The 114,351-nt window shown below is 72.9% G+C and carries 100 protein-coding genes, 1 tRNA gene, 7 pseudogenes and 1 riboswitch (1 of these 109 only partly in view); of the genes and pseudogenes, 61 read left to right on the top strand and 47 right to left on the bottom strand.

All coding sequences use genetic code 11. The features are described from left to right. On the bottom strand, nt 1-454 hold the 5' portion of the coding sequence (locus QMF80_RS13425) for a hypothetical protein (RefSeq protein ID WP_283452833.1). The gene continues 281 nt to the left of window position 1, outside the view; only the first 454 of its 735 coding nucleotides appear in the window; it begins with the start codon at nt 452-454; its stop codon lies beyond the left edge, outside the window. Nucleotides 455-556: 102 nt separating this feature from the next. On the opposite strand from QMF80_RS13425, the gene ggt reads away from it, so the two are divergent. Beyond that, on the top strand, nt 557-2,356 hold the full coding sequence (ggt, locus tag QMF80_RS13420; protein WP_283452830.1) for a gamma-glutamyltransferase: 1,800 nt from the start codon (nt 557-559) through the stop codon (nt 2,354-2,356). A 51-nt stretch (nt 2,357-2,407) separates the two neighbouring features. Here the strand turns inward: ggt and map are convergent, their stop codons facing one another. After that, nucleotides 2,408-3,175 (bottom strand): type I methionyl aminopeptidase, encoded by a 768-nt coding sequence (map, locus tag QMF80_RS13415; RefSeq protein WP_283452828.1) that lies wholly within the window; start codon nt 3,173-3,175, stop codon nt 2,408-2,410. A gap of 78 nt (nt 3,176-3,253) precedes the next feature. Between map and QMF80_RS13410 the strand changes: the two genes are divergently transcribed. The 8 genes and pseudogenes from QMF80_RS13410 to QMF80_RS13375 form a co-directional block, all read left to right on the top strand. Beyond that, entirely contained in the window at nt 3,254-3,505 is a 252-nt protein-coding gene (locus QMF80_RS13410; protein WP_283452826.1) for a helix-turn-helix domain-containing protein, read from the top strand. A 107-nt stretch (nt 3,506-3,612) separates the two neighbouring features. Beyond that, nucleotides 3,613-4,893, top strand: a complete 1,281-nt coding sequence (locus QMF80_RS13405) for an alginate lyase family protein (protein WP_283452823.1) — start codon at nt 3,613-3,615, stop codon at nt 4,891-4,893. A 127-nt stretch (nt 4,894-5,020) separates the two neighbouring features. Continuing rightward, entirely contained in the window at nt 5,021-5,401 is a 381-nt protein-coding gene (locus tag QMF80_RS13400; protein ID WP_283452821.1) for a PPOX class F420-dependent oxidoreductase, read from the top strand. A 45-nt stretch (nt 5,402-5,446) separates the two neighbouring features. After that, a complete protein-coding gene (locus QMF80_RS13395; protein WP_283452819.1) occupies nt 5,447-6,820 on the top strand; it encodes a hypothetical protein in 1,374 nt (457 codons plus the stop codon). A 180-nt stretch (nt 6,821-7,000) separates the two neighbouring features. Next, complete coding sequence (locus QMF80_RS13390) at nt 7,001-7,843, top strand: nitrilase-related carbon-nitrogen hydrolase (protein WP_283452817.1); 843 nt, start codon at nt 7,001-7,003, stop codon at nt 7,841-7,843. A 38-nt stretch (nt 7,844-7,881) separates the two neighbouring features. Then, entirely contained in the window at nt 7,882-9,135 is a 1,254-nt protein-coding gene (locus QMF80_RS13385; RefSeq protein WP_283452911.1) for an aspartate aminotransferase family protein, read from the top strand. 17 nt (nt 9,136-9,152) lie between these two features. Next, nucleotides 9,153-10,553 (top strand): dihydropyrimidinase, encoded by a 1,401-nt coding sequence (hydA, locus tag QMF80_RS13380; RefSeq protein WP_283452816.1) that lies wholly within the window; start codon nt 9,153-9,155, stop codon nt 10,551-10,553. A gap of 35 nt (nt 10,554-10,588) precedes the next feature. Beyond that, a pseudogene (locus QMF80_RS13375) lies at nt 10,589-11,299 on the top strand (TIGR03842 family LLM class F420-dependent oxidoreductase); the annotation flags it as partial. Between the two features lie 102 nt (nt 11,300-11,401). Here QMF80_RS13375 and QMF80_RS13370 read toward each other — a convergent pair. Then, nucleotides 11,402-11,875: an NUDIX domain-containing protein gene (locus QMF80_RS13370; protein ID WP_283452815.1), complete on the bottom strand. Its 474-nt coding sequence runs from the start codon at nt 11,873-11,875 to the stop codon at nt 11,402-11,404. 70 nt (nt 11,876-11,945) lie between these two features. Here QMF80_RS13370 and QMF80_RS13365 point away from each other — a divergent pair, with 70 nt between their 5' ends. After that, nucleotides 11,946-12,422, top strand: a complete 477-nt coding sequence (locus tag QMF80_RS13365) for a hypothetical protein (protein WP_283452814.1) — start codon at nt 11,946-11,948, stop codon at nt 12,420-12,422. A 130-nt stretch (nt 12,423-12,552) separates the two neighbouring features. On the opposite strand, the pseudogene QMF80_RS13360 reads toward QMF80_RS13365, so the two are convergent. Together QMF80_RS13360 and QMF80_RS13355 are read right to left on the bottom strand one after the other, a co-directional pair. Beyond that, a pseudogene (locus QMF80_RS13360) lies at nt 12,553-12,762 on the bottom strand (transposase); the annotation flags it as partial. Between the two features lie 115 nt (nt 12,763-12,877). Further along, on the bottom strand, nt 12,878-13,462 hold the full coding sequence (locus QMF80_RS13355; RefSeq protein WP_283452812.1) for a DinB family protein: 585 nt from the start codon (nt 13,460-13,462) through the stop codon (nt 12,878-12,880). 5 nt (nt 13,463-13,467) lie between these two features. On the opposite strand from QMF80_RS13355, the gene QMF80_RS13350 reads away from it, so the two are divergent. Beyond that, a complete protein-coding gene (locus tag QMF80_RS13350; protein ID WP_283452810.1) occupies nt 13,468-13,611 on the top strand; it encodes a hypothetical protein in 144 nt (47 codons plus the stop codon). Nucleotides 13,612-13,880: 269 nt separating this feature from the next. Here the strand turns inward: QMF80_RS13350 and QMF80_RS13345 are convergent, their stop codons facing one another. Further along, nucleotides 13,881-14,030 (bottom strand): hypothetical protein, encoded by a 150-nt coding sequence (locus QMF80_RS13345; RefSeq protein ID WP_283452808.1) that lies wholly within the window; start codon nt 14,028-14,030, stop codon nt 13,881-13,883. A gap of 161 nt (nt 14,031-14,191) precedes the next feature. On the opposite strand from QMF80_RS13345, the pseudogene QMF80_RS13340 reads away from it, so the two are divergent. Next, a pseudogene (locus QMF80_RS13340) lies at nt 14,192-14,684 on the top strand (TrmO family methyltransferase domain-containing protein). A gap of 530 nt (nt 14,685-15,214) precedes the next feature. Here QMF80_RS13340 and QMF80_RS13335 read toward each other — a convergent pair. Continuing rightward, entirely contained in the window at nt 15,215-15,880 is a 666-nt protein-coding gene (locus tag QMF80_RS13335; RefSeq protein WP_283452805.1) for a guanylate kinase, read from the bottom strand. A gap of 516 nt (nt 15,881-16,396) precedes the next feature. On the opposite strand from QMF80_RS13335, the gene ahcY reads away from it, so the two are divergent. Genes ahcY through QMF80_RS13285 form a run of 10 tightly spaced genes read left to right on the top strand, consistent with a single transcriptional unit; the run spans nt 16,397 to nt 28,098 of the window. Next, complete coding sequence (gene ahcY / locus QMF80_RS13330) at nt 16,397-17,884, top strand: adenosylhomocysteinase (RefSeq protein WP_502962835.1); 1,488 nt, start codon at nt 16,397-16,399, stop codon at nt 17,882-17,884. A 45-nt stretch (nt 17,885-17,929) separates the two neighbouring features. Next, entirely contained in the window at nt 17,930-18,886 is a 957-nt protein-coding gene (locus QMF80_RS13325; RefSeq protein ID WP_283452801.1) for a cupin domain-containing protein, read from the top strand. Between the two features lie 43 nt (nt 18,887-18,929). Continuing rightward, entirely contained in the window at nt 18,930-20,201 is a 1,272-nt protein-coding gene (locus tag QMF80_RS13320) for an aminotransferase class III-fold pyridoxal phosphate-dependent enzyme (RefSeq protein WP_283452799.1), read from the top strand. Next, nucleotides 20,198-22,420, top strand: coding sequence for a hypothetical protein (locus tag QMF80_RS13315; protein ID WP_283452797.1), 2,223 nt, complete (start codon nt 20,198-20,200; stop codon nt 22,418-22,420). The genes QMF80_RS13320 and QMF80_RS13315 overlap by 4 nt, the downstream gene beginning before the upstream one ends. Beyond that, nucleotides 22,420-23,616, top strand: coding sequence for a M16 family metallopeptidase (locus tag QMF80_RS13310; protein WP_283452794.1), 1,197 nt, complete (start codon nt 22,420-22,422; stop codon nt 23,614-23,616). The genes QMF80_RS13315 and QMF80_RS13310 overlap by 1 nt, the downstream gene beginning before the upstream one ends. Continuing rightward, complete coding sequence (locus QMF80_RS13305; RefSeq protein ID WP_283452793.1) at nt 23,613-24,485, top strand: hypothetical protein; 873 nt, start codon at nt 23,613-23,615, stop codon at nt 24,483-24,485. The genes QMF80_RS13310 and QMF80_RS13305 overlap by 4 nt, the downstream gene beginning before the upstream one ends. Nucleotide 24,486: 1 nt before the next feature. Next, complete coding sequence (locus tag QMF80_RS13300) at nt 24,487-25,578, top strand: nucleotidyltransferase family protein (RefSeq protein WP_283452791.1); 1,092 nt, start codon at nt 24,487-24,489, stop codon at nt 25,576-25,578. After that, on the top strand, nt 25,575-26,528 hold the full coding sequence (locus QMF80_RS13295) for an ABC transporter ATP-binding protein (RefSeq protein ID WP_283452789.1): 954 nt from the start codon (nt 25,575-25,577) through the stop codon (nt 26,526-26,528). The genes QMF80_RS13300 and QMF80_RS13295 overlap by 4 nt, the downstream gene beginning before the upstream one ends. Continuing rightward, on the top strand, nt 26,525-27,292 hold the full coding sequence (locus QMF80_RS13290) for an ABC transporter permease (protein WP_283452786.1): 768 nt from the start codon (nt 26,525-26,527) through the stop codon (nt 27,290-27,292). Before QMF80_RS13295 ends, QMF80_RS13290 begins: the two co-directional genes overlap by 4 nt. Before the next feature lie 8 nt (nt 27,293-27,300). Beyond that, nucleotides 27,301-28,098 carry an ABC transporter permease gene (locus tag QMF80_RS13285; RefSeq protein ID WP_283452784.1) on the top strand — a complete coding sequence of 266 codons (798 nt, stop codon included), beginning with the start codon at nt 27,301-27,303 and terminating at the stop codon, nt 28,096-28,098. Here QMF80_RS13285 and QMF80_RS13280 read toward each other — a convergent pair. The 3 genes and pseudogenes from QMF80_RS13280 to QMF80_RS13270 all read right to left on the bottom strand — a co-directional run. Beyond that, complete coding sequence (locus QMF80_RS13280; RefSeq protein WP_283452782.1) at nt 28,079-30,472, bottom strand: tetratricopeptide repeat protein; 2,394 nt, start codon at nt 30,470-30,472, stop codon at nt 28,079-28,081. The genes QMF80_RS13285 and QMF80_RS13280 overlap by 20 nt on opposite strands. A gap of 288 nt (nt 30,473-30,760) precedes the next feature. Beyond that, complete coding sequence (locus QMF80_RS13275) at nt 30,761-31,432, bottom strand: RICIN domain-containing protein (RefSeq protein WP_283452780.1); 672 nt, start codon at nt 31,430-31,432, stop codon at nt 30,761-30,763. Between the two features lie 164 nt (nt 31,433-31,596). Continuing rightward, nucleotides 31,597-31,869, bottom strand: a pseudogene (locus QMF80_RS13270) (hypothetical protein); the annotation flags it as partial. Between the two features lie 774 nt (nt 31,870-32,643). Here QMF80_RS13270 and QMF80_RS13265 point away from each other — a divergent pair. Continuing rightward, nucleotides 32,644-33,622 (top strand): annotated as a pseudogene (locus QMF80_RS13265) (LacI family DNA-binding transcriptional regulator). Between the two features lie 56 nt (nt 33,623-33,678). Here the strand turns inward: QMF80_RS13265 and QMF80_RS13260 are convergent. Further along, nucleotides 33,679-33,930, bottom strand: a complete 252-nt coding sequence (locus tag QMF80_RS13260) for a hypothetical protein (protein WP_283452778.1) — start codon at nt 33,928-33,930, stop codon at nt 33,679-33,681. Nucleotides 33,931-33,943: 13 nt separating this feature from the next. Here QMF80_RS13260 and QMF80_RS13255 point away from each other — a divergent pair, with 13 nt between their 5' ends. From QMF80_RS13255 to QMF80_RS38290, 7 genes and pseudogenes are all read left to right on the top strand, one after another. After that, a complete protein-coding gene (locus QMF80_RS13255) occupies nt 33,944-34,804 on the top strand; it encodes an ABC transporter permease subunit (RefSeq protein ID WP_283452776.1) in 861 nt (286 codons plus the stop codon). A 419-nt stretch (nt 34,805-35,223) separates the two neighbouring features. Then, on the top strand, nt 35,224-36,033 hold the full coding sequence (locus QMF80_RS13250; RefSeq protein WP_283452774.1) for a DeoR/GlpR family DNA-binding transcription regulator: 810 nt from the start codon (nt 35,224-35,226) through the stop codon (nt 36,031-36,033). 172 nt (nt 36,034-36,205) lie between these two features. Further along, complete coding sequence (gene galT / locus QMF80_RS13245; protein ID WP_283452772.1) at nt 36,206-37,255, top strand: galactose-1-phosphate uridylyltransferase; 1,050 nt, start codon at nt 36,206-36,208, stop codon at nt 37,253-37,255. Further along, nucleotides 37,252-38,436, top strand: a complete 1,185-nt coding sequence (galK, locus tag QMF80_RS13240; protein WP_283452770.1) for a galactokinase — start codon at nt 37,252-37,254, stop codon at nt 38,434-38,436. The genes galT and galK overlap by 4 nt, the downstream gene beginning before the upstream one ends. A gap of 105 nt (nt 38,437-38,541) precedes the next feature. Next, the gene (locus tag QMF80_RS13235) at nt 38,542-39,348 is read left to right on the top strand and encodes a DeoR/GlpR family DNA-binding transcription regulator (RefSeq protein WP_283452768.1); all 807 of its coding nucleotides are present in this window, start codon (nt 38,542-38,544) and stop codon (nt 39,346-39,348) included. A 978-nt stretch (nt 39,349-40,326) separates the two neighbouring features. Continuing rightward, nucleotides 40,327-40,473 (top strand): annotated as a pseudogene (locus tag QMF80_RS38295) (hypothetical protein); the annotation flags it as partial. 91 nt (nt 40,474-40,564) lie between these two features. Continuing rightward, nucleotides 40,565-40,723, top strand: coding sequence for a hypothetical protein (locus tag QMF80_RS38290; protein ID WP_502962836.1), 159 nt, complete (start codon nt 40,565-40,567; stop codon nt 40,721-40,723). Nucleotides 40,724-40,822: 99 nt separating this feature from the next. Here QMF80_RS38290 and QMF80_RS13225 read toward each other — a convergent pair whose 3' ends face one another. The 4 genes from QMF80_RS13225 to QMF80_RS13210 all read right to left on the bottom strand — a co-directional run bounded on the left by QMF80_RS13225 (nt 40,823) and on the right by QMF80_RS13210 (nt 45,878). Beyond that, nucleotides 40,823-41,878, bottom strand: a complete 1,056-nt coding sequence (locus QMF80_RS13225; RefSeq protein WP_283452765.1) for a chitinase — start codon at nt 41,876-41,878, stop codon at nt 40,823-40,825. Nucleotides 41,879-42,100: 222 nt separating this feature from the next. Then, on the bottom strand, nt 42,101-43,228 hold the full coding sequence (locus QMF80_RS13220) for a TolB family protein (protein ID WP_283452763.1): 1,128 nt from the start codon (nt 43,226-43,228) through the stop codon (nt 42,101-42,103). After that, a complete protein-coding gene (locus QMF80_RS13215) occupies nt 43,225-44,529 on the bottom strand; it encodes an MFS transporter (protein WP_283452761.1) in 1,305 nt (434 codons plus the stop codon). The genes QMF80_RS13220 and QMF80_RS13215 overlap by 4 nt, the downstream gene beginning before the upstream one ends. Then, the gene (locus tag QMF80_RS13210) at nt 44,529-45,878 is read right to left on the bottom strand and encodes a discoidin domain-containing protein (protein WP_283452759.1); all 1,350 of its coding nucleotides are present in this window, start codon (nt 45,876-45,878) and stop codon (nt 44,529-44,531) included. The genes QMF80_RS13215 and QMF80_RS13210 overlap by 1 nt, the downstream gene beginning before the upstream one ends. Nucleotides 45,879-46,470: 592 nt before the next feature. On the opposite strand from QMF80_RS13210, the gene QMF80_RS13205 reads away from it, so the two are divergent. The 4 genes from QMF80_RS13205 to QMF80_RS13190 all read left to right on the top strand — a co-directional run bounded on the left by QMF80_RS13205 (nt 46,471) and on the right by QMF80_RS13190 (nt 50,509). Then, the gene (locus tag QMF80_RS13205; protein WP_283452757.1) at nt 46,471-47,478 is read left to right on the top strand and encodes a TIGR03842 family LLM class F420-dependent oxidoreductase; all 1,008 of its coding nucleotides are present in this window, start codon (nt 46,471-46,473) and stop codon (nt 47,476-47,478) included. Nucleotides 47,479-47,649: 171 nt separating this feature from the next. Continuing rightward, on the top strand, nt 47,650-48,474 hold the full coding sequence (locus tag QMF80_RS13200; protein WP_283452755.1) for an inositol monophosphatase family protein: 825 nt from the start codon (nt 47,650-47,652) through the stop codon (nt 48,472-48,474). A 95-nt stretch (nt 48,475-48,569) separates the two neighbouring features. Beyond that, on the top strand, nt 48,570-49,991 hold the full coding sequence (locus QMF80_RS13195; protein WP_283452909.1) for a phytoene desaturase family protein: 1,422 nt from the start codon (nt 48,570-48,572) through the stop codon (nt 49,989-49,991). Next, a complete protein-coding gene (locus QMF80_RS13190) occupies nt 49,991-50,509 on the top strand; it encodes an O-acetyl-ADP-ribose deacetylase (RefSeq protein WP_283452753.1) in 519 nt (172 codons plus the stop codon). Before QMF80_RS13195 ends, QMF80_RS13190 begins: the two co-directional genes overlap by 1 nt. A gap of 261 nt (nt 50,510-50,770) precedes the next feature. Here the strand turns inward: QMF80_RS13190 and QMF80_RS13185 are convergent, their stop codons facing one another. Continuing rightward, nucleotides 50,771-51,919 (bottom strand): glycerate kinase, encoded by a 1,149-nt coding sequence (locus QMF80_RS13185; protein WP_283452751.1) that lies wholly within the window; start codon nt 51,917-51,919, stop codon nt 50,771-50,773. 143 nt (nt 51,920-52,062) lie between these two features. Here QMF80_RS13185 and QMF80_RS13180 point away from each other — a divergent pair. The 4 genes and pseudogenes from QMF80_RS13180 to QMF80_RS13165 all read left to right on the top strand — a co-directional run. Further along, nucleotides 52,063-52,472, top strand: a pseudogene (locus QMF80_RS13180) (BCCT family transporter); the annotation flags it as partial. Beyond that, nucleotides 52,446-52,568 carry a hypothetical protein gene (locus QMF80_RS13175; protein ID WP_283452921.1) on the top strand — a complete coding sequence of 41 codons (123 nt, stop codon included), beginning with the start codon at nt 52,446-52,448 and terminating at the stop codon, nt 52,566-52,568. The pseudogene QMF80_RS13180 and the gene QMF80_RS13175, both read left to right, overlap by 27 nt. A 91-nt stretch (nt 52,569-52,659) precedes the next feature. Next, nucleotides 52,660-53,154, top strand: a complete 495-nt coding sequence (locus QMF80_RS13170) for an NUDIX domain-containing protein (protein WP_283452749.1) — start codon at nt 52,660-52,662, stop codon at nt 53,152-53,154. A 71-nt stretch (nt 53,155-53,225) separates the two neighbouring features. After that, nucleotides 53,226-53,654 carry a hypothetical protein gene (locus QMF80_RS13165; protein ID WP_283452747.1) on the top strand — a complete coding sequence of 143 codons (429 nt, stop codon included), beginning with the start codon at nt 53,226-53,228 and terminating at the stop codon, nt 53,652-53,654. A 26-nt stretch (nt 53,655-53,680) separates the two neighbouring features. On the opposite strand, the gene QMF80_RS13160 is transcribed toward QMF80_RS13165, so the two are convergent. From QMF80_RS13160 to QMF80_RS13110, 11 genes are all read right to left on the bottom strand, one after another. Next, complete coding sequence (locus QMF80_RS13160; RefSeq protein WP_283452745.1) at nt 53,681-54,211, bottom strand: methylated-DNA--[protein]-cysteine S-methyltransferase; 531 nt, start codon at nt 54,209-54,211, stop codon at nt 53,681-53,683. A 63-nt stretch (nt 54,212-54,274) separates the two neighbouring features. Next, nucleotides 54,275-55,762 carry a DNA-3-methyladenine glycosylase 2 gene (locus tag QMF80_RS13155; RefSeq protein WP_283452743.1) on the bottom strand — a complete coding sequence of 496 codons (1,488 nt, stop codon included), beginning with the start codon at nt 55,760-55,762 and terminating at the stop codon, nt 54,275-54,277. A 141-nt stretch (nt 55,763-55,903) separates the two neighbouring features. Beyond that, nucleotides 55,904-56,686: a CDP-diacylglycerol--serine O-phosphatidyltransferase gene (gene pssA, locus QMF80_RS13150; protein ID WP_283452907.1), complete on the bottom strand. Its 783-nt coding sequence runs from the start codon at nt 56,684-56,686 to the stop codon at nt 55,904-55,906. A gap of 94 nt (nt 56,687-56,780) precedes the next feature. Further along, nucleotides 56,781-57,437, bottom strand: coding sequence for a phosphatidylserine decarboxylase (locus QMF80_RS13145; protein WP_283452741.1), 657 nt, complete (start codon nt 57,435-57,437; stop codon nt 56,781-56,783). Nucleotides 57,438-57,624: 187 nt separating this feature from the next. Beyond that, nucleotides 57,625-58,830 (bottom strand): acyl-CoA dehydrogenase family protein, encoded by a 1,206-nt coding sequence (locus tag QMF80_RS13140; RefSeq protein ID WP_283452739.1) that lies wholly within the window; start codon nt 58,828-58,830, stop codon nt 57,625-57,627. A gap of 2 nt (nt 58,831-58,832) precedes the next feature. Beyond that, nucleotides 58,833-59,345 (bottom strand): MaoC family dehydratase, encoded by a 513-nt coding sequence (locus QMF80_RS13135; protein ID WP_243341651.1) that lies wholly within the window; start codon nt 59,343-59,345, stop codon nt 58,833-58,835. Nucleotides 59,346-59,350: 5 nt separating this feature from the next. Further along, nucleotides 59,351-60,325, bottom strand: coding sequence for an HpcH/HpaI aldolase/citrate lyase family protein (locus QMF80_RS13130; RefSeq protein ID WP_283452735.1), 975 nt, complete (start codon nt 60,323-60,325; stop codon nt 59,351-59,353). Further along, complete coding sequence (locus QMF80_RS13125; RefSeq protein WP_283452733.1) at nt 60,322-62,373, bottom strand: ethylmalonyl-CoA mutase; 2,052 nt, start codon at nt 62,371-62,373, stop codon at nt 60,322-60,324. Before QMF80_RS13125 ends, QMF80_RS13130 begins: the two co-directional genes overlap by 4 nt. A 29-nt stretch (nt 62,374-62,402) precedes the next feature. Further along, nucleotides 62,403-63,740, bottom strand: a complete 1,338-nt coding sequence (gene ccrA / locus QMF80_RS13120; protein ID WP_283452731.1) for a crotonyl-CoA carboxylase/reductase — start codon at nt 63,738-63,740, stop codon at nt 62,403-62,405. A 396-nt stretch (nt 63,741-64,136) separates the two neighbouring features. Beyond that, the gene (locus tag QMF80_RS13115) at nt 64,137-64,955 is read right to left on the bottom strand and encodes a TetR family transcriptional regulator (protein ID WP_283452730.1); all 819 of its coding nucleotides are present in this window, start codon (nt 64,953-64,955) and stop codon (nt 64,137-64,139) included. Between the two features lie 186 nt (nt 64,956-65,141). Continuing rightward, nucleotides 65,142-66,962: a 3-hydroxyacyl-CoA dehydrogenase family protein gene (locus tag QMF80_RS13110; protein WP_283452728.1), complete on the bottom strand. Its 1,821-nt coding sequence runs from the start codon at nt 66,960-66,962 to the stop codon at nt 65,142-65,144. Between the two features lie 362 nt (nt 66,963-67,324). Between QMF80_RS13110 and QMF80_RS13105 the strand changes: the two genes are divergently transcribed. Continuing rightward, a complete protein-coding gene (locus QMF80_RS13105) occupies nt 67,325-67,882 on the top strand; it encodes a HEAT repeat domain-containing protein (protein ID WP_283452726.1) in 558 nt (185 codons plus the stop codon). 82 nt (nt 67,883-67,964) lie between these two features. Here the strand turns inward: QMF80_RS13105 and QMF80_RS13100 are convergent, their stop codons facing one another. Next, a complete protein-coding gene (locus tag QMF80_RS13100) occupies nt 67,965-69,515 on the bottom strand; it encodes an alpha/beta hydrolase (protein ID WP_283452725.1) in 1,551 nt (516 codons plus the stop codon). Between the two features lie 296 nt (nt 69,516-69,811). On the opposite strand from QMF80_RS13100, the gene QMF80_RS13095 reads away from it, so the two are divergent. The 7 genes from QMF80_RS13095 (at nt 69,812) to QMF80_RS13065 (ending at nt 78,430) form a co-directional block, all read left to right on the top strand. Continuing rightward, entirely contained in the window at nt 69,812-70,255 is a 444-nt protein-coding gene (locus tag QMF80_RS13095) for an SRPBCC family protein (RefSeq protein ID WP_283452724.1), read from the top strand. 229 nt (nt 70,256-70,484) lie between these two features. After that, nucleotides 70,485-71,318 (top strand): M55 family metallopeptidase, encoded by an 834-nt coding sequence (locus tag QMF80_RS13090; RefSeq protein ID WP_283452723.1) that lies wholly within the window; start codon nt 70,485-70,487, stop codon nt 71,316-71,318. Nucleotide 71,319: 1 nt separating this feature from the next. Further along, nucleotides 71,320-72,720 carry a M20/M25/M40 family metallo-hydrolase gene (locus tag QMF80_RS13085; RefSeq protein WP_283452722.1) on the top strand — a complete coding sequence of 467 codons (1,401 nt, stop codon included), beginning with the start codon at nt 71,320-71,322 and terminating at the stop codon, nt 72,718-72,720. Further along, complete coding sequence (locus tag QMF80_RS13080; protein WP_283452720.1) at nt 72,720-74,798, top strand: prolyl oligopeptidase family serine peptidase; 2,079 nt, start codon at nt 72,720-72,722, stop codon at nt 74,796-74,798. Before QMF80_RS13085 ends, QMF80_RS13080 begins: the two co-directional genes overlap by 1 nt. Nucleotides 74,799-74,812: 14 nt before the next feature. Next, nucleotides 74,813-75,490, top strand: a complete 678-nt coding sequence (locus QMF80_RS13075; protein WP_283452716.1) for a GNAT family N-acetyltransferase — start codon at nt 74,813-74,815, stop codon at nt 75,488-75,490. 4 nt (nt 75,491-75,494) lie between these two features. Continuing rightward, entirely contained in the window at nt 75,495-76,394 is a 900-nt protein-coding gene (locus QMF80_RS13070; RefSeq protein ID WP_283452714.1) for an arginase family protein, read from the top strand. 65 nt (nt 76,395-76,459) lie between these two features. Then, nucleotides 76,460-78,430: a DUF5107 domain-containing protein gene (locus QMF80_RS13065; protein ID WP_283452712.1), complete on the top strand. Its 1,971-nt coding sequence runs from the start codon at nt 76,460-76,462 to the stop codon at nt 78,428-78,430. Between the two features lie 54 nt (nt 78,431-78,484). Here the strand turns inward: QMF80_RS13065 and QMF80_RS13060 are convergent, their stop codons facing one another. Then, nucleotides 78,485-79,324, bottom strand: coding sequence for a class I SAM-dependent methyltransferase (locus QMF80_RS13060; protein ID WP_283452710.1), 840 nt, complete (start codon nt 79,322-79,324; stop codon nt 78,485-78,487). Nucleotides 79,325-79,529: 205 nt separating this feature from the next. On the opposite strand from QMF80_RS13060, the gene QMF80_RS13055 reads away from it, so the two are divergent. The 3 genes from QMF80_RS13055 to QMF80_RS13045 all read left to right on the top strand — a co-directional run bounded on the left by QMF80_RS13055 (nt 79,530) and on the right by QMF80_RS13045 (nt 82,620). Further along, a complete protein-coding gene (locus QMF80_RS13055; RefSeq protein ID WP_283452708.1) occupies nt 79,530-80,120 on the top strand; it encodes a TIGR03086 family metal-binding protein in 591 nt (196 codons plus the stop codon). A 164-nt stretch (nt 80,121-80,284) separates the two neighbouring features. Next, nucleotides 80,285-81,508, top strand: a complete 1,224-nt coding sequence (locus QMF80_RS13050) for an aminotransferase class I/II-fold pyridoxal phosphate-dependent enzyme (RefSeq protein WP_283452905.1) — start codon at nt 80,285-80,287, stop codon at nt 81,506-81,508. A 41-nt stretch (nt 81,509-81,549) separates the two neighbouring features. After that, nucleotides 81,550-82,620 (top strand): MBL fold metallo-hydrolase, encoded by a 1,071-nt coding sequence (locus QMF80_RS13045; RefSeq protein WP_283452706.1) that lies wholly within the window; start codon nt 81,550-81,552, stop codon nt 82,618-82,620. Here QMF80_RS13045 and QMF80_RS13040 read toward each other — a convergent pair. Further along, complete coding sequence (locus QMF80_RS13040; protein ID WP_502962831.1) at nt 82,617-83,255, bottom strand: DedA family protein; 639 nt, start codon at nt 83,253-83,255, stop codon at nt 82,617-82,619. The two genes, QMF80_RS13045 and QMF80_RS13040, sit on opposite strands and share 4 nt — an antisense overlap. After that, a complete protein-coding gene (locus QMF80_RS13035) occupies nt 83,252-84,025 on the bottom strand; it encodes an MBL fold metallo-hydrolase (protein WP_283452704.1) in 774 nt (257 codons plus the stop codon). The genes QMF80_RS13040 and QMF80_RS13035 overlap by 4 nt, the downstream gene beginning before the upstream one ends. Before the next feature lie 132 nt (nt 84,026-84,157). On the opposite strand from QMF80_RS13035, the gene QMF80_RS13030 reads away from it, so the two are divergent. Continuing rightward, complete coding sequence (locus QMF80_RS13030) at nt 84,158-84,562, top strand: hypothetical protein (RefSeq protein WP_283452702.1); 405 nt, start codon at nt 84,158-84,160, stop codon at nt 84,560-84,562. Between the two features lie 271 nt (nt 84,563-84,833). Further along, nucleotides 84,834-86,630, top strand: coding sequence for an alkaline phosphatase family protein (locus tag QMF80_RS13025; protein ID WP_349372204.1), 1,797 nt, complete (start codon nt 84,834-84,836; stop codon nt 86,628-86,630). Between the two features lie 240 nt (nt 86,631-86,870). On the opposite strand, the gene QMF80_RS13020 is transcribed toward QMF80_RS13025, so the two are convergent. Together QMF80_RS13020 and QMF80_RS13015 are read right to left on the bottom strand one after the other, a co-directional pair. Then, nucleotides 86,871-88,442, bottom strand: a complete 1,572-nt coding sequence (locus QMF80_RS13020) for an RNA polymerase sigma factor (protein ID WP_283452698.1) — start codon at nt 88,440-88,442, stop codon at nt 86,871-86,873. A gap of 213 nt (nt 88,443-88,655) precedes the next feature. Beyond that, nucleotides 88,656-89,420 carry a class I SAM-dependent methyltransferase gene (locus QMF80_RS13015; RefSeq protein ID WP_283452697.1) on the bottom strand — a complete coding sequence of 255 codons (765 nt, stop codon included), beginning with the start codon at nt 89,418-89,420 and terminating at the stop codon, nt 88,656-88,658. A 138-nt stretch (nt 89,421-89,558) separates the two neighbouring features. Further along, nucleotides 89,559-89,668, top strand: a riboswitch (ZMP/ZTP riboswitch). A gap of 79 nt (nt 89,669-89,747) precedes the next feature. On the opposite strand from QMF80_RS13015, the gene QMF80_RS13010 reads away from it, so the two are divergent. Both QMF80_RS13010 and QMF80_RS13005 read left to right on the top strand, forming a co-directional pair. Then, nucleotides 89,748-90,593: a bifunctional 5,10-methylenetetrahydrofolate dehydrogenase/5,10-methenyltetrahydrofolate cyclohydrolase gene (locus QMF80_RS13010; protein WP_283452902.1), complete on the top strand. Its 846-nt coding sequence runs from the start codon at nt 89,748-89,750 to the stop codon at nt 90,591-90,593. A 171-nt stretch (nt 90,594-90,764) separates the two neighbouring features. Continuing rightward, a complete protein-coding gene (locus QMF80_RS13005; protein ID WP_283452695.1) occupies nt 90,765-91,181 on the top strand; it encodes a hypothetical protein in 417 nt (138 codons plus the stop codon). On the opposite strand, the gene QMF80_RS13000 is transcribed toward QMF80_RS13005, so the two are convergent. Further along, nucleotides 91,167-91,979, bottom strand: a complete 813-nt coding sequence (locus QMF80_RS13000; RefSeq protein ID WP_283452694.1) for a helix-turn-helix domain-containing protein — start codon at nt 91,977-91,979, stop codon at nt 91,167-91,169. The genes QMF80_RS13005 and QMF80_RS13000 overlap by 15 nt on opposite strands. Nucleotides 91,980-92,028: 49 nt before the next feature. Continuing rightward, on the bottom strand, nt 92,029-93,843 hold the full coding sequence (locus tag QMF80_RS12995) for a hydroxysqualene dehydroxylase (protein WP_283452693.1): 1,815 nt from the start codon (nt 93,841-93,843) through the stop codon (nt 92,029-92,031). A 184-nt stretch (nt 93,844-94,027) separates the two neighbouring features. Between QMF80_RS12995 and QMF80_RS12990 the strand changes: the two genes are divergently transcribed. Further along, nucleotides 94,028-94,333: a 4a-hydroxytetrahydrobiopterin dehydratase gene (locus QMF80_RS12990; RefSeq protein ID WP_283452692.1), complete on the top strand. Its 306-nt coding sequence runs from the start codon at nt 94,028-94,030 to the stop codon at nt 94,331-94,333. A 131-nt stretch (nt 94,334-94,464) separates the two neighbouring features. Here the strand turns inward: QMF80_RS12990 and QMF80_RS12985 are convergent, their stop codons facing one another. The 7 genes from QMF80_RS12985 to QMF80_RS12955 form a co-directional block, all read right to left on the bottom strand. Continuing rightward, complete coding sequence (locus QMF80_RS12985) at nt 94,465-94,872, bottom strand: RICIN domain-containing protein (protein ID WP_283452690.1); 408 nt, start codon at nt 94,870-94,872, stop codon at nt 94,465-94,467. A gap of 8 nt (nt 94,873-94,880) precedes the next feature. Beyond that, entirely contained in the window at nt 94,881-95,723 is an 843-nt protein-coding gene (locus QMF80_RS12980) for an aldo/keto reductase (RefSeq protein WP_283452689.1), read from the bottom strand. Between the two features lie 127 nt (nt 95,724-95,850). Further along, nucleotides 95,851-96,699, bottom strand: coding sequence for an ABC transporter ATP-binding protein (locus QMF80_RS12975; RefSeq protein ID WP_283452687.1), 849 nt, complete (start codon nt 96,697-96,699; stop codon nt 95,851-95,853). Then, on the bottom strand, nt 96,696-99,425 hold the full coding sequence (locus tag QMF80_RS12970; RefSeq protein WP_283452686.1) for an ABC transporter permease subunit: 2,730 nt from the start codon (nt 99,423-99,425) through the stop codon (nt 96,696-96,698). Before QMF80_RS12970 ends, QMF80_RS12975 begins: the two co-directional genes overlap by 4 nt. A gap of 10 nt (nt 99,426-99,435) precedes the next feature. Beyond that, complete coding sequence (locus QMF80_RS12965) at nt 99,436-100,704, bottom strand: ABC transporter substrate-binding protein (RefSeq protein ID WP_283452685.1); 1,269 nt, start codon at nt 100,702-100,704, stop codon at nt 99,436-99,438. A 110-nt stretch (nt 100,705-100,814) separates the two neighbouring features. After that, on the bottom strand, nt 100,815-102,638 hold the full coding sequence (locus QMF80_RS12960) for an AMP-dependent synthetase/ligase (RefSeq protein ID WP_283452684.1): 1,824 nt from the start codon (nt 102,636-102,638) through the stop codon (nt 100,815-100,817). A 318-nt stretch (nt 102,639-102,956) separates the two neighbouring features. Continuing rightward, on the bottom strand, nt 102,957-103,817 hold the full coding sequence (locus QMF80_RS12955) for a LysR family transcriptional regulator (protein WP_283452683.1): 861 nt from the start codon (nt 103,815-103,817) through the stop codon (nt 102,957-102,959). Nucleotides 103,818-104,047: 230 nt separating this feature from the next. On the opposite strand from QMF80_RS12955, the gene QMF80_RS12950 reads away from it, so the two are divergent. After that, on the top strand, nt 104,048-105,061 hold the full coding sequence (locus tag QMF80_RS12950) for a bile acid:sodium symporter family protein (protein WP_283452900.1): 1,014 nt from the start codon (nt 104,048-104,050) through the stop codon (nt 105,059-105,061). Between the two features lie 9 nt (nt 105,062-105,070). Further along, complete coding sequence (locus QMF80_RS12945; RefSeq protein WP_283452682.1) at nt 105,071-105,490, top strand: (2Fe-2S) ferredoxin domain-containing protein; 420 nt, start codon at nt 105,071-105,073, stop codon at nt 105,488-105,490. Between the two features lie 94 nt (nt 105,491-105,584). Here the strand turns inward: QMF80_RS12945 and fdhD are convergent, their stop codons facing one another. Continuing rightward, the gene (gene fdhD / locus QMF80_RS12940; RefSeq protein WP_283452681.1) at nt 105,585-106,433 is read right to left on the bottom strand and encodes a formate dehydrogenase accessory sulfurtransferase FdhD; all 849 of its coding nucleotides are present in this window, start codon (nt 106,431-106,433) and stop codon (nt 105,585-105,587) included. Nucleotides 106,434-106,644: 211 nt separating this feature from the next. Between fdhD and QMF80_RS12935 the strand changes: the two genes are divergently transcribed. From QMF80_RS12935 to QMF80_RS12925, 3 genes are all read left to right on the top strand, one after another. Continuing rightward, nucleotides 106,645-107,586, top strand: a complete 942-nt coding sequence (locus QMF80_RS12935; RefSeq protein WP_283452680.1) for a beta-ketoacyl-ACP synthase III — start codon at nt 106,645-106,647, stop codon at nt 107,584-107,586. Between the two features lie 154 nt (nt 107,587-107,740). Next, nucleotides 107,741-107,828: transfer RNA gene (locus tag QMF80_RS12930), tRNA-Leu, on the top strand. Nucleotides 107,829-107,951: 123 nt separating this feature from the next. Next, the gene (locus QMF80_RS12925) at nt 107,952-108,653 is read left to right on the top strand and encodes a recombinase family protein (protein ID WP_283452678.1); all 702 of its coding nucleotides are present in this window, start codon (nt 107,952-107,954) and stop codon (nt 108,651-108,653) included. 68 nt (nt 108,654-108,721) lie between these two features. Here QMF80_RS12925 and QMF80_RS12920 read toward each other — a convergent pair whose 3' ends face one another. Genes QMF80_RS12920 through QMF80_RS12905 form a run of 4 tightly spaced genes read right to left on the bottom strand, consistent with a single transcriptional unit; the run spans nt 108,722 to nt 111,798 of the window. Further along, nucleotides 108,722-109,576, bottom strand: coding sequence for a hypothetical protein (locus QMF80_RS12920; protein WP_283452676.1), 855 nt, complete (start codon nt 109,574-109,576; stop codon nt 108,722-108,724). After that, nucleotides 109,557-110,462, bottom strand: a complete 906-nt coding sequence (locus QMF80_RS12915; RefSeq protein ID WP_283452675.1) for an aldo/keto reductase — start codon at nt 110,460-110,462, stop codon at nt 109,557-109,559. Before QMF80_RS12915 ends, QMF80_RS12920 begins: the two co-directional genes overlap by 20 nt. Further along, complete coding sequence (locus QMF80_RS12910) at nt 110,459-111,646, bottom strand: JmjC domain-containing protein (protein ID WP_283452674.1); 1,188 nt, start codon at nt 111,644-111,646, stop codon at nt 110,459-110,461. The genes QMF80_RS12915 and QMF80_RS12910 overlap by 4 nt, the downstream gene beginning before the upstream one ends. A gap of 14 nt (nt 111,647-111,660) precedes the next feature. Next, a complete protein-coding gene (locus QMF80_RS12905; protein WP_165289379.1) occupies nt 111,661-111,798 on the bottom strand; it encodes a hypothetical protein in 138 nt (45 codons plus the stop codon). 622 nt (nt 111,799-112,420) lie between these two features. On the opposite strand from QMF80_RS12905, the gene QMF80_RS12900 reads away from it, so the two are divergent. Beyond that, complete coding sequence (locus tag QMF80_RS12900) at nt 112,421-113,677, top strand: helix-turn-helix transcriptional regulator (protein WP_283452671.1); 1,257 nt, start codon at nt 112,421-112,423, stop codon at nt 113,675-113,677. A 14-nt stretch (nt 113,678-113,691) separates the two neighbouring features. Then, the gene (locus QMF80_RS12895) at nt 113,692-114,051 is read left to right on the top strand and encodes a hypothetical protein (RefSeq protein WP_283452669.1); all 360 of its coding nucleotides are present in this window, start codon (nt 113,692-113,694) and stop codon (nt 114,049-114,051) included. Nucleotides 114,052-114,351: the final 300 nt, after the last annotated feature.

Genomic DNA, 114,351 nt, shown 5'->3' with positions numbered 1-114,351 from the left:
TCTGCCAGCGGTAGGTTTCCCCGCCGACGCGGATGGCCCCCCGGTCCGGCCCCGGAGCGCTGGTGAGGTCGACGTGGACGCCCGGCAGCATGGAGGTCAGGTGGGCCGCCGTCCGCGCGTTGGAGACGGGGCCGCCGACGCAGAACTCCGCCCGCTCGCCGAAGCCCTGACGCACCCCGTCGTGCGAGACGATCTGCAGGTTCGCCCCGCAGTCCTTGATCAGGGCCGATATCTCCAGCAGTGCGAAGGCGTCGTTGCGGTGCACCGATCCCTCGTTCCCGCCCATCTGCCGGTTGACCACGAACAGGCAGTCCGACCCGGGGGGCAGGCCGAAGAACGCCTGCTTGCGGCGCAGCGTACGGCGCCACAGGTACGTCCGGGAGAACCAGCCGAACCCGCCGCTGATGGCGGTGGCCATCACCCCGAGCACGATGTTGCGCACGTCGTCGTTCATGGCGCGGATGTTAACCCGCGACAGGCAGTCCTGACGCGGGGGGCCCGGTGAAGTTACAGTGCCGACCCCAGGCCTGAACGGCCGTCGACCGGGAGGTACGGGATGCGTCGTCCCGCCGCACGTCAGTTGGTTGTCCTCGCTCTCGCCGGGGCGCTCGTGTCCACCGGCGCGGCCGCGCCGCCCTCCGGAGGGAGGACACCGGCCAAGGTCCCGGTGGCCGTCGGCTACGGCGGTGCCGTGGCCAGTGTGGACGCCGACGCCTCCGCGGCCGGGATCGCGGTCCTGCGCGCGGGCGGCAACGCGGTGGACGCCGCGATCGCCACCGCCGCCGCCCTCGGCGTCACCGAGCCGTACTCCGCGGGCGTCGGCGGTGGCGGCTACTTCGTCTACTACGACGCCACGTCCCGCCGGGTGCACACCATCGACGGCCGGGAGACGGCGCCCGCCTCGGCCACCGCCACCCTCTTCCAGGAGAACGGCGTACCGATCCCCTTCGAGCAGGGCCAGACCAGCGGCCGCGGTGTCGGCGTGCCCGGCACTCCCGCCACCTGGACCACCGCGCTCGACTCCTGGGGCAGCCGCCCCCTCGGCCAGCTCCTGCGCCCCGCGGAGAGACTGGCCCGCGACGGGTTCACCGTGGACGCCACCTTCCGGGCCCAGACCGAGCTGAACCAGGACCGGTTCAAGGACTTCCCGGACACGAAGAAGCTGTTCCTGCCCGGGGGAGCGCTGCCGGTGGTCGGCTCCACCTTCAAGAACCCCGATCTGGCCGCCACGTACGCCGAGATCGGACGCCAGGGCGCCGGCGTCCTCTACAAGGGCCCCATCGCCGACGACATCGTCGCCGCCGTCCGCAAGCCCCCGGTCGACCCGGCCGCCACCCGGATCGTCCGCTCCGGCGACCTGAGCGCCGGGGACCTGCGGGCGTACGGAACCAAGCGGCTGGCGCCTACCCAGGTCAACTACCGGGGCCTGGACGTCTACAGCATGGCTCCCTCCTCCTCCGGCGGCACCACCGTCGGTGAGGCCCTCAACATCCTGGAGGGCAGCGACCTCGGCGCGCTCTCCGAGGCCCAGTACCTGCACCGCTACATCGAGGCCTCCCGGATCTCCTTCGCCGACCGGGGCCGCTGGGTCGGCGACCCGGCCGCCGAGAACGTCCCCACCCGCGAGCTGCTCTCCCAGAGGTTCGCCGACTCGCGCGCCTGCCTGATCTCGCCCGACCGGGCCCTGACCAGCCCGCTGGCCCCCGGCGACCCCCGCCACCCGGCTCCCTGCGCCACCACCGGGCAGAGCGCGCCGACCACCTACGAGGGGGAGAACACCACCCACCTGACGGTCGCCGACCGCTGGGGCAACGTGGTCTCCTACACCCTGACCATCGAGTCCACCGGTGGCAGCGGCATCACCGTCCCCGGCCGGGGCTTCCTGCTCAACAACGAGCTGACCGACTTCTCCTTCGCCCCGGCCGCCCCCGGCGTCCCGGACCCGAACCTGCCCGGCCCCGGCAAGCGGCCGCGCTCGTCGATGTCGCCGACCATCGTGCTCAAGGACGGGCGTCCGGTGCTCGCCGTCGGCTCCCCGGGCGGCGCCACCATCATCACCACGGTGCTGCAGACCCTCATCGGGACCCTGGACCGCAAGCTCCCGCTGGTCGACGCGATCGCCGCACCGCGGGCCAGCCAGCGCAACCAGACCACCACCGAGCTGGAACCGGGCCTGTGGGACAGCCCGGTGCGTGCCCAGTTGGAAGCCCTGGGCCAGGGATTCCGGCAGAACCCCGAGATCGGCGCGGCGACCGGCGTCCAGCGGCTCCCGGACGGCCGCTGGCTCGCGGCAGCCGAGACCACCCGGCGCGGCGGGGGCTCCGCGATGGTGGTCCAGCCGCACGGGCGGCCGTAACTCCGGGCCGTTTCACGTACCTCGTACCCCGTGGCCCGCACTCCGTCGGCACTAGAGCGCGGTGAGGATCCGCGGGCCGTCGGCGGTGATGGCGACGGTGTGCTCGGCGTGCGCGGCCCGGCTGCCGTCGACGGTCCGCAGGGTCCAGCCGTCCGCGTCGGCCGTGTAGTCGTCGGTGCCGCCCGCGATCAGCATCGGCTCGATCGCGAGAACCATGCCGGGGCGCAGCTTCATGCCGCGCCCCGGCGGGCCCTCGTTCGGCACGCCCGGGTCCTCGTGCATGCGGCGGCCGATGCCGTGGCCGCCGAAACCGTCGGGAATGCCGTACCCCGCGGCGCGCCCGACGGCGCCGATCGCATGGGCGATGTCCCCGATCCGGTTTCCCGGGCGGGCCGCCGCGATGCCCGCGGCCAGGGCCCGCTCCGCCGCCTCGATCAGCCGCAGGTCGGCGGGGCGGGGTCGGCCGACGGTGAAGCTGACCGCCGCGTCCCCGGCCCAGCCGTTCAGGAGCGCCCCGCAGTCGATGCTGACGAGGTCGCCGTCCCGCAGCCGGTACGCGCCGGGGATGCCGTGCACGATCGCGTCATTGACCGACGCGCACACCACCGCGGGGAAGGGCACCGGGGCGAACCGGGGCCGGTAGCCGAGGAAGGGCGAGTCCGCCCCCGCCCCGCGGAGCACCTCGTGGGCCACCCCGTCCAGGTCCAGCAGGGATACGCCGACGCCCGCGGCCCCGCGCACGGCGTCCAGGGCGCGGGCCACCACGCGGCCCGCCTCGCGCATCGCGTCGATCGATTCTTCCGTCTTGAGTTCCACCATGCCCATTACTATACCGGTATTTCTATACCGGGATAGTTGTAACGGTATAAGAATCGCGGGGCGGGGTAGTATGGGGGCATGGTCCGTACCCCCCTCACCCCCGCAGAGCGCGAGCGCGGCGAGCGCCTGGGCGCGCTGCTGCGCGAGTCGCGCGGCAGCCGCAGCATGGTGGAGGTGGCCGCGGCCGCCGGGCTCTCCGCCGAGACCCTCCGCAAGATCGAGACCGGCCGGGCTCCGACCCCCGCCTTCTTCACGGTCGCCGCCGTCGCCTCCGTCCTCGGGCTCTCGATGGACGACCTCATCCGGCGGTCCGCCTTCGCCGCTGCCTGACGGGATCTGCGGCGAGGCGCTCGGCGGCATCTGCGGCGGGACGCGCTCGGCGGCCGAACGGCCCAATCGGCGGTGGTGGCGGCCGGGCGCGGGGCAAGCGTGAAGGCGTGTCAGCCACGAACGCACCCAAGCGGCTCGGTCTCGTAATCGTCGGCGCCCTGCTGGCGAGCGGACTGCTGCTCGCCGCCTGCGCCGTACCCGATGGCCCGGCCGGCGCCGGGACCTCCGGCGACGTGGTCTTCCGCCACCCGGGCGTCGTCGTCAGCCACACCCAGCTCCAGCACGCGCAGCAGATGGTCGCGGCCGGGAAGGAGCCGTGGAAGGCTGCGTACCAGGACCTGCTGAAGAGCCGGTACGCCTCCCTGGGCTACTCCGCGCACCCCGCCGACGTGGTGCCCTGCCCCTTCAACGCGGGGCCGCAGTCCTGTCTGGACGAACGGCAGGACGCGATCGCCGCCTACACCCACGCGCTGCTGTGGTCGGTCAACGGCCGGACCGCGCACGCCCGCAAGGCCGTCGAGATCATGGACGGCTGGTCCGCGGTGATGAAGCGGCACGAGAAGGACAACGCCGGCCTCCAGGCGGCCTGGGCCGGCTCCACCTGGGCGCGCGCGGCCGAGATCGTCCACGCCGGGTACCCGAACTGGGAGAAGTCGAAGGTCGACCGGTTCAAGGAGATGCTGCGCACGGCCTACCTGCCCGCCGTACGGGCTCAGGTGCCGACGTACAACGGCAACTGGGAACTGGCGATGACCGACGCCTCCCTGGCCATCGCGGTGTTCCTGGAGGACCGGGCCGTGTTCAGGGAGTCGCTGAAACGGTTCCGTACCCGGGCCCCGGCGTACTTCTACCTCCAGAAGGACGGCCCGCACCCGCCCGGGCCGCCGCACACGGCCGTCGACACCGCCGACACGGTGCGGACGTACTGGTTCAACCAGGGGACGTACGTCGACGGGATCGCCCAGGAGACCTGCCGCAACCTCAAGCACGTCGGCTACTCCCTCGCCGCGTCCGCGCACATCGCCGAGACCGCCTGGCACCAGGGCGTCGACCTGTACGGGGAGGCGGGCGACCGGATCAGGGCCGCGCTGGAGTTCCATGCGAAGTACCAGCTCGGGGAGGACGTCCCGCGGTGGCTGTGCGGCGGCACGGTGGAGCGGAACATGGGCCCGGACCTGGAGGTGGCCCTGCACCACTACGCGTCGCGGACCGGGGCGCAACTCCCCTACACCCGAAGGCTGGTGGAGTCGACGCGCCCGGCGGGCACGGACGACCTGTTCGTGGCCTGGGAGACCCTGACCCACGGCGAGGCGGCCTTGGCCCCCGTGGTGGACGCCGGGTCCAGGGACGCCCCGGGAGCGGACGGCGCGGAGGCGGGCGGCCCGTAGGGCGGAGGGCTCGGGAGCGGACGGCCCGGCGGTGGACCGCCCGGCGGTGGGCGGCCCGGCGGCGGCCGTCCGGGCGGTGGAAGGCCCGGCGAGCGGGGCTCCAGAGCCCACCGCCTAGTCTCTGGGCATGAATCTTGAGGAGCTGGGCCGGTCCCGGTACGTCAGTCTCACCACCTTCCGCAAGGACGGGACTGCGGTGGCCACCCCGGTGTGGGCCGTGGCCGACGGCGGCGAGCTGTACATCTGGACGAAGAGCGACACCTGGAAGGTCAAGCGGATCCGCAACAACGGGCGGGTCACGGTCGTCCCCTGCGACGTGCGCGGGCGCGCGGCGGACGGGGCGACCGCGCTGGAGGGCGAGGCCCGGCTGCTGGACGACACGGGGCTGAACCGGGTGCGCAAGCTCATGGCCCGCAAGTACACCTGGCAGTACTGGATGGTGGACGTGCCCGCGACCCTCGCCCGGCGCGGGAAGCGCCCCCACACGGCGATCGCCGTCAAGCTTTGAGATTCCCGTAGCCCGCCTGTAACACGGGTGCGATCCAATGCGGGCATGGAGACGGCGAGTTCGACGGCGATCGCTCAACTGGCCGCATTTCTGCGCGGGTTGACCGCGCTCCTGGATCCCCGCGCGGGCTGGTACGGCGAGTTCCTGAGCCGCGATCCCGAGGGCGTACGGGCCTGCCTCGACGGGGTCGCGATCGTGCCGTGGGACGTACTGGAGTCGCTGCTCCAGGACCTCGCCCGGCTCCAGGGACCGGAGTTGGCGGCCGTACGGTCCGAGGAGGCGGCCCGGCTGCGCCGCGCGGCCGCCCTCGCCCACGACCGGATGCCGGGCGGCGAGGAGGAGCTGCACGGGCTGCTCGCGGCGGCCGGAGTGCAGCGGGACGCTGCCGGTTCGGCCGTCCAGGCGCTCACCGCGCGGCTGTCGGCCGAGGCCGACCCGGCGGTGGCGGCGGCGCTCTCGGGCGAACTGTCCTGGACCCGGGACGACCTCGCCCGCGCCACCTCCCGCCGCGCGGACCTCGCGGCCCGGCTGGACGGCCTCGCGCAGCCCCTCCCGGCCGTCCCGAGCCTTTGGCCCCCCGAACCCGGGCCGGAACAGTCCGGGGTGCGCAGGCGCCGAGGGGGCCGGGGCGCGCGGTTCGCCGGGGCGGCCGTCGACCCCGGGGAGCCCGTCTTCGCGCCGCCGCCGGGCGCGGACCCCGGCGCGGGGGCCCAAGCGCCGCGCGGCGCCCGCTACGGCCCCCCGGCCACCCCCGCCGCCCGACGCGCCCACCTCCGGGAGGTCCCGGCCCCGACCCCGACCGTGGCCCCGGCCCCTGGGCCCCGGGCCGTCGCCGGGGCCGCCCCGGGCGCCGAGAAGCCCGCCCCCGACGGGGCCGCCGCCCGCGGCGCCGACGGCGAGGCGGTGCCCGCGCTCGTGGGGGAGCTGATCGTGCTGCGGGGGCAGGGGCGGACCGGGGAGGCGCACGCGCTGCTCTGCGCCGCCGCCGGGTGGGACGCGGGGCTGCTGCCCGGGCTGGCCCGGGAGCTGGAGCGGGCCGCACTGGCGGCCGACTGGGCGGCCCTGCTGTGGGAGGCGGCCTCCCTGCCGCCCGACCGGCTCGCCGCGCTCGCCGCCGCCCTCGGGGACGCGGGACGCCCCGCCGACCGCGACCGGCTGCTGCGCCAGGGCGCGGGCCGCCCGGCCCCGGAGATCGCGGACGCGGCCCTCGCGCTCGGCGCGGCGGGCCGGGTCCACGAGGCCGAGGCCCTGCTGGCCGCGTTCGTGAGCGTCCGCGGCGCCGAGGAGGCGGCCCGCCTCGCCCGCCGGAACCCGCAGTGGTTCGCCCCGCGCCTGCTGCGGGCCGCCCGGGGCCTGCCGGGCCGCGCCCACCGGGACCTCGTGCACGCCTTCCGGGTCGCCGGGATCCCCACCCCCTGAGCCGCCTGACCGACCTTCCACGCCCGGTGAACACAAACGATCACTGGGCGACGTATGTTGATCGACTTGGCCAACCGTGCGCGGTGGTCTTGCCCCGACGTGTGACGAGGCCTACTTTCGACTCCCTACGCACACCGTCTACGTGCGTAGAGGCCGGCGTCCCGTCGCAAGGAGCAGCTCATGGCCCACCTCGTCCGCGCCGCGCTGGTCCAAGCCACCTGGACCGGCGACACCGAGTCGATGATCGCCAAACACGAGGAGCACGCCCGCAGTGCCGCCGCCCGAGGGGCGCGGATCATCGGGTTCCAGGAGGTGTTCAACGCCCCCTATTTCTGCCAGGTCCAGGAACCCGAGCACTACCGCTGGGCCGAGGCGGTGCCCGACGGCCCGACCGTCCGCCGGATGCAGGAACTCGCCCGCGAGACCGGCATGGTGATCGTCGTACCGGTCTTCGAGCTGGAGAGCGAGGGCTTCTACTACAACACCGCGGCCGTCATCGACGCCGACGGAAGCTACCTCGGCAAGTACCGCAAGCACCACATCCCCCAGGTCAAGGGCTTCTGGGAGAAGTACTACTTCCGCCCGGGCAACCTCGGCTGGCCCGTCTTCGACACGGCCGTCGGCAAGGTCGGCGTCTACATCTGCTACGACCGCCACTTCCCGGAAGGCTGGCGCGCCCTCGGCCTCGCCGGTGCCCAGCTCGTCTACAACCCCTCCGCGACCTCCCGCGGCCTCTCCAGCCACCTCTGGCAGCTGGAACAGCCCGCCTCCGCCGTGGCCAACGAGTACTTCGTCGCCGCCATCAACCGGGTCGGCCAGGAGGAGTACGGCGACAACGACTTCTACGGCACCAGCTACTTCGTCGACCCGCGCGGCCAGTTCGTCGGGGAGGTCGCCAGTGACAAGGAGGAGGAACTCCTGGTCCGCGACCTCGACTTCGACCTGATCAAGGAGGTCCGCGACCAATGGGCCTTCTACCGCGACCGGCGCCCCGACGCCTACGAAGGACTCGTACAGCCGTGACCAACCCGATCCCGCTCCACAGCCGCCACCAGGCCGTCATGCCCGAGTGGCTGGCCCTGTACTACGACCGCCCCATCGAACTCACCCACGGCGAGGGCCGCCACGTCTGGGACGCCGACGGCAACCGCTACCTGGACTTCTTCGGCGGCATCCTCACCACCATGACCGCCCACGCCCTCCCCGAGGTCACCAAGGCCGTCGCCGAACAGGCCGGGCGGATCATCCACTCCTCCACCCTGTACCTGAACCGGCCGATGGTCGAACTCGCCGAGCGGGTCGCCGCCCTGTCCGGCATCCCCGACGCCCGGGTCTTCTTCACCACCTCCGGCACCGAGGCCAACGACACGGCCCTGCTGCTCGCCACGACGTACCGCCGCTCCAACCAGATCCTGGCGATGCGCAACAGCTACCACGGCCGGTCCTTCTCCACCGTGTCCATCACCGGGAACCGCGGCTGGTCCCCGACCAGCCTCTCGCCGCTCCAGACGTACTACGTCCACGGCGCGGTCCGCGGCCGGGGACCCTTCGCCCACCTGAACGACGCCGACTTCACGGCCGCGGCGGTCGCGGACCTCGAAGACGTCCTCGGCCAGGCCCGGGGCGGCCTCGCCGCCCTGATCGCCGAACCCGTCCAGGGCGTGGGCGGTTTCACCTCCCCGCCCGACGGCCTCTACGGCGCCTTCCGCGAGGTCCTCGACCGGCACGGCATCCTCTGGATCAGCGACGAGGTCCAGACGGGCTGGGGCCGCACCGGCGACCACTTCTGGGGCTGGCAGGCCCACGCCCAGAACGGGCCGCCGGACATCCTCACCTTCGCCAAGGGCATCGGCAACGGCATGTCCATCGGCGGAGTGGTCGCCCGGGGCGAGATCATGAACTGCCTCGACTCCAACTCCATCTCCACCTTCGGCGGTTCACCCGTCACCATGGCGGCGGGCGTGGCCAACCTCGGGTACCTCCTCGAACACGACCTCCAGGGCAATGCCCGGCGCGTCGGCGGGCTGCTGCTGGAGCGGCTGCGCGCCGTCACCGCCGGCGTGCCCGCCGTACGGGAGGTCCGCGGCCGGGGTCTCATGGCGGCCATCGAACTGACCCGGCCCGGTACCGACCAGGCCGATCCGGACGCGGCCACCGCCGTGCTGGAGGCCGCGCGCGAGGGCGGTCTGCTCCTGGGCAAGGGCGGCGGGTACAACACCAGCGTCCTGCGGATCGCGCCACCGCTGACCCTCACCGTCGCCGAGGCGGAAGAGGGCGCGGAGATCCTCGCCCGGGCCCTGCGCACCCTCAACTAGCCGACGGGGACACGTACATGCCCAACCGCACCCTGATCCGCGGTGGCCTGGTCATCACGGCCTCCGACGAACTGCACGCGGACGTCCTGATCGAGGACGGCCGGGTCGCCGCGCTCGCGGCGACCGGCTCGGCGGCCGCCGCCGCGTGGACGGCCGACCGTACGATCGACGCGGACGGGAAGTACGTCATCCCCGGCGGCGTCGACGCCCACACCCACATGGAGCTGCCCTTCGGCGGCACCTCCGCCTCCGACACCTTCGAGACCGGGACACGGGCCGCGGCCTGGGGCGGCACCACCACCATCGTGGACTTCGCCGTCCAGAGCGTGGGCCACGCCCTGCGCGAGGGCCTGGACACCTGGTACGCCAAGGCCGACGGCAACTGCGCCGTCGACTACGCCTTCCACATGATCCTCTCGGACGTCAACGAGGGCACCCTCAAGGAGATGGATCTCCTCGTCGAGGAGGGCATCACCTCCTTCAAGCTGTTCATGGCCTACCCCGGCGTGTTCTACAGCGACGACGGCCGGATCCTGCGCGCCATGCAGCGCTCCGCGCACAACGGCGGGCTGATCATGATGCACGCCGAGAACGGCATCGCCATCGACGTCCTGGTGGAACAGGCCCTGGCGCGCGGGGAGACGGACCCCCGTCACCACGGCGAGGTGCGCCGGGTCCTGCTGGAGGCGGAGGCGACCCACCGGGCGATCCAGCTCGCCCGGGTCGCGGACGCGCCCCTGTACGTCGTCCACGTCTCGGCGGAGGAAGCGCTCGCGGAACTGGCCGCCGCCCGCGACAAGGGGCTCCCCGTCTTCGGGGAGACCTGCCCGCAGTACCTGTTCCTGTCCACCGACAACCTGGCCGAGCCCGACTTCCAGGGCGCCAAGTACGTCTGCTCGACCCCGTTGCGGCCGCGCGAGCACCAGGCGGCGCTGTGGCGGGGGCTGCGGACGAATGACCTCCAGGTGGTCTCCACGGATCACTGCCCGTTCTGCTTCCGGGGCCAGAAGGAGCTGGGCCGCGGGGACTTCTCGAAGATCCCGAACGGGCTGCCGGGGGTGGAGAACCGCATGGATCTCCTCCACCAGGCCGTGGTGGACGGGCACATCAGCCGCCGTCGCTGGATCGAGATCGCGTGCGCGAGCCCGGCCCGGATGTTCGGCCTCTACCCGAAGAAGGGCACGATCGCGCCGGGCGCCGACGCCGACATCGTCCTCTACGATCCGCACGCCGAGCAGGTCATCTCCGCCGAGACGCACCACATGAACGTGGACTACTCGGCGTACGAGGGCAAGCGGATCACCGGACGCGTCGACACGGTCCTCTCGCGCGGCGAGGTGGTCATCGACCGGCGAGAGTACAAGGGCCGGGCGGGCCATGGGGCCTTCGTCCACCGTTCCACCTGTCAGTACCTGTAAGCCGCAAGCCCGCACACAGCAGCAAGGAGCCCTGCATGGACTTCGGTCTCGTCCTGCAAACCGACCCGCCTGCCTCGCAGGTGGTCAGCCTCGTGAAGCGCGGCGAGCGCAATGGTTTCCGCTACGGCTGGACCTTCGACTCCGCAGTGCTGTGGCAGAAGCCGTTCGTCATCTACAGCCAGATCCTGGCCAACACCCAGCGCATACACGTGGGTCCGATGGTCACGAACCCGGGCACTCGCACCTAAGAGGTGACCGCTTCCACCTTCGCGACGCTGAACGACATGTACGGCAACCGGACGGTGTGCGGCATCGGCCGAGGGGACTTGGCCATGCGGGTCGCGGGGCGTGCGCCGAACACCCTGGCCCGGCTGGGCGAGGCCATCGAGGCGATCCGGGATCTGGCGGAGGGCCGTGAGGCGGTCGTGGACGGCAATCCGATCCAGATCCCCTGGATCACGGATGGGAAGCTGCCCGTCTGGATGGCCGCGTACGGACCCAAGGCCCTCGCGCTCGCCGGACAGAAGGCCGACGGGTTCGTCCTCTAGCGCGCCGACCTCTACCTCACCGAGTGGATGGTCAAGGCGGTCCGCCAGGCCGCCGTGGAGGCCGGCCGCGACCCCGACTCGATCACCATCTGCGTGGTGGCCCCGGCGTACGTGGGCGAGGGCCTCGCCCACGCGCGCGACCAGTGCCGGTGGTTCGGCGGGATGGTCGGCAACCACGTCGCAGACTTGGTCTCGCGCTGAGGAGAACACTCCTCGATGGTCCCCGAGGAACACTTCCGACGAGACGCCGCAGATCCGGGGAGATGCGCTCCCGAAGCTTGGCCGGCTGGATGGAGGTCGTCACCCGGCCTCACCGTCCGGCAGTTCCGGGGCGATCACGTTCGCGTAGAGCTGGTCGGTGGCGAAATGGGTCAGGACCTCGTGTGTGAACGGGTGGCAGTCGGGCGGCGGAGCCGCCGGATCGACCCACACCAGCTCGCTGTGCGTCTCCGGCTCGCGGTTGTAGGGGGTGCCCTCCCAGTCCCGCAAAGTGAGGACGGCGCCGATCACCCGCTCGCCGTCCGCCGCGTGGAAGTGGGGCAACTGGCAAAACCGCAGGCGGTCCGGGGCGACTTGGATGCCGGCTTCTTCGGCGAGCTCGCGCGCCGCACCCTCGTCGAGGAACTCGCCTTCCTCAAGGCGCCCCCCAACCACGGTCAGCATCCCAGGGGAGTGCCACGAAGTCGCCTGGTGTCGAACAGTCAGGACCCGGCCGTCATAGCGACGCTGGAGCAGGACCATGACGTTGCCGATGCTCCGGTGTACGGCGCTCACGAACGATGAGCCTCCCCTCTACACGGTCACCGCCGTCGAGGCGCCCGTTCCCCAGCTCCCTCGTGCTGCTGTGGAACGATTCGCCGAGATCGTACGGGAGCAGCGGCCCGACACCCCCGTGGCCGAGGCCTTCGCGGCCTCGGTGGGCAGAATGCAGCAGGCGGCCTCGGGGCTGGCGCGGCTCGCCCTCGAAGACGAGACCGGCAGCCCCATCTGGTCGGCGAGGGGCAACCTGATCGTGTGGGAGCGCGTCATCAGGCAGATGGAATCCGGGTGGGCGCCTTCGGGCTGGTACCCGGCCGGCCTCTACCGAGAGCGGCTGGAAGCCCGTGACGAACTCGCCGACATCGGTGCCCGCCTGCCCCGCGACGTCGCCGAGCTGCTCACCCGGGCCCTGGACCAGCTCGACAGGCAGTTCGCCGCAGCGACGGAGGAAGACCCGTCAGGAAACCTCTACCGGGAACTGACAGAGGCGTCCGCGGAACAGACCTCACTCGGCTGGTGGTGGCAACGCCGCCCGAATCCCACGCCTTGGGCACAGACCTGACATCGAGGAGACCGGTCGCTCTGCGGGGCTCGAGCCCTGGCCGGGGCCGTGGCCGAGCTGATACGGCGACGCGCCAGGCCGGAGTGGTCTTTGGTCGGGCGCATCGCCGTACCGTGCCTAAGAGGGTGTCTCACGTGGCAAGTTTCGCGAGCCTCTTGCAGCAGCTCAGGGCGGCGGCCAGGCCGAGGAAGGCGAGGAAGTGCGAGCCCTTTCGTTCGTATCGGACGGTGAGGCGGCGGTAGCCGAAGATCCAAGCGATCGACCGTTCGATCTTCCAGCGGTGCCGACCGAGGCGTTCGCCGGACTCGATGCCGGGCCGCGCGATGCGCGCGGCGAGCCGCGGGTTCGGCCCGGTCAGCGATCCCCCCTTCTGGCGCGAACGGAGGCCGCGTCGGCAGATCAGCACCCACGACCGGCAGCATGCCGCACGAACATCAAGTCACGTGAGGCAGCCTCTACGCCTTGATTGGTGCGGCCGACCTGGCGGCCTGCTCGATCTTCGCGCAGTAGGCTGCACGGGCTTCCTCGTCGATCTGCTTCTCGTGTTCGGCGCGCATCCCAGTCCGGCCGTCGAGGCCCTCGCGCAGGATATCGGCGTGCCCGGCATGTCGGATGGATTCGCCGAGTACATGGACCATGACGGCGAACAGGTTCGTGTTGGGATAAGGCTCCGGCCACCACGGCACATGGCCGGGGGCGTCGAGGGGAAGTTCGTTGATCGTCGCGTCCGAGTGTTCCCACGTGCGCCGGTAGAACCCGATGATCTGATCGCGGGTCTCGTCCTCGGTCGCCCACAGATCGCTGCCGTCGGAGTCCTGCCACCGGGGCAGCGGTTCCGGGGAAGGGCGGTCGAAGACCTCGCCAAAGTACCTGGCCTCGACGGTGGCCACGTGTTTGACCAGGCCGAGGAGGTTGGTCCCGGTCGCTGTCAAAGGTCGGCGGGCGTCGTATTCGGACAAGCCGTCGAGTTTCCAGAGCAGCGCCTTGCGGTCACGCCGCAGTCTCCCCAGCAGGTTGTCCTTCGCGAATTCATCGATCATGCGGCATGAGCCTGCCATGGGCTGCTCGTGGTCTCAAGATCCCGTACGTGGTCCGCAACGACAGGCAGAGCCGAGGCCTGGCCATGGCCGCCGCCCTGACCTGCTACAAGAAGATCGCGAAACTTGCCACGTGGGACAACCTCCAATAGGGCAGCGGCGAAGGGTAGAGCGGCCCCGCAGGGGCCGACAGCAGGACGCCTCGAAGACGTACTTCAGGCCCGGCGAGGGCCGCCCGGAGGGCGGCGCAGGAGGCTACCGGGAAGACGTACAGACGTATTCACGTCACCCTGCGGCGCTGCCGAAGCTCCAGTCCTGCGCGGCCGGACCCGTGTTCCTGAGCGACTGGTTTGGCGGCCCACGATATGCAGGTTGGCCCCGCCGGTCCTGGAGGGGCGGCGGGGCCCGGCACATGCTCTGGTCAGCCTTCGGATCGGGTCTTGGTGAGGGCCTTCTCCGTGTGCGCGTCCACGAGAGCCGGAGATCCAGAGACGATCAGGAGGACCGCCCCGGTCTGGACGGCGGTCTGCTTGACGATGCTGTCCTGGCCGCCCACGGTGAAGGTGAGCAACTGGCTCCACGCTCTCCCCGGTCAAGGGCAGGGGCGGCAGCACCGCCGCTCACCTCGACCAGCGGGCACGCGAGTTCCTCGCCAACGTAGTCTGACCCGGCCATCAGGACACCAAGCCGCCGCCGGAGCCGCGCTCTTGCTGGACCGATCAGGGGGACCTCGTGTCCGAGCAGACCTTCACCTACACGCCGGTCGCCACCGTCGTCGGCGGCCACACCACTCCTCTGGACGACTACCAGGGCGGCACCACGGCGATCATCCGCCTCAATGCCGACTTCCCCCACTGAAGTCCTGCAAGGAATCCATGAGTTCTCCCACTTGGTGGTCACCTGGCCCTTCACCATGGCTTCGCCCACCGACGTGGAGCTTCACGCTCGCAGTCCCCGCGGGGACGCCCGTTGGCCCGCGACTGGCACCTTCGTCCACCGCAACCACAGGCGACCGGCGCAACGTGCCACGTCCTTCCCCCGCCTCCTGCGCAGGGACGGTCTGGACTTGCACGTCACCGACCTCGACGCGGTCGACCGCACCCCCGTGATCGACCTCGCCCCGTACTTCCCGCAGATGGGTCCCCGCGGCCCGGTCACCGTCCCGGCCTGGCCCGGTGAGATGCTCACCCACTACTGGGACAATCACACCGACCGCCCCGCGTAACCAAAATTCCGGGATTTTCACCTGCCGCCGCGACGGGGTGCGGGTGGTTCCTCCACCAGGCTTCCTCCATTGGCGTTGGACCAGGTTGTCCCTCCACGCCCGGGGGCGGTGCAGGGTTCGGAGATACCGCCCGCGGTGCTGCAGTGGACGGTGTGGATCGCCCCGCGGCCCGAGTGGGTCGATCGCGCTGGGGAGTGCGCCGTTACGACCGTGAGTTACTGGGGTCACCGTGCTCTCGCGCGGCGAACTCGTCATCGACCGGCGCGAGTACACCTGCAGGGCCGGCCACGGTGCCTTCGTGCCCCGCTCCACCTGCCAGTACCTGTAAGCGCGCGAGCGGGAAGAGGCCGGGCATGGCCCCGGCCCCGGCCTCCAGAGCGATCCGTCCGCATTCCCCGGGTGCGGGAGGGGAAGCCCGCCCGTCTGGACGGCCGCCTACGGGCCGAAGGCGCTCGCGCGGGCGGGGGAGCGGGCTGGCGGGGCGTGAGGGAGACCGCCATGGGCGCGGAGGTCCTCCGCTCCGGGGGCGCTCAGTAGTAGCGCAGCAGGGCCGGCTCGGCGTGGCGCGCGTACGCCCCGAGCACGGTGCGCTGGTGGGTCAGCCGGGCTTTCTCCGCCCGGCGGATCGCCATGAGGGTGGCCAGCGTCTCGTCGAAGTCGTCGTTGACGACGTGGTAGTCGTGCTGGTCGACGAAGTTGAAGTCGCGCAGCGCCATGGTGTGGCGCAGCTCCCGCTCCTGCTCGTTCTCGCTGCCGCGGCCCGCGAGGCGCCGGTCCATCATCTGCACGCTCGGGGCCATCACGAAGACGCCGACCGTCTGCTCAGGGAAGAAGCGCTTCAGGTTCAGGTACCCCTCGGGGCAGTAGTCCAGGACCAGGTCGCGGCCCTCGTCGAGGGCCTCCTGCACGGGGGCGCGCAGGGTCCCGTAGTACTCGTCGAAGGAGGGGTGGATCCACTGCACGAACTCGCCGTTCCCGGCCATCTTGAGGAACTCGTCGCGGGTCACGTGGTCGTAGTGTTCCTCGCCGCCTCCCGGGCGGGGCTCGCGCGTGGTGACGGACCGCGTGGCGGCCAGGGCCGGGTCGGCTGCGACCATGGCGCGGCTCAGCGAAGTCTTTCCCGTACCGGAAGGTCCCGACAGTACGAAAAGGCAGCCCGTGGGGCGGATGAGAAAAGGCTTTGGGTCGTCTGACATGGTGAAGTCCACCTCACAATTCGAAGGGAATGCTTCGCAGAATTCCAGGGTCTGACACCGGGCGCCGGGAACCTGGGGACGTCGGTGCCCGGACATGCCGGTGAGTGCCGCGGACAGGTGGCCGCGGCACTCACCGTGAAGTCAGAACCCGGCTCAGCGGCCGGTCTTGACCTTGTCGAGGCGCGGGCGCAGGCCCACAGCGTGGTTACGCATGTCTGAACACCTCCCTTCTCTGACGGGAGAGACGACCACGGCCCGGGAATTTCCGGAGGCGGCGTTCTCTCTGCCCCGAAGCTTTCCCGGTGGATTTCCCGGGGGGAAGGGGTTGCCTGATTCTGGCAACGCGACAACGGAGCACCGTCCCTCTGTCTTCCGGGCGCGAAACAGTTGCCAATCCGATCGGGCAACGGGCAACCCCTTGAGCCGTGCTCGCCGCGGCAACCACCCTCCAAGGACGACCACCGAATAGGGGAGGGCCCCATGACCTCGGCAACCAGCCGGACCGCGCAGCCGTCTGTGCGGGCGACCGCGGACCCGGCGCTCCGCACCCGCTCCGGCGGCCCCACCACCGGCCAGGACCTGCGGGTGGCGGACCTTTCCCTGGCCTCGCGGGGCCGCACCGAGATCCGCCTGGCCGAGCACGAGATGCCGGCCCTGATGGCGCTGCGCGCGCAGTACGCGGGGCAGGCGCCCCTGGCGGGCGCGCGGATCTCGGGGACGCTGCACATGACGGTGCAGACGGCGGTGCTGATCGAGACGCTGACCGCCCTGGGCGCGCGGGTGCGCTGGGCGGGCTCGAACGTGCTGTCCACCCAGGACGCCGCCGCGGCGGCCGTGGTGGTCGGGCCCGGCGGCGGGCTGGACGGCCGGGCGGGTGTCCCGGTGTTCGCCTGGAAGGGGCAGAGCCCGCAGGAGTTCTGGTGGTGCGTCGAGCGCGCACTGTGCTGGCCCGACGGGCGGGGGCCGAACATGCTCCTCGACGACGCGGCGGGCTCCACCCTGCTCCTGCACCGCGGGGTCGAGGGCGAACTGGCCGGCTCCCTGCCCTCCCCCGATCCGGACGAGGACGAGCTGGAGGCCGCCCTGTCAGGGCTGCTGGCCGCGGTACGGGCCGAGGACCCAGGCCGCTGGAGCCGGATCGCGCAGGGCGTGCGCGGGGTCACCGAGGAGACCACGACGGGCGCGCACCGGCTGCGCCGGCTGGCCGAGTCGGGCGCCCTGCTGTTCCCCGCGATCAGCGTCAACGACTCGGTGACGAAGTCGAAGTTCGACAACATCTACGGCTGCCGACACTCCCTCATCGATGGGATCAACCGGGCGACGGACGTGCTGATCGGCGGCAAGACTGCGGTGGTCTGCGGTTACGGCGACGTCGGTAAGGGCTGCGCCGCGGCGCTGCGGGGCCAGGGCGCCCGCGTGGTGGTCACCGAGATCGACCCGATCTGCGCGCTCCAGGCCGCCATGGACGGCTACCAGGTCGCCGCGCTGGAGTCGGTGATCGAGCGGGCCGACATCGTGGTGACCACCACGGGCAGCCGGCACGTCGTCACCGCCGGGCACCTGGCGCGGATGAAGCACCAGGCGATCGTCGGGAACATGGGCCACGCGGAGGGCGAGATCGACCTCGCGGGACTGGCCGCGCTGCCCGGGATCCGGCGGGAGACAGTCAAACCGCAGGTGGACGAGTGGACGTTCGCGGACGGGCACACGCTGATCGTGCTGTCCGAGGGACGGCTGCTGAACCTGGGCAACGCCACCGGACACCCCAGCTTCGTGATGTCCAGCTCCTTCGCCAACCAGGTGCTCGCGCAGCTGGAGCTGTACACCGGGGTGCGCGACTACCCGATCGGCGTGCACGCGCTGCCCAAGCACCTCGACGAGAAGGTCGCCTGGCTGCACCTGGAAGCCCTGGGCGCGGAGTTGACCGCCCTGACCGAGACACAGGCCGCCTATCTCGGCGTTCCGGTCGCCGGCCCGTACAAGCCGGACTCCTACCGGTACTGACGCAACGCCATCCGCCCTTCCGATCCCCTGGGGACGCACGCACACATGTATCGAACCGACGACCTGGTACGCCTCCTGGACCTCGAGCCCACCGCCGACGGCGGCTGGGCCGCGAGCCCGGGCGCGCACGACGCGTACGACGGCGCCCCGCTGGAGCGCCGGGTGATGTCCTTCCGCACCCGGCTGCTGGGCGCCGAGGCGCCCCGCACCGGCTGGCGGCGCGCGGAGGCGGACACCGTCCTCGTACGCCATCCCCCGCACGGTCCGGACACCGTGCTGCTGCTGTGGACCCGGGACGGGGAGGGCCGGCCCGAGGGCCGCCCCCTCGGCGGGTTCCCCGCCACCGGCGACCCGTTCCAGCTGACCGTGCCCGCGGGCCGCTGGTACGCCCTGGAACTGGCGGCCGGTGGGGCCGGGCTCTGGAGCGAGGCCCTCGTACCCGCAATCGCCTTCGAGGAGGGTGCGCGGGACACCGCCTGGCCGGAGCTGCCGGAGGCGACCGTGCCGGCCGCCGCGTCGGACGGGCGGCCGCTGGACAAGGCCCTGGGGCTCGAACCGCACATCGAGGGCGGCTACTTCCGCCAGTACTACGAGTCCGCCGGGACGCTGGAGACCGGCCGGGGCACGCGCCCCCTGGCCAACACGATCCACTACCTGCTCGACCGGGACTCGCCGATCGGGTACCTGCACCTCAACAACGCCCACATCACGCACTTCCTGAACGCGGGCGGCCCCATCCACTACCAGCTGCTCTCGCCCGACGGCGTGGTGCACGAGGTGGTCATGGGTGAGGACGCCGGGGCCGGCCAGGTCCTGGTGTTCACCTGCCCCGGCGGCTGGTGGAAGGCCAGCCGGCTCCCGGAGGGCGTCTCCCACGGGCTGATCAGCGAGATAGTCGCCCCCGGTTTCGACTACCGGGACCAGTCCGTAGCCCGGGCCGACGACCTGGCCCGGCAGTTTCCCGGCGCCGTCGAGCGGCTGCGCCCCTGCGTCCGCGGCTGACCCGCCACCGCACCCCACCACCGGCCGAGGTCGAGGAGAACTGATGAACGACAGCGCACACGAGAGCGCACAGGGGCGGTACGCCGCCTCACAGAAGCTGCTGGCACGTGCCGAGCGGGTGATCCCCGGCGGCGTGTGGGGGCACAACAAGTTCCCCGCCGTGTTCGACCCCGCCGAGTACGCCTGGTTCGCCGAGCGCGGCGAGGGCCCCCGGCTGAGGGACGTCGACGGCAACTGGTACGTCGACTACATCTGCGGCTTCGGCACCATGGTCAACGGGTACGCCCGCGCCGAGGTCGACGCGGCCGTGCACGAGCAGTCCCGGCTGGGCGAGTGCCTCAGCCAGGCCACCGGCCGATCCGTGGAGTTGGCCGAGCTGCTCGTGGACACGGTGGACGGAGCAGCCTGGGCGGCCTGGGGCAAGAGCGGTTCGGACGCCACCTGGATCGCCCTGCTGACCGCGCGGGCACACACCGGGCGCACCCTGGTGGCCTGCGTGGAGGGCGCCTACCACGGCTCGCATGGCTGGTGCGCTTGGTGCAACCCGGGCGAGGGCCGCCCGCCCTCCGACTCCCACGACGTGGTGAGCGTCGCCTGGAACGACGTCGAGGGCCTGGACCGGCTGTTCGCCGAGCGCGGCGCCGAGCTGGCCGCCGTCGTCATCACCCCCTTCCAGCACCCGGTGCCGGGAGCCGCCGCGCTGCCGGACCCGGCGTGGCTGAAGGCCCTGCGCGAGCACTGCGACCGCGCGGGAGCCCTGCTGGTCTCGGACGACGTCCGGGCCGGTTTCCACCTCGACATGCGCGGCTCGCACGCCTACTTCGGCTACCGGCCGGACCTGGTGGCGTTCTCCAAGGCGATGGCGAACGGCTGGCCGATCGCCGCCGTCACCGGCACCGAGGCGCTGCGCGAGGCCGCCTCCACCGTCTTCGTGGCCGGCACGTACTGGAACTCGGGCTCCGCGATGGCCGGCGCGATCGCCAACCTGCGGCTGCTGAAGGACGACGGCGGCATCGAGCGGATGCACACCGCGGGCGGGAAGCTGGTGGCGGGCCTGGCCGCGCTCGGCGAACTGCACGGCGTCCCGCTGCGGGTGACCGGTCCGGCCACCATGCCCACCCTCTCCGTGGACGGCGACGAGGAGTTCCTCTGGATGCGCCGCTTCAGCGTCCACATGGCGGCCCGGGGGTCGTTCGTGCACCCCATGCACAACTGGTTCGTCTCCGCCGTCCACGACGACGAGGTCATCGAGGAGACCCTGGAGCACGCGGCGCACGCCGTCGTACGGACCCAGGAAGAAATGGTCGGCGGGTGAGCACCTTCACGATCTCGGGGAAGCTGGACGCCGACCGGCTGCTGGCCCGGCTCTCGGGCGCGGCCGACGGTCTGACCGTGACCCCGGCCGGCGACGGGCTCACCGAGGTACGCGCCCACGGCCCGGGGCGCGACCTTGCACTCACCGTCCCCGACGGACTCGCCTGCGACGCGTCCTGGTGGGCGGCCTCGGTGGTCCGCCGGGAGCTGCGCCGGGTGCCCGACGCCGACGCGTGCGCCTCCCCCGGCCTGGAGTCCGTCCTGCGCACCGGCCTGTGGCGGCATCCCGACGCGCCGCCCGGCCCGGTCGACGCGGCCGGAGTGGTCCTGTTCAAGCCGGGGATGGCGGTGGGCGCCACGACGCTGCGCGAGCTGGCGCGGCGGCTGGCCGACTGCGGCTACCGGGCGGACCGTGCGCGCGTACTGGAGGACGAGGAGATCGTCGGCGGCCGCCTGGCCGACGACCACTACCTGCCGCACACCGAGCTGGCCCGGCGCGGGACGCTGACCGCCGAGGAGCGGATCGCCTTCCTACGGGTGTACGACCGGCCCGAGTTCCGCGACCGGTTCGGTGCCCGGCCGCAGGACCTCGCCGTGGTGTGCGCCTACGACCTGCTCGTGGGCGGACGGCTGTCGGTGGCGAGGCTGGAGGGGTGGAGCACGGCCTCGGCGGAGCAGCACGGGCTCAACAGCGGTGCGGTGGACGGCCCGAACGAGATCGGTGACTGCCTCTTCGTCAACGTCTACAAGGATCCGGCGCACCCGGCGGAGCCGGCCGTGGTCGTGATCAACCCGCACATGCCCGGTGTGCTGGGGCAGTTGGAGGACACCGGCCACCGGGCGGTCGCCGTCCTGGTGGCCCCCGCGGGGGCGCGGCCACTGCCCTGGGCGCGGGTGCGCCGCGAGTTCTGCGGGGTCACCGACCCGGCCCGGGCGCTGCCCGGCAGCCTGCGCGGAGACGCGCTGGCGGGCCTCTACCCGCTGAGCGGTCCCGCGGGCGAGCCGGTGCGCCGCACCAACAACGGGGTCCACCTGAGCAACGGGGCGATCGAGGCGCTCCAGGACGCGCGGACCTGGTTCGGGCTGCGACCCGACGGGACCGCCGCCGGGCAGGCGCTGCGGGCGTCCGGGCTGGCCCCGGACACCGTCCTGGCCCGCCCGTTCCTCGAACACGGCGGGCGGCGCCGGGCGGTGGCCACCCTCACCGACGGGCTCGGGGCCGAGGCGGCGGCCGCCGCGCTGACCGCCGCCCGCCTCTGCGAGGTGGACGATTTCCCGGGGAGCGCCGAGAGCGTCCGCCGGGTGGACATCGCCTGGCGGCTGGCCGGGGAACTCGGCCGGGAGCCCGGCGCCGTCGCGGTGCTCGCGACCGGTTCGGTGGGCCGCAACCGCGCCTGCCCGGACTCCGATCTGAACCTGCTGGTCCTCGACCGGCCGGAGCCGGGCGCCGCCGGACGGCCGGCGACGCGGCGCACGGTGGACGGGGTGGAGGTGTCCGTCGAGCACCTCACGCTGGACGAGGCGGAGCACCTGACGCGCGGGCTCGACGACGAGGCGGCCGACTCGTTCGACGCGGCCTCGGAGCGGCTCGGCGCCGCCGCGCGGCTCGGCGGGCTGGTCCTGCTGGACCCCGAGGGGCACGCGCCGCGCCTCGCCGAGCGGGCCGCCGCACAGCGCGTACCGGCCGCCCTGCTGGCGGAGGCCCTGTCCGCGGTGCGGCGCCGGGTGGCGCCGGGGCGAGGGGCGGGCGACGGGCCCGGTTGGGACGAGGTCCGGGGCGCCGCCTACGACCTGGCCCGCCTGGTGCTGGCCACCGGGCCGACGCGTTTCCACAAGGCCAAGTGGGTTCCGGCCGATCTCCGTTCGGCCGCGCGGCCGCAGCTGTGGGACGTACTGCGGGAGGCCTGGCAGCTGGGCGAGCCGGACGAGGAGCGGGTCCGGGCGGCGCTCGGGGAGGCGGGCGCGGTGACCGGGGCCGACCACCGCGCCCTGGCCGACGCCCGCGGCCTGCTCGCCGCCGGACAGCTCGCGGACGCCCTGTTCTGCGCCCGCTTCGCGGCGGCCGTACCGGGCCCCGGACCGCGTACGGGGGGTGCGCCGCCCGCCGCGCTCGCCGAGCGGATCACCGCGCTCTGCGCGCAGGAACTCGAGCGGGCCGCCCACCTCGGCCGCTCATCCCTCTCCCGCCTCTCCTCCCTCTCACCCCAAGGAAATTCGTGATGATCCCTGTCGATCGGATCCCCCTGGTCCTCGCCGTCGACGAACGGCTGCGGACCACCAGCATCTGCGTCGGCGTGGCGTACGGATCCCGCCACGATCCGGCGGGCCGCGGCGGTCTGGCCCACATGCTGGAGCACCTGCTGATGTCGGCGCCGGTGACCGGCGGCGCCCCGCTCGTCCAGCACATCGAGAGCCGGGGCGGCAACGCCAACGCCGAGACCGGGCTCGAACACATGTTGTTCTACGCGCAGGTCGACGCCGAGGACGCGGACCAGGTCGCCGAGCTGCTGCTGCGCGGGGTGCTCAGCCCGGCGCTGGACGAGGCCACCCTGGAGACGGAGCGCTCCGCTGTGCTCCAGGAACTCGCCGCCGCCGAGGCCGATCCGGCCGACGTGGTCCAGGACGCCTTCCTCGGCACCCTCTTCCCCGGCCACCCGCTGGGCCGCCCCGTCGGCGGGACGACGCGGGAGGTACTCGCGCTCGACCTCGACGCGGTGACGCGCGGCCACCGCGAGCAGTTCCTGGCCGCCCCGATCGCGGTGGCCGTGGTCGGCCCGCGGCTGCCGGGCCCGCTGGCCGGACTGGCAGACGGCCGCTCCGAGGCCGCCGCCGCCCGGGCCGCCACACCCGCCGCGCCGCTGGGTCCGGTCCGGGCCGCCGAGCCCGCCTGGCCGGCGGGCTTCGGCTGGGTGGCCGTCGGCGGGCGCTCCGCCGGACTCGCCGAGACCAACCGCCACCGGTACGCGGTGCTCGCCAACCTGCTGGGGGCGAACGCCTCCTCGGTGCTGTACCGCGAGCTGCGGGTCGCGGCCGGCCTGGCGTACTCCTTCCAGGCGTGGGACCGGGGTTACACCGAATCCGGGGCCTGGCGGGTGCTGATCGGCGTGGACGCCGGCAACGGCCCCGGGGCGGTGGAGATCGTCACCCGCGAGCTGGCCCGGCTGGCGGCCGACGGCCCGACCGCCGCCGACCTCGACGCCGCGCGCAGGCACGTCCGGATGAGCCTGGTCCTGGACACCGAGACGCCGATGGAGCACGCCCGGCTGCTGGCCATGCGCGCGCTGACCCGCCCGGTCCCCTGGGACGTGGCGCGCGAGCTGGACGAGATCGCCGCCGTCCGCGCCGACGACGTACGCCGAGCGGCCGCCGAGCTGAGCGCCGACCTGGTCGCGGTGGTCCGCCCGGAGGCGTCGTGAGCGCCCTGGGGGCGGCGGCCGCGTCCGGGCGCTACCTCGCCGAGGCGGCCGACGCGGGACTGCTGCACCGGGTACGGGGCCTGCGGTACGTGGCGGGGATGCACCACGACCCGCTGCTGGACGAGCGCCGGTTCCTGGTCGAGTACGGCGACGAGGAGCTGCTGGCCGACCCGCAGTGGCTGGCCGGCCTGGTCGACCAGGCCCTCGGCGAGGATCCGCGGGCGGCCTCGGTCGTCGTCCGCGCCCCCGCGTCCGTCCCGCTCGACGATCCCTGGCGGCGCGAGCTGAGCTACCTGTACCACCCGGCCGGCGCCGACGCCCCGGCGACCGGTACGGACGCCGGCTCGGGGCTGCGCGTCCGGCCCGCCGAGCCGTCGGAGGAGGAGGCCGTCGCCGACTGGCTGGTGCGGGCGATGGTGCACGGCAGCGCCGACCTCGGCACCACGGCCGACCCGGCGGTCGCCGGGCAGCTGGCCCGCGAGTGCCTCGCGGCCCCCGGCCGCCACTCGTACGTGGTCTGCCTCGACGGCCGTGCGGTCGGGCACGCCACCCTGCTGTGCGACGCCGAGGACGAGGTCACCGACCGCCGCGCCGTGGAACTCGTCGACCTGCTGGTCGACCTGCCGGAGGGGCCCCGCCGGGAGGCCGCCACCGCGCTGACGGCGGCGGCGCTCGCGCACGCCCGGCGGCTGGAACTCCCCCTGCTCGGGCACGTCGTCCACCCGTCGCCCCGGACCGACGCCGACCCGGGCGCCCGGATCGTCGCCTCGCTGCGCAGCCGGGGCTGGGAGGCCGACCACGTCTTCTGGCGGCGCCCGACCGGCTCCGCCACCGACTCCCCCTCCCGCTCCGAGAAGGGTGCTGCCTGAGATGGACCTGGCCCTGTTGTACGACGTGCTGGACGTCTCCGAGGACTTCGGCCCCGGCTATCTCCTGTTCGCCGCCCGCAAGCAGCACTACACCCTGCCGTACCTGGTCCTGTCCGCGCTGGCCCGCGAGGGCGCCCCGATGAGCGAGGCGGCGCGCGGCGAGCTGGCCCGTGCCCAGCGGCGGGCCGCCCACTACGAGGCGGTCCTGGAGCGGGTGGCCGCCGAGGTGCCCGTCCGGCCCGTCAAGGGCCCCCTGCTGGCCCGCGCCTACCCGCCGGACCTGCTCCGTCCCCAGGGCGACCTGGACCTGGTCACCGTCGGCGAGCCCGACCTGTGGCGGGCGGTCCGGCTGCTCATGGCGGACCGGCCCCGGCACGTGGGCGTGTCCGTGCTGGGCGCTCCGGAGCGGCACGTGGTGGTGACCCTCAGCGGGCCCGCCGAGGACCCGCTGCTCGATCCGGAGCTGCGGGTGGAGGTCGCCACCGCGGCGCTGGTCGGCGATCAGGGGGCGGTGCCGATCCGGGCGGTCATGCCCGCCGACGTGCTGACATCGAACCTGCTGGCGCTGGCGGAGGAGCGGTTCCAGCGCCCGTTCCATCCCCGTGACGCCATCGACCTCCACCAGCTCGGCCGCTCGGCGGACCTGTCGGCCGGCCTGTCGCCCCCGGAGCTGGTCGCGGCGGCGTCCTTGTACCATCTGGCCCCGGAACTGGCCGAGTTGCTCGCGTACGCGCAGGAGAAGGCACCGCTGGGCGCCCTGGCCCCGCTGGTCGGCGACGCCCTGGCGGCGGCGGCCGACGCGGAGCGCGCGCGCCGCGCCGCCGTGCCCGCCGACGCGCCCCTCGCACCCGGCGCCGAGGCGGCCCTGGCGGCCGGAGTGCCGCTCTACGGCATGCCGCTGCGACGGACCGAGGAGCAGCTCGCGGCGCGCGCCGGCTGGGAGCGGGCCCGGGTGCACCGCTTCGGCGGGGACGAGGCCCTGCTGCTCACGCCGGTCGGGGACTACCTGCTGGTCACCGGGGAGCTGGTCGGGCAGGAGCAGTACGACGCGGCCCTGCGCGAACTCGACGGCCTCGCCGGGGAGTCGGCGTGACGGCGGTACTGACCCGGGCGCTGACCCGCCAGTACCGGGCCCCGAAGACGGGGAACGACGTAAGCGCCCTGGACGGGGTGGACCTGACGGTCGAACGCGGCGAGGTGTACGGCCTGTTGGGGCCCAACGGCGCGGGGAAGACCACCCTGTGCCGGATCCTGTCGACGATCCTGCTCCCCACCTCCGGCACCGCCGAGGTGATGGGCCTGGACGTCGTCCGGGACGCGGGCCGGGTCAAGCAGTCCATCGGCATCGTCTTCGGCGGCGACCGCGGCCTCTACAGCCGGCTCACCGTCCGGGAGAACATCCGGTTCTGGGCCGCGCTGTACGGGCTGCACGGCTCCACGCTGCGCGGGCGCACCGACGCGCTGCTGGAGCGGATGGGCCTCGCGGACCGCGCCGGGGACCGGGTCGACACCCTCTCGCGGGGGATGAAGCAGCGCCTGCACCTGGCCCGCGGCCTGGTCGCCGATCCGCGGCTGCTCGTCCTCGACGAACCCACCGTCGGCATGGACCCGGTCGCCGCCCACGACTTCCGCGCGCTGGTCGGCGAGTTGCGGGAGGACGGGCGGACCGTTCTGCTCACCACGCACGACATGGCCGAGGCGGAGGCGGTCTGCGACCGGGTCTCGCTCGTCGACCGGGGCCGGATCGTCGCCACGAAGGCGCCCTCCGAGATCGGCGCGCTCATCTCACACCACGAGCGGGTGGAGGCGGGCCCGGTGCCCGAGCGGGCCGCCGAGGCGCTCGGGCGGCTGCCCGGCGTGGTGTCGGTCGAGTCGGCGGGGTCCGGCCGGCTGCGGATCGAGACGCGGGACACCGACGCCACCCGAGCGGTGCTGCGGCTGCTGGTCGACGCCGGGGTGACCTCCCTCGCCACCGGCCGGCCGAGCCTGGAGGAGGTCTACCTGCACCTGGTCGGGGACCGGGGGATGGCGGTGAACCCGTGAGGCTGTTCGCCACCGCCATGTGGTTCCAGCTGCGGATGGCCCGCAGCTCGCCGCACACCCTCCAGGTCTGCCTGACGGCCCCGCTGCTGACGGTGGTGCTGATGGCCGTCAGCGACAGCTCGGGGCGCGGGGACCTGTCCGGCTACGCGGTCGTCGCGCCGACCCTGATGTCGCTGTGGCTGCTGGCGCTGTACACGGCCGGCGAGCTGATCAGCGAGGAGCGGGCCCTGGGCACCCTGGAGGGCCTGGTGGCGGCACCGGCCCGGCTCGGGGTGGTGGTGATGGGCCGGCTGTGCGCGGTCACGGCCGTGGGCCTGTTCGCGTTCGCGGAGTCCTGGCTGACCGCCGGGCTGGTCTTCGACCGGTGGATCGGCCTCCCGCACCCTCTGGCGACGGCGGCCTGTGTGCTGGCCACCGGACTCGCCACGGCCGGGACGGCCTCCATCCTGTCGTCCCTGTTCGTACTGATGCCGTCGGCCCGGATCGTGCAGAACACCCTGAGCTACCCGTTCTACCTGCTGGGCGGGGTGCTGGTCCCGGTCTCCTACCTGCCGGAGTGGCTGCGGCCCGTGGCCCGGCTGGTGTTCCTGTCCTGGTCCTCCGATCTGCTGCGCGACTCCCTCGCCACGCCGCCCGTCGACTCCCCGCTGGTCCGGCTCGCGGCGATCACCGTCCTGGGCGCGGCGGGAGCCGCCCTGGGTCTGGTGCTGCTGGGGCGGGTCCTGACCACGGTGCGCCGACTGGGCACCCTCAACCGGGCGTGAGGTCCGTCATGTTCGTCCAACAGCTGCGGATCGTCGGGTACAGCGCGGCCAACGCCTATGCCGACCTGCGGGCCATCTACACCTGGAAGACCTGGACCTTCGGCTGGCTCGGCCGGATGCTCGCCCAGGTGACCTTCTTCACCCTGCTCGGGAAGGTGGTGAGCGGTCCGTCCGGCACCGAGTACCTGGTCCTGGGCAACGCCCTGATGACCTGTGTGATCGAGTCCCTGTCGGTGGTGGCCTCGTCCAGCTGGGAGCGGGCGGCGGGCACGCTCAGCCTGCTCGCCGCCTCCCCGGCGCGGATCACCTCGGTGTTCGTGGGGCGGAGCCTGCAGTGGCCGGTGAGCGGGACGGGCACCTCCGTGGTGGCGCTGTTCGTGCTGGGTCCGCTGTTCGGCCTGGGCTGGGAGCCCGGTCAGGTCCTGCCCGCCGTCGGGCTGGTGGTGCTGACCGCGCTCACCTCCTACTTCTTCGGGCTGTTCCTGGCGGCGCTGGTACTGAACGCGAGCGGTTTGCGCAATGTCGTCTCCAACGCGGGCTACCTGCTGATGATGGCCGTCTGCGGAGTGCAGGTACCGGTCGCCTACTGGCCGGCCTGGGTGGGCGGGGCCGCCGACGCCGTGCCGCTGACCCACACGCTCGCGGCGCTGCGCGCGCTGGTGCGGGGGGACGGCGCGGTCTCGGTGGCCGGGCACGCGGCGGCCGGCGCCCTGGTCGGGCTGGGCTGGCTGGCCGCCGCGCACGTGGCGTTCGGCCTCCAACTGGTGCGCGGACGCAGGGCGGGGACTATCGACTTCGCTCCCTGAGCAGGACGGCGCCGTCCGACGGCGGGGTCCTTTCGCCGTCCGACGGCGCCGTCCGACAGGGCGGGAGCGTGGCGAGGCGGATACGGAGGTCCTGGGCGCGCGGATCGCCGAGGTCGTCGTAGAGCGCCCAGGCCGTCAGCCAGGCCCGGCGTGCCTGCGGGATCCTGCCCTGGGCGGCGAGGCAGGTGCCGAGCTGGTGCAGGGCGTGGGCGCTGCCCGCGCGCATGCCCGTACGGCCGTGGAGTTCCAGTGCCCGGCGGTAGCAGTCCTCGGCGCCCGCGTGGTCGCCCCGCTCGCGGTGCGCGGTTCCGGTGAGCGTCCAGGTCGACGCCTGCATCCACAGGGAGCCGTGGGCGCGGTGCAGTTCGAGGGCCAGGGAGAGCGGGGCGAGCGCCGCGTCCGGGCGGCCCTGTACGAGGTGCGCCTCGCCGATCCCGGCCAGTGCGCACGCCGCGCCCCAGGTGTTGCCCGTCGCCGTGAACAGTTCCAGGGCCCGTTCCACGTGACCGGCCGCCTGGGCCGCGCGGCCCTGCCGCACGCAGGACATGGCGTACCCGAGCAGCACGCCGCCCTCGCCGGCCCGGTCTCCGGCGTCGGCGAACAGCTCCAGGGCGCGCTGGTAGTGCCCGTCGGCGGCCTGGTGCTCGCGCAGCCCGGCGCGCGCGCTGGCCAGTACGAGTTCGGCGCAGGCCTCGGCGAGCGGCCCGGCGTCCGCGTCGGCCTCGGCGGCCTGCCGGGCGACGAGGCCGGCGTTCAGCTGGTCGACGTGGTGGTGGCGCAGGAAGAGGAACGCCCAGAGCGAGTACGGAAGTTGCCAGGCCACGGCGCTGCCCGCGGCCCGCGCGGCCCGGGCGCAGGCCAGTAGGTTCACACGTTCGGTCTCGCACCATTCCAGCGCGTCGGCGGTCGAGCCGAAGGGCAGCGGCTCGCACCGCTCGGGTGGCGGATCCACCGGCAGGCGGTGGCGTCCCTCGCCCAGTAACTGGTCGCCGGCGGCCTCGGTGGTGTGCAGGTACCAGGCGAGCGCCCGCCCGACGGCGTCTGCGCGCGTCCGCGCGGTCTCCTCCGCCTCGACGCGTTCCCTCGCGTACTCGCGCAGCAGGTCGTGCATGCGGTAGCGGCCCGGCTCGACCTCGGCCACCAGGTGGGCGGCGTGCAGCTCGCCGAGCAGGCGCGCGGCCGTCTCGGGGGCGTCTCCCAGCAGTGCCGCGGTGGCGCCGACCCCCGCGACGGCGCCCGGGTGGAGCGCGAGCAGCCTCCAGGCCCGCGCCTGTTCGACCGGGAGCCTGCGGTAGGACAGGGCGAACACCGACCGCACCGTCGTCCCGGCCTCCCCGGGCAGTGCCAGGGCGTCCAGCCGAGTACCCGCCCGGCCGAGTTCGGCGGCCAGCGCGGGGGCGGCGGCCAGCCCCTGCTCGGCCATGCGCTCGGCGGCGATCTGCAGGGCCAGCGGGAGGTAGGCGCACCGCTGGGCGATGACCGCGAGCACCTCGTCGGCGTCGTCGGACCCGGCGGGTGCGTCCGCCGCGGCCTGCCCGTTCTCGGCGGCGGGAGCCGCGCGCCGGCCGAGTTCCCGGCGCAGCAGGAGCACGGCCTCGTCGGTGGCCAGCGGGTCCAGGCTCAGGCGCAGCGCCCCGTGCCGGACGCTCAGCCCGGCCATCCGCCGGCGGCTGGTCACCAGGAACAGTCCGCTCCCGGCGGCGGGCAGCAGCGGGGCCACCTGCGCCACCGAGTCGGCGTCGTCGAGCAGCACGATGACCCGGCGCTCGGCCAGGGCGCTGCGCAGCAGCGCCATCCGCTCGGAGGGGTCGACGGAGACGCCCGGGGTCAGGGGTCCGAGGGTGCGCAGCAGCCCGGCGGCGACGTCGCCGGGTACGGCGGGGAGGCCGGCGGGGCCGTGGGCCTGGAGGTCCGCGAAGAGCGCTCCGTCGGGGTAGGAGGTGCTCAGGCTGCGGGCCAGGGAGACGGCGAAGGTGGTCTTGCCGACGCCGCCCAACCCGTCCAGCGCGATGACGGCGGGCCCACGGTGGCCGGCCAGGAACGCCTCGACGCGGGCGAGCTCTCCGTGCCGCCCCCACATCTGGCCGACGGCGGGGAGCTGCGCGGGTACGGGCCGCGCGGTCGGGGCCCGCGCCCCGGCGCCCTCCGTCCCCTCGACGGCCTCCGGCCGCCCGGCCGGTTCCAGCGGTCCGACCGTCGTCAGCAGCCGGGCCAGCTCGCCGTCCGTGCCCATCGTGTGGTCGCACAGCCGGGCCAGTTCGAGCGACGGCATACGGGATCCGTTCTCGATGCGGCTGAGATAGCCCTTGCTGTAGTGGACCAGTTCCGACAGCCGGGACAGCGACCAGCCGCGCTCCAGGCGAAGGGTTCGCATGCGCTCTCCGACTAACACCTGTGTGCCCCCGCATTGTTCACGGTCGGCCGGACCGCCTGGCGGACCGCCCGAAAATTCACCCTACGTCCACTCATGGAACGTCCGGGAAGGAGCATCCCGTGAACAATGTATGGCCCAAGTAAATGCCGCTGCCCAGCGGCGAAACCGAGCCATGCAGGGGGCCAAAGTAGCCAAGTCCGGCGCGAAACGCACGGATTGGGCGCGCCGGCTCACCCGTCGTGGTGCCTCGCGGCGAGGACGTCGCCCCGGCCACCCGCGCGGTGCGCGTCAGCCGGCCGGGGCCGTGCGGAAGGTCCAGGTCTGGTTGCTTCCCGTGGTGGGGCGGTAAGCGCCTACCGGGGCGCCGTCCGCGTGGGACTCGCCGGTGACGTCGACGAGGGCGCCGGTCGCGCTGTTGACCAGCGTGTACTGCCCGTCTCCGGCGGTGGACAGCATCCAGCGCTGCTGCGGCGACGGGTCGGGAGGCAGCAAGGACAGGCCGTCGCCGGCGACGTCGAGGGCCCGGCCGCTCCTGACGTCCGTCAGGCGGTACGAGGCCGTGCTGCTCCAGTCGCCGGGCACCGTCTTGGTGAGGACCCACTGCTGCGCGGGGTCGCGCTCGTCCGGCGCGCGCTGGACGACCGGGGTGTTCCCTCCGGCCGTGGCGACGGCGAGCGCCATGCCGCTGCCGGCATTGACGAGGAGGCGGGGAGCGGTCGAGGAGGAGGCCGTGGCCCCGGTGTTCACGCCGGTCGCGCCCGGCAGGACGAGCGTCGTGACCGAGTTCGGCCCGACGGTCACGGTGAGGCGTTTGCCGGTGGTGGCGAGGTCGGCGTCCCGGTGGAGGTTCTTGGGCGCGTCGGTGGTGTAGCGCTTGACCGGTACGGGGGAGACGTTCTGGAAGGCGCTGAGGTCCAGGGTGACGGCCCGGGCGGTGTCGGTGGAGTTGGTGTGGACCACGACCGCCCCCTGGCCACCCGGTCCGACCGCGGCCAGGGTGGCGGCGTCGTCCGTGGTGATCGCGCGGGCTCCCGGCCGGAGGAAGGGGCGGCGCCGGAGACGAGGCCGCTGTTGGTCATGAAGTACGGCGGGGAGTCCGAGAACGCCTCGAAGGTGTCCGCTCCCCGGGCCTTGGCCGCCTTGAGCCACCAGTGCTGGTTGGGGTCGGCGTCCGGGTTCCAGTGCGCCGGGTTCTCGGGGTCCCACCAGTCGGGGGTCTCGGCGCCCGGACGGTTCCAGTGGCCGGGGACAGCGGCCCCGGGGCGCATGTAGGGCTCGGTCTCCGGGCTGTCACCGCCGCCGATGTCGTACCGGGCGACGGTGAAGCCCAGGCCGCCCGTCCCGTAGAGGGCGTCGGCCGGCCGGTCGCGCTGGGCCTCGGGCCAGCCGCCGGTCACCTGGGCGAACCAGGCGAGCGAAGTGCCCCAGCCTCGAACGGCTGCTGCTGGTAGCCGGGGTCGAGGCGGACGGTCGCTCCCGCCGGTCCGGTCGCGGCGGCGGGCGGTGACTGCGCCCCGCCGACGAGCGGCGCGGCGACGGTCAGTGCCGGGACACCGAAGGCGGCGCGCCGTCGGCGTCGCGGGCCGGTGGGCGTTCTTCCGAGGACGGGCACACTGCTCTCCAGTCGTGTGGGGATGGTGGGGATGCAGAGAGGCGGACGCCGACGTGGACGCCGACGCCGACGTGGACGGGCGGTGTCGGGGCCGGGGGTGGTGGCGGGCATGCCGGATCCGGGTCACCCTTCGGCGGGGGAGTGGCGGCGCGGTCGCCGACGGCGGTCGGGCTGGGAGCGGGGCGAGAGGTCCGTAGCGAGCGGGGCGGTCCGTAGCGGGCCGGAGCGGAGCCCGGCTGCGTTGACACGCATGTTTGCGTTAACATCGCCAGTTGAGGAGAGTCTCGAAGCGCCGCGGGCCGGTGTCAAGGAAACTGACGAGTAGGGCGCAGGGCGGGCGGAAGGCGGGGAGGGGGTCGCCCCCAGGTCCGGGCAGTCCCCACCCGTTTCGTCGGCCGTTTCCCCCTTGGCCCGATCGTCCCGTGATGTCCAGCGATAACATCCACAGGGGCTACTGCCCAGTCTGCTGTTCAGAGCCCGGTTCGGAGCTCCGGTTCACATGCCGCGCGAAGTCGGAACAAGAGCGTCACGATCCCGTCCGCTACGGCAGTCACCTTCCATGGCCGACGTCGCCGCCATGGCGGGGGTCTCGTCGCAGACCGTCTCCCGCGTGGCCAACAACCGGGACAATGTGGACGCTTCCACTCGTGAACGGGTGCTGGCCGCCATGAAGATGCTGGGCTACCGGCCCAACACCGCGGCGCGGGCGCTGGTCACCGGGAGGTTCGGCACGCTGGGCGTCATCAGCTTCGACATCAGCGCGTACGGCAACGCCAGGACCTTCGCGGCGATCTCCGACGCCGCCCGCGAAGCCGACCTGTTTGTGAACTTCATGGGCGCGCGCACAGACCGGAGCCGCCGTCCGCCAGGCGTTCCAGCAACTGATGGTCCAGTCGGTGGACGGCATCATCCTGATCGAGTCGCAGATCCTCGACACCCCCGAACTGCGGCTGCCGTCCGCCGTTCCCGTGGTCTTCGCCGACGGCGACACCGGCCACCGCTACGCGAACGTCGACATCGACCAGGCCGAGGGGACCCGCAGTGCCGTCGCGCACTTGCTGGGGCTCGGGCACCGCACGGTCTGGCACGTGGCGGGACCGCGGGATTCCTATGCCGCGCGGCGTCGGGCCGAGGCGTGGCACCGCTCGCTCAAGGACGCCGGCGCGGTCGCCCCGCCCCTCTTGTACGGGGACTGGTCCGCCGCCTCGGGGTACGAGGCCGGACGCGCGCTGGCCGCCCGCCCCGAAGTGACGGCGATCTTCGCCGCCAACGACCAGATGGCCCTCGGTGTGATGCGCGCGCTGCACGAGGCGGGGCGGCGCGTGCCCACTGACGTGAGCGTGATCGGATTCGACGACATCCCGGAGGCCGCGTTCTTCCCCGCTCCCCTTACGACGGTCCGGCAGGACTTCGACGCCGTGGAGCGGCACTGCGTCACGCTGCTCCTCGAACAGATCGGCGGGACGGACACCACGCGTCAGGCGTCCGTCGCACCCCTGCTGGTGGTGCGCGACAGTACGGCGCCCCCCGCGGGCTGAGCGGAGCCGCGCGACCCGGCCCCGGTGCGCCCCGCCCCGCCCGCCGCTCCCGCGCCTCAGGCGGTCCGCGCCTTCGCCGCCCGCGCGGCGCGGCGCCCCGCCGCCACGGGACCGAAGGTCTCACGGTCGTCGAGGAAGCCTTCCAGGGCGAACGTGGCGGCGCCGAGGCTGACGGGGTTGTCCCGCACGGTGCTCAGCTGGAGGGTGGGCGCCTGCAGCGTCGCCGGCAGCGCGTGCTCCGCGATGACCTCGCGGGCCTGTCGCAACAGCGGCTCGCCGAGGCGGTCGGCCAGCCAGCCGCCGAACACGAGGGTCTGCGGATTGAGGGACAGCCCGACGCACGTGGTCGACGTCTTCGACCGCGACCCCGCCACCGGTGAGCTCTCCGCCCGCCGCCCCTTCCTCCACACGGGAGAGGCCGGCGTGCCGGACGGACTGGCCGTCGACACCGAGGGCCGCGTCTGGGTGGAGGAAGGGGCGGCGGCGAGGATAGGCGCCCTCGTCGTGGTCCTGGCGCTGTTCGGCACGCTGAACGACAACTTCCTCAGCCTCGCCAACGTTCAGGTCATCGGCGAGGCCGCGACCATCACCGGCCTGCTCGCCATCGTCCAGACGGTCGTCATCGTCTACGGGCGCGTCAATCCCACCATCGCGACACTCGCGGGGCTGGCCGCCTGCAAGGGCGTGGCCCAGCTCGTCTCCGGCGGTCGCGCGCAGGGGTACGTCCTCAACGACCCCGTCTTCGTCTTCCTCGGCCGGGGCAAGATCGCCGGCGTCCCCGCGACGATCTGGATCCTCGTGGTCGTCGCGATGTCCGTGCACGTCCTGCTCACGTACACGGACATCGGCCGCAACCTCTACGCCATCGGAGGCAACGACACCGCCGCCCGGCTGGCAGGCATCAACATCAACAAGTACCTGGTGGCCGTCTACGCCCTCATCGGCATCGTCGCGGCCGTCGCGGGCGTCCTGCTGACGGCCCGGACCGGTTCCGGACAGCCCGTCTCCGGCAGCGAGGGGCTCGAACTGAAGGCCATCACCGCGGCGGCGCTCGGCGGCTGCGCCCTCAAGGGCGGCAAGGGCGGCATCGGCGGCACCCTCTTGGCCGTCGCCCGGCTCGTCGCCGCCGTCGTCATCCAGCAGCGCCGCAGCGGCGAACGCGCCGTCGGACTGCCGCACTGACATCCCGCACACGACGGTGGTCCGCGCCCGAGGGCCGTCCCGGAGGGGACGGGCCTCGGCGGGCTGCCCGCGGACCACGGCGGGGACGGGCCGTACCGGGTGGGTGAACGGCTCGTCCGATCCCGATCGCGGGAAATCGACTCGGAAAGGAAAATTCGGAACGCACCCAATTCCGGGCACGCGCCAGTTCTTTGCCATGCGGTGTCCCGCGGTAGAACCGAATCCCCACGCAACACCCGAGGAAGTACGCAACCCTGTTTCCGGTAACGGCCGTTCATGCGGGCGCAAATCCGCGAAAAGACGTTCTCGGGCCGACAGTCGGGGACCGTATTCCGCCGAGCGGCTCTCCTGTCCCCGGTATTGGATGCAGTGTACAATTTCTGCCATCCAGAATTCGTTGGAGAGCATCGGGTGGAATTGTGACGGAGTCGACACCGCTAGCGGCTCAACGGAGGGAACTGATCCTCGACACGGTGCGCCGCAAGGGGGCGGTGCGCGTGGCCGTGCTCGTGGAGCAACTCAAGGTCTCCGACATGACCATTCGCCGCGATCTGGACGTGCTGGCCAAGGCCGGAGCCGTCGAAAAGGTCCACGGCGGGGCGGTGCGCACCTCCGGCACCACGTCCGACGAGCCGGGCTTCGAAGCCAAGTTCACCCTCGAAGCGACGGCCAAGGCGGCGGTCGCCGACGCCGCGGCCGAACTGGTGAAGCCGGGCAGCGTCGTCGCGATCGCGGGAGGGACGACCACGTACGCCGTCGCGCACCGGCTGCGCGACATCGCCGGGCTGACCGTGGTGACCAACTCCCTGCCCGTGGCGGAGTTGCTCCGGCCGTCCGGGAGGGAGGAGGGGCCCGACGGGCCGACCCTGCTGGTCACGGGAGGAGCCCCCACCAAGTCGGCCTCGCTGGTCGGGCCGTTGGCGGATCAGGCGATCCGGTCCCTACAGGTCGATCTGCTGATCGTCGGCGCCCACGGCGTCTCCGAACGCGCCGGCGCGACCACTCCCAACCTCGCGGAAGCGGAGACCAACCGCGCCCTGATGTCCGCGGCGACGCGGGTGGCTGTCGTGGCCGATCACAGCAAGTGGGGCGTCGTCGGTCTGAGCCGGTTCGCCGCACTGTCCGAGATCGACTATTTCGTGTCCGACGACGGGCTCGGCGCGCAGGCGCGCGCACTCCTCGGGGAGAACGTGGGCCGCCTGATCCTGGCGAACACGCAGGCGCCGTAAGCGCGTTCCCGCATGACCGGGCCACACGGCTCCCGACGGCCGTGCGGGCCGTCCCGCACGGGCGATCGCACCCAAGGCTCGGACTCGAACGTTGACTTCAGTTGATTCTTGTTTACTCTTGTCGATGTGTGGCTCCCGGAGCCGCCGTACATTCGAGAGACGGGCACGTTCCGTGAAGAGAACCACGACGAAGCTCGCGGACGGCCGCGAGCTGATCTACTACGACCTGGACGACGACGCCGAGCGGGACGCGGTCGACCGGCGTCCGCTGGAGCCCGTCGAGAGCCGGCCGGAACTGCGCTTGGACCTCGCCACCGGTGACTGGGTGACGATCGCCTCGCACCGGCAGGGCCGCATTCACCATCCGCCGACCGACGCGTGTCCCCTCTGCCCCTCCGGGGACGGGCATTACGGCGAGATCCCCGCGGCGCACTACGACGTGGCCGTGTTCGAGAACCGCTTCCCCTCCCTGGCCGGGCGCGTCGGGCGCTGCGACGTCGTGTGCTTCACCTCCGAGCACGGAGCGAGCTTCGCCGAGCTGACCGAGGACCGGGCACGCTTGGTCCTCGACGCCTGGACGGACCGTACCGAGACGCTGACGGCCCTGCCCGGCGTCGAGCAGGTGTACTGCTTCGAGAACCGCGGCGCGGAGATCGGCGTGACCCTCGCCCACCCGCACGGCCAGATCTACGCCTTCCCCTTCGTCTCGCCGCGCACCGCCAAGATGGTCGCCGTCGCGAACGCGCACCGGTCCGCCACCGGGGGGAACCTCTTCGAGGACCTGCTGGCGCAGGCCCGCGCGGCGGCCTCGCGCGTGGTCCTGGCCGGTGAACACTGGACCGCGTTCGTTCCCTACGCCGCCCGTTGGCCCTACGAGGTCCACCTCTATCCCCACCGCCGGGTCCCCGACCTCACGCGTCTCACGGAGGCGGAGCGCGCGGAGTTCCCCGGCATGTACCTGGAACTGCTGCGCCGGTTCGACCGCTTGTTCCTCCGTGAAGGGGCGCTCGCGCAGGCGGCTCCCACCCCGTACATCTCCGCCTGGCACCAGGCGCCGAAGTCCGTCGGGGCGGAACTGGCCCTGCACCTGGAGCTGTTCACGGTCCGGCGCACGGCCGACAAGCTGAAGTACCTCGCCGGAGTGGAATCGGGCATGGACTCCTTCGTCAACGACGTGGCGCCGGAAGCGGCGGCCGAACGGCTGCGGGAGGTCGCGTCATGACCGGGACCCCCGTCCCGGGCAACGGCGAGGACCGCGCGGTCCGCCACGTGGAAGAGGGCTTCCGGCGCGTCTTCGGCGCGGACCCCGACGGGGTCTGGGCAGCGCCCGGCCGGGTCAACCTGATCGGCGAACACACCGACTACAACGACGGGTTCGCCCTGCCGATCGCCATCCCGCAGAACACCCTCGTCGCGGCGAGGCGGCGCCGGGACGGACGGTTGAGACTGCACAGCGAGCAGGGGGAGGGCCCGGTCATCGACCTCGGCGTCGCCGACCTGGTGCCCGGAGCCGTCACCACCTGGGGCGCGTACCCGGCCGGAGTCGTCTGGGCCCTGCGCGAGGCCGGGCACGAGACCGGCGGCGCCGACCTCCACATCGACAGCACGGTGCCGACCGGAGCCGGCCTGTCGTCCTCGGCCGCGCTCGAATGCGCGGTCGCCTTCGCCTACGGCGACCTCTACGGGCTCGGTCTCACGCCGTCCGCGCTCGCTCTGATCGCCCAGCGTGCGGAGAACGGCTTCGCGGGCGTCCCCTGCGGGATGATGGACCAGATGGCCTCCGCCTGCTGCGCCGCCGGCCAGGCCCTGCACCTGGACATCCGGGCCGGGGTCCACGAACAGGTGCCGTTCGCCCCGGAGACGGAGGGGCTGCGCCTGCTGGTCGTCGACACCCGGGTCAAGCACGACCTCGGGGACGGCGCGTACGCCGCTCTGCGGGCCGGCTGCGAGCGGGCTGCCGGCCTGCTCGGCCTGGCGGCGCTGCGGGACCTCTCGCCGGACGACCTGCCCCGCGCCGGGCGGCTGCTTCCCGCGCACCTGGTGCCCCTGGTCCGGCACGTGGTGACCGAGAACGCGCGGGTCGCCGAGGCCGTCGCCCACCTCCGGGCGGGGCTCGTCGCGGCACTGGGTCCGATCATCTCGGCGGGCCACGCGTCACTGCGGGACGACTACGCGGTCTCGTGCGCCGAGACCGACCTGGTGGTGGACACGGCTCTGGAGGCGGGCGCGCTGGGGGCGCGCATGACCGGCGGCGGTTTCGGCGGATCCGTCATCGTGCTGGTTGCCGAGGAGCACGCGAGCGCGCTGGAGACCGCTGTCACCCGAGCGTTCCGCGCGGCCGGGTACCGCGCGCCGCACCTGTTCGCCGTTTCACCGGCGCCCGGTGCCCGGCGCCTCGCATGAGGAGCACCCCGGGCCGGCGGCCCGCCGACGTAGACTGTTCGTTCGTGAGGGTTGTTGTGTGTTTTTCACACCGCACACGGCCGGCAGAGAAGCGGGGACGAGATCGTGACGGACGCGGCGCGCCTTGCACCCCAGCGGAGGGCACTGATCCTCGACATCGTGCGCCGCGACGGCGCGGTGCGCGTGGCCGAACTCGTCGAACAGCTGGGCGTCTCGGACATGACCATCCGCCGCGACCTCGACGTGCTGGCCGGCCGGGGCTCCCTGTCGAAGGTGCACGGCGGCGCGATCAGAGCCTCGGCGACTACCGGGGACGAACCGCCCTTCGAGACCAAGACCGGCCTGGAGTCACGGGCCAAGGCGGCGGTCGCGGAGGCCGCGGCGGCTCTCGTGAAGCCGGGCAGCGTCGTCGCCATCTCCGGGGGGACGACCTCCTACGCGGTGGCGGCCCGACTCCGGGACGTCGCGGGCCTGACCGTGGTGACGAACTCGCTGCCGGTCGCGGAGCTGCTGCGGCCGACGGGAGCGGAGACCGGTTCGGTGGGCCGTACGGTGCTCCTCACCGGCGGCACTCCCACGAAGTCTGCTTCCCTGGTCGGTCCGCTGGCGGACCAGTCGATCCGCTCCCTCCAGGTGGACCTGCTCGTCATGGGCGCCCACGGCGTTTCCGAACGGGCCGGTGCGACGACCCCGAACCTCGCGGAAGCGCAGACCAACCGCGCGCTGGTCGAATCCGCCACCCAGGTGGCCGTGGTCGCGGACCACACCAAGTGGGGCGTGGTGGGCCTCAGCCGGTTCATCACCCTGTCGGAAATCGACTACTTCGTGTCGGACGACGGGCTGGATGCCCAGGCCCGCTCCGTGCTGGGCGATGCCGTGGGCCGGCTGATCCTGGGCGCCACCCAGTCCTGAGGGCTGTCCCGCAATCCGCGGCTGATCAGCGCGCGGCGTCAGATGCGGTGCACCGCACGGCGGAGGATCGTGCTCACGCGGGGCGCACGCGGACGATCCGACAACGCGGCGAGGTGCCGTAGCCGACGTCGCGCGCCCGCGGGGACTACGCGACAGCCCTTGGGCCGTGTCGTCGAAGGAGCGCCGCCCGCCGGGACCGCGGACCGCGGGGCCCGTTCCCAGGAGTCGGCGTTCCCACGAGCAGCCGTTCACCTGAGTTTCGGTTCCCCTGAGTTGCTCCGGCCTCCGGCATGCCCGCGGCGCAGGTGGTGACCGGGTGCGAGGGGGCCGCGTTGTCCCGGCGCCCACCCGGCACGTGCGCGCGCGTGCGGCGTCGGCGCACCCACGCATTCCGCGTGACCCGAGCATTCGACAGGAGACCCGTGACCACCCCGAGCTGTCCGCGACGCGGCGTCGGCGCCCGTTGCACCTGCCCCCAGGACCGGGAGGGCCAGGAGTTCGGCCACCAGCGGATCCGTCCCTACCTCTCCATGGCGCAGCCCCCGGACGAAGCGCCCGCTCCGCCCGCGCACGTACGGGTACCGCGGGACAGCGGGCCGGGAGACGACCGGGACTTCCCGCAGCGTGTCCGTCCTTGCGAGGCGCGGCGCGGGCCCGCGGGCCCGCGAGCGGCCGGACGGTCCGTGCGTCGGCGGCGCGGATCACGGTGGGCGATCGCCGTGGCCGCCGTCGTAGGCGTGGCAGCGACCGCCGCCCTGGTCCACGTGGCTACGGACTCCGGGCGCTCGACGGCTTGCCCCACGGCCACGCTGCTCATCGTCCCGACCGGCGCCCCCTCCCCGGACGCCTCGAACGCCGCGCCGTCGGTCGCACCCAGCTCCTCCGTACATCGTCCGGCTCCGTCCCGGTCCGCACCCGTCCGCCTCGGTCACCGCCCCGCCCGCGGACGGCGCCTCGGCTTCCGTCCCCCCGGGGCCCGTGGGGAGCCCGAGCCCCACTCCGGACGACCCCGCGCGGTCGTCGCCCCCACCGCCCGAAACGCTGGAACGGGGCGACCAGGGGCCCCCGGTGGTCGAGCTGCAAGTACGGCTCGCCCAGGTCGGTCTGTGGCCGCGCCCCCAGCGGGGCCGGTACGACGGGACCACGGAGGACGCCGTCCGCTCCTTCCAGGAGGCTCATCGACCCCGGCCTCGACCCGGCGGACCTCCTCGCCCTCGTGACGGGCCTGGCGCAGGCCTGGACGGGGCGGACGAGCGGCTCGACCACGGACGACCCGGGCGCCGCCTGGCCCCCGGCCCGGCTGGCGCACCACCGCACGACAGTGGTCGAAGCCGTCCGCCGCCTCATCCGGCCACCGCAGCCGCCGGCCCGGTGACCGCGCTCCCGCGCCACCGGGGGCGGGGCGCGCCACCGGGGGCGGGGCGCGGTGGGGCCACAGCGGGGTGGGTGGGGTTTGGGGGTCAGGCCGGGGGGCTCAGCGGCCCTGGAGGGCTTTGACGTTGTTGCCGAACGTCCAGCTCTTCGAGCCGTCCCAGTTCGCGGACCAGGTCATCAGGCCCTTCAGGTCGCCGCCGTACGTGTTCCAGGCCTGCGCCACCAGGCTGGGCGCCATGTAGCCGCCGCCCGCGCCCGGTTGGGCGGGGAGGCCCGGGACCTGCTTGTCGTAGGGCACCTTGATCGTGGTGCCCTGGACCACCAGCCCCTTGTTCAGGCAGTCGGTCTGCGCCGTGAAGCCCTGGACCGTACCGGCGGAGTACGAGTCGCCCGAGCAGCCGTACATGCTGCCGTTGTAGTACTGCATGTTCAGCCACCACAGGCGGCCGTTGTCCGCGTACTTCTTCACGATCGGCAGGTACGCCCCCCAGATGGAGCCGTACGCCACGCTGCCCCCGGTGACGTAGGCCGTCTCCGGCGCCATCGTGAGACCGAAGTTCGAGGGCATCTGGGCGAGCACGCCGTCGATGACGCGGACGAGGTTGGCCTGGGAGGCCGACAGCGTCTTGATGCTGCCGCTGCCGACGAGTCCGGTCTCGATGTCGATGTCGATCCCGTCGAAGTTGTACTTCTTCAGGATCGGCACGACCGTCGCGACGAACCGGTCGGCGACGGCGCTCGAACTCAGGTCGATGCCCGCCGCCGCGCCCCCGATCGACATCAGGACCGTCTGGCCCGCGGCCTTGGCCTGGCACATCTCGGTCGGCGTGGCCACCTTGACCGTCGAGTCCATGCCGTCTTCCCACAGGACGGTGCCGTCCGAGCGGATGACCGGGAACGCGGCGTTGATGACGTTGTAGCCGTGGCTCTGGATGCGGCTGTCGGTGAGGGGGATCCAGCCGAGCGGGGGGTGGACGCCGTTCGAGGCGCCGTCCCAGTTCTCCCAGTACCCCTGGAGAACCTTGCCCGCGGGCCTCGACTTGACGGCGCAGACGTCGGCCGCCGGTGCGGGTGCCTGGGCCGCGGCGATCAGGTTGGGCAACGCGAGGGCGGCTGCCGTACAGGCCATCAGAACGCGTGCGGTGCGACGGAGCATGGGAGATTGCCTCCTGGACTGTGGGGAACCCTGGGAGGTGCGTGGGGTGGTGGAAGACAGTAGGGAGGTCTAGACCGGAGGTCAATAGGTCTGGACCAAGCGGGCCGCGCGGTGGGCCCGGGGACGGCCGGTCGGGGTGCGTGCGCGCCCGACACCGCCGCCCTGCGCACTCGGCCGAGCCGGTGGTCCCGGTCCCCGGGGCACCGCCGCGCCCGCACGTGGTCAGCCCGCCAGGGCGACCGGTGACGATCCCCCCGCGACGGTCAGCCGGGGCGTGCCGGTGCCGTCGGCGGGCACGCTCCAGACGTCGCTCGCGCGACCGCCCGCGCCCGGCAGGGCGTAGGCGACCGTGTGGTCGTCGGTCCAGGACGCCTGGTCGTCGATGCCGCGCGTCTCGGCGAGCGGAGTCTCCACCATGGTCCGCAGGTCCAGGACGTACAGCCGCCAGGGCGCGGCGGGGTCGTCGGAGACGCGCTTCTTGAACGCGACCCGGGTGTTGTCCGGCGACAGGGACGGGCATTCCACGTTCTCCCGCAGCACCTTCGCCGACCAGTCCTTCATGTTCCCCTCGATGAGGTACGTGTGCCCCTTGGTGGAGACGGTCGCGTAGAAGCGCTCGTCGTCCCTGGCGAAGGACACCCCCCAGTAGTTGACGTCGGGGGCGTGGTGGCGGGCGCCGTCGAGGGTGAGCGGGATCTCCTCCAGGGACTTCACCAGGTACCCGGTGCGCTGGTCCAGGACGGCGGTCCGGGTGGAGAAGCCGGTGGTGGAGTAGGAGTCCCCGGTGGCGAACACCGTCCAGGCCAGCATGTGCCCGGAGGCGGACACCCGGGCCCGGGTCGGGATCCCTGGCACGGTGGTCCGGCTCACCTCGCGCAGGTTCCGGTCGAGAACGATCGCGTACGTCTTCGGCAGCACCCCCGGCTCGGCGCGCAGGCACAGGGCCGTGTCCCCGGCGGCGTGGAAGCGGTCGCAGACGGGACCGCCCCCGACGCGGTCCGGCGCGGGGCTCCCCGGCGCGGTGAGGGGCTGGTGCGCGACCCGCCCCGTGGCCGGGTCCCGGAAGTAGATCGCCGGTCCGCCGAGGGTGAACGAGACGTCGGCGCCGCCCCGTTGGTTCTGCGACCGGTGTCCCTGCCCGGCGTGCACGGCGTACCCGACGGAGCCTCCCCCGAGGAGTACGACGGCGGCGGCCACGAGGGCGATCCGGGCCCGGGCGCCGGGCCGGGGCGCGGGCTTCGCCGCACGGGGCACGCCCGGGTCGGGGCCGGCGTGCGGGCCGGCGTGCGGGTCGGCGCCCGGGGCCGCGTCAGCGCCGGGGTCCGTGGGCCTGGGGAACTTGAGGGTCATCCGGTGCGCCTTTCGGGGGTCGGGGATACCGGCGGCCCCTCGGCGGACGCGGTACGCGGCAGCAGGGCCCAGCCGCCCGCGAGCGCGGCGAGCAGGGCGGCCGTCGCCGCCCACAGGGCGGACTGCTGGCCCCACAGCGTCCACGCGGCGCCGAAGCCCGCCGCGGCGAGCATCCGGGCCAGGGCCTGGCCGGTCTGGAGCAGGGCGAGCCCGCCCGCCTGGCCGTCGGCGGGCAGTACGGAACCCGCCAGGGCCATCAGCACCCCGTCGGTGGCCGCGTAGAACACCCCGAGCAGCGCGAGGACGCCCGCCAGGAGGAAGGGGGCCGGGCCGCCCTCCGGGGCGAGCAGCGTGAGGTAGGCGCCGAGCAGGGCGAGGTGCCCGCACAGGAAGGGCAGCCGCCGTCCGACCCGGTCGGCGATCCGGCCCATGGGGACGGCGAGCAGCAGGTAGCCCGCCGCCGCGCCCAGTGGCAGGAGCGGGAACCACGCGGCGGACAGCCCGAGGCGCCGCTGGAGCAGCAGGTAGACGAAGGCGTCCCCGATGGTGGCGGCGCCGAGCAGGGCGGCGGCGCCGAGGATCCGCCGGAAGGCGGGGTCGCCGAGGGCCCGAAGTGCCCTGCCCCGGCGCGGAGTCGGCTTCGGCCGCGCGGCCGGGGGCAGGGCCGGGAGGGAGCGCCCGGGGACGTACAGGACCAGGAGCAGTACGCCGAGCAGGCCGACGCAGAAGCTGGCGACGAACACCGCGTCGTACGCCCCCGCGCTCGCCCAGAGCAGGGCGAAGGCGGCGAGCGGGCCGAGCAGCGCGCCGGTGGTGTCCATGGCCCGGTGCACGCCGAAGGACCGGCCCAGCTCGTCGGGGTGGCTGCTGAGGGTGATCAGGGCGTCGCGGGGCGCCGTACGGATGCCCTTGCCGACCCGGTCGGCGGCCAGGGCCGCGGCGATCCCGCCGGTGGCGCCGCCCGCGAGGAGCAGGCCGAGCCGGGAGCAGGCGGAGAGGGCGTAACCGATCCCGGCGATCTGCTTGTACCGCTGGCCGCGGTCGGCGAGGTGCCCGCCGAGCAGCCGGACGACGGAGGTGGCGCCGCCCATCAGGCCGTCGAGGAAGCCGAACTGGATGGGGGAGAGGCCGAGTCCGAGGACCAGGTAGAGCGGCAGCACCGCCGAGACCATCTCGGAGGAGATGTCGGTGACGAGGCTGACCATGCCGAGCGTCAGGACGGCGGCGGGGACGCGCCGGCCCGCCCCCTCGGTGGGGGGCGGGGCCGGAGCGTCGCGGCGGCCGGTGGTGGCCAGGTACATCAGTGGCAGGTGTACTTCGGGCTGGCGTCCTTGCTCTTCCCGTCGGTGCCGACGTAGTTCCAGCTGTAGCCGGAGTCGGTGAAGTCCAGCTTCAGCACGCCGTATTCACCGCTGATGCGCTTCTGGCTGTTGGGCTGGACGTTCTCGATGGGGTAGGGCTCGGCGCCGCCCATGCCGCCGACGATCTCGGTGATCCCGTCGGCGTTGGCCTTGCCGTTGGGGTCCTGCGGGGCGAACCGCTCGTAGTGGTGGTCGTGGCCGTTGAGCACGAGGTCGGCCTTGGCGCCGTACAGGATGTTCCAGACCGGCTTGCTGACCGGGTCGTTGCCGTGACCGCCCGAGGAGTACAGCGGGTGGTGCCAGTAGGCGGCGACGCAGGACTTGCCGTTGGCGGCGAGGTCGGCCTTCAGCCAGTCGATCTGGGCCTTCTGGTCGAAGGAGTTGGAGTCGAGGGCGATGAAGTGCCAGTTGCCCTGGTCGAAGCTGTAGTAGCTCTTGCCCTGGGGGTAGGCGATCGATCCGAAGTACGACTTGTACCCGGCCAGCGTTCCCGCCGGGTCGTACGTCTCGTGGTTGCCCGGCACCGGGTGCGTCTTGTCCTTGAACGCGCCCCAGGTCTTGTCGTAGTAGGCGCGGTAGTCGGCGATCCGGGCGTCGTCGTACTGGTTGTCGCCCATCGTCAGGTAGAACTTCGGGTTGATCTTCTGGGCCAGCGCGGCGGTCTTGGGGTGGGCGCAGGAGCTGTCCGAGGCGGTGCACTGGGCGGCGATGTCACCGGCGGCGACGACGGTGAAGGCCCCGGTCTGCGGGGGCTGTCCGCCGTCGAGCGTGCCGTACACCTCGACCTCGTGCAGCGAGTACCCGTACGCGGTGCCGCGGGCGGTGCCGTAGACGCGCAGGTAGCGGCCCTTGCCGGTGAGACCGGTCCAGTCGTCGGTACCGCCGTTCCCGGCGGTCTCGTTGGCGAGCCGCGTCCAGGTGGTGCCGTCGGCGGAGATCTCGACGCGGTACGCCTTGGCGTACGCGGCCTCCCAGCTCAGGCTGACCCGGCTCACGGTGGCGTCCGCGCCGAGGTCGACGCGGATCCACTGCGGATCCTTGCCCTCGACGCTCGCCCAGCGGGTGGCGGAGTTGCCGTCGAAGGCGTTCTGCGGACCGAAGGCGGACGTCTCGCTGGAGGACGCGGTGGCGGTCTTGCCGCGCGAGATGACGGGGTCGGCGGCGGCCCCCGCCCGTTCGGGATAGGCGAGCAACAGGCCGCCGACGAGCAGGAGTACGGAGGCGAGGACCACGCCCAGGGTGCGGCGTGGTGGGGCGGTGCGGGGCGAAGCTGAGGTGTTCAGGTGCATTCCTGACTCCTTGGCCTACGGGGGTGAGGAGAGCTGGGCAGCAGGTACCCGGCCCCGCGCTTCGGCCCGCGGACGGGCTGGGGGGAGCGGTGCCGCGGCGGCCGGGTCAGAGCTCTCGCTGAGCGCGTCACGCCCGGAAAACACCGGGCACCGCGCCGAGCCGCCGAGCGGGATGCTAGCAAACAGGAAACTTTCCTACCAGTCGTTCGGCAGCGCTCTCGCAGGCCCGAACCGGGCCGGTGGAACCATGTTTGACGCCGCGTCACCCGCTGTTCCACCCGCCGCGGTCCGACGGCCGCCGTTCACCGCGCACGCGTTCACACGCCGTTTGAACACAGCCTCCACCGGGCTGGGCCCGTGATCGACGGGGCCGACGGGGGTCGGCCGCGACGGCGTGGCCGAGCGGGGCGCGGCGGCCGGGCGCGGCGGCCGCGGGCGGAGGTCCCCTTCCCAAGGCCGGTCGGACCACCGAGGATTGTCCCTCCGCGACGCGCGTACGAGGCGTCGTCGCACCCGGTTCGGTACGGCCTGATGTGGAAGGATCTCCCGGAAGGGGGTCCCGCCTGTCAGTACCTCTAAGGAGCTTGGTCCCTTGGACTTCGGACTCGTCCTGCAGACCGACCCGCCCGCCTCCGCGGTCGTCAGCCTCATGCGCCGCGCCGAACGCAACGGCTTCCGCTACGGGTGGACCTTCGACTCGGCCGTGCTGTGGCAGGAACCGTTCGTCATCTACAGCCAGATCCTGGAGCACACCCGGCGGATGCGGGTCGGGCCGATGGTCACCAACCCGGGCACGCGCACCTGGGAGGTGACCGCCTCCACCTTCGCCACCCTCAACGACATGTACGGCAACCGCACGGTCTGCGGGATCGGCCGCGGGGACTCGGCGATGCGGGTGGCCGGGCGCGCGCCCAACACGCTGGCCCGGCTCGGGGAGGCGATCGGGGTCATCCGGGACCTGGCGGAGGGCCGCGAGGCGCAGGTGGACGGCAAGGCGCTGCGCATCCCGTGGATCCGGGACGGGAAGCTCCCGGTGTGGATGGCGGCGTACGGGCCGAAGGCGCTCGCCCTCGCGGGGGAGAAGGCCGACGGGTTCATCCTCCAGCTCGCCGACCCCTTCCTCACCGAGTGGATGATCAAGGCGGTCCGGGACGCGGCCACCGCGGCGGGCCGGGACCCGGACGCCCTCACCATCTGCGTGGCGGCTCCGGCGTACGTGGGCGAGGACCTCGCGCACGCCCGCGACCAGTGCCGCTGGTTCGGCGGAATGGTCGGCAACCACGTGGCCGACCTGGTCTCGCGCTACGGCGAGCACTCCGGGCTGGTCCCGGAGGCGCTGACCGAGTACATCACGTCCCGCCAGGGCTACGACTACAGCCACCACGGCCGCGCGGGGAACCCGTCCACCGACTTCGTCCCGGACGAGATCGTGGACCGCTTCTGCCTGCTCGGCCCGCCGGAGGCCCACATCGAGAAGCTCCGCGCGCTGCGCGCCCTCGGCGTCGACCAGTTCGCCGTGTACGCCATGCACGACGCGCGGGAAGCGGTGATCGACGCGTACGGGGACCACATCATCCCGGCCCTGACGTCGGGTCCCTGACGGCCGGGCCCGGCCGTGCTTCCGTGACGTCCGGCCCCTGACCGCGAGGGCCTGACCGGGAGGGCCTGACCACGAGGCCCTGAGGGCGAGCCCCCGGCGTTCACCCGGGGGCCACCCGCGGGCCTGTCGTTCCCGGTGGGGTTTGTCAGTGGGGCATGGTCTGATGGAGGCATGATCGAAGACTTTCTGGCCCGTGACCTGTCCGATGTAGAGGAAGCCGTCCGCAAGGCCGCGGCGGTCGAGATCATGCCGAGGTTCCGGCAGCTCGCCGACCACGAGGTCGACCAGAAGAGCGGCCCCCACGACCTGGTGACCGTCGCCGACCGGCGGGCCGAGGAACACCTGACCGCCGCCCTCACCCAGCTGCTCCCGGGCTCGGTGGTGGTCGGCGAGGAAGCCGTCCACGCCGATCCGACGGTGTACGGGGCGCTGCGCGGTGAGGCCCCCGTGTGGATCGTGGACCCGGTCGACGGCACCCGGCAGTTCGTGGCCGGGGACCCCGGTTTCTGCACCCTGGTCGCGCTCGCCCTGCGCGGCGAGATCCTCGCGTCCTGGACCTTCGCTCCCGTCCTGGAGGAGCTGGCCACCGCGGTGCGCGGCGCGGGCGCCTTCGTCAACGGCGAGCGGATAACCGCCGGTTCGCCGCTGCCGGGCGCCGAGCTGCGGATCGCCATGGCCCACCCCCTCTACACGAGCGAGGAGGACAAGCGGACCCTGGCCCGCCTCGACGTGCCGGGAGTGGCGGCGCGCCCCTGCGGCTCGGCGGGCCTGGAGTACCTGAAGGTGGCCCGGGGCGAGATGGACGGCCTCGCCTTCACCTGGCCCTCCGCCTGGGACCACGCGGCCGGACTACTGCTCGTCGCCGAGGCGGGCGGCGCGCAGAGCACCGTCGCGGGCGAGCCGTACCGGGTGGACCGGGACAATGCGCTGCCCTTCGCGGTCGGCCGTGACGAGGCCACGGCCCTGCGGATCCGGGACCTGCTGCGCGGCGCGTGAACCCGCACCGCGCGGGGGGCGGCCGAGGGGATGGACGGGCGGAATATCCTGGGACCCCCTGAGGCAGTGACGCTGCCGGACGAAGGAGTCGCATGGTGCCGTCGATTCTCGATGCGGTCGTCGTGGGGGCGGGTCCCAACGGGCTGACAGCCGCCGTCGAACTGGCCCGGCGCGGCTTCTCGGTGGCCGTCTTCGAAGCCGCCGACACCGTCGGCGGCGGGGCCAGGACCGAGGAGCTGACCCTCCCGGGCTTCCGGCACGATCCCTGCTCGGCCGTGCACCCGCTGGGCGCGGGCTCGCCCGTGTTCGCCACCATGCCGCTCGCGCGCTACGGGCTGGAGTGGCTGCACGCCCCGCTGCCCATGGCGCACCCCTTCGACGACGGCAGCGCCGCCGTGCTCTCCCGCTCGGTGGCCGAGACCGCGGCCTCCTTCGGGCCCCGGGACGCGGGCGCCTACCGGCGGCTGGTCGCTCCGTACGTGGGCAAGTGGGACACCCTGGCCCGCGACTTCATGTCGCTGCCGTCCACCGCGCTGCCCCGCGACCCGCTCACCCTGGCCCGCTTCGGGATCGACGGACTGCCGCCCTCGACCTGGCTGCTGCGGCGGTTCAAGGACGAGCGGGCGCGGGCCCTGTTCGCCGGGCTCGTCGCGCACGTCATCGCCCCGCTCGGCGGGATCGCGACGAGTGCCGTCGGCCTGGTCTTCGCCCTCGCCGCGCACGCGGGCGGCTGGCCGATGCCGCGCGGCGGCTCCCAGTCGCTCTCGGACGCCCTCGCCGCCTACCTGCGGGACCTCGGGGGTGTCGTCCACACGGGGTTCGAGGTCAAGCGGCTCGACGACCTGCCGCCCGCCCGGGCGTACGTCTTCGACACCTCGCCGACCGCGCTGGCCCGGATCGCCCGGCTGGGGAGCGCCTTCGACGGCTACCGGTACGGGGCCGGAGTGTTCAAGATCGATTACGCGCTGGACGGCCCCGTCCCGTGGACCGCCGAGGCGCCGCGCCGCGCGGGCACCGTACAGATCGGCCCGCGCACCCGGGACATCGACGCCGCCCTGCAACTCGCCTCGAGCGGCCGGGCCCCTCGCAACCCCTTCCTCATCACGGCCCAGCCCAGCCTCGTCGACCCCGGCCGGGCGCCCGAGGGCAAGCACGTGTTCTGGGCGTACGGACACGTCCCGGCGGGCTGGGACGGCGACCTCACCGACGCCGTCGAACGCCAACTGGAGCGCTTCGCGCCGGGGTTCCGTGACCTGGTCCTCGCCCGGGCCACCGCCGGTCCGCCGGAGCTCGCCGCCCGCAACCCGAACTACATCGGCGGCGACATCGCCTGCGGCGCCGCCTCCGGGCTCCAATTGCTGCTGCGCCCCAAGCTCACCCTGTCCCCGTACACGACGGCCCACCCGGCCGTCTTCCTGTGCTCCTCCGCGACTCCGCCGGGGCCGGGCGTGCACGGCATGTCCGGCCACAACGCGGCGAAAGCGGTCTGGCGCCGCCTCCGGAAAGGCTCTTCCTGATGGTGCGCATCACCCTCGTCCAGGGCGACATCACGGCCGAACGCGTGGACGCGGTGGTCAACGCGGCGAACTCCTCGCTGCTCGGCGGCGGCGGGGTGGACGGTGCGATCCACCGGCGCGGCGGGCCGCAGATCCTGGCGGCCTGCCGGGCGCTGCGCGCCTCGCACTACGGCAAGGGCCTGGCGACGGGGCGTGCGGTCGCCACCACCGCGGGCCTGCTGCCCGCCGGGCACGTGATCCACACCGTGGGGCCGGTGCACTCCCGGGAGGAGGACCGGTCCGCGCTGCTGGCCTCCTGCTACCGGGAGTCCCTGCGGGTCGCGGCCGAGCTGGGCGCCCGCACGGTGGCCTTCCCGGCGATCTCCACCGGGATCTACGGCTGGCCGATGGACGACGGGGCGCGGATCGCGGTCGCCGCGGTGCGGGCGGCCGCGGTGAGCCCGGTGGAGGAGGTCCGCTTCGTCCTCTTCGACGCCGGGGCGTACGCGGCCTTCGAGACGGCGACGGCCCAGCCGTAAGGCGGCCCCGGCCCTTCGCCGCCGCGGCGGGGCCGGTGGTGCGGCGCCCGCGCGGGACCGATCCGGTCTGCCGGGTGTGTCGGCTGTCGGCGGCGGGTGGCCCGGGTGATGCCGGTGTGCCTCTGGCGGCGCCTCAATCGCCGGCGGGGCTGTGACTGCGCCATTCGGCCCGCCGGGCGTGTGAGGGCCGGATCGGGGGCCGGGACCGGCAGGGCCCCCGGTCCCTCGGGGGGAGCGGGGGCCCGTAGCGGCTCGGCGGGGTCAGAGGACGTCGGCCGCGATGTTCGCGGCGACGCGCTCCAGCAGCGGACCGGCGTTCGCGATGCACTTCGCGGTGTCCGGCTCGATCTCCGTCAGCGGGTACGCCCGCCGGATCCCGGCGCCGCTCAGGGCCTCCGGGCTCAGCGCCAGCCGCCCGCACACCGCCACGACGTCCTTGCCCGCGGCGCGCGCGGCGGCCGCCACGCCCGCCGGGGCCTTGCCGTGCAGGGTCTGCTCGTCGAGCGAACCCTCACCCGTGATGACCAGCGTGGCCCGCTCCAGCGCCGGGGCGAAGCCCAGCACCTCCAGCATCAGCTCGATGCCGGGCCGGAAGGTGGCCCCGAGCAGCAGCGCGCCGTAGCCGATGCCGCCCGCGCCCCCCGCACCCGGAGCCAGCGCGCACTCGGCCGCCTTGGCGCCGATCGCCTTCTCCAGCACCGCCGCGAAGTGCGCGAGCGCCGTGTCCAGCGTCGCCACGTCCTCGGAGGTCGCGCCCTTCTGCGGACCGTAGACCGCCGGAGCGCCCTTCGGGCCGGTCAGCGGGTTGTCCACGTCGCTGGCGAGGACGAACTCCACCTCGGCGAAGCGCGGGTCGATCCCGGACAGGTCGGCCGAGGCCAGCGAGGCCAGGGCGCCGCCGCCCGGACCGACCGGTTCACCGTTCGCATCCAGGAACACCGCGCCCAGCGCGGAGAGCATGCCCGCCCCGCCGTCGGTGGTGGCGCTGCCGCCCACACCGAAGACGATCGAGCGCGCGCCGACGTCGAGGGCGGCCTTCAGGACCTCGCCCGAGCCGTACGTCGTGGACGTGAGCGGGGCGAACACCCCCGGGGGCAGCAGCTGGAGGCCGGAGGCCTCCGCCATCTCGACCACGGCGGTGCCGTCGCGCAGCGCGAAAGCGGCCGTGACCTGGTCACCGAGCGGTCCGGTGACCCGTACCTCCCGGCGCTCGAACCCGGCCGCCACCGCGGCCGCGACCGTGCCGTCGCCGCCGTCCGCGACCGGAAGGGTCTCGATCTCCACGCCCGGTACGGCCTTGCGGAGGCCCGCCGTCACCCGCTCAGCGACCTGAACGGCCGTGAGCGAGCCCTTGAATTTGTCCGCGGCGATGAGCACGCGCGCGGTCTCAGTTACTGCTCCGTCCGTCACCTTGCTAATCCCTTGCTATCGAACAGTGCAGTCGCGCCCCCCTGAGCCTATCCGGAGGATTCTCCAATGCCCATGGGTGGCCTGGGACACACCCGGCGCGCCATGGTCATTAATGCTGATATACCGTCGCATAGTGGGTCCACATGAGTACGGATTCACTGGAACAGCCACACTCGGACGCCACGGCAGGCGCCCCCGGCCGCCCCTGCGGCCTCGGCGGCCCCGGCGACGAATCTCCCGACCGCAGCGTGGTCGTCATCGGAGTGATCACCGTCCTGGCCGTGGTCGCCTGGGCCGCGCTCGGCAAGGGATCCTTCGACTCCGCGTCGAACACCGCGCTGGCCTGGGTGCTGAACAACTTCGCCTGGCTGTTCGTGATCGCCGCCGACACCTTCCTGGTCCTGTGCGTCGTACTCGCGATCAGCCGGTTCGGCCGGATCCGGCTCGGGGCCGACGACTCCAAGCCCGAGTTCACCAATCTCGCGTGGATCACGATGATGTTCAGCGCGGGCATGGCATCGGCCTGATGTTCTTCGGGGTCGGCGAGCCGCTCGAGCAGGGTCCGGCCCGCCACCCCCGGCTGCGGCGGGTCGCAAAGTCGCGCACCCGCGACCGCGAGGACGGCGACAGCACCGGCCCGACGGCCTGACCACCGGCCCGGCCTGACCACCAGCCCGGCCGAGCACCGGCCTCGTCCGAGTCCGGGCCCGGCGCGGGGGCCGCTCGGTAGGGTGGCGCGGGTGACCACCACTGATGACTACGCCACCTACATCGCGAGCCTGCCCCGGGTGCTGGCGGGCGCGGCCGCCCTCTACCGGGACACCGAGGGCCGGGTGCTGCTCGTCGAACCCAACTACCGCGAGGGCTGGGCGCTGCCCGGCGGCACCATCGAGTCCGACCTGGGCGAGTCCCCGCGCACCGCGGCCCGCCGCGAGAGCGCCGAGGAGATCGGCCTCGACCTGCCGCTCGGCAGGCTGCTCGTCGTGGACTGGGTCCTCGGCCCGGCCCGCCCGCCGCTCGTCGCGTACGTCTACGACGGCGGGGTGCTCGACGCGGCCCGGCTGGCCTCGGTCACCCTCCAGGAGGAGGAACTGCTCTCCTGGCGGCTGGTCGAACCCGTCGAACTCACCGACTACCTCCCCGGCGCGCTGGGCCTGCGCACCGCTGAGGCGTACCGGGTCCTGCGCTCGGGAGAGGGCACCGCGGAGCTGGAGAACGGCCGCCGTCCGCAGTAGCGTCGGGGCCGCGGGAGCGGGACGGGGGACCCGTGACACCATGCCTACACCGGACGGGTAACAATGAGCCGATGATCACGATGTACGCCTGGCCCAGCACCGCTGATGGGCCCGACGCCCTGCCCATGGTCCACTTCACCACCGAGGAACAGGCAGGCGCGGACGTCACGCCCGACGGGGTGCCGGTCTGGCTGTTCGACACGGCGATACGGGACGGCGGCTGGGCCCACTTCGCTGACTACGACGGCTGGGCCGCCCCCGCCCCCGGCTGGAACGCCGCCTACCGCCGCGCCGACGACATCCTGTTCGTCAGCGGACCCGGCGCCTGCGAGGGCTGGTACCAGGGCAACCTGGGCGCCTCGGCGGAGTGGGTGGACGCTGCCGCCGCCCAGCAGAGCGTGGTCCTGCTGGCCGCCCCCGTGCCGCACCCCTCGCTCTACGGGTACGCGGTCGAGGCCGGAGCCGCCTTCGCCCTGCTCGTGCCCCTGATGGTGGTCTAGCACAGCCCGGTCCGGCACCGCCCGGCCTAGAACAGCCCCTCGGGCGCGGCGACGACCGTGCCCGTGCGCCCCGACTCGAACTCCAGCAGCCGCACCTTGCGCTCGACCCCGCCGCCGTACCCCGTCATGCTCCCCGAGGCTCCGATCACCCGGTGGCACGGGACGATGATGCCGACCGGGTTCTTCCCGTTGGCCAGGCCCACCGCGCGCGAGGCGTTCGGCTTGCCCAGCTTCGCGGCCAGCTCCCCGTAGGACCAGGTCTCGCCGTACGGGATGCGCGTCAGCTGGTCCCACACCCCGCGCTGGAACTCCGTGCCCTCCAGCCGCAGCGGGAGGTCGAAATCCTTGAGATCCCCGGCGAAGTAGGCCGCGAGCTGGGCCACGACGGCCGGGAAGGGCGCCTCGGTGGCCGCCACCCGCTCCCCGAAGGCCTCCTCCGCCGGGCGGTGGCGCTGCCCGGTCATGTAGAGGCCGCTGAGCGTGCCGCCCGTGGCGACGAGGGTGAGCGGCCCGTACGGGCTGTCGACGACGGCGTACTGCTTGCTGGTGCGGTCCATGAGCGGGACTCTCCTCGTGCGGTGCGGTGCTGTGCTGCGGACGGTGGATCGAGGGGGCCGGGGTCAGCCCGGCAGGTGGTTGACCGGGTGGTCGCCGGTGGCCCACAGGTACTGGACGGCGTACGCCCGCCAGGGCCGCCACCCCGCCGCCCGGGCGGTCAGCGCGGCCGGGGTGGACGGCAGCCCGAGCCCCTGGGCGGCCCGCCGGACCCCGAGGTCCGACGGCAGGAACGCGTCCGGGTCGCCCAGTGCCCGCATCGCGATCACCTCGGTGGTCCAGGGTCCGAAACCGGGCAGCGCGCCCAGCCGGGCCCGGGCCGCCTCCCAGTCGCTGTCGATGCCCAGCGGCAGCGAGCCGTCGGCCAGCGCGGCGACCAGAGTGGTCAGCGTGGCGCGCCTGCTGCGGGGCAGGGCCAGGGCCTCGGGGTCCAGCGCGGCCAGTGCCTCCGGGGAGGGGAAGAGGTGGGTCAGCCCGCCCGCCGGATCCGGGTCGGCCACCGGCTCCCCGTACGCCGCCACCAGGCGGCCCGCGTGGGTGCGCGCCGCCGCCGTGGACACCTGCTGGCCCAGCACCGCCCGTACGGCGAACTCCGCCGCGTCGACCGTACGCGGCACCCGGCGCCCCGGGGCCTTGTCCACCAGGGGCGCGAGCAGCGGATCCCGGCGCAGCTGCTCGTCCACGGCCTCCGGGTCGGCGTCCAGGTCGAGCATCCAGCGGCACCGGCTGATCGCGATGGTCAGGTCGCGCAGGTCGGTCAGGGCCAGCTGGCAGGCGATGTGCCCGGGCCGGGGGCTCAGCGCCACCACCCCGGTCCCGTAGGGCAGCCGCAGGGTCCTGCGGTAGGCCCCGTCGCGCCACTCCTCGACCCCGGGCACTGCGGTCGCCGCCAGGTGCCCGAAGAGGTTGTCGGGGTTGAGCGGAGCCCGGTACGGCAGCCGCAGGGAGAGCGAGCCGGGCACCGTGGACCGGGGGCCGCCCCGGTCGGCCCTCTCGGCCCGGACCCGCAGCTCGCTGGGGGAGAGGGCGAAGACCTCGCGCACGGTGTCGTTGAAGGTACGGATCGAGGAGAACCCGGCGGCGAAGGCCACGTCGCCCATCGGCAGCCCCGAGGTCTCCACCAGCAGCCGCGCGGTCTGCGCCCGCTGGGCCCGGGCCAGGGCCAGCGGACCGGCCCCCAGCTCGGCGTTCAGCTGCCGCTCCACCTGCCGGGTGGAGTACCCGAGCCGGGCGGCCAGCCCCGGGACGCCCTCGCGGTCGACCACCCCGTCCTGGATCAGCCGCATGGCCCGGGCGACGGCGTCGGCGCGCGCGTTCCACTCGGGGGAGCCGGGGCTGGTGTCGGGGCGGCAGCGCTTGCAGGCCCGGTAGCCCGCCTGCTGGCAGGCGGCGGCGCTGGGCAGGAAGCTCATGTTCGCGACCTTGGGCGGCACCGCCGGGCAGCTGGGGCGGCAGTAGATCCCGGTCGTCCTGACGGCGGTGAAGAACCAGCCGTCGAAGCGGGCGTCCTTCGACTGGACGGCCCGCACGCAGCGCTCGGTGTCGGTGTGCATGCCTCAAGGATCCGGCATCCCCGGGGGCCCGGCTGGCGGTTTTGCGACATGGACCTCAGGCGCACGAGAAGGGCCCCGGACGCCATCGGCGTCCGGGGCCCCTCTCTCACACGTGTGCGTACCCGCGCACCGCGCCGCCGGTTACGGCAGCTGACCGGCTCGTGCCTCGCGCCGGTTGTGGCGGAAGGTGTTGGCCCGCCGGGTGGTGGCGAACAGCGGGATGGTCGCCGCGAGCGCGATCTGGAGCGCGCAGCCGGTCTGGAGCAGGAGCTGACCGCCCGGGGCGTCGAACGCCCAGGCCGCCAGCAGTCCCATCGCACCGACGATCCAGCTGAGCATCGCCACCGCGAGGACACCGCGCGGCTTGGGGTACTCGACCCGGCTCACCATCAGCCAGGCCACGCCGATGATCGCCATCGTGGTCGGGATGAAGGGCAGCTCCAGCAGCACGATCGAGACGACCGTGAGCGCGCCGAAGGGGCTCGGCATGCCCTGGAACATGCCGTCCTTCATGGTCACGCAGCTGAATCTCGCGAGCCTGAGCACGACCGCGAGCAGGACCACGATCGCGGCCAGCGCCGACACCCGCTGGTGCGCGTCGTCGGCGACCATGCCGTAGACGAGCACGAAGTACGCGGGGGCCAGCCCGAAGCTGATCAGGTCCGAGAGGTTGTCCAGCTCCGCGCCCATGGGCGAGCTGCGCAGCTTGCGTGCCACCAGGCCGTCGCAGAGGTCGAAGACCGCGGCGAGCAGCATCAGTATCACGGCGGTCGCCGCGCTGTGCCGGGCCATGCCCGACTCGTCGCTGCCGGTGAGGTGCGGGATGAGGATTCCGGTGGTGGTGAAGTACACCGCCATGAATCCGCAGGTCGCGTTGCCGAGGGTGAGGGTGTCCGCTATCGACAGCCGCAGCGAGAGGGGCATCTCCTCGCCGTCGGTCTCCTCCTCGGCCTCGGGCACCCAGTCGGCCCGGCCGGGGCCGGTCTTCTGGTCCGCCCGGCTCGCCGGTGATTCGGGATCAGTCACGGTCAATTCGAGTCACCCCCGCGGTGGTGGCCTGTCCGACCTCGACCGCGACCTCGACACCCTCGGGAAGGTAGATGTCGACGCGCGATCCGAAGCGGATCAGACCGATGCGCTCGCCCTGCTCCACCTTGGTACCGGCGGGCAGGTAGGGAACGATACGACGGGCGACCGCTCCCGCGATCTGCACCATCTCGATGTCGCCGAGCTCGGTGTCGAAGTGCCAGACGACGCGCTCGTTGTTCTCGCTCTCCTTGTTGAACGCCGGAACGAACCCACCGGGGATGTGCTCCACGGACGTCACCGTGCCGGCCAGCGGCGCGCGGTTGACGTGGACGTTCAGCGGGCTCATGAAGATCGCGACGCGGGTGCGCCCGTCCTTCCACGGCATGATGCTCTGCACCACACCGTCGGCGGGCGAGATGACGCGGCCATGGGCGATCTCTCGCTCGGGGTCGCGGAAGAACCACAGCATGCCCGCCGCCAGCGCAGTGGTGGGCACGGCCACGGCAGCCCAGCGTCCGGACCTGCGGGCCCGGGTGAGGCTGATGGCTGCGGTGGCGACGGTCGGCAGAAGCCACGGCGATGCTCCGCGCGCGAGGCGTCCACCGAGGAGGCCGACGCGAGGTGCAGAGGTTTGGCTGTGGGGCATGGATGACCTTCGTAGCGGGTGATTGCCGCGCCGCAAACTGGGGGACGGGACGGCGGCTTTACTGGAATGCTATCGGTTGCACGCAACAACTGGGCAAGCCAGAAGCCGAGTCGATGTCCGTGGGCCAGTGACTGGATGTGATCTTTCCGCCGAAATTTTTTGGACATTTCGGAACGAAAAGCCACTTTCAGCCCTGCAGTCGGTACTCCTCGAGCAGGCGTCGCCCGATGATCATTTTTTGGATCTCGGCGGTACCTTCACCGATCAGCAGCATCGGGGCCTCCCGGTAGAGGCGCTCGATCTCGTATTCCTTCGAGAACCCGTAGCCGCCGTGGATGCGGAAGGCGTCCTCGACCACCTCTTTGCAGTACTCGGAGGCGAGGTACTTCGCCATCCCTGCTTCGAGGTCGTTTCGTTCCCCGGAGTCCTTTTTGCGTGCTGCATTGACCATCATCGCATGGGCGGCCTCGACCTTGGTAGCCATCTCGGCCAGCTTGAACTGAATGGCCTGGTGCTCCGCGATGGCTTTGCCGAAAGTGTGACGTTGCTGGGCATATGAGACACCCAACTCGAATGCACGCTGAGCGACGCCACAGCCACGGGCCGCCACGTTGACACGGCCGACCTCGACCCCGTCCATCATTTGGTAAAACCCTCGGCCGGTCGCCCCGCCGAGTACGCGATTGGCCGGAATGCGCAGTCCGTCCATGATGAGCTCGGTCGTGTCGACGCCCTTGTAGCCCATCTTGTCGATCTTGCCCGGGATCGTCAGCCCCGGACGCACCTCGCCGAAGCCCGCTTCCTTCTCGATCAGGAAGGTCGTCATCGACTTGTGCGGCGCGGTGCCCTCCGGGTGGCCTTCGTCACTCCGCACGAGGACGGCGACCAGCGTGGAGGTGCCGCCGTTGGTCAGCCACATCTTCTGGCCGTTCAGGACGTACTCGTCGCCGTCCCTCACCGCCTTGGACGTGATGGCCGACACGTCCGAGCCGAGCCCCGGCTCCGACATCGAGAACGCGCCGCGGATCTCGCCCAGCGCCATGCGCGGCAGGAAGTGGTCCTTCTGTTCCTGCGTACCGTGCTGCTTGATCATGTACGCCACGATGAAGTGCGTGTTGATGATGCCCGAGACGGACATCCAGCCCCGCGCTATCTCCTCCACGCACAGCGCGTAGGTGAGCAGCGACTCACCCAGGCCGCCGTACTCCTCCGGGATCATCAGCCCGAAGAGGCCGAGCTCCTTGAGTCCGTCGACGATCTGCTGCGGGTACTCGTCGCGGTGCTCCAGCTCGGTCGCGACCGGGATGATCTCCTTGTCGACGAACTCGCGGACGGTCTTGAGGATCTCCCGCTGGACGTCGTTGAGCCCGGCGGTCTGGGCGAGTCGGGCCATGGCTACTTCCCCTGTTCCTTCAGCGTGGGGCGGCCGGGCTGCTCGCCGCCGCGCTCCTTGATGTACGTCTCGGTCGGGACCATCACCTTGCGCCGGAAGACGCAGACGAGGGTGCCGTCCTGCTTGTAGCCCTTGGTCTCGACGTAGACGATCCCGCGGTCGTTCTTGGACTTCGAGGGGGTCTTGTCGAGGACTGTGGTCTCGCCGTAGAGGGTGTCGCCGTGGAAGGTCGGCGCCACGTGCCGCAGCGACTCGATCTCCAGGTTGGCGATGGCCTTGCCGGATACGTCGGGCACCGACATGCCCAGCAGCAGCGAGTAGATGTAGTTGCCCACGACCACGTTCTTGCCGAAGTCGGTGGTGTTCTCGGCGTAGTTGCTGTCCATGTGCAGCGGGTGGTGGTTCATGGTCAGCAGGCAGAAGAGGTGGTCGTCGTACTCGGTGACCGTCTTCCCGGGCCAGTGCTTGTAGACCGCGCCGATCTCGAACTCTTCGTAGGTGCGTCCGAACTGCATGGGGATCAGGCCTCCGGGATTTCGAACTTCGACGTGCGCTGCATCCCGGCGGCCCGCCCCTTGCCCGCGATGACCAGGGCCATCTTGCGGCTGGCCTCGTCGATCATCTCGTCGCTGAGCATCGCCGAGCCCTTCTTGCCGCCCGCTTCCGAGGTGCACCAGTCGTAGGCGTCGAGGATCAGCTCGGAGTGGTCGTAGTCCTCCTGAGAGGGGGAGAAGACCTCGTTCGCGGCGTCGACCTGACCGGGGTGCAGCACCCACTTGCCGTCGAAGCCGAGGGCCGCGGCGCGGCCCGCGACCTCGCGGTAGCCGTCCACGTTCTTGATCTGGAGGAAGGGGCCGTCGATCGCCTGGAGGTTGTGCGTGCGGGCCGCCATCAGGATCCGCATCAGGATGTAGTGGTAGGCGTCAGCGCCGTAGCCGGGCGGCTGCATGCCCACGACCAGGGACTTCATGTTGATCGAGGCCATGAAGTCGGCCGGGCCGAAGATGATCGTCTCCAGCCGGGGCGAGGCGGCCGCGATCTCGTCGACGTTCACCAGGCCCTTGGCGTTCTCGATCTGGGCCTCGATGCCGATCTTGCCGACCTCGAAGCCCATGGTCTTCTCGATCTGCGTCAGCAGCAGGTCGAGGGCCACCACCTGCTGGGCGTCCTGCACCTTGGGCAGCATGATGCAGTCCAGGTTCTGGCCCGCGCCCTCGACGACCGTGATCACGTCGCGGTACGTCCAGTGCGTGGTCCAGTCGTTGACGCGCACGACCCGGGTCTTGCCCGTCCAGTCGCCGTTGTTCAACGCGTCCACGATCGTGTGCCGGGCGCCTTCCTTGGCGAGCGGCGCGCAGGCGTCCTCCAGATCCAGGAACACCTGGTCGGCGGGCAGGCCCTGGGCCTTCTCCAGGAAGCGCGGGTTCGAACCCGGCACCGCGAGGCAGGAGCGGCGGGGCCGCAGCCGGTTCACCGGGGAAGAGGGCGTGGTCATGCGGGAACCTCCAGGGGGTCGAGCTTGTTCGCTTTGCGGATCTCGTCGACGATACGGCCGATGATCTCCGTGATGCCGAAGTCCTTGGGTGTGAATACGGCGGCGACTCCGGCCGCCTTGAGTGCCACCGCGTCGGCCTGGGGAATGATGCCGCCCAGCACGACCGGTATGTCACCCGCCCCGGCCGCCCGCAGGCGTTCGAGGACGTCGGGGACCAGCGCGCTGTGCGAGCCGGACAGAATGGACAGTCCCACGCAGTGCACGTCCTCGGCCAGCGCCGCCGCGGAGATCTCCTCGGGGGTCAGCCGGATGCCCTGGTAGACCACCTCGAACCCGGCGTCGCGGGCCCGTACGGCGATCTGCTCGGCCCCGTTGGAGTGCCCGTCCAGGCCGGGCTTGCCGACCAGCAGCCGCAGCCGTCCGGTGCCCAGCTCCTCGGCCGTACGGGCCACCTTCGCCCGGACCTCGGCCATCGGCGTGCCCGGCTCGGCGGTGACCGCCACCGGGGCCGAGGAGACCCCGGTCGGCGCGCGGAACTCGCCGAACACCTCGCGCAGCGCGGTGGACCACTCGCCGGTGGTGACACCGGCGCGGGCACACTCCAGGGTGGCCTCCATCAGGTTCTCGGTGCCCGTGGCGGCCTCCTTCAGCCGGTCCAGGGCCTGCATGACCGTCGGGAAGACGAACGGGTCGCCGCCCCCCTGCCGGTCCGCGGACTCCTGGCGCTCGGCGCGCCAGCGGCCGATCCGTTCGACGGTCAGCGCCTCGACGGCCGCGTCCACCGTCATGATGGCGCCGTCCAGGTCGGCGGTGAGCGGGTTCTCCTCGGTCTGCTGGTAGCAGTTCACGCCGACGATCTTGTCCTCGCCCGCCTCGATCCGGGCCCGCCGCTCGGCGTGCGAGGAGACCAGCTGGGACTTGAGGTACCCGGACTCGACGGCGGCCATCGCCCCGCCCATCTCCTGGATCCGGGCGATCTCCGCCGTGCACTCCTCGACCAGGGAGTCCACCTTGGCCTCTATGACGCGCGAGCCTTCGAAGATGTCCTCGTACTCCAGCAGGTCGCTCTCGTGGGCCAGGACCTGCTGGATGCGCAGCGACCACTGCTGGTCCCAGGGCCGGGGCAGGCCCAGCGCCTCGTTCCAGGCGGGCAGCTGCACGGCCCGGGCGCGGGCGTCCTTGGAGAGGGTGACCGCCAGCATCTCCAGCACGATCCGCTGGACGTTGTTCTCCGGCTGCGCCTCGGTCAGCCCCAGGGAGTTGACCTGGACGCCGTACCGGAAGCGCCGCTGCTTGTCGTTCTCGATGCCGTAGCGCTCCCGGGTGACCCGGTCCCAGATGCGGCTGAAGGCGCGCATCTTGCACATCTCCTCGATGAAGCGGACGCCCGCGTTCACGAAGAAGGAGATACGGGCGACCACCTCGCCGAAGCGCTCCGGCGGGACCTGGCCCGAATCGCGGACCGAGTCCAGCACGGCGATCGCGGTGGACATCGCGTACGAGATCTCCTGGACCGGCGTGGCCCCGGCCTCCTGCAGGTGGTAACTGCAGATGTTGATCGGGTTCCACTTCGGGATGTGGTTGACCGTGTACGCGATCATGTCCGTCGTCAGGCGGAGCGAGGGCCCGGGCGGGAAGACGTGCGTCCCGCGCGAGAGGTACTCCTTGACGATGTCGTTCTGGGTGGTGCCCTGGAGCTGGGCGACGTCCGCGCCCTGCTCCTCGGCGGCCACCTGGTAGAGCGCCAGCAGCCACATCGCGGTGGCGTTGATCGTCATCGAGGTGTTCATCTGTTCCAGGGGGATGTCCTGGAACAGCCGCCGCATGTCACCGAGATGGGAGACGGGCACACCGACCCGGCCGACCTCGCCGCGGGCGAGGATGTGGTCGGGGTCGTAGCCGGTCTGCGTCGGCAGGTCGAAGGCGACCGACAGGCCCGTCTGGCCCTTGGCGAGGTTGCGGCGGTACAGCTCGTTGGACGCCTCTGCCGTGGAGTGACCGGCGTACGTCCGCATGAGCCACGGCCGATCCTTCTGACGCTCTGTCATCTCAAGCGATCCTTAAGCCCTTTGGCGTCTCAGACGTCACGGAAGCGGTTGATGGCGTCGAGGTGCGTCGCGCGCATCTCGTGGTCGCGCACGCCCAGGCCCTCCTCGGGGGCCAGCGCGAGGACGCCGACCTTGCCCTGGTGCAGGTTGCGGTGGACGTCGTAGGCGGCCTGGCCGGTCTCCTCCAGGGAGTAGACCCGCGACAGGGTGGGGTGGATCTTGCCCTTGGCGACCAGGCGGTTGGCCTCCCACGCCTCGCGGTAGTTCGCGAAGTGCGAGCCGACGATCTTCTTGAGGGACATCCACAGGTAGCGGTTGTCGTACTCGTGGTTGTAGCCCGAGGTCGAGGCGCAGGTGACGATCGTGCCGCCCTTGCGCGTGACGTAGACCGAGGCGCCGAAGGTCTCGCGGCCGGGGTGCTCGAAGACGATGTCCACGTCCTCGCCGCCGGTCAGCTCGCGGATGCGCTTGCCCAGGCGCTTCCACTCCTTGGGGTCCTGGGTGTGCTCGTCCTTCCAGAACTTGTAGCCCTCGGCGCTGCGGTCGATGATCGCGGTGGCGCCCATGGCCCGGCAGATGTCGGCCTTCTGCGCGCTGGAGACCACGCAGATGGGGTTGGCGCCGCCGGCCAGGGCGAACTGGGTGGCGTAGGAGCCGAGGCCGCCGCTGGCGCCCCAGATCAGGACGTTGTCGCCCTGCTTCATCCCGGCGCCGTTGCGGGAGACCAGCTGGCGGTAGGCCGTGGAGTTGACCAGGCCGGGGGAGGCGGCCTCCTCCCAGCTGAGGTGGTCCGGCTTGGGCATCAGCTGGTTGGACTTCACGAGGGCGATCTCCGCGAGCCCGCCGAAGTTGGTCTCGAAGCCCCAGATCCGCTGCTCTGGGTCGAGCATCGTGTCGTTGTGGCCGTCGGAGGACTCCAGCTCGACCGAGAGGCAGTGCGCGACGACCTCGTCGCCCGGCTGCCAGGCGTTGACGCCGGGGCCGGTGCGCAGCACCACGCCCGCCAGGTCGGAGCCGATGATGTGGTACGGCAGGTCGTGGCGCTTGGTCAGCTCCGAGAGGCGTCCGTAGCGCTCCAGGAAGCTGAAGGTGGACACCGGCTCGAAGATCGAGGTCCACACGGAGTTGTAGTTGACCGAGGAGGCCATGACGGCCACCAGGGCCTCGCCCGGGCCCAGTTCGGGCACCGGGACCTGGTCCAGGTGCAGCGACTTGCGCGGGTCCTTGTCGCGGGTGGCGAGCCCCGCGAACATCTCGGTCTCGTCCTTGTGCACGGTGATCGCGCGGTAGGAGTCGGGGAGCGGCAGGGCTGCGAAGTCGGCGGCCGTCGCGGCCTGCGACTGGATCGCGTCCAGGATGTCCTTCACGGTGGTGCCTCCGGCGGAGCGTTGAGGGAACGCTGAGGGGTCTACGAAGGTGGTGCTGGGTGGTGCTGCTGAGGGGACGTGCGGGTACAGGTGTGCCGTCGGTCCGGCGGGGTGGTGCTGGCGACGCGCTGGTGGCGCGGAGGGTGCCTGTGACGCAGGCGTCCGGGGCGCGTTCCGTGCCGTGGTGGGCGTGGGCCGCGGGGACATCCGGACGAGATTCAACGTATGGCACCCCGTGTCACTCGGCAAGGCACTGCGTGCCAAAAACTTCTCTCATTTGCCGATTGACCTGCGCAGATGAGCGATGATCGATCAGAGTTACCCGCGAGTAGGGGCAAGCTGGACATACGGAAAGGGCCGCCCCCGGAACGGGAGCGGCCCTTGTGACGACCGTCGCTACTTGTTGTTGCGCAGCGCCTCTTCGATCGTCCGCATGACCTCGTCGAGCGGTGCGTCGGTACGGGCCACCGCGACCAGGACCTCGCCCTCGGTGCGGGCCGCGGCCGGAGCCGCGGTTCCGCCCCCGGCGCCCGAGCGCCCGGCGCCGATGCCGCTGCCGAAGGTCTTGCGCACGATGGAGAAGGCGTGGTCCAGCTGCCCCTCCACGTCCCCCTGGCCGCCCGCCCGCAGCCAGCGCCGCAGCACGTGGTTGTGGGCGGTGACCACCGCGGAGGCCGCCACTTCGGCGAGCAGCGGGTCGTCGTTGCCGTCGTGGTGGTCCTGCTCGTCGAAGTGTGCCAGCAGGTAGCGCGTGAACAGCCGCTCGTAGCGGGCCACCGAGGCGATCTCGCGCTCCCGCAGGGCGGGCACCTCACGGGTCAGCCGGTAGCGCTCCACCGACACCGCCGGCGAGGCGGCGTACATCTTCATGACTTCCTTGATCCCCCGGCACACCGTGTCGAGCGGGTGCTCGTGCGCCGGGGCCACGTCCAGGACCGCCTCGGCCCGGGTCAGGGTGTCGTCGTGGTCCGGGAAGATCGCCTCTTCCTTGGAACGGAAGTGCCGGAAGAAGGTCCTGCGCGCCACCCCCGCGGTCGCGGCGATCTCGTCGACCGTGGTGGCCTCGTACCCCTTGGTCGCGAACAGCTCCATGGCCGCCGCGGCCAGCTCGCGGCGCATCTTCAGGCGCTGGGCGGCCGCCCGGGTACCCGCGGCGCTCTCCGGGGCGTCGGAGGCGGAGGTGGCGCGGGACGAGGTCTTGGCGGGCTGGGACATAGAGCGAAAGTACTTCATTCGCCCGGGAGAGCGCTCCTGCGGGGCCCCGGCCGGGGGCCGCGACCGGTCACTGACGGGGGTGGATGCGGGGGAGGGCCCGCACTGGGCTCGGTGGGAGTGTCCCGCCGTGAGGGTCCGGCGTTGCCGAGCAGCCCTCCCCACGCATCCGGCTCTGGTGCCCGCGGCCTACCGGCGGGCGTACTCACGGAAACCGCGGCCGGTCTTGCGGCCCAGGCAGCCCGCCGCGACCAGGTGCTCCAGCAGCGCGGAGGGGGCCAGCCCCGGGTCCCGGAACTCCTTGTGGAGCACCTTCTCGATGGCGAGCGAGACGTCCAGACCGACCACGTCGAGGAGTTCGAAGGGCCCCATCGGGTAACCGGCGCCCAGCTTCATCGCCGCGTCGATCTCGTCGAGGCTCGCGTAGTGCTGCTCGACCATCTTGATCGCGTTGTTGAGGTACGGGAACAGCAGCGCGTTCACGATGAACCCCGCCCGGTCCCCGCAGTCCACCGGGTGCTTGCGCACCTTGGCGCAGACCGCCCGGACCGTGGTGTGCACGTCGTCGGCGGTCAGGACCGTACGGACCACCTCGACCAGCTTCATCGCGGGCGCCGGGTTGAAGAAGTGCATGCCGATCACGTCCTGCGGGCGCGAGGTCGCGCGGGCGATCGCGATCACGGGCAGGGACGAGGTGGTGGTGGCCAGCACCGCGCCGGGCCTGCACACCTTGTCCAGGGCCGCGAACAGGTCCTGCTTGACCGCCAGGTCCTCGGCGACCGCCTCCACCGCCAGGTCGACCTCGGCGAAGGCCTCCAGCGAACCGGCCGGGGAGATCCGGTCCAGGGTCCGCGCCGCGGCCTCCGCCGTCAGCCGTCCCTTGTCCACCGCACGGGCCAGGGACTTGCCGATCGCGGCCTTCGCCGCGTCCGCCTTGTCCTGGCTGCGCCCCGCCAGCACCACGGAGTACCCGGCCTGGGCGAAGACCTGGGCGATCCCGCTCGCCATCGTGCCGGAACCGGCCACGCCGACCGAGGAGACCGGGCGGCTCGCGGCGATCACGGCGCCGTCCAGCGGGGTCTGGAGGTCGCGCACGATGACCGGGCTGCCCTGGGCCTCGTACGTGTAGAAACCGCGCCCGGACTTGCGGCCGGTCAGTCCGGCCTCCGCGAGGTGGCCCAGGATCGGGGCCGGGGCGTGCAGCCGGTCGCCGGAGGAGGCGTACATGGCCTCCAGGACGGTACGGGCGGTGTCCACGCCGATCAGGTCCAGCAGGGCCAGCGGCCCCATCGGCAGACCGCAGCCCAGTTTCATGGCCGCGTCGATGTCCTCGCGGGAGGCGTACTTCGCCTCGTACATGGCGGCGGCCTGGTTCAGGTAGCCGAAGAGCAGCCCGTCGGCCACGAACCCGGGCCGGTCGCCCGCCGCCACCGGCTCCTTGCCCAGCTCCCGGGCGAGCGCGGTGACCGCCTCGACGGCGGACGGGGCGGTGAGCACGCAGGAGACGATCTCCACCAGCTTCATCGCCGGGGCCGGGTTGAAGAAGTGCAGGCCCAGCACGCGCTCGGGGTGCCGGGACTCGGCGGCGAGCCGGGTCACGGACAGCGCGTTCGTCCCGGTGGCGAGCAGCGCGTCGGGGCGCACGATGGCGTCCAGCGCGGCGAAGACCTGCTGCTTGAGCTCGTAGGACTCCGGGACGACCTCGATGACGAGGTCGGCGTCGGCCGCCGCGGTCAGCTCGGTGAAGGTGCGGAAGCGGGAGAGCACGGCGTCCCGCTCCTGCCCGGTCAGCCGCTCGCGGGTGACCGAACGGGCGGTGGCGGCAGCCAGTGCGGCCGTGGCCCGGCGGCCCGCGCTCTCGTCGATGTCGATGCCGATGACCTCGCGGCCGGCCCGGGCGAGGACCTCGGCGATGCCGGTGCCCATGGTGCCGAGGCCGACGACGGCGATCGTGTGCAGGGAGGAGGGTCCGGAAGCGGACGGGGTGGGCTGACTGGACTGACGGTCCATCGCGGGACTCCAGTGAAGAGTGACGACTGAGGGAGGGCGCGCGCACAGGGGCGCGCCGAATGCCGAGCGGGCGGAGGTCCGTAGACGCGAGGCCTTACGGGCGGGTGCCATGCAGGGCTGTGCCGTGCGGGGCGGAGAGCGGCGGACCCTGTCCCGGGGCCACGCCGTACGAGCATCGGTACCCGGGCAGAACGGGGTACCGGACCGACGGACACGGGAGCGGCTGCGTCACCAGGCCGCTCTCGTACGTGTTGTGGAGGACATTAACCCGTCGGTAACCGGTTGGCCAGAGCACGGGAGATGTCCTGCGCAGATGTGACGTACACCGCTCGCCCGTGCCGCGGCCGTCCTAGGGTGGGTGGGTGAACGTGCTGGAGCGGCTACGGGCAGAGGCGGACCAAGCGCCGGAGTACGACGCGCTGTTGACGGCGCGACCGGACGCGCTGGCCGATTCGCTGACGGCCGCGGGCCGTCCGCTGTGGGCCCGGGAGCTGGCGGCCTACCGGCTCGGGCTGGCCGGTGACCGGCGCGCCTTCGAGTCCCTGGTGCTGCTGCTCAACCACCGCGACCCGCCGCGCTGCGAGGCCGCCGCGCAGGTCCTCGCCGTGCTGAACGATCCCCGGACCGCCCGCGCGGCGGCGGCCCTGGCCACCAACGAACTGCGCACGGCCTACGCCCTGCACCCCGTCCGCCTCCTGACGGCGCTGCGGGCTCCCGAATCCGTCCCCACCCTGATCGCCACCCTCGCCCGGCTGCTGAGCCCGCGCGATCCGTACTGGCGGGTGGCGCTGGCCTGCGTGGAGGGGCTGGGCGTGCTCGGTGACCCGCGGGCCCGGGAGGTGCTGACCCGGGCCCAGTCCCACCCGCGCCTCGCGGTGGCCGCGACCGAGGCGCTGCGGGGGCTCACGGCCCCCGCCTGACACCTCCGGCCGGTCGCGGTGGTCCTCCGGCCGGTCGCGGTGGTCCTCCGGCCGGTCGCGGTGGGCCGGGCACGCGCCGGGTTCAGCCGCGGAAGCCGAGCATGCCGTGCAGGGCGGCGCCGCCCGCGGTCGCCGGAACGGCGCGGGTGGCAGCGGCGGGCTTCGGATCGGGGCGGGCCGCGCAGGCCGCGTCCGCCGCCGCGCCCGTGGCCAGGTACGCCGCCAGCTTCTCGTCCAGGCAGGTGTTGCCGCTGAGCGCGATGCCGTGGTTGCCGCCGCCCTCCTCGACCACCAGCGCGGAGTTCTTCAGCTTCTCGTGCATGCGCACCCCGCCCCGGTACGGGGTCGCCGCGTCCAGGGTGGCCTGGAAGAGCAGGGCGGGCGGCAGTTCGGCGTTGGTGACGTCCGGGGCCGCCAGGGGCTCCGTCGGCCAGAACGCGCACGGGGCGTTGTACCAGGCGTTGTTCCAGGTCATGAAGGGCGCCTCGGCGTGCGTGCGCCACATGTCGGCGCGCCAGGTGTTCCAGTCCTTCGGCCAGGCCGAGTCACGGCACTGGACCGCCGTGTAGACGCTGTAGCTGTTGCCCGCCGAAGGCTCCACCGCCCCGAACCGCTCGTAGGCCGCCACCAGGGGTTTGGTCTCGCCGCGCGCCGCGTAGGAGGCGAAGACCTCCGCGAGGCTGGGCCAGTAGCCGTTGTAGTAGCCGCCCGGCATGTAGGTGTCCTCCAGCTCGGCCGGGCCCACCTTCCCGCCCGCCGGCCTGGTGCGCAGTTCCTCCCGCATCGCGTACCAGCGCTTCTCCACCCCGGCCGGGTCGGTGCCCAGGTGGTAGGCGGAGTCGTAGCGGGCCACCCAGGCCAGGAAGGCCTTGTGGCGGGCGTCGAAGGCGCGGTCCTGGGTGAGGTTGTCCTCGTACCAGATGCCGTCCGGGTCGACGATGGAGTCCAGCACCAGCCGGTGCACGCGGTGCGGGTACAGCTTCGCGTAGACCGCGCCCAGGTAGGTCCCGTACGAGTAGCCGAAGTAGCTGATCCGGGGCGCGCCGAGGGCCGCGCGCACCAGCTCGATGTCCCGGGCGGCCGCGACCGTGCCGATGTGGGGCAGGACGTCCGCGTGCTTGGCGCCGCAGGCCCCGGCGAAGGACCGCACCCGCTCCAGGTTGGCCCGCTCGACGGCCGGATCGAGGGGCACGGAGTCCGGGCGTACGGCCGCGAAGTGCCCGGCGGCGCAGTCCAGCGCGGGCTCGCTCTTGCCGACCCCGCGCGGGTCGAAGCCGATGACGTCGTACTGGGCGGCCACCGCCTTGGGGAGCGCGGAGGCCACGTAACCGGCCAGGGCCCGCCCGCTGCCGCCCGGTCCGCCCGGGTTGACCAGGAGCGGCCCCTGGGAGGTCTTGCCGGTGTGCGGGACCCGGGTCAGGGCGAGGGAGATCCGCCGCCCGGCGGGCCGGTCGTGATCGAGGGGGACCGAGAGGGAGGCGCACTGGAGGGTCGGGTAGCGGGCGGTCTTGCAGTCGCTCCAGCGCAGCGCCGGAGCGACGGGGGCGGCGGCCGTGACCGGGCTCGCGAGGGCGGTGGCGACGGTGGCGACCGACAGCAGCACCGCGGCGCGCTTCTTCAAGGGGCGGATCATGGGGCCTCCCAGCCGAGGGTTCTGGGCGGAATCGTCCCGGAACCAGCGGGCGGAAGCCGGGATTGGGAGGCGCGTTGGCCCGATCTGATGACATTTCAGCGGCGCGGACGGGTGGCGCGCGGGGCCGACGGGCCGCCCGCGGCGCTCGCGCCGCGGAGGAACGTGTGACCGCCAGGCCGACCCCGCGGAGCGGGCCCCCGCGGCGCGTTGCCGCGGCGGACCCCGGATTTGGGCGGCCGACCCGGAGGTGGTTGGCTTGCGGGGGAAGTGCGATCACAACTGCTGGAGGAACAGGTATGGCGCAGGTCGAGGCCACCACGGAGCGGATCATCGCGGCCGACGCGGAGACCGTGTTCGACGCGCTGGCGGACTACAGCGGCACCCGGAGCAAGCTGCTCCCCGAGCACTTCAGCGAGTACGAGGTGCGCGAGGGCGGCGACGGCGAGGGCACCCTGGTCCACTGGAAGCTCCAGGCCACCAGCAAGCGCGTGCGTGACTGCCTGCTGGAGGTCACCGAGCCCACGGACGGGCAGCTCGTGGAGAAGGACCGCAACTCCTCCATGGTCACCACCTGGACCGTGACCCCGGCGGGCGAGGGGGCGGCGAAGGCCGTGGTCAGCACCGTGTGGAACGGCGCGGGCGGCATCGGCGGGTTCTTCGAGCGCACCTTCGCGCCCAAGGGCCTGGGCCGGATCTACGACGCGGTGCTGGAGAAGCTGGCCGCCGAGGTCGAGGGCTGAGCCAGTGCCGGGCGGCCCCGTGAGGGGACCGCGGACCGGTGGGCGCCCCCGCGGCGGCTCACCGGTTCGAGTGGACACCGCGGCCCGGCCCGCCGTGCCCGGCCGCTCTCCGCGCCCGCCCGTACGCGGCGCCCGCGCGGCGGCGCCCGGCGCGCCGCTCCCTGGGCGCGGGCGGTGGCCCTGGATAGGCTGGGGCACCTGCGTCGCGACCGACCGCCCGGGGGCCCTGATGAAGATCCTCGTCTCCGCCGACATGGAAGGCGCCACCGGCGTCACCTGGCCCGCGGACGTCCTGCCCGGCACCCCCCAGTGGGAACGCTGCCGCGCCATGTTCACCTCCGACGTGAACGCGGCGGCCCTCGGCTTCTTCGACGGCGGCGCCGACGAGGTGCTCGTCAACGAAGCCCACTGGACCATGCGCAACCTGCTGCTGGAGCGGCTGGACGAGCGCGTGCAGATGCTCACCGGCCGCCACAAGTCCCTCTCCATGGTCGAGGGGGTCCAGCACGGAGACGTCGACGGGATCGCCTTCGTCGGCTACCACACCGGCGCGGGCGAAGCGGGCGTCCTCGCGCACACCTACCTCGCCAACTCCATCACCGGGGTCTGGGTCAACGGCGTGCGCGCGAGCGAGGGCAGGCTCAACTCCCTGGTGGTCGCCGAGTACGGGGTCCCCGTGGTCCTCGTCACGGGCGACGACCTGACCTGCGCGGACGCCGCCGGGTACGCGCCCGGCGCCCGTACGGTCGCCGTGAAGGACCACGTGTCGCGCTACGCGGCGGTGTGCCGCACCCCCGCCCGGACCGCCGCCGACATCCGGGCCGCCGCCAAGGAGGCCACCGCCCTCGCGGTGCGGTACGAGCCGGTGCGCCGCGGCCCCTTCACCGTCGAGGTGGAGTTCGACGCCGAACACCTCGCGATGGCCGCGACCGTGGTTCCGGGGGTCGAGCGGACCGGTGAGCGCCGGATCGGCTACACCAGTGGGGCGATGTACGAGGGGATCCGGACCTTCAAGACGGTCACGACGATCGTCTCGGCAGCGGTGGAGGAGCAGTATGGGTGACATGGAACAGGTTCTGGACGCCACGGACGCCACGGACGCCACGGACGCCTCGGCTGGTTCGGCTGGTTCGCGAGCGGTGACGACGGCCGTCGACCGGACGGCGCTCGACGAGGTCGTCGAGTTCACCTCCGGTCTGATCCGCATCGACACCACCAACCGGGGCGGCGGCGACTGCCGCGAACGCCCGGCCGCCGAGTACGCCGCCGAACGCCTGGCCGCCGCCGGGCTGGAGCCCGTACTGCTGGAGCGCACCCCGGGCCGCACCAATGTGGTGGCCCGGATCGGGGGGACCGACCCCGGCGCCGACGCGCTGCTCGTCCACGGCCACCTGGACGTGGTGCCCGCCGAGGCCGCCGACTGGAGCGTGGACCCCTTCTCGGGGGAGGTCCGCGACGGGGTGGTCTGGGGCCGCGGGGCCGTCGACATGAAGAACATGGACGCGATGATCCTGGCGGTCGTACGGGCCTGGGCCCGGGCGGGCGTCAGACCGCGCCGCGACATCGTGATCGCCCTCACCGCCGACGAGGAGGACAGCGCCGTCGACGGCTCGGGCTTCCTCGCCGACCGGCACGCGCACCTCTTCGAGGGGTGTACGGAGGGACTCAGCGAATCCGGGGCCTTCACCGTCCACACCGGTCCCGGTCGGGCGGTCTACCCCGTCGCCGCGGGTGAACGGGGCACCGCCTGGCTGAAGTTGACCGCGCACGGCACCGCGGGCCACGGCTCCAAGCCCAACCGGGCCAATGCCGTCACCCGGCTCGCCGCCGCCGTCGCGCGGATCGGCGAACACGAATGGCCGGTGCGCATGACCGACACCGTCGCCGCCTGCCTCACCGAACTCATGGCGCTCCAGGGGGAGTCGGTGGACCCCCGGGCCCCCGGCTTCGACCTCGGCGCGGTACTGGCCCGGCTCGGGCCCGCCGCGATGCTGGTCGAGGGGACCGTGCGCAACAGCGCCAACCCCAGCATGCTCAGCGCCGGTTACAAGCTCAACGTGATCCCCGGGCATGCCACCGCCTACATCGACGGCCGGATGCTGCCCGGCGGCGAGCCGGAGTTCCGCGCCACCCTGGACGCGCTCACCGGCCCCGACGTCGACTGGGAGTTCCACCACCGCGAGGCGCCCCTCGAAGCACCGCTCGACGGGCGGACGTTCGCCGTCCTGCGCGAGGCCGTCGAGCACTTCGACCCCGAGGGGCGCGTGGTCCCCTTCTGCATGGCCGGGGGCACCGACGCCAAGCAGTTCTCCCGGCTCGGCATCACCGGCTACGGCTACTCGCCGCTCAAACTGCCCCCCGGCTTCGACTACTGGTCCCTCTTCCACGGCGTGGACGAACGGGTCCCCGTCGACGCCCTGCACTTCGGCGTGCAGGTCCTCGACCGCGCGCTGCGGACCCTGTGATGGTCCCCGTCGTTCCCCAGGGCCCCGCCGTGCCGACCGCGCCCTACGGCAGCTGGCCCTCGCCGGTCGGCGCGGCGCTGGCCGCCTCCCACGACGGGCGGCCCGAGTACCTCGGGACGGTCGGCGCCGAGGTGTGGTGGACCGAGCCGCGGCCGGACGAGGGCGGCAGGCGCGCCCTGGTCCGCGGGCCCGCCGACGGCGGCCCCGCCCACTCGGTGCTGCCCTCGCCCTGGAACGTGCGCAGCCGGTTCACCGAGTACGGCGGCCTGCCCTGGACAGGCATCGAACGGTCTGACGGACAAGGCCCGTTGGTGGTCTTCGTCCACTTCGCCGACCAGCGGCTGTACGCGTACGAGCCGGACGTGGCCGGCGCCGTGCCGCGCCCGCTGACCCCCGTCGGCCGGACCGGCGGCGGGCTGCGCTGGGTGGATCCGGTGCTCCGCGAGGACGCCGTGTGGTGCGTCATGGAGGAGTTCACCGGGCCCGCGCCGACGGACGTGCGCCGGGTCCTGGCGGCCGTACCGCTGGACGGATCGGCGGCCGACGACCGGGCGGCCGTTCGTGAACTCACCGACGACCGGCACCGGTTCAGCACCGGTCCGCGGTTCTCGCCGGACGGCAGGCAGATGGTCCGGCTGGTCTGGGACCACCCCCGGATGCCCTGGGACGGCACCGAACTGCACCTGGCCGAGGTGAGCGACGACGGCACGCTCACCGGAATCCGTACCGTGCTCGGCGGCCCCGAGGAGGCCGTCGCCCAGGCCGAATGGGCTTCCGACGGCAGTCTGTTGGCCCTCAGTGACCGGGGCGGCTGGTGGAACCCGTACCGGGTGAGCCGTACCGGCGGGGAGCCCGTCAACCTCTGTCCGCGCGAGGAGGAGTTCGGCGGGCCGCTCTGGAAGCCGGGGCTCAGCTGGCTCGCGCCGCTGGCCGACGGTCCCGTCGCCGTTCTGCACGGCCGGGGCTCCTCACTGCTCGCCGTACTGGACCCGGAGACCGGCGACCTGGTGGACGCGGCGGGCCCCTGGACGGCCTGGCAGCCCACCCTCGTCGCGCACGGCACCCGGGTCTTCGGGGTCGCGGCGAGCCCGCGCACCCCCTACGAGGTGGTCGAGCTGGACACCGCGACCGGCCACGCCCGGGCCGTGAACGCCCGGGAAGTGACCCCCCGGGCCGTGAACGACCGGGGCGGCCGGGAGGGCGGCCGCAGGCCCCGGACCGGGCGCGGCCGGGGGCCGGTGGACCCGGCATACTACCCCGAACCGCAGAGCCGGACCTTCCTCGGCCCCGACAACCACGAGATCCACGCGCACGTCTACCCCCCGCACCACCCCACCCTGCGGGCCCCCGCGGACGAGCTGCCGCCCTACGTGGTGTGGGCGCACGGCGGCCCCACCGACCACGTGCCGCCCGTACTCGACCTGCACATCGCCTACTTCACCTCCCGGGGCATCGGGATCGCCGAGGTCAACTACGGCGGCTCCAGCGGTTACGGGCGGGCCTACCGCGAGCGGCTGCGCGAGCAGTGGGGCGTGGTCGACGTGGAGGACTGCGCGGCCGTGGCCCGGGCGCTGGCCGCCGAGGGCACCGCCGACCCGGCCCGGCTCGCCATCCGGGGCGGCAGCGCGGGCGGCTGGACCGCGGCGGCCTCGCTGGCCGCGACCGACGTCTACGCCTGCGGGACCATCATCTTCCCGGTGCTGGACCTCATCGGCTTCGCCGCCGAGACCCACGACCTGGAATCCCGTTACATCGACGGCCTGGCCGGACCGCCCGAAACCCTCGCCGTGAGCTGCCGGGACCGCTCGCCGCTGTCCCGGGCCGACGGGATCACCGCGCCGTTCGTCCTGCTCCAGGGCCTGGACGACGCGGTGTGCCCGCCCTCGCAGGCCGAGCGGTTCCTGGCCGCGATGCGGGGACGCTCCGTCCCGCACGCCTACCTCGCCTTCGAGGGCGAGGGCCACGGATTCCGCCGGGCGGACACGATCGTGCGCGCCCTGGAGGCCGAACTCTCCCTGTACGCCCAGACCTTCGGATTTGGGCGCCGGGACATCCCCCGGTTGGAGCTGCGGCCCTGAGCCGGCCTGAACGGATGCCTGCCTCCCCCTACGTCGCCGAAGGGCCCCGGGTGGGGCTGCGGCGCATCCGGTCCGCCGACGGCCCCGAGTTCCTCCGGCGCGCGCGGGAGAGCCGGGAACTGCACCGGCCGTGGCTGTTCCCGCCGCGGACGCCCGAGGAGTACGAGGCCTACGCGGCCCGGCTGACCGGGGAGGACGGCGCCCGCGCCGGGTTCCTGGTCTGCGCGCGCGAGGACGACGCGATCGCCGGGTTCGTCAACGTCGACAACATCGTGCGCGGGGCCTTCCAGTGCGGGGCGCTGGGGTACGGGGCCTTCGCGCACGCCGCCGGGCGGGGCCTGTTCACCGAGGCGCTGGGACTGCTCATCGGCCATGCCTTCGCGGACCCGCACCCGGACCCGCACCCGGACCAGAACCCGGACCAGAACCCGGACCAGAACCCGGACCAGAACCCGCACCCGGACCCGGGCGCCGGGCCCGGCGCCCTCGGCGGCGGCCTCGGGCTGCACCGGCTGGAGGTGAACGTCCAGCCCGGCAACACCGCCTCCCTCGCCCTCGTCCGCCGCCTGGGCCTGCGCCGGGAGGGATTCTCGCCCGCGTTCCTGCGCGTCGACGGAGTGTGGCGCGACCATGAACGCTGGGCCGTCACCCGGGAGATGCTCGACCCGGCGGTCCCGCATCACGCAGGATGAGCAGATGCGAACGATCGTGCTCCTCGACGCCCCGTCCAACCTCGGTCTGCGCCCGCCCGCCCCCGGCGCCGTGCCCGGGGTCTACAAACTCGCCGGGGCGCTGCGCGAGCAGGGCCTGCTGGCCCGGCTCAGCGCGCGCGAGGGCGGGGTCGTCGTACCACCGCGCTACGACCCCGGCGACTGGCGGGAGGGAGACGGGGTCTTCAACGGCGCCGCCCTCGCCGCGTACACCGTCACCCTCGCCGACCGGATCGAACGGCACCTGCGCGCCGGGGAGTTCCCCGTCGTACTCGGCGGGGACTGCTCGATCCAGCTCGGCGCCTCGCTCGCCATGCGCCGCCTAGGACGCTACGGTCTGGCCGTCATCGACGGCTCCGCCGACTTCCGGCACCCCGGGAACACGGCCGTGAACGGGCCCGTCGGCGCGGCCGGGGGCGAGGAGCTGGCACTGGCCACCGGGCGCGGCGAGGCCGCCCTCTCCGACCTCGAGGGCCGCTCCCCGTACCTGCGGGACGAGGACGTACGGATCTTCGGGCTGCGGGACGGGGACGCGGACCTCCCCGAACTCGCCGCCGCGGGGATCATGAGCGTCACCGTCGGCCAGATCCGGGAGGCCGGGGCCGGGCCGGTGGCCCGGGTGGCGCTGGAGGGACTGCGTCCGCCGGTCACGGCCGGGTTCTGGGTGCACCTGGACGCCGACGTGCTGGACCCCGCCGTCATGCCCGCCGTGGACAGCCCCGATCCGGGCGGCCTGCTCCCCGACGAGCTGGGGGAACTGCTGGCGGTCCTGGTGAAGTCCCCGCGCTGCGTCGGGCTCAACGTGACCGTCTACGACCCGGACCTCGACCCGGACGCCAGTGCGGGCGCGCTGCTCGCCGATCTGGTCGCCGGGGCCTTTGCGTAATCCTGACCGGGTGTGATCCGCCGAATGGCTGTGCTTCGGCCGCCGTGGCGTGTTCCATTTCCCTCATGGCCACGATCGTCCGACGTTCCGTACTGACGCTGCCCGCAGCCCCGTTGGGGCCCGAGAACCCACTGCCCGCGCTGGGTGCGCCCGCCGAGATCCACACGCTCGACGAGCGCTCCCGGAACGGTCTGCCCCGCGAGATGGCCCGGCAGATCGGCTACGAGCCGCTCAGATCGCTGCTGCCCGCGCGGATCCTGGACGGCTACCAACGGGAGCGTACGGACACCGAGGTCGAGACCGTCGTACTGGAGAACGCGCACCTGCGGGTGACCGTGCTTCCCTTGCTCGGCGGCCGGATCCACTCGATCGTCCATCTGCCGGCCGGCCGTGAACTCCTCTACCGCAACCCGGTGTTCCAGCCCGCGAACTTCGCCCTCAACGGAGCCTGGTTCTCCGGCGGCATCGAATGGAACATCGGTGCGACCGGGCACACCACCCTGTCCTGCGCGCCGTTGCACGCCGCGCTGGTCCCGGCGCCCGACGGCTCCACCATGCTCCGGATGTGGGAGTGGGAGCGGCTGCGCGACCTGCCGTTCCAGGTGGACCTGTGGCTGCCGGAGGACTCGGAGTTCCTCCATGTCGGCGTCCGCGTGCGCAATCCGCACGAGCGGACCGCGCCCGTCTACTGGTGGTCCAACATCGCGGTCCCGGAGGACGAGGGCACACGCGTGCTCGCCCCGGCGGCCGAGGCCTGGCACTTCGGGTACGAACGGTCGCTGCGGCGGATCCCGGTGCCCCACTGGGAGGGCGCGGATCGCACGTACCCGCTGCGCGGCGAGTACCCCGCCGACTACTTCTACGAGCTGGCCGACGGGGCCCGGCCCTGGATCGCCTCGCTCGACGCCGCGGGGCACGGGCTGGCGCAGACCTCCACCGACCGGCTGCGCGGGCGCAAGCTCTTCGTCTGGGGCGCAGGCCGGGGCGGGCGGCGCTGGCAGGAGTGGCTGACCGAGCCCGGCAGCCCCGGGTACGCGGAGATCCAGGCCGGGCTCGCGCGGACCCAGCTGGAGCACGTACGGCTGGAACCGGGGGGCGAGTTCAGCTGGCTGGAGGCCTACGGTCCGCTCACCGCGGCGGCCGGGACGGTGCACGGGGACGACTGGGCGGCGGCCCGCGAGGAGGCGGCGCGGGCGCTGGAGGCCGCGCTGCCCCGGGAGCGGGTGGAGGCGGCGTACCGGGCGTGGCTGCCGTACGCCGACCACGAACCGGGGGAGCGGCTGGCCGCCGGGTCGGGCTGGGGCGCGCTGGAAGTGCTGCGCGGCGGCCACAAGCTCCCCGGCACCCCCTTCGCCGAGGCGGACCTCGGGGAGGCTCAGCTGCCGTGGCTGGAGCTGTGGCGCACCGGAGTGTTCCCGAGCCCGCGCCGGGTGGCCCCGCCCGGGCCGAGCCTGGTCGCCCCGCACTGGCGGGACATGCTGGAGACGGCCCCGGCCGACCCGCTGACCGAGTACCACCTGGGGGTCGCCCAGTGGCACGCGGGCGACGTGGCCCAGGCGGTACGGAGCTGGGAGCGCGGCCTGGCGCTGGCTCCCTCGCGGTGGCCGCTGCTGCGCTGCATGGCGGTGGCGGACCGGCTGGCGGGCGACCGGGCGAGGGCGGCCGACCGGTACGCGGAGGCCTTCGCCGATCTCGCCGAGGAGAGCCGGGGCGGCGCGGGCTGGACGGCCGCCGAGTCGGCGCTCGGGCGGGAGGCGATGACGGCGCTGCTGTCGGCGGGGCGCCCGGCCGGGGCCCGGGCGGTCTGGGACCGGCTGCGGCCCGCCCTGCGCGAAGAGGGCCGCTTCCGCCTGCTGGCTGCCCGGCTGCTGGCGGCGGAGGGCCATGTGGGCGCGGCGGTCCGGCTGTTCGACGAGGGCTTCGAGGTCCCCGACCTCCGGGAGGGCGACGAGATCCTCGGCGAGGTCTGGTCCACCCTGAGCGGGCGGCCGCTCCCGGAACGCTACGACTTCCGGATGCGGCCGACCCGGCCCTGACCCGTACGTCGGCGCGCTGCGGTCAGGCCCGGCACGGGGTCTCGCCGAGGGCGCTCAGGCCCGGCACAGGATCTCGCCGTTCAGGACCGAGAACCAGGCGTCGGGCGCCCGGCCCCAGGCGCGCCAGGCCCCGGCGATCCCGGTCAGGTCGGCGGGAGTGGCGTGGCCGCCCTCCGTGGCGACCCGGCCGTAGGAGGAGGCCGTCGTCCGGTCCGCCCACAGACCGCTCCACCACGCCACCTCGTCCGGGGTCGCGTAGCACCAGGCCGTCGCCGAGGCGGCGACCTCGGTGAACCCGGCGGTCCGCGCCCAGGACACCAGCCTGCGCCCCGCGTCGGGCTCGCCGCCGTTGGCGCGGGCGACCCGCCGGTACAGGTCCAGCCACTCGTCCAGGCCGGGCGTCCCCGGGAACCAGGTCATGGCCGCGTAGTCGGCGTCCCGTACGGCGACGATCCCGCCGGGGCGGCACACCCGGCGCATCTCGCGCAGCGCCCGTACCGGGTCGCCCACGTGCTGCAGCACCTGGTGGGCGTGGACCACGTCGAAGGAGGCGTCGGGGAACTCCAGCGCGTGCACGTCGGCCGTGGCGAACTCGATGCCGGTCAGACCGCGTTCCGCCGCGTACTGCCGGGCCTGCTCGATCACGTCCTGCGAGGCGTCCACCGCGGTCACCCGGCCGGGGGCGACCAGCTCCGCCAGGTCGGCGGTGATCGTGCCCGGCCCGCAGCCCACGTCCAGCACGCTCATGCCCGGGCGCAGCTCGCCGGTCAGGTACGCGGCCGAGTTGCCGGCGGTGCGCCAGCGGTGCGAGCGCAGGACCGACTCGTGGTGCCCGTGGGTGTAGACGGCGGTCTCGTGCGGGGGCTCGTGCGCGGTGTCGGGGCCGGTCTCCATGGCGGGACTCCTTCAGCGTCGAAGCGTGCTCGTCGGGCGTGCTCGTCACGGTAGAGGACCATGTCGGGATACGAGATAGGGGTATCGCGATGTGGACACGGGTCTTGCGGGGAAAGGAGGTTGGGCGGTCCGGTAGCCGGGGAAACGAGGGGCGAGGACAGTGGGCCCCAAGGGGCGCGGCCCCATCGGAAAGGACGTGAGACCCGTGGGAGCAGACGGACGCCGGCCCGACGCGCTGCTCGACCAGCACGAGCAGGCACTACGGCTCTTCGGCGAGTACGTGCGCGCCGTCACGGACGGCCAGTGGGACGGGCCGACCCCCTGTACCGAGTGGACCGTGCGCGAACTGGTGGGCCACGTCGTCGGTGAGCAGCTCTGGATCCCGCCGCTGGTGACGGAGGGGCGGACCGTCGAGGACGTCGGTGACGCGTTCTCCGGAGACCTGCTCGGCGAGGACCCGGCCGCCGCCTGGGACCGGGCCGCCGCCGCCGCGCACGCCGCCTTCGCCGCGCCGGGGGCGCTGGACCGCACGGTCCACCTCTCCTACGGCCCGTCGAAGGGAGCGGCGTACTGCGCGGAGCTGACGGCCGACTGCGTCGTGCACGCCTGGGACCTGGCCCGGGGGATCGGGGCCGACGACCGGCTGCCGGACGGCCTGGTCGAGTTCTCGATCAAGGAGGTCATGCCGTACGCCGACACGCTCGCGTCGAGCGGAGCGTACGCCGCCCCGGTGGAGGTGCCGCCGGGCGCGGACGCGCAGACCCGGCTGCTCGCGCTCGTGGGGCGGGCGCGGTGAGCGCGGGTCCCGCGCCGCGTGGCGCACGTACGAAGGCCCAATAAAGGGCATATCTGATAAAAGGACCGTATAAAGGTCGGGTCAGGCAGGACCAGGGCGATCAAGCCGGGTCGGGTCTGCCCGGAGACGCCCGGACGGAAGCGGTGGTGCAGGCGGTGGCGGGGATGTGGCGTACGGCGGCGCAGGGGCGCGGTCCGGTCCGGTACGGTCCACCGGCACCGGCACCGGAGCCCGGCCTGCCCGTCCTGCCCGAGCTCACCGCCGTCCTCGCGGCGGCGGCGGCCCGCTGCGCCCCCGAGCCCCCGGGCGGCGGTGAGTCCCTCCGGGAGGCGGCCTGCCGCCACTGGGCCCGGCGCGGCCTGACCGCCGAGCCGGACGCCGTGGCGGCCGGGCCCGGCGCCCCCGCCCTGCTGCTCGCGCTGCTCGGCGCGTACGGCGGGGACGTGCTGCTGCCCCGCCCCTGTCCCGCCTGGTGGACGCCCCAGGTCCGGCTGCTGGGACGGCGGGCCTATCACGTGCCGACCCCCGCCGAATGCGGCGGAGTGCCCGACCCGTACGCCCTCCTGGAGACCGTACGGCGGGTGCGCGCCGAGGGCGGCGACCCGCGGGTGCTGCTGCTGTCGGTGGCCGACGATCCGACCGCGACCGTGGCCCCGCCGGAACTGCTGCGCGAGGCGTGCGAGGCGGCCGAGTCCGCGGGGCTGTTCGTGGTCAGCGACGAGACCTGGCGCGACACCGTGCACCGGCCCCACGAGGACACCGTGCTCAGCCCCGCCGAGATGCTCCCCGAGCAGGCCGCCGTCCTCCTCGACCTCTCCGGCGCGCTGCTGCCCGGCGGCTGGCCCGCCGCCGTCCTGCGCCTCCCCGGCACCGCCCGCGGCACCTGGCTGCGCGCCCGCACCCTCGACATCCTCACCGCGACCGGCGCGCTGCTCGCGGCCCCCGTCGCGGCCGCCGCCGAGTACGCCCTGGACGAACCCGGGGCCGTGCGCGCCCGCGGCCGCGGCGCCGCCGCCCTGCACGGGGCGGTGGCCGGGGCCGCGCACCGCGAACTGCTGGCCGTCGGGGCGCTGGCCCGGCCGCCGCGGGCCGGCCGCCACCTCTACGCCGACCTGACCCCGCTGCGCGCCGGACTGGCCCGGCACGGGGTCGGCGACGCCATGGAGCTGGAGGACCACCTCGGTGCCCGGCTCGGCGCTCCCACGCCCGGCGGCCAGCGCTTCGCCGACGAACTGGGCGCCCTGCGCGTCCGGTTGTCCACCGGCCCGCTGCTGGGCGCCACGCCGGAGGAACGACTGGCCGCGCTGGCCGCCCCGGACCCCCTGGAGCTCCCGCACGTACGGCGGTCCCTCGACCGGCTCGGGTCGGTGCTCGCGGAACTGACCTGACCTGTCCCGAGCCTCATGTGCCGCTGAACGGAGCGTTCTTGATGAGAAATCAGACCGGGCGCCGCCCGGCGGCCGGTCCGCGCGCCGCGAACGGCCCCCAGGGCGGTGCCGCGCGCCCGCCCGGGGAGGTCCCGCCCAAGGATGTCCCGCCGGGCGGGATCCGGCCCCTGGGCGAGGTGCGGCACTGGCCGAGGTCGTTCGCCGACCGGCTGACCACCCCGCTGCCGGGACTGCGGGCCTTCGCCCGGCTCGCCCGGGAGGGCGCGCTGCGGCCCGGGCCGGAGGGGCTGCGGGGGATCCCCGACCTGCCCTACGAGCCCGGCCCGCTGCCCGCCGCCGCATCCGGCACGGTGGCCGTCACCTGGGCCGGGCACGCCAGTTGGCTGCTGCGGCTGGGCGGGCTGACCGTGCTGACCGACCCCGTCTGGTCCCGCCGGATCCTGGGCACCCCGGCCCGGCTCACCCCGGTCGGGGTCCGCTGGGAGCGGCTGCCTCCCGTGGACGCCGTCGTCATCAGCCACAACCACTACGACCACCTCGACGCGGCCACCCTCAAACGGCTGCCGCGCCACACCGCCCTCTTCGTCCCGGCCGGCCTCGCCCGCTGGTGCCGCCGCCGCGGCTTCACCCGGGTGACCGAGCTGGACTGGTGGGAGGCGGCCGAACTGGGCGGCGTACGCTTCACCTTCGTCCCCGCCCACCACTGGTCCAAGCGCTCCTTGCTGGACACCTGCCGGACCCTGTGGGGCGGCTGGGTGCTCACCGACGTCGGCACCGGCAAGAGGGTCTACTTCGCGGGCGACACCGGTTACGGACACTGGTTCGGCGAGATCGGCCGCCGGCACCCCGGCATCGACCTGGCCCTCCTGCCGATCGGGGCGTACGCCCCGCGCTGGTGGCTGCGCGACGTGCACGCCGACCCGGAGGAGGCCGTACGGGCCTGCCTCGAGCTCGGCGCCCGTCGGATGGCCCCGATGCACTGGGCCACCTTCGTCCTGTCCGCCGAGCCGGTCATGGAGCCGCTGCTGCGCGCCCGCGCCGCCTGGAACCGCGCGGGCCTGCCCCGCGAACACCTCTGGGACCTCCCGATCGGAGCCTCCCGCGCCTTCTAGGCCGCCCTTCTGTGGCCCCGCACCCGGCGCCACAGGGCAGGCGCGCCGCTGATCAGCAGGGTGAGCCCGACCGCGAGGGCCACGCCCTTCCACGGCTCGGCGAACAGGGAACCGCCCACGATCCCGATCAGCCCGTACGTCGCCGACCAGGCCAGGCACGCGGGTGCGTCCCCCCGCGCGAACCACCGCAGCGGCAGCCGCGCCAGCAGGCAGGCCAGCATCACCGGGATCCGCCCGGCCGGGATCAGCCGCGAGACCACCAGCACCAGCGCCCCGTGCTCGTCCAGCCGCATCCGGGCCTGCTCCAGCCGCTCCGCACCGGCCCGCCCGCGCAGCGACTCCAGCCACCGCGAGCCGCCGCGCGAACGCACCCCCCGCTGCCCGAGCCAGTACAGGGCGAGGTCGCCGAGGAACGCTCCCAGCGCCGCCACCCCGACGACCAGCAGCACCCCGAAGGGCAGCGAGCGCTGGTGGAAGGCGACCACGGCCGCCGAACTCACCAGGGCCCCGGTGGGAATCACCGGCACCAGCGCCCCCAGCGCCACCAGCACGAACAGCGCCGGGTAGCCGACCACCTGCCCCGTGCTCTGCGCCGGGCCCTGCCCCACCACCGCCAGCGCGGCGTGCGGGATCACGGCAGCCGCACCCGCTCCCCGTGGTCCGGCACCCGCACGCTCACCTTCGGCGCCAGCCGGGCCGCCGCCCGGGCGAACTCCTCGCCGGGCGCGTGGAACTCGTGCGGCCGCACCGCGTCCATCCCCACCGGCCAGTACGTCCCGTAGTGCACCGGCACCGCCGCGGCGGGCGCCAGCAGGGCCAGCGCCCGCGCCGCCCGCCCCGGGTCCAGGTGCCCCGGGCCCAGGTACGGACCCCAGCCGCCCACCGGCAGCAGCGCCACGTCCACCGGGCCGACCTCCCGCGCCATCGTGTCGAACAGCCCGGTGTCCCCGGCGAAGTAGGTGACCGCCGAGCCGTGCACCACGTACCCGAGAGCGGGCACGGTCCGCGGTCCGAACGGCAGCCGCCGCCCGTCGTGGCGCGCGGCGACCACCCGGATCTCCACCGGGCCCGCACCGACGGTCTCGCCCGGCGCCACCTCGGTGACGCTCAGCCCGCGCAGCCGCGCGACCCGCACCAGCCCCGGCACCGCCCGCCCGGCCCCGCGCGGCACCAGCAGCCGGGTCCCCGGCGCCAGCCGCGCCAGCGAGGGCAGGTGCAGGTGGTCGGCGTGCAGGTGCGAGACCAGCGCCACCTCCGCCTCGGCCGCCTCCGGCGGCGGCACCGCCCCGCGCCGCCGCCGCAGGTGCGCGAGCCGCCGGGCGAACAGCGGGTCGGTCAGCAGCCGGACCCCGCGGTCCTCGACCGTGCAGGTGGCATGCCCCCACCAGGTGATGTCCACCGGCACCCCGGACCCCTCCCTACCTCGAACGTCCCCCCGAGCCTAGGGCGTCACCGGCCGAACCGCCCGGGCCCCGCCCCGCACCGTGGCCGAAGGCCCACTCCTCGTGCGGGACGGATCGGAGTAGGGTCGGGCGGCATGGATGAGCTGCGCGTCGCCGCAATCGCCAGCCTGACCCCGCTCGAGGAACTGGACGCCGACCCCTTCATCGTGGACATCCGTACCCAGCACGCCATGTGCGTCCGCTGGGCCGCCGACCACGGCTACGTCGTGACCCGGCGGCTGCTCGTCTACGGGCTGCGCGCCGACCACTGCGGGCTCTGGTCCGACATCGACACCGGACAGGTCGACCTGTTCGTCGCGCCCAACCACCGGGTGCTGCGCCGGGCCCTGCGCTCGGTCGAGGAGTTCACCGCCGAGTGCGAGCGGCGCGGCGTCCGGCTGGAGACCGCCGGACAGGAGGAACCCGCCTACACCTCCGGGATGAAGGCCGAGGTGCACCGCCGGATGTCCATGCCGACCGCGGGCTACGACGGCACCTGACCCCGGCCGCGCACCTGCGCCGCGCACCCCGGCCGCGCAGCCCTCGCCGTGCCCCGCCCGTTCTTTCCCGGCGGCGCGGATACACCCGTGCGCGGCACGCTCCGTACGTCCGTACGCCTCCCGTGTCACCCCGCCCGGGCAGCTCCGCTGTGCGACGCTGGGCCGGGGGCCCGCGAGCGGGGCGCGGGCCGGAACGCGAGGCGGGTACGGCGTGCTGCGAGGCCGATGGCGGACCGCGGGCGCCGCCCTGGCGCGGGTCATTCTCGTCTGGATGGTGTCCACCCTGACCATGCTGGTCCTGGCCGCCGCCCTGCCGGACTTCCGGCTCCAGCCGGACCCCGGCGCCGCGGGCGGCGACAGCGTCACCCGGATCGCGCTCACCGCCGCCTGGGGCGCCGGGGCCTTCGGTCTGCTCAGCGCACTGGTGTGGCCGGTCCTGGTCCGCGCCCTGCTGCTGGTCCCCGCGCTGGCGCCCGGGCTGCTCTTCCTCCAGTTCGACGGGGTCGGCTACGAGGCGCTGCGGCGGGCGGCGGGCGCCGGGCTGATGCCGACGGTGGCCGGATGGCTGGAGGACACCCACCGGGTGACGGCCTGGCGCACCGACTGGTCCAGCCAGACCGGCGCGAGCCAGCTGGGGATCCTGCACGGCAGCACCTTCGACGTGCCCGCCTTCCGCTGGTACGAGAAGGACACCGGCGAGATCGTGGTCTGCAACCGGCCCAGCAGCGCCGCCGCCCTGCAACGCCGGGCGGTGGCCCGGACCGGTGACCTGGGCCTGCTCACCGTGGACGGCGCCAGCCGGGGCAACCTGTTCAGCGGCGGCGCCGACCAGCTGGCCCTGGTGCTGTCGGTCTCGGCCCGGCGCGGGTGCGGCAACCACTCCCGGGCCGGGTACGTCGCCTACTTCCGTGACCCCGCCAACGCGGTCCGCACCGCCCTGTCCTTCGTGGCCGAGGTGGGCCGGGAGATCGGCCAGTCGGTCCGGGCGAAGGCGCGGGGGGACCGCCCGAGGGTCTCGCGCGGCGGGCTGTACCCGGCCATCCGGGCCTTCGCGACGGTGGTGGAACGGGACGTGGTGGTGGCCGCGGTGATCGGCGACATGCTCGCGGGGCGCGCCGCGGTCTACGCCGACCTGGTGGCCTACGACGAGGTCGCGCACCACTCGGGCCCGCGCGGCCGGGACACCGACCAGGTCCTCGCCCGTCTCGACCGCAGTCTCGCGCTGATCGCCCGGGTCGCCGAGCACGCGCCCCGCACCTACCGGATCGTCATCCTCTCCGACCACGGCCAGAGCCCGGGGGAGACCTTCCTCGGGCGGTACGGGCTCACCCTGAAGGACCTGGTGCGGGCGGGCTGCGGGCTCCCGGTCCCGCGTCGTGCGGGCCGTACCCCCAGCGGGGCCGAGGCCCGCTCGGCGGTCCGGGCCGCCCTGCACCGGCCGGTGGAGGAGACGGACGAGGAGGTGCGCCCCGCGCGCGGCTCCGAGCCCGTGGTGCTGGCCTCCGGCAACCTCGGCCTGATCTCCTTCCCGGACATCCCGGGCCGGGCCACCCGGGAGCGGATCGAGCGGGACCACCCGGCGCTACTGACCACCCTGGCCGAGCATCCCGGGGTGGGGTTCCTGCTGATGGACGGCCTGGTGCTGGGGCCGGGCGGGGCGACGGCCCGGCTCTCGGCGCCGGGGGAGGCGGAGGAACTTCTCGCCCCCTTCGGTCCGGGCGCGGCGGTGGCGGTGCGCCGTACGGACTCCTTCCCGCACGTGGCCGACGTCATGGTGAACTCGGCGTACCACCCGGACAGCGGCGCGGTGCACGCCTTCGAGGAGCAGATCGGTTCCCACGGCGGGCTGGGCGGGGAGCAGGGGCATCCGTTCCTGATGTGGCCGACGGTGCTGTCCGAGCCGGAGGCGGAGCTGGTGGGGGCGGAATCGGTGCACGCGCTGCTGCGGCGCTGGCTGCGGGAGTCGCGGGACGGGCCGCAGGTGCCGGTGGAAGATCACCGGCCGGAGGGCGGCCAGAGCGGAACACTTCCTTCCGCATCGGTGGCCGGACCGGACGAAAACCGCTGATGCGGTGCGCTATCCGCCGTACCGGAGCATGGGGCGACCTGCCCGCCCGTCCACCTGCTGGGCACGGTCGCCGTCTTCGGCCTGGCCGCCCCCGCCGCCGAGGTCCGCGCCCAGACCTGACCGGGAACGCGGAAGCCCGCGGCGTACGGCCGCCCGCGTCGTGTTCCGTGACGCGGGCGGCCGTACGCCGCGGGCTGTCGGCGGACCGGTCCTCCGGCCACCCCGAGCTCTGGTCCCGTTCTAGTCGAGGTAGTCGCGCAGCACCTGCGAGCGCGACGGGTGGCGCAGCTTCGACATGGTCTTGGACTCGATCTGGCGGATGCGCTCACGGGTGACCCCGTACACGCGGCCGATCTCGTCCAGCGTCTTCGGCTGGCCGTCGTTGAGGCCGTACCGCATGGAGACCACGCCCGCCTCGCGCTCCGAGAGCGTGCCCAGGATGGACTGGAGCTGCTCCTGGAGGAAGGTGAAGGAGACCGCGTCGGCCGGGACGACCGCCTCGGAGTCCTCGATGAGGTCACCGAACTCGCTGTCGCCCTCTTCACCCAGCGGGGTGTGCAGGGAGATGGGCTCACGGCCGTACTTCTGGACCTCGATGACCTTCTCGGGGGTCATGTCGAGTTCCTTGCCCAGCTCCTCCGGGGTGGGCTCGCGGCCCAGGTCCTGGAGCATCTGGCGCTGCACGCGGGCGAGCTTGTTGATGATCTCGACCATGTGCACGGGGATGCGGATGGTGCGGGACTGGTCGGCCATCGCGCGGGTGATCGCCTGGCGGATCCACCACGTGGCGTACGTGGAGAACTTGAAGCCCTTGGTGTAGTCGAACTTCTCCACCGCGCGGATCAGACCGACATTGCCCTCCTGGATCAGGTCCAGGAAGAGCATGCCGCGGCCGGTGTAGCGCTTGGCCAGCGAGACCACGAGGCGGAGGTTGGCCTCCAGCAGGTGGTTCTTGGCGCGGCGCCCGTCCTCGACGAGGATCTCCAGCTCGCGCTTGAACGCGGGCTTGTGGTCCTCCTCCTCTTCGAGCTTGTACTCGGAGAAGAGGCCCGCCTCGATGCGCTTGGCGAGTTCGACCTCCTGCTCGGCGTTGAGCAGCGGCACCTTGCCGATGAGCTTGAGGTAGTCCTTGACCGGGTCGGCGGTGGCGCCGGCCACCATGACCGTCTGGGCCGGAGCGTCGTCCTCGTCGTCGTCGGACAGGACGAAGCCCTGGGTGCCGCCGACCTTCGGAGTCTTCTCCTCGTCGTCGTCGGCCAGGTCCTCCGCGGCCCAGTCCTCGCCGATGGGCGCAGGGGTCTCGCCCTCGTCGCCGTCCTTGGCGCCCTTCTTCGTGGCGGCGGTCTTCTTGGTGGCCGTCGCCTTCTTCGCGGCGGTCTTCTTGACCGTCCGCTTCTTCGGCTCGGCGGTGGCCTCGGCCGCCGCCTCCTCCTCGGTCCCGGAGGCCGACGGAGCGGATATCGCCGCCGCGGTGGCGGTGGCCGCGGTCTTGCGCGCGCCGATGGGGCGCGGCGCGGCGGCCTTCTTGGTCACGGTGCGGGCGGGCGCCGCCGCCTTGCGGGCCTTCTTGGCGGGGGCCTTCGCGGCCGGGGCTGCGCTGACGTGCAGCGCGACGCCCTCCTCGTCCAGAACCTGGTTCAGGCTGCGCAGGACCCGCTTCCACTGGTCCACCGGGATGCGGCCGGCCTCGAAGGCCTGGCGCACGTCGTCACCGTCGATGTGACCCTGCTCGCGGCCACGCTCGACGAGCGTGACCAGGGCCTCGGATTCGGCGATCTCCGGAGGGAACGTACGGGACGGGCTGAGCGACACAAGGAGCCTCTCGTTGCGGCAGATATAAGGGCGGGACGGGACATCATCGCGCGAACTCGTGGAACGGGCCCGAGGGGGGTCGTTATTCCGGCGCCGCGCGAGGACACCTGTCGGTTCATCGCATGCCCGAGTCGATTCGTTACGCCATGAATTGAGTGACCTGCGCCACGCTGTGTCCGCGCAACCGATCCGGCGCACATTCGTCCGCCTGTTTCATCGTCCCGGTTTGCGGGCCTCGATGAGAAATCGGGCGGTGTTCGCCACGAACGGGCCTTCGCGTTCGATCTGTTCGTGGAGCTCGCGGAGCCGGTCGCGGTAGTGGTGGACCGTGAATCCGGGCACCATCCAGATGACCTTCCTCAGAAAGTAGATCACGGCTCCGATGTCGTGGAACTCGGTACGCAGCTTTTCCGACCGGAGATCGACGACCTCCAGCCCCGCGGCGGCCGCGGCGGCCACGGCGTCGTCGGGGTGGCGACCGCGCCGGACCTCCTCCGGCTGTGGGCCGAGGAAGTGCTCGACGAGCTCGAAGACGCTCGCCGGCCCGACCTGCTGGGAGAAGTACCCGCCGCCGGGCCGCAGCACCCGCGCGATCTCGTCCCACCAGACGGTCACCGGATGCCTGCTGCTGACCAGGTCGAAGGCCTCGTCCCCGAACGGCAGCGGCGGCTCGTCCGCGTCCGCGACGACCACGGCGCCCAGCGGGTGCAGCAGCCGTGTCGCCTTGTCGACGTTCGGCGGCCAGGACTCGGTGGCCGCGGTCAGCGGCGGCAGGGGGCCCGCTCCGGCGAGCACCTCGCCTCCACCGGTCTGGATGTCCAGAGCCGCCCGTACGCCCGCCAGGCGCTCGCCCAGCAGCCTCTGGTAGCCCCAGGAGGGCCGCTCCTCGGTCGCCCGGCCGTGGAGCCAGGAGAATTCCCACCCGTCCACGGACACGGACGCGGCCTCGGCGACCAGCTGATCGAAATGAGGTGTCATGGGCCGATCGTCCCAGCTCCACGCCCGGTGATTCATTCGTTTCCCCGCCGCCTGCGCGCGCCGCCTGCGCGCGGAGCCAGCTCCAGGCGCGGCCCAGGTCCGCGCCTCGTGGCCCGCCGGGCGTTTCGACTAGAGTGGGCGGCGGGCCGTGACTGGCGCTTGGGTGGATCACCACCGGGGAGCGGCCCGGCGTACCGCCGTACTCCGGCGCACCCGTACGTCGACTGCCGCGCGCCTGGGCGATCCGCGATCCCGCAGCGACGTTCAGGAGACCCCGTGACGACTGCCCAGACCGTTCCCCAGGACCAGGACCGGACCGCCCGCCTGATGGACGGCGCCGGCCTCGCCCGCCGCATCTCGGAGCGGACCGCGCTCCAGGCCGCCGAGCTGACCCGCCGCACCGGTACCGCGCCCTGTCTCGCCACCGTGCTCGTCGGCGAGGACCCCGCGTCCGTGACGTACGTGCGCATGAAGCAGAACCGTTGCGCCAAGGCGGGCATCACCTCCCGCCACGTCGAGCTGCCCGCCTCGACCACCACCGAGGAACTGGTGACCACCCTCACCGCGCTCTCCGTGGACCCCGAGGTCAGCGGCATCCTGCTGCAGCACCCCGTACCGCACCACATCGACGAGCGCGCCGCCTTCGAGGCGATCGCCCCGGGCAAGGACGTCGACGGGGTCACCATGCACTCCTTCGCCGCCATGGGCTTCGGGCTGCCGGGGTTCGTCTCCTGCACCCCGGGCGGCATCATGCGGCTGCTCGCCGAGTACGACGTGGACCTCACCGGCAAGCACGCCGTGGTCGTCGGCCGCAGCGCGATCCTCGGCAAGCCCGCCGGGCTGCTGCTCCTCGGGCAGAACGCCACCGTCACCTACTGCCACTCCCGTACCGAGGACCTCCCCTCGATCGTGCGCCAGGCGGACGTGCTGGTCGCCGCGGTCGGCAAGGCCGAATTCATCCGGGGCGAGGACATCAAGCCGGGCGCGGTGGTCCTGGACGCCGGGTACAGCGGCAACGTCGGCGACGTGCACTTCGAGTCGGCCGCCGCGCGCGCCTCGCTGATCACCCCGGTCCCCGGTGGCGTCGGCCCCATGACCATCGCCGTCCTGCTGGAGCAGACCGTGTGGGCGGCCGGCGCGCACGCCGGGCTGGACCCGGCCGACCTCGGCTGATCCGGGTCCGCGGTCCGGGCCGGGTGCCACGGGTGCGGCATGACCCGCGGGGTAATCGACGGGGCGCCGGGCGGCCGGGAGAGTAGGGGCACCGGATCCCGGACCGCCGCACTGCGGTCCGGGATCAGGCCCCCGACCAGCGCTCTCGACCTCGATGGAGGCTGATCCGTCATGTCCGCAACCCCGTTCTCCCCGGCCGCTCCGGCCGCCGCGCCGCGGGCCGCGCTGCGCCGGCTGCTGGCGCTGGACGCCGTCGTCACCGCCGGGAACGGCCTCGCCTACGCCCTGTTCGCCGGGCCGCTCCAGCGGCTGCTCGGGGTGGGGCGCACCCCGCTGCTCGTGCTCGGCGTCCTGCTGGCCGCCTACGGCGCCGGAGTGGGGTGGCTCGCCTCCCGCCCCCTCCCCGCCGACGCCCTGGTCATGGCCGTCGTCGAGGTCAACTGCGCCTGGGTGGTGCTGAGTACGCTCTCCCTCGCCCTCTGGTTCGAGCCGACCACCGCCGGGCTTGTGTGGATCCCGGCGCAGGCCCTCGTGGTCGCCGCCTTCGCCCTCCTTCAGTGGCGGGAGCGCGGCTCACGGGCCCAGTGAGCGCAGGTACTTCGCCGTCGCCGGGTCGGCCGGGAGCAGCGTCTCGATGGCCAGCTCGGCGACGGTCACGTCCATCGGGGTGTTGAAGGTGGCGATGGACGACACGAACGACAGCAGCTGCCCGTCATGCTCGATCCGCAGCGGCAGGGCGATCGCCGAGACGGCGTCGTCCGCCCCGGCCCCGCCCTCCTCGGCCGGGAAGCGGTCGGTCCCCGGGTGGTCCACCGGGTACGCCGCGACCTCCTCGTACAGCGCTCGCAGCGCGGCCGAGCGGGCCAGGGCGATCTGCCGGTCCATCTGGGCCAGCAGGTGCGCCCGCCACTGCCCGAGGTTGCGGATCCGGGGCGCGAGCCCCTCCGGGTGCAGGGTGATCCGCATGGCGTTCAGCGGGGGTGCCAGCAGGTGTTCCGCCAGCCCGTCCAGCAGCATCGCGATGCCCCGGTTGGCCGCGACCACCGTGTACGTTCCGTCGACGACCAGCGCCGGATAGGGCTCGTAGGCGGTCAGCAGCCGCTCCAGGCCCTCCCGCAGCGCCGCCATCTCCGGCGCGTCCAGCGGGGTGTGCGCGTACCGCGGGGCGTAACCGGCTGCCAGGAGCAGGGCGTTGCGCTCACGGACCGGCACGTCGAGCCGGTCCGCCAGTCGGAGCACCATGTCCTCGCTCGGCCTGGACCTCCCGGTCTCGACGAAACTGATGTGCCGGGCCGAGGAGTCGGCGCGGCCCGCCAGCTCCAGCTGGCTGATGCCGCGCCGCTCCCGCCAGGCGCGGAGCAGGGTTCCCACGGACGTCGTCGTCATAGGCCGACGTTAACCCAGGGCGGCCGGGGCCGGCTCCTGGGATCCGGGCTCACCCCAGGTCGAAGATGTTGGGCAGGCCGAGCCGGTAGCGCCACAGGTCGTCGCGCTTGAAGCCGGCGATCTCCGGCGCCCGGTAGAGCGGCGTGATCGTGCAGCGCGCGGCGCCCGAACCCTCCTGGTCCAGAAGCGCGTTGACGGCGGCCCTGGCCGAGGCGTTGGCGCCCTCCATCGTCGCGAGGTCGATGTCGACCGCCACGAAGTCCCCGCTGACGAAGAGGTTGGGGACGCGGGTCTTCGCGCTCGGCCGGTTGTGGAAGGTGCCGGTGGGGTGGATCAGCAGCTGGTCCTGGTTGGTCGGGTTCGGTGTGCCGAGGCCGTCGACCCCCGGGTCCAGGAACCACGAGTGCAGGGTGGTGTCGGACAGCACCGCCGTGCCCGTGTCGTTGAGCGAGGCCTTCAACTGGGCCCACACCTCACGGGCCACCTCGTCCCGGGTGCACTGTTTGGCGGTCTTCCCGTACAGGATCCCGGGCTTGTCCCACTCCGAGATGTCCACCGACAGGCAGTCCACCGCGGTCCCGTCGCCGTAGTCGGCGGCGAAGTTCCGCGAGGGCCAGTGCTCGGCCTGCTGAATGGCCGTCAGGGACCATGGGGCGTCGATGCAGTTGAGGTGTCCGTGCACGAGCGGCGCCCGCTCGGTGAGGTAGAACTGGATGCCGGTCATCCAGTCCGTCTCCAGCTTGTCGCAGCGCGCCAGCATCGGGTCGGCGGCCCGCAGGGCGGAGCCCCAGGTGCGCCGGGCGTGCTCCACCGGCAGGGCCGAGACGTAGTGGTCGGCGGTGACGGTCTGCCGGGTTCCGGCCGGGTCCAGGACGTCGACCCCGGTGACGGCGCCGTCGGCGTACAGCACCTCCCGTACCGTCCAGCCCATCTTGAACTCCACGCCCAGCAACCGCAGATGGGTCTCCCAGGGGGTGATCCAGGCCTCGTTGGTGGGCAGGTTCAGGATCCGGTCGGGCGGGCCGTCCGCGCCACGCCCCAGCGCGTTGAAGACGAAGGCCTCGCCGAGGGTGCCGACCGTACGGGTGGAGGCCTCCTCGGCCTTGGTCGCCACGATGTTGCGGGTGATCCCGACGGCCAGGATGCGCTGGTACTCGGCCGACATCCGCGCGGCGCGCACGAAGGTCCACCACGGGGTGCGCTCCCAGGTGTCGTTGCGGCGCTCGTCGCAGCTGGTGAGGAAGACCAGGACGCGGTCGACGAAGTACGCCGTCTCGTGGACCGGTAATTTCACCAGGGTCTGCAGGATCCCGGTGAGCGCGCGGCGGATCTCGTCGGGGGTCAGGACGGCGGGCGCGTGGTCCTGCCAGGGGATCGGCGCCCGCAGGTCCTCGCGTCCGGCGGCCCGGGCGAACATCATCTCGGGCGGGGCGACCAGATTGTCCCAGACGCCGTTGGCGTTGCCGGGGAAGGGGATGCGCCGCATCGTGTCGGGCAGGTTGTGGTAGATGCCGGGGATGAAGCGGAACCCGTGCTCCCCGGGCAGCGGCTTGCGGCCGCCGCGCGCGCTGCCGGGTACCTCCATGCTGCGCGCCTTGCCGCCGAGGGCGCGGCGCTCGTACACGGTGACGGCGTACCCGCGCTCGGCCAGCTCGTGCGCGGCGGTCAGCCCGGCCACCCCGCCGCCGAGGACCGCGACCCGGCGGGCCGGAGCCCCCTTCGCCGGGGCCGGAGCCACGGCCGGGGAGGTGGTCGCGGCGGCTGCCGGGGCCGCTGGGCCGAGTGCTCCGGCGGCTGCCGCCGCGCCCGTTCCCCCCGCCGCTGCCGCGATGAACGTACGCCGGGAACTTCCTGTGCGCGTCATGGTGCGCCCCCTCGTCGACCGCCGCATTACCGGCGGTAACAGTCACGTCCGGCGCAGGAGCCTAAGGGCGGCGCGGCGGTCGCGGAAGGCGCGGAAGTACCCGGGCGCACTATGGCGCGAATGGTTCGTACCGGCGCGCTGTGGGAACCTTGACTCCACGTCACCGGGACGAAGGAGCCGACGCATGCCGAGTCAGCCGCTGTCGCAGAAGGAGATCGAGGACCGGTTGCGGGAACTCCCGGGCTGGTCCTTCGAAGACGGCCGGATCATCCGCACCTACCGGCTGGGCACCCATTTCCAGGCGAGCGCCCTGGTCGCCCACATCGCGAGCGTGCAGGAGGAGCTGAACCACCACTCCGACCTGACCCTCGGCTACAACACCGTGCGCCTGTCCGTGAACACCCACAGCGCCGGCGACGCGGTCACCGAGACCGACTTCGAACTCGCCCAGCGGGTCCAGGACCTGGCCCCCGCGCACGGCGCGAGCTGACCGGCCCGCACCTGACGACGTCCCTGCCGTGGACAGGGACGCCGCCCACGAGGCCGGCGGCGACATCGACGCGTACGGGCCGATGCCGGGAGTGGGGCGGTGGCGGACGACGACGGCGGCGACGGACCGGCTCACACCGCTTCCAGCCGCCACCACTGCGTCGGCGCGTCGGTGTCCTGGGCCTGGCGGACGCCGCCGTCCCCGGCCGCTTCCAGCGGGAGCCCGCTGACGCAGGCGACCAGCGAGACCACCCCCGGCGCGTCCACGTGCTCCTCGACCAGCCACTCCTGCGCGCCGAAGGCGTTCGCCCGCCACAGCTGAACGCGGGCGCCGCTCTCGGTCGACGCGTTCGCGACGTCGAGCCGTCTGCCGTTGCGGACGCTCACCACGTGGAAGACCGCGCCGCCGGTGTGCACCGGGGTGACCTCCCACCGCTGGGTGTCCGCCAGCTCCGGCGGCGCATCGGGGGCGACCCGCACCCGGGACGCGCCTTCGGCCTCCAGCAGCAGCCCGTCGGCGACGTTCCGGATGCGGTACACGTCGTGGCTCAGACGTCGAAACCGGCCGGGTCGGGCCCGATCCGCCCGGCCGCGGTGGACAGCGCGTTCAGCGCGGCGAGGTCCTCGGCGTCCAGCTCGAAGCCGAAGACGTCCAGGTTCTCGCGGATGCGGGCGGGGGTGACCGACTTCGGGATCGCGATGTTCCCGAGCTGGAGGTGCCAGCGCAGCACCACCTGGGCGCCGGTACGGCCCTGCTTCGCGGCGATCGCGGCGACAGCAGGGAGGGTCAGCAGATCCTTGCCCTGGCCCAGCGGGGACCAGGCCTCGGTGGCGATCCCGAGGTCGGCGTGGACCGCGCGCAGCTCGGCCTGGTTGAAGAGCGGGTGCAGCTCGACCTGGTTGACGGCCGGGACCAGCGGGCTCTCGGCGGCCAGGCGCTCCAGCTGCGGCTGCCCGAAGTTGGAGACGCCGACCGCCTTGGCGCGGCCGCTCGCGGCGATCTCCTCGAAGGTCTTCCAGATGGCGAGGTAGTCCTCGCGCATCGGGCGCGGCCAGTGGATCAGGTACAGGTCGACGTGGTCCAGCCCGAGCTTGGCGAGCGAGGAGTCGAACTCGCGCAGGACGTTGTCACGGCCCCAGGTCTCGGACGGGCCGTTCCACAGCTTGGTGGTGACGAACAGTTCCTCGCGGGGCAGGCCGGCCGCCGCGATGGCCTTGCCGGTGCCCGCCTCGTTGCCGTAGATCGAGGCGGTGTCGATGCTGCGGTAACCGGCTTCCAGGGCGCTCCCGACGGCCTGCTCGGCCTCGGCGTCCGGAACCTGCCAGACGCCGTAGCCGAGCTGGGGCATGAGCGAGCCGTTGTTGAGCTTGATGGTGGGGACCTGGTTCACGTCTGGTCGTTCCCTCGATCGGTGCGGTGCGGTTCCGTACGGTTTCCGGCATGTTCCGCCGTGTCGTACGACCGGCGACAACCGGCCGTCGTGACGGCGTATTCCCGCCATTCGCACCCGGAACCCCTCAGGCGCCCCCCAGGTACGCCTCCCGGACCAGCGGATCCGCCCGGACCCGCGCCGCCGGGCCCTCGGCCAGCACCGTGCCGAGGTCCAGCACCACCACCCGGGCGCACACCTCCATCACGAACGCCACGTTGTGCTCGACCAGCAGCACCGCGCAGCCCTCCCGCTCGGCCAGCGCGCGCACCACCACCGCCAGCTGCTCCCGCTCCGGCGCCGACATCCCCGAGGCGGGCTCGTCCAGCAGCAGGACCCGGGGCGGATCGGCGACGGCCCGAGCGAGCTCCACCATCCGGGCCCGGCCCACGGGCAGCCCGCCCGCGTACGCCGTCCCCAGCGCCGCGAGCCCGCAGTCGGCCAGCACCCGCGCTCCCCGGGCCCGCCGCTCCCGCTCCCGGCGGCGACGGGTGGGGGAGGCGACCAGGTCGGCGGCGAGGCCACCGCCACCGCCCCGCCACTCCTGCGCGACGAGCAGGTTGTCGGCCACGCTGAGCTGACCGAAGAGCTGCTGGCGCTGGAACGTACGGCGCATCCCGTGCCGGGCCCGCCACACGGGGGAGCGGCGGGTGATGTCCGCCCCGTCGAGCAGCAGCCGCCCCTGGTCGGGGCGCCGGATGCCGGACAGGACGTCGAACAGGGTGGTCTTGCCCGCGCCGTTCGGCCCGATGAGCCCGCACACCTCGCCGGGCCGGATCCCCAGCGAGACCCCCGTCAGCGCCCGGACCCCGCCGAACCGGACGGAGACGTCGTGGGCCTCCAGGACGTACGGGCCTTCGCCCGGGCCCTGGTACGGGGTTTCACCGGGACCCTCGTACGGACCCGGGCCCTCGTACGGGCTTTCGTTCGGCGTCATGTTCCGATCCCCAGGTAGGCCTCGGTGAGCCGGTCCGCCTCCACCTCGGCGCGCGGTCCGCACCAGGAGACCCGGCCCTGGGACAGGTAGGCGACGGTGTCCGCGACCCCGAGGATCTCGGCGGCCTTCTCCTCCACGAGCAGCAGCGCGGTGCCCGCGTCGCGCAGCTCCACGAGCAGGGCGTACACCTCCGCCACCACGCGGGGCGCGAGCCCCAGCGAGGGTTCGTCCGCGATCAGCACCTCGGGCGGGCGCTGGAGCAGCGGCGCGAGGGCGAGCAGCTGCTGCTCGCCGCCGGACAGGGACCCGGCGGCCACCGACCGCCGCTCGCGCAGCCGGGGGAAGCGCGCGTACACGGCGTCCCGGGCGCGGGCGTCGGGGAGGTACAGGGCCAGGTTCTCCTCGATGGTGAGGGAGGGGAAGATCCCGCGGCCCTCGGGAGCGAGCAGCACCCCGTCCCGGGAGCGGCGTACGGGCCCGTCCCGGGTCGCGTCCCGCCCGGCGACGTACACCGCCCCGCCCGAGGTCCCGAGCAGCCCGGCCGCCACCTTGCAGGCGGTGCTCTTCCCGGCCCCGTTGGGCCCGAGCACGGCGAGGATCTCCCCGCGCCGCACCGTGAGGTCCACCCCGTGCAGCACGCTCCCCCCGCCGTAGCCGGCCCGCACCCCGCGCAACTCCAGCGCGGGCACCTCCAGCCCCCGGGGCACCTCCAGCCCCTCCGGCGTTTGCGGAGCGGGGTCCGGGGCGGAGCCCCGCTTCCCGGCCCCGCCGGCCCCGCCCGCACTCGGCACGCCCGCACTCGGCCCGCCCCGGCCCGCCGCCAGGCGCCAGGCCGCCACCCGCCCAGGAACCCCGGCGCAGTACCCGTCCGGATCGTTGGCCAGGGCCACCCCCGCCAGCCCGAACAGGATCACCGGCAGGTACCCGGACGCGGTCACGTGGTCCGCCAGCACCCGCGGCGCGACCGCGTACACCAGCCCGGCCACCACCGCGTACTGCGGCCTGCGGACCCCGGCCGCCACCACCACCGCCAGCCACACCAGCCCGGTCAGGGCGGTGAAGTCGGTCGCCGTGATCCGGGTGTTGTACGAGGCGTACAGCACGCCCCCGAACCCGGCCAGCCCCGCCGACAGCGTGAACAGCAGCAGCTTCGTGCGCAGGACGGACACCCCCGAGGCCACGGCCGCCTCGGGGGAGGACCGTACGGCGAGCATCGCCCGCCCCGACGGGGAGTTCCGCAGCGCGCTCAGCCCGGCCGCCACCAGAGCCACCAGCACCACCAGCGCGACCCCCATCGCCCGGTCGTCGGAGAGGTCCACCGGCCCCAGCACGGGGCGCGGCACGGACCACCCGGAGTCCCCGTTGCGCAGCCACGGCAGCTGGAACAGCACCTGGTCGGCCAGGAACGCCAGCGCGAGGGTGGCCAGCGCCAGCGAGCGCCCGCCGAGCCGCAGCGCGGGCAGCGCGACGAGCGCGCCCAGCACGGCGGCCGTACAGGTGCCGACGGCGAGGGCCGCGACGAAGGGCCACCCGTGGCTCATCAGCAGCCCCGCGACCAGCGCCGCGCCCGTCACGAAGGTGGCCTGGGCCAGCGAGACCATCGCGCCGAGGCCCGTCACCACGGTGAAGGACATGAACACCAGCGCGATCGCCAGCCCTTGGGCGAGCAGCCCGCTCCAGAAGGGGGTGGTCACGGTGTACAGGGCCACGCACAGCAGCGCCGCGCCCACCGCCCACACGCCCCAGCGCCGCCGCCACGGAGCCCCCTCCAGGTGGTCCCGGGGCGGGGCCTCCGAGGCGGCGGTGCCCGCCGCCCGGGCCCGCCGGGTGAGGACCAGCAGCCCGGCGAAGAGGATGAGGAACGGCACGGCCGTGCGAAAGCCGGTGATCCGGTCGGTGAATGCGGCGTAACCGGCGACCAGGTTCTGCAGTACGCCGAGCCCCAGCCCGCCCGCGAAGGCGAGCGGTACCGAGACGAACCGCCCGATCACCGCGGCCGTCGCGGACACGAACAGGAACAGGGTGAAGTCGTGCGCGGACAGCCCGAGCAGGGGAGTGGCCAGCACCCCGGCGAGCCCGGCCAGTCCCGAGGCGATCATCCAGGCGGCCGACGAGAGCCGGTCGGCGCTGATCCCGCGCAGTTCGGTCAGCGAGCGGTTGTCGACGGACGCCCGCAGCCGCAGGCCGAGCCGGGTGCGCCGCATCAGCACCCACAGGGCGACTGCCACGACGGCGGTCACCACCCAGGTGATCAGCTGGTCGGAGTCGACGCCGACCCCGTCGACCGGCTCCCAGGACGTCGCGGGGCTGGGTCCCACCCCCGGCAGCCCGAACTGGTTCTCGGCGGGCACCACGGGGACGCCCGCGTCCGCGAGCAGGCCCACCACCCACAGCCCGGCGGCGGGCAGCGCGACGAGCAGCCCGATGGTGGCGACGATCTGCGCGCTCTCGCCGACCCGGGCGAGCCGCCGGAACATCAGCCGGTCCAGCCCCAAGCCGAGGCCGGGGGCGAGCACGAGGACGACGAGCAGCGCCGCCGGGACGGCGGGCCAGCCCAGGCCCGAGTGCAGCTCGTAGAAGGTGAGCGCGCAGAGGTAGGCGGTGGCCCCGTGCGCGAAGTTGAAGAGCCCGGAGGCCGAGTAGGACAGCACCAGCCCGGTGGCCAGCAGCGCGTACAGGGCCCCGGAGACCAGACCGCTCAGTACGAAGACGAGCAGATCGACCATGCCGGCGCCCCTACTTGAAGGGGATGGGCTGGTAGCACTTGAACGGTACGGAGACCTCGTACGCCCCGTTCTTGAGCTGGACGAGCGCCCCGCAGCCGAAACTGTTCTTCTGCCCCTGGGGCTCGGCCCGGTCGCCGACCAGGGTCCCGGTGTCGGAGAAGCTCTGCGCGGCGCGCTGGAAGGAGTCCACGGTCAGCTCCCGGCCCGCCTTCCGCGCGATCGACACGAAGAGGTCGGCCGACATGTAACCGGTCAACATGTGCATGTTGAGCGGGACTTCCTTGCCGCCCGAGGCCGCCTTGATGTCGGCCTTGAACCGCGCCATCTTCGCGTCCGGCGACTCGAAGGGCTCGAACTGGAGCAGGACGTGCACCCCGTCGAGGGCCTGCTTGGTCGTGTCCTTGGCGAGCAGCCCGGGGTCGTAGTCGGTCGGGTCGGACAGCAGCCCCTGGTAGCCGGCGCGCTTGAGCGCGCTGAACAGGCCGATGTTGTTGGGGGTCTGCATCACCGAGACGACGGCGTCGGGTGCCTTGCCGCCGTTGGCGGAGAGGAGGTCCTTCACGTACGCCGACCAGTCGCTCGGCACGGCCGTGCCCGGCACGCTCGACTTGGCGTAGGAGACGGTGAACCCGGCGCTGGCGAAGCCCTGCGAGAAGGTCCGCACCCCGAACTTGCCCGCGTCGCTGTCATTGGCGATGACCGCGACCGACCTGCCCTTCGCCCCGCCCAGCACCTGGGCGATGCCCTCGGGCCAGGTCTGGTTGAGGGTGCCGCCGGGGGTGGGGACCAGGCAGCCGTTGAACCCGTAGATGTACTTCGGCCCGCAGAAGGCGGGGGTGGTGCCCCAGCCGAAGGTGGGCACCCGCTGCTGGTCCAGGAAGTCGGCGCCGGAGAAGGTCACCGAACTCATCGGGGAGACCGCGAACACCTTGTCCTGCTGGACGAGTTTGCGGGCCGCCGCCAGGTTCTTGGCGGGGTCCTGGCCGTCGTCCTCCGCGCCCAGGTAGTCGATCACGCGGCCGTTGATCCCGCCCTCGGCGTTGGCGCGCTGGTAGCGGGCTCTGGCCCCCAGGTCGGTGTCCTTCTTGCTGTAACCGCTGGCCGAGGTCATCGAGACGATGCCGCCGACCTTGACCGAGGTGTCGCTCACCCCGCGGATGGCACCGGCCGCGGCGCTCGCGCCGGAGGGGGAGGAGGAGGTCTTGGCGGCGGAGTTGCAGGCGCAGACGAGCGCGAGGGCCGCCGCGGCGGCGGCGAGGGTGCGGATCGGACGCAGCATGAAGGAGTCCCCTCCGGTCGGAATCCCCGCATTCTGTGCGTCACCTGACGAGCCGTCAATATCAATGACAAGTAAAGTGACGAACCGTCAGTTCTGCCCTTCGGGGGCCGTCATCGCTGGTAGAGCGCCGCCACCTCCTGCGCGTACGCCGCCTCGATGACCCGCCGCTTCAGCTTCAGCGAGGGCGTCAGCATCCCCCGCTCCTCGGTGAACTGCTCGGGCAGCACCTGGAAGGAGCGGATCGACTCGGCCTGCGAGACCCGAGTGTTGGCGGTCACCACCGCCCGCCGGACCTCCGCCGTCAGCTCCTCGTCCGCCACCAGCTCCGCGACGGGCAGCTGCGGACGGCCGCGCATCGCCAGCCAGTGGGCGACCCCCTCCACGTCCAGGGTCAGCAGCGCGGCGATGAACGGCCGGTCATTGCCCACCAGTACGCACTGCGACACCAGCGGATGCGCCCGTACCCGCTCCTCCAGCGCGGTCGGCGACACCGACTTCCCGTTGGAGGTCACCAGGATCTCCTTCTTCCGCCCGGTGATCGTGAGGTACCCGTCCGCGTCCAGCCGCCCCAGGTCCCCGGTCGCCAGCCAGCCCCCGCGCAGCACCGCCCCGCTCGCCGCCGGATCGTTGAGGTAGCCCGAGAAGACGTGCGCCCCGCTCAGCCACACCTCCCCGTCGTCCGCGATGTGCACCGACGTACCCGGAATCGGACGGCCCACCGTTCCGTACTTCGTCGCCCCCGGCGGGTTCGCGGTCGCGGCCGCGCACGACTCCGTCAGCCCGTACCCCTCGAACACGGTGATCCCCGCGCCGTCGAAGAACAGCCCCAGCCGCCGCGACATCGCCGAACCGCCCGACATCGCGTGCCGCACCCGCCCGCCCAGCGCCGCGCGGACCTTCCCGTACACCAGCTTCTCGAAGAGCTGGTGCTCCATCCGCAGCGCCGCCGACGGCCCCGGGCCGGTACCGAACGCCTTCTGCTCACGGGCCTCGGCGTACCGCACGGCCGCCTCGACCGCCCGGTCGAAGGGGCCCGTACGCCCCTCCGCCTCCGCCTTGCGCCGGGCCGCCGAGAACACCTTCTCGAAGACGTGCGGCACCCCCAGCACGAACGTCGGCCGGAACGCCGCCAGATCGGGCAGCAACTCGGCCGCCGCCATCACCGGTTGGTGTCCGAGCTTCACCCGGGACCGGATCGCGGCCACCTCCACCATCCGCCCGAAGACGTGCGCGAGCGGGAGGAAGAGGAGGGTGGAGGGCCGCTCGCCCGGGCCCGCCCGGAACACCGACTCCCACCGGGTCGCCATGGTGTCCGCCTCGTACATGAGGTTCGCGTGCGTCAGCACGCACCCCTTGGGGCGGCCGGTGGTGCCCGAGGTGTAGATCACCGTGGCCACCGCGTCGGGGGTCACCGCGCTCCGGTGCCGGTGCACCACGTCCTCCGCCATGCCCTGCCCGTCGGCGACGAGCTCCTCAACGGCCCCCGTGTCCAGCTGCCACAGCAGCCGCAGCCGGGGCAGCCCCTCGATCACCGAACCGACGGTCATCGCCTGGTTCTCGTCCTCGACCACCGCGGCCGTGCACCCGGAGTCGAAGAGGATCCAGTACACCTGATCGGCGGAGGCGGTGGGATAGACGGGCACGGGCTGCGCCCCGACCGCCCACAGGGCGAAGTCGAACAGGGTCCACTCGTACCGGGTGCGCGCCATGATGGCCACCCGGTCCCCGAACCGGATGCCCTGCGCCAGCAGCCCCTTGGCCAGCGCCAGCACCTGCGCGCACAGGTCCGCCGAGGTGACGTCCTGCCAGACCCCGCCGCTCTTGCGGCCCAGCACCACACGGTCCGGGTCCTGCCGCGCGTGCTCGAAGACGGAATCGGCCAGGCCCCCGACGGGCGCGGCCGTCACGACGGGTGGGTCGGTGATCTCGCGCACTGCCGGCTCCTCTCACTTCGCGCGTACGTCGCGCAGTCGCGCGATCGCGCTCCGTACAGCGCCGGTGACGGTACTCCACCCGGCGCCCTCGCGGGAGGGGTCCGGAAGATCCGTTCTGCCGACATCTTCACTGGTCAGCGCGGAGTGCGGGGCCCCGCGCGGCCCCGCGCCTAAGACCTGTGGCGAATCTCCATGGGATCTTCCCGACCCGTGCACGGACGGAGCCCGGGGCGCGCGCGGCCGCTTGCCCCGGCGCGGGAGAACGGGATGGCGGGGTCCGGCGGGGCGGGAGGGGTGCGCGGGACGCGGAGTGGTGGGTCAGGCGGGCCGGGTGAGGCGGGCCGGACCCGTGAGGACGGCCGTGGCCAGGGCGTCGGCCGCCGGGTTCGGTCGGCCGCTCCGCAGCAGGGCGAACTCCACCGGCCCCAGTTCCGGCAGCCCCGCCCGGCCCGGCGCCACGACCAGGCCCGGCGGGATCAGGCCCCTGGTGTGGGCCATCACCCCGAGCCCCGCCCGGGCCGCCGCGACCAGACCGCTCAGGCTGCCGCTCGTACACGCGATCCGCCAGGCGCGCCCGTCCCGCTCCAGGACCTCCAGCGCCCGGGCCCGGGTGATGCCCGGCGGCGGGAACAGGATGAGCGGAACAGGCCGGTCCGGGTCCACCCGCAGCCCCTCCGCCCCGATCCACACCATCCGGTCCCGCCAGACCAGCCGCCCCCGGTCGTCGCCCCGCCCGCGCCGCTTGGCCAGCACCAGATCCAGCTGTCCCGCGTCCAGCCGCTCGTGCAGGGTCCCGGACAGCTCGACGGACAGCTCCAGGTCCACCTCGGGGTGCTCGTGCCGGAACGCCTCCAGGACCTCCGGCAGCCGGGTCTGCACGAAGTCCTCCGAGGCCCCGAAGCGCAGCCGCCCGCGCAGCCGGGTCCCGCTGAAGAAGGCCGCCGCCCGCTCGTGCGCCGCCAGGATCGTCTCCGCGAAACCGAGCAGGGCCTCGCCGTCCTCGGTCAGCTCCACCCGGTGCGTGTCCCGCAGGAACAGCGGCCGCCCGGTCGCCTCCTCCAGCCGCCGCACGTGCTGGCTCACCGTGGACTGCCGTACGCCGAGCCGCCCCGCGGCCCGGGTGAAGCTGAGGGTCTGGGCGACCGTGAGGAACGTACGCAACTGGACCGGGTCGTACATATCGCCCACGCTATCGCGGAACGTGATGACAGTCAGAGCGGTATGCGTGTTTCCCGATGACGGCCCGCGCCGGAGGATGAAGGGGCACCTCGCGCCTCCCCCGTGATCGCGCCCGCCCCGACAGCAAGCGAGCCCCCATGCGCCGCCCGAGCCGCCAGCCCCGCCGCCCGAGCCGCCGTCCGGGGTGGCGCCCGAGCCCCCGTCCGCCGGTGTCCGCGCTCCTCGCGAGGATGCCGGTGGACCCGTACGTCCTGGCCCTGCTCGGCGTCGTCGGCCTCGCCGCCCTCCTTCCCGCCCGCGGCGCGGCCGCCCCCGTCGCCGACGGCGCCTCCACCGGGGCCGTGGCCCTCCTCTTCTTCCTCTACGGCGCCCGGCTCTCCACCCGCGAGGCCCTCGACGGGATGCGCCACTGGCGCCTCCACCTCACCGTCCTGGCCTGCACCTTCGTCCTCTTCCCCGTCCTCGGGCTGGCGGCGCGGGCCCTGGTGCCCAGCCTCCTGGCACCCCCGCTCTACAGCGGCCTGCTCTTCCTCTGCCTGGTCCCCTCGACCATCCAGTCCTCGATCGCCTTCACCTCGATCGCCCGCGGCAACGTCCCCGCCGCCATCTGCGCGGGCTCCTTCTCCAGCCTCGCCGGGATCTTCCTGACCCCCCTGCTGGCCGCGGTCCTCCTCGGCAACGACGGGGGCGGCTTCTCCCTCGGCTCCCTGCTGAAGATCGTCCTCCAGCTGCTGCTCCCGTTCCTCCTCGGTCAGCTGCTGCGCCGCTGGGTCGGCGGCTTCCTCACCCGCCACAAGAAGGTGCTCGGCTACGTCGACCGGGGCTCGATCCTGCTCGTCGTCTACGTCGCCTTCAGCGCGGGCATGGCCGCCGGGATCTGGCACCAGGTCGGCGTCGCCCGGCTCGGCGCCCTGGTGATCGTCGAAGCGGTCCTGCTCACCCTGATGCTGCTGACCACCTGGTACGGCGCCGAACGCCTCGGCTTCGACCGGGGCGACCGCATCGCCATCCAGTTCGCCGGGTCGAAGAAGAGCCTCGCCGCCGGACTCCCCATGGCCAGCGTGCTGTTCGGCGCACAGGCGAGCCTCGCGGTGCTGCCGCTCATGCTGTTCCACCAGATGCAGCTGATGGTCTGCGCGGTGCTCGCCCGCCGCCGGGCGAAGGACCCGGACCCCGAACTCCCCGCCGGGCATGTGGCGGAGGTCTCGCCCAGCGCCCAACCCCCCGTGGCCCGGGCTCGGTAACGTGCGTCGGTGACCTGGATACGCCCTCTCGCCGCCCACGCCGAACGCCCCTGCACTCTGGTGGTGTGCCGCGGCTGCTGCTGCGGCGACCCGCGCAAGAACCCCGGAACCGACCACGTGGGTCAGCTGGCCCGGCTCCGGGACGCCGCGGCGGAGTCCGGGGGACGCGTGGCCGTCCGTACCGTCGACTGCCTCGGCCCGTGCGCCCAGGCCAATGTGATCGTGGTCCAGCCCGCGGCCGAGGCCCGCCGCCGCGGCGCCCGCGCCACCTGGTTCGGCTGGGTCATGGACGACACCGCGACGGACGACGTGGTCGGCTGGGCCCTGGCGGGCGGCCCCGGCGTCGCCCTCCCCCCGGACACCCTCGACCTCCACCGCATCGACCCGCCCGAACCCAAACGCCCGACCCGCCGCCCCCGGCGCCGCTAGGCGTATGGCCGTGTTCGTAGGTGTATGGCCGTGTTCCAAAAGGAGCGCCGGGCGCCCGGACGCCGCGGGCCGGGCGGGACTTTTGAAACAGGCCTCAGGCCGTCGGGCCCGGCGCGGCGAGGGTGATCCGGTGCTCGCCCGCGTAGATGTTCATGTTCTGGCCGCGCAGGAAGCCGACCAGGGTCAGGCCCGACTCGACCGCGAGGTCCACGGCCAGCGAGGACGGCGCCGACACCGCGGCCAGGACCGGGATCCCCGCCATGACGGCCTTCTGGGCCAGCTCGAACGAGGCCCGCCCCGACACCAGCAGCACCGATCCGGTCAGCGGCAGCCGGTCCTCGCGCTGCGCCCGGCCGACGATCTTGTCCACCGCGTTGTGGCGACCCACGTCCTCCCGTACGTCGACCAGCTCGCCCGCCGCGGAGAACAGCCCGGCCGCGTGCAGCCCGCCGGTCCGGTCGAACACCTTCTGGGCGGCGCGCAGCCGGTCCGGCAGCTCCCCGAGCAGCTCGGCCGGTATCCGTACCGGGTCGGCGCCGATCCCCGGGAACCGGCTCGCCGTCCGCACCGCGTCCAGGCTGGCCTTCCCGCAGAGCCCGCAGGAGGAGGTGGTGTAGACGTTCCGCTCCAGCGTGATGTCCGGGACGGGGACCCCGGGCGCCAGCTGGACGTTGACGACGTTGTAGGTGTTGCTGCCGTCCTCCGCCGCGCCCTCGCAGTAGGTGACCGCGCGTACGTCCCCGGCTCCGGCCAGTACGCCCTCGCTGACCAGGAACCCCACCGCGAGCGCGAAATCGTCGCCCGGCGTCCGCATGGTGATGGCCAGCGGCTTTCCGTTCAGCCGGATCTCCAGCGGCTCCTCCGCGACCAGCGTGTCGGGGCGCGTTCCGGCGACTCCGTCGCGGATCCGGACGACTCGGCGGCGCTCGGTGACCCGTCCCATGGCGTTCAGCCCACCGTTCTCTCGTCCGTCGGCCCTCGCCGGGCCTGTCAGGTCCATTGTCCCGTATCGCTCCATACAGCTTCTCCGCAGGAAGATCCTCCGGAATCTCCAAATTCCACAGCAGTATTCCTGTCGGGTCACGCGCCCTCGTACCGGTCGGTAGCAGGCGAAGCTGGGAGATCCTGACTGCCTTACGAGGGGGATCCTGCCCATGACCGGTTCACGCGTGGTGGCTCTGGGGCACTACCAGCCCGCGAAAGTGATCACCAACGAGGACCTCGCGGCCATGGTCGACACGAACGACGAGTGGATCCGGTCCCGAGTGGGGATCAAGACCCGCCGGATCGCGGGCCCCGACGAGCCGGTGGACGAGCTGGCCTACCAGGCCGCCGGCAAGGCCCTGGCGAGCGCGGGGCTGACCCCCGACGACATCGACCTCGTCCTCGTCGCCACCTCGACCGCGATCGACCGTTCGCCCAACATGGCGGCCCGCGTCGCCGCCAAGCTGGGCATGGGCGGCCACCCGGCCGTCATGGACCTCAATGTGGTCTGCTCGGGCTTCACCCATGCCCTGGCCACCGCCGACCACGCCATCCGGGCCGGGTCCGCGACCCGTGCCCTGGTCATCGGCGCCGACAAGATGACGGCGATCACCGACTGGACCGACCGCACCACTTGCGTGCTGACCGGTGACGGCGCCGGCGCCGCGGTCGTCGAGGCCTGCGACGAGCCCGGGATCGGCCCGGTCCTGTGGGGCTCCGTCCCGGAGATGGGACACGCCGTCCGGATCGAGGGCAGCCCGCCGGTCTTCGCCCAGGAGGGCCAGTCCGTCTACCGCTGGGCCACCACCCAGCTGCCGCCGCTCGCCCGCAAGACGTGCGAGCGCGCCGGGATCACCCCGGAGGACCTCGCCGGGGTCGTCCTCCACCAGGCGAACCTGCGCATCATCGAACCCCTGGCCGCCAAGATCGGCGCCGTCAACGCGGTCGTCGCACGCGATGTCGTCGACTCCGGGAACACCTCGGCGGGCAGCATCCCGATGGCCCTGTCCAAGCTGGTCGAGCGCGGCGAGATCCCCTCGGGCGCCCCGGTCCTGCTCTTCGGATTCGGCGGCAACCTCTCGTACGCGGGCCAGGTCATCCGCTGCCCCTGACCCCGCCCGGCACCCCCGCACCCCCCGCCCCGTCGCGACCTGCCCGGCGGGGCGCGGCGGCAAGCGGCTGACCACCGCTTATAGGGGTGAGGAGAGCCCAGAACCTTTGCTATTGTTGTCCATGTCGCCGCGGGAAACCGGGGCCGATCACCTGGTCCGGGTGGCGGAATGGCAGACGCGCTAGCTTGAGGTGCTAGTGCCCTTTATCGGGCGTGGGGGTTCAAGTCCCCCCTCGGACACCAGCAGGAACCCCACTTCATGTGGGGTTTTTTGCTTTCCAGGCTGTGGCGTGACCCACCACGTGACCAAAAGGCCAGCGAATCTTCAAGGTTGCGGCGAACTACCACACGGGCCGCTTCGCCCTGGTGGCCGCGCTTAAGGCGGAACTGACCGTGAAAACTCCGGCCGACCGCAACCCCGGCAAGGCATGGACGGCAGGCGCTCCCGTTCCGCAGGCATCCGACGCGATACCGGGCGCAGCGATCCGACTGGGTTACGCCCTTTACTCCAGGGTCGGGCAGGAACTCCAGTCACAGTTGGACATGCTCGCCCGTGCCGACTGCACCCGCGTCTTCTCGGAGAAGATCAGCACCCGTGTGAAGGAGCGGCCGGAGTTGGAGAAGGCACTCACGCTGGCACGGGAGATCAAGGCAGCCGCACCGAATCAGCCCGTCATCCTGACCGTGGTCGAGATGAAGCGGCTTGCCCGCAGTGCGGCGGAGCTGATGACTCTGTCTTCCACCCTTCAGGCGGACGGCATCCAACTGGAACTCCTGTCCGGTCCCCTTCAGGGCGTGTACGACCCGAACGGGGCAGGCGCCATCGTGTTCGCCGTGCTCGCCGTGAGTGCCGAGGTGGAGCGGGAAGGTATCCGGGAGAAGACGTTGGAAGGGCTGGACGCTGCGGCCCGCAAGGGCAACGTCGGTGGGCGTCCGACCGTCGTGGACGAGGACAAGCTGGCCGTGGCCAGCGCCCGGTACCTCAAGGGAGAGAGCGTTACGTCCATCGCCAAGACCCTGGGAATCGGTCGTGCCACCCTGTACCGCCACCGGGGAGAGAGCGCCTGAGACAGGCGCACACGGACACAGGCAGGCCCCCGGCATCACGTCGGGGGCCGCTGTCATGTACGGGCCTGTCAGGCGCTGACCTCCGAGTGCACCGGGACTGGTGGCCGAACGCCCGTGAGCGACTCCGCGCGAGCGAGTAGGCGCGGGGCCAAGTCCGGGTACCAGCCACGGGCTACGGCTTGCAGCATCTCCGCCAGGGCAGCGAGTTCTCCGACTCGGCCGGCTGGGGTGTCCAGGACCGAAGCGAACTCCAGCCGGATACGGTCCGCCACGTCGGGAACGAGAAGGCTGTTCGCGTGGAGAAGACCCGCGTCGTAGCCGTATGGGACCAGGCCCCACCGCTCCCAGTCCAGCAGGGTCAGGGGCGTGGTCGTGAGGTTGCCCCAGTGGAGGTCACCGTGGCCGGTCACCCGCTCCACCTTGGCCGGGGCCGGGATGCCGAGGAACTGGGGGAAGGCACGCTCGATCCACCCGTCCCGGACAGTGGCCTTCACCCCCTCCGCCTCAGCGAGCAGGGCCAGCGCCCGGCGCAGGTCGGCCCACCACTCGTCAGGCAAGTAGGGGTCGTGGTGCAGGTCGGCGCGCTCCGGGGACACGACGGGATGTGTCACGTAGTCGAGGACTTCGGCCTCGAAGGCCCACTTGCCGTCGGTCCAGTCGTACACCTCGTACAAGCGCGGTCGCGGGACAGCGTCAGGCACCAGCAAGGAGGCTCCCACGATGCCCTCCCCCTGCTTCCTGCCCGCGTTCCTCTCGGCGGTCCGGCTTGCCCGGAGCCACCGGTCCCCGGCCTGCCGACCGAGAGTGACACCCTGGAAGCCCCACGCCAGCGGGCCCGTGCACGTGAGACCCAGAGCCTTGGCCGCCCTGTCGTGAGCGGCCTCCATCAGGGTCTGTACGTCCTCACTCGGCGGCGAGTTCATCGGTCACTCTCCTCAGTTCCTCGGTCGTCAGGGGCGCAGCCAGAGCCTTCGCCGCATCGTCCCAGTGTTCGCGGGTGCTCGCGGAGGTGAGGACGACATCGAGACCGGGGCACGATCCGGCAGCCAGCAGGGCAGCGGCTGCGGCCGACAGGCCGGGGCGGATGAAGTTCACCAGTTCAGGTGTCATGGCCTCCAGAAGTTCGCCGCCGTGCAGAGGAGCGGAGCCGAACGTGATCAGTCCCGCGTCCTTCGCCTGCACCAGCGGTCCGCCGCCGTTGAGTGCCTGCCTGATCGGGTCGTCCATGATCAGACTGACGGGCATCTGCAACCCCGTGAAGTGGTGCTCGGCGGAGCCCGCCGCCTGTCGCGCGAGCGCGAGCAACTCGGGAACCGTGAACGCTTCGGAGGTCAGGCCCGTCCAGGTGGCGACGCCGTACCCGCCGAGCTTGCCCGCATGAGCGAACTCTTCCAACGCCGTGAAGGCGTCCCGTACACGCCAGTGCAGAGCGGCACGGTCAAGGCCGTGCCCGTGGTGCTCGGGGTTGTGCACTAATACCAGGTCCACGCAGCCCAGTGCGGCCAACGAACGCTCCGTCTGCCAGCGAACGAAGCCCGGTTCAAGGCTGTGCCGACTGGCCGTCTCTTCCCGGGTGAGCACGCCCTCAGCCAGGGCGGTGCGGCCCTGCTCCTCCGTGAAGAACCCCGTCTTCGTAGCTACCCGCCCGCTCGGGTACTCCCCGAGAACCGGGCGCAGCTCCTCATGCGCCCGACCGAGGGCGTAGTTGGGTGCCGTGTCCACCCAGGGGCTACCGGCAGCCAGGGCGGTGCGTGCCGCCTGACTGAGGGCACGCACGCGGTATGTCCCCAGGGCGAGAGTGGCGGTCACAGCGCGGTCCCCACGACCGCGACGGCGTGGCCCTCGATGAGGGCGGAGACCAGCTCGGCCACGTCCTTGATCTCCAATCCGGCGGAGTCGGCCATCTCGCCGAGCGTGGTCGGCTGACCGGTCAGCAGCGTGCCGAGGACGGGCGCGGCCGACTCGGCGAAGTCCCAGGCGGTACCGGCCGCCGAGAACGTGACCGTGCTGTGGGCGGGGTTCGTCGTCAGACGGCCCCGCGGGGCGGTCAGCTTGACCGTGATCTCCGGCCGTGCGGGCAGCCCGTCCACGTAGGGCAGCGAGGGAATCGCGTGCCCCAGGTCGGTCGTGTCGATGGACTCCGCCCACCGCTCCACCAACCGGTGATCGGCCAGTTCGTTCAGCAGCTCGCCACGTAGCGCGGCGATGAAGTCGGAGTGCTCGCTCAGTGAGGCGAACCGCGGGATGTCCTTGCGCAGTGCCAGGGACGATCGGAGCTGATCCACAACCCAGAGCATGAGGTCCGCGCCCGTGTGCGGGACCATGCCGAAGGTCAGGTGCAGCGACTCCGTCCCTTGGTCAGCCGTGACCGCGTGCCACCATCCGCGCGGCAGGTAGAGCACATCACCAGGGGCGAGAACGATGTCCGCCACCGGGTCGCCCTCGGGCGTCTCTGGCGCCTCCACGTCCCGGAAGGTCGGAGCCTCACGGGTGGAGCCGTACAAGCGCCACCGCTTCGAGCCGTGAACCTGCACCACCACGACATCGTGGTCGTCCCAGTGCAGGCCGAAGCCCTCACGATCCGTCCAGGACGCGTACACGTTGGCCTGCACGGACGTGCCGAGGAACCGTTCAAGACCTTCGGTAGCCGCACCCACCGCCGGGTGGATCTTCTCGACCGCGTCGAGGACCAGCGACGCCCCGTCCTTGAGCCGGGCGTGGAAGTCGGCCGGCTGGATGCGGGACCAGGTGACCGCGCGGCGGTTCGTGGTCGGGATCGCGTAGCGGTGAAGGGGGACCATCTCGCCGTCGGCCGACAGGCGCAGCCGGGGCGGTTCCAGTCGCTGCGTGGCGATGATCCGGTTGAGGTCGTCCCAGGAGAACAGGCCCGCCGTGTCGGCGGTGCCGGGGAAGTGCGCGTAGGAGCGGTGGTACGTCTGGGCGAGGAACGTGTCCCCGCCCAGACGCCCCGCCCACGAGGCTGCATCAAGCATCGTGGGCAGCCCCGCTAGTCGTTGCCGTCGGAACGGCCGCTACTGACGTCGGACTCCTGCTCGGCACGCGTCCGCGCAGCCACGATCTTGCGCTTCGCGACGAGCAGGCCACCCCCCTCGGGGGCCGCCGAACCGGTGTTCTCTTCCACCATCGGACTTACCTCTCTACTCGGGAACTCCCGCCAGGAACCCGGCGGGAAGAAGGGAGGGCAGCAGCCTGAGGCTGCTACCGAGTCGCAAACGTTCCGGCAAGGAACAGGGCCGTACCGCAGAGGACCATCGCCACGTAGAGGGGACCGGCGTACCGGCCGAAGCGGCGGAGCAGCCAGGCCGCTAAGCCGGGCATCACGCCGTCCTCGGCTCGATGTCAGCCGGGCGGAGCGACGTGGCGGACAGCGACTGGCGGCCCGTACAGCGGGCGCACCCGCACGGGGGGTATCGGCCCGGATCGGACAGGATGACGAACGGGTCGCCCTCCCGGACGCTCGTGCTCTGCTGCCAGGTACGACCCGAATCACGGGACACGCGAAGCGTCATGAGGACGCGGGGGCCAGCTCCGAGGTCCAGGGCCTGAGAAGAACTGAGACCATCACGCGCCATGCCGTTCTCCGTTGCCATGTCCGCACCCTTCCGCAGGTTTGCCCCCGTGCCCGTTTGCGACAACACCAAGGAAACCGCGGGGAGTCCGAGCCCTCCACGGCATCAATGCGGCACTCTTGATGCACATCCGTGCACGGGAACGCCGTGGGTTCAGGTCACGGGAAGAGGGGCGTCATGGGACTGGCGGAACGGCGCAAGACCCTGGGTTACAGTCAGGAGAAATTGGCCGAGTTACTTGGCGTGGACCGCACAACGGTCGGACGCTGGGAGAGCGGCAAGATCGCACCGCAGCCGCCTCAGCGGCCAGGCTTGGCAGCCGCCCTCGAAGTGGGCCTTCAAGAGCTAGACGCCCTTCTGACACAACCACGAGCCGTGAGCCGGACGACCGGATGCCAGCAGCCCAGTTTCCACCCGAGTGCGGGAGACCCAGACGAAGTGATCCGCCGCGAATTCCTCCGCATCCTCACCGTCAGCGGAGCGCTGACCGCCTTGCCGCTGGACGAGGCGGAAGCCCTCTCCGACGGGGTCCTGAGGGGCACACCCGGTGACTTCGCGCGGATGAACAGTCACCTCTGGCAGGTCTACCAACTGGCCCGGTCCAAGGGGTCCGTCTACCCCGTCGTCCGCGACCAACTGACCACCCTGAACGAAGCCCTCGCGGCCGACACCCGAGGCAACTCCCGCCCGCTCCTGAGCGCGGCAGCCGACCTCTTCCAGCTGGCCGGGGAAGTTGCCTTCGACGCGAACCGGCACACCGACGCGGCTGCCTCCTATGCCCTCGCAGCATCCGTCAGCAGGGACGCCGAAGCCTACGACCTGTGGGCGTGCGCACTCGTCCGGCACGCCTACGTCGACATGTCGGAGCAGCGCTACCGGCAGGCGGCCCAGGTCCTGGGAGCCGCTGAGCGGCTGGCCGGGCGAGGTGACAGTGACCTCGCCACGCGGCACTGGGTCGCCTCCGTCCAGGCAGAGGCGTACGCCGGCCTGGGCGACCTCTCCGCGTGCGAGCGCGCCTTGGACCAGGCAGAGCACGTCATGGGCCTGAGCGCAGGCAGCACCAACGGCGGGTGGCTGCGGTTCGACGGGACGCGGCTGGCCGAGGAACGGGGAGCCCGCTACGTCCAGCTCGGACGGCTCGACCTGGCAGAGGAAGCGTTGCGGCGGGCACTGGAGCAGACCGCCCTTGCATCCGGGCAGTCCTACCGACGGCGCGGCGCCGTCCTGACCGATCTCGCCGCCATCGGCGCCAAGCGGCGAGACCTCGAACACGTCGTCGCGTACGGCCGGGAGGCCCTCCTCCTGGCCCAAGCCTCTTCCTCCGGATACGTCGCCCGTAGACTCCAGACCCTGTGCGACGAGTTCGGCCCCCTGAGCAGGGACCACCGCGTAGCGGAGCTGGGGGCGGAGATCGCCGCGCTCAGCACGCCATGACGAGAGGGGTTGGCATGTCGCAGACCGAAGGTGCACGAGTGTTCCGGGAGGCCTGGATCGCGGGAGTGCACCAGCACTTCCCCGGGGAGCCGAAGGCCGGGTACGTGACGCCTTGGGACGACACCCCGCAATGGGAGCGCGAGGCCGCTGGCTCGGTCTACGACCAGGTCCGACAGTTCATCGAGATCAGCGGCGGGCACGCATCCAGGCTGTCCCGCGAGCAGAAGAGCCGGTTCGTCGCGACGTGCTGGACCGCCCAGATGTTCAAGCACTTCGAGGACCCCAAGCCGGGCTACGTGGCCGACTGGCCCGACCTGCCGAAGTGGCAGCAGGAGACCGACGCCGACATCTTCGAGACCATCGAAAGGGCCTGATCCAGCGGGCGAGGTCGTCTGTCCTGGCCAGGTTGGGAACGTGACCAATGGGTGACCAGCAGCGTTCTGAGACGGCCTGAAACAGCAGGAAAAGACAGGAAGAGCAGGACTGTCGAACCCCTGTCACGACAGGCATTTTCGCAGGTCAGAACGCCTATAGGTCGGTGCCCGAGAGGAGAGTTCAAGTCCCCCCTCGGACACCAGCAGGAACCCCACTTCGGTGGGGTTCTTTCGCGTTCCGGGGGCGTGGTGCGGCCGCCGCTCCGGGGCGGGTCGCCCCGGGGTCCGGGGCCGGTGGGC

Source organism: Streptomyces sp. G-G2 (genome assembly GCF_030063135.1).
Taxonomy (GTDB): domain Bacteria; phylum Actinomycetota; class Actinomycetes; order Streptomycetales; family Streptomycetaceae; genus Streptomyces.
Note: the sequence above shows the minus strand (reverse complement) of the source record. Positions and strands in the feature narration are given on the sequence as shown.

Coding starts and splice junctions, on each gene's coding strand:
- ggt (WP_283452830.1), top strand. CDS start 557: ATGCGTCGTCCCGCCGCACGTCAGTTGGTTGTCCTCGCTCTCGCCGGG.
- map (WP_283452828.1), bottom strand. CDS start 3,175: ATGGTGGAACTCAAGACGGAAGAATCGATCGACGCGATGCGCGAGGCG.
- QMF80_RS13410 (WP_283452826.1), top strand. CDS start 3,254: ATGGTCCGTACCCCCCTCACCCCCGCAGAGCGCGAGCGCGGCGAGCGC.
- QMF80_RS13400 (WP_283452821.1), top strand. CDS start 5,021: ATGAATCTTGAGGAGCTGGGCCGGTCCCGGTACGTCAGTCTCACCACC.
- QMF80_RS13395 (WP_283452819.1), top strand. CDS start 5,447: ATGGAGACGGCGAGTTCGACGGCGATCGCTCAACTGGCCGCATTTCTG.
- QMF80_RS13390 (WP_283452817.1), top strand. CDS start 7,001: ATGGCCCACCTCGTCCGCGCCGCGCTGGTCCAAGCCACCTGGACCGGC.
- QMF80_RS13385 (WP_283452911.1), top strand. CDS start 7,882: ATGCCCGAGTGGCTGGCCCTGTACTACGACCGCCCCATCGAACTCACC.
- hydA (WP_283452816.1), top strand. CDS start 9,153: ATGCCCAACCGCACCCTGATCCGCGGTGGCCTGGTCATCACGGCCTCC.
- QMF80_RS13355 (WP_283452812.1), bottom strand. CDS start 13,462: ATGATCGATGAATTCGCGAAGGACAACCTGCTGGGGAGACTGCGGCGT.
- QMF80_RS13350 (WP_283452810.1), top strand. CDS start 13,468: ATGAGCCTGCCATGGGCTGCTCGTGGTCTCAAGATCCCGTACGTGGTC.
- QMF80_RS13335 (WP_283452805.1), bottom strand. CDS start 15,880: ATGTCAGACGACCCAAAGCCTTTTCTCATCCGCCCCACGGGCTGCCTT.
- QMF80_RS13325 (WP_283452801.1), top strand. CDS start 17,930: ATGTATCGAACCGACGACCTGGTACGCCTCCTGGACCTCGAGCCCACC.
- QMF80_RS13320 (WP_283452799.1), top strand. CDS start 18,930: ATGAACGACAGCGCACACGAGAGCGCACAGGGGCGGTACGCCGCCTCA.
- QMF80_RS13310 (WP_283452794.1), top strand. CDS start 22,420: ATGATCCCTGTCGATCGGATCCCCCTGGTCCTCGCCGTCGACGAACGG.
- QMF80_RS13300 (WP_283452791.1), top strand. CDS start 24,487: ATGGACCTGGCCCTGTTGTACGACGTGCTGGACGTCTCCGAGGACTTC.
- QMF80_RS13285 (WP_283452784.1), top strand. CDS start 27,301: ATGTTCGTCCAACAGCTGCGGATCGTCGGGTACAGCGCGGCCAACGCC.
- QMF80_RS13280 (WP_283452782.1), bottom strand. CDS start 30,472: ATGCGAACCCTTCGCCTGGAGCGCGGCTGGTCGCTGTCCCGGCTGTCG.
- galK (WP_283452770.1), top strand. CDS start 37,252: ATGACCGGGACCCCCGTCCCGGGCAACGGCGAGGACCGCGCGGTCCGC.
- QMF80_RS13225 (WP_283452765.1), bottom strand. CDS start 41,878: ATGCTCCGTCGCACCGCACGCGTTCTGATGGCCTGTACGGCAGCCGCC.
- QMF80_RS13220 (WP_283452763.1), bottom strand. CDS start 43,228: ATGACCCTCAAGTTCCCCAGGCCCACGGACCCCGGCGCTGACGCGGCC.
- QMF80_RS13215 (WP_283452761.1), bottom strand. CDS start 44,529: ATGTACCTGGCCACCACCGGCCGCCGCGACGCTCCGGCCCCGCCCCCC.
- QMF80_RS13210 (WP_283452759.1), bottom strand. CDS start 45,878: ATGCACCTGAACACCTCAGCTTCGCCCCGCACCGCCCCACCACGCCGC.
- QMF80_RS13200 (WP_283452755.1), top strand. CDS start 47,650: ATGATCGAAGACTTTCTGGCCCGTGACCTGTCCGATGTAGAGGAAGCC.
- QMF80_RS13190 (WP_283452753.1), top strand. CDS start 49,991: ATGGTGCGCATCACCCTCGTCCAGGGCGACATCACGGCCGAACGCGTG.
- QMF80_RS13175 (WP_283452921.1), top strand. CDS start 52,446: ATGTTCTTCGGGGTCGGCGAGCCGCTCGAGCAGGGTCCGGCCCGCCAC.
- QMF80_RS13165 (WP_283452747.1), top strand. CDS start 53,226: ATGATCACGATGTACGCCTGGCCCAGCACCGCTGATGGGCCCGACGCC.
- QMF80_RS13160 (WP_283452745.1), bottom strand. CDS start 54,211: ATGGACCGCACCAGCAAGCAGTACGCCGTCGTCGACAGCCCGTACGGG.
- QMF80_RS13155 (WP_283452743.1), bottom strand. CDS start 55,762: ATGCACACCGACACCGAGCGCTGCGTGCGGGCCGTCCAGTCGAAGGAC.
- pssA (WP_283452907.1), bottom strand. CDS start 56,686: ATGCCCCTCTCGCTGCGGCTGTCGATAGCGGACACCCTCACCCTCGGC.
- QMF80_RS13145 (WP_283452741.1), bottom strand. CDS start 57,437: ATGCCCCACAGCCAAACCTCTGCACCTCGCGTCGGCCTCCTCGGTGGA.
- QMF80_RS13140 (WP_283452739.1), bottom strand. CDS start 58,830: ATGGCCCGACTCGCCCAGACCGCCGGGCTCAACGACGTCCAGCGGGAG.
- QMF80_RS13135 (WP_243341651.1), bottom strand. CDS start 59,345: ATGCAGTTCGGACGCACCTACGAAGAGTTCGAGATCGGCGCGGTCTAC.
- QMF80_RS13130 (WP_283452735.1), bottom strand. CDS start 60,325: ATGACCACGCCCTCTTCCCCGGTGAACCGGCTGCGGCCCCGCCGCTCC.
- QMF80_RS13125 (WP_283452733.1), bottom strand. CDS start 62,373: ATGACAGAGCGTCAGAAGGATCGGCCGTGGCTCATGCGGACGTACGCC.
- QMF80_RS13115 (WP_283452730.1), bottom strand. CDS start 64,955: ATGTCCCAGCCCGCCAAGACCTCGTCCCGCGCCACCTCCGCCTCCGAC.
- QMF80_RS13110 (WP_283452728.1), bottom strand. CDS start 66,962: ATGGACCGTCAGTCCAGTCAGCCCACCCCGTCCGCTTCCGGACCCTCC.
- QMF80_RS13100 (WP_283452725.1), bottom strand. CDS start 69,515: ATGATCCGCCCCTTGAAGAAGCGCGCCGCGGTGCTGCTGTCGGTCGCC.
- QMF80_RS13095 (WP_283452724.1), top strand. CDS start 69,812: ATGGCGCAGGTCGAGGCCACCACGGAGCGGATCATCGCGGCCGACGCG.
- QMF80_RS13090 (WP_283452723.1), top strand. CDS start 70,485: ATGAAGATCCTCGTCTCCGCCGACATGGAAGGCGCCACCGGCGTCACC.
- QMF80_RS13085 (WP_283452722.1), top strand. CDS start 71,320: ATGGAACAGGTTCTGGACGCCACGGACGCCACGGACGCCACGGACGCC.
- QMF80_RS13080 (WP_283452720.1), top strand. CDS start 72,720: ATGGTCCCCGTCGTTCCCCAGGGCCCCGCCGTGCCGACCGCGCCCTAC.
- QMF80_RS13075 (WP_283452716.1), top strand. CDS start 74,813: ATGCCTGCCTCCCCCTACGTCGCCGAAGGGCCCCGGGTGGGGCTGCGG.
- QMF80_RS13070 (WP_283452714.1), top strand. CDS start 75,495: ATGCGAACGATCGTGCTCCTCGACGCCCCGTCCAACCTCGGTCTGCGC.
- QMF80_RS13065 (WP_283452712.1), top strand. CDS start 76,460: ATGGCCACGATCGTCCGACGTTCCGTACTGACGCTGCCCGCAGCCCCG.
- QMF80_RS13060 (WP_283452710.1), bottom strand. CDS start 79,324: ATGGAGACCGGCCCCGACACCGCGCACGAGCCCCCGCACGAGACCGCC.
- QMF80_RS13050 (WP_283452905.1), top strand. CDS start 80,285: ATGTGGCGTACGGCGGCGCAGGGGCGCGGTCCGGTCCGGTACGGTCCA.
- QMF80_RS13045 (WP_283452706.1), top strand. CDS start 81,550: ATGAGAAATCAGACCGGGCGCCGCCCGGCGGCCGGTCCGCGCGCCGCG.
- QMF80_RS13030 (WP_283452702.1), top strand. CDS start 84,158: ATGGATGAGCTGCGCGTCGCCGCAATCGCCAGCCTGACCCCGCTCGAG.
- QMF80_RS13025 (WP_349372204.1), top strand. CDS start 84,834: ATGGTGTCCACCCTGACCATGCTGGTCCTGGCCGCCGCCCTGCCGGAC.
- QMF80_RS13015 (WP_283452697.1), bottom strand. CDS start 89,420: ATGACACCTCATTTCGATCAGCTGGTCGCCGAGGCCGCGTCCGTGTCC.
- QMF80_RS13010 (WP_283452902.1), top strand. CDS start 89,748: ATGGACGGCGCCGGCCTCGCCCGCCGCATCTCGGAGCGGACCGCGCTC.
- QMF80_RS13005 (WP_283452695.1), top strand. CDS start 90,765: ATGTCCGCAACCCCGTTCTCCCCGGCCGCTCCGGCCGCCGCGCCGCGG.
- QMF80_RS13000 (WP_283452694.1), bottom strand. CDS start 91,979: ATGACGACGACGTCCGTGGGAACCCTGCTCCGCGCCTGGCGGGAGCGG.
- QMF80_RS12995 (WP_283452693.1), bottom strand. CDS start 93,843: ATGACGCGCACAGGAAGTTCCCGGCGTACGTTCATCGCGGCAGCGGCG.
- QMF80_RS12990 (WP_283452692.1), top strand. CDS start 94,028: ATGCCGAGTCAGCCGCTGTCGCAGAAGGAGATCGAGGACCGGTTGCGG.
- QMF80_RS12975 (WP_283452687.1), bottom strand. CDS start 96,699: ATGACGCCGAACGAAAGCCCGTACGAGGGCCCGGGTCCGTACGAGGGT.
- QMF80_RS12970 (WP_283452686.1), bottom strand. CDS start 99,425: ATGGTCGATCTGCTCGTCTTCGTACTGAGCGGTCTGGTCTCCGGGGCC.
- QMF80_RS12965 (WP_283452685.1), bottom strand. CDS start 100,704: ATGCTGCGTCCGATCCGCACCCTCGCCGCCGCCGCGGCGGCCCTCGCG.
- QMF80_RS12955 (WP_283452683.1), bottom strand. CDS start 103,817: ATGTACGACCCGGTCCAGTTGCGTACGTTCCTCACGGTCGCCCAGACC.
- QMF80_RS12950 (WP_283452900.1), top strand. CDS start 104,048: ATGCCGGTGGACCCGTACGTCCTGGCCCTGCTCGGCGTCGTCGGCCTC.
- fdhD (WP_283452681.1), bottom strand. CDS start 106,433: ATGGGACGGGTCACCGAGCGCCGCCGAGTCGTCCGGATCCGCGACGGA.
- QMF80_RS12935 (WP_283452680.1), top strand. CDS start 106,645: ATGACCGGTTCACGCGTGGTGGCTCTGGGGCACTACCAGCCCGCGAAA.
- QMF80_RS12920 (WP_283452676.1), bottom strand. CDS start 109,576: ATGAACTCGCCGCCGAGTGAGGACGTACAGACCCTGATGGAGGCCGCT.
- QMF80_RS12910 (WP_283452674.1), bottom strand. CDS start 111,646: ATGCTTGATGCAGCCTCGTGGGCGGGGCGTCTGGGCGGGGACACGTTC.
- QMF80_RS12905 (WP_165289379.1), bottom strand. CDS start 111,798: ATGGTGGAAGAGAACACCGGTTCGGCGGCCCCCGAGGGGGGTGGCCTG.
- QMF80_RS12900 (WP_283452671.1), top strand. CDS start 112,421: ATGGGACTGGCGGAACGGCGCAAGACCCTGGGTTACAGTCAGGAGAAA.
- QMF80_RS12895 (WP_283452669.1), top strand. CDS start 113,692: ATGTCGCAGACCGAAGGTGCACGAGTGTTCCGGGAGGCCTGGATCGCG.